The following is a 115343-nucleotide window of genomic DNA, read 5'->3' as shown; positions in this document are numbered from 1 at the left end:
TCACGCTGTCGCTATTCTCCAGCAGCAGGCTGCCGTTCACCGTCAGGGCGCCGTTCAGGGCCAGCAGGGGATTGCCGTTCACCGTCATGTGAGTGGCGTCAATCCGCACGGCCGCTCCCAGGTTCAGGTTGCCGGTCATCGTATTCTGCCCCCCAAGGGACAGGACGCCGCCGGTCATGGACAGGCCGGCATTGCTGTCCACGGCGGAGACGTCCAGGCCCGCTCCCGCGGACAGGGAAAGCCCGCCGTACCCCGCGGAAATGCCGCCGATGGCCGCATTCCCCGTTACGGAAAGGTTCTTGTTCGTTCCCATTCCGGAGGCATGGCTGACAATGAGGGTGCCCCCTTTCAGTTCCACGCCGCCCGTGAAGGAAGAGGAATTGGCCAGGGTCAGCGTTCCGGAGCCGTCCTTGATCAAACGCCCGGTTCCACGGAATGCATTGTCACTGCCCGTGATCATGTTCCCTGCTCCGGTAATGGTCAGGGCGCCGTTCAGCTGGATATTATGAGTGTTGTCAGCAGTGATGGACATGGTGCTGCCGGCATTCACCACCTCCACGGCGCCGCCGCCCGCGGCGACTGTCAGGCCGTTCCCGAAGGTTCCGTCGCTTTCCTTGGTAATCTCCAGGCGCCCGTTGTTCAAGGTCCAGTACCCCGTATTGACGGCCATGGAACCCAGCCCCGCGCCGTCATAGGCATATTCTCCCACGCGCAGCACGCCGCCGTTGGTGACGGTTACCTTGTAGCGCGTATAATTATCCCCTTTCATGCTGAGGCTGGCTCCCGGAGAGCTCAAATCCAGCGTGGCGTTGTCAATGGTCAGGGTCCTGGTTCCGGAGCCATTCCCCGCTTTCACGGTAGCCGCCGTTTCAATCTTGAACACGCCGCCGCCGGTAATGGTAAGGCTGTTGTCCCCGACGTTGAACGCTCCCTCCGCCTGGGTAAGCGTCTTTCCGGCCTCAATGGTCAGCGTCAGGTCGTTGGCGCCGATGGTCGTAGCCTCATTCCAGGTAACGTCCGTATCAAACGTCTGGTTGGTCGTAATGGTGAGGGGATCAGCCTGAACAGAGGCGGACAACGCAGCGCAGCAGGCAAGAAGAGCGGACAACAAATTGAGGGGCAAATGCAGCTTCATAAAGAAAACAATTAATTATAAATATATTGAGAAAGACGTGGTCTTTTAGCAGAAATGAGACATGCTATTAGGTAGATGAAATATCGGATTTGAAATCCGGACAAGAAGGGCGTCAGGGAAGTCGTGAGAGTGGTGGAAATGAAATAATTTGTTTATGATCAGATGTTTATTTTAAATTCTGTTGGTTTTGTTTTTTGAATAATGTGGCTAATTTGAATGAGGGCATGGAATAGAATGGAGATAACGGAAATAATTTAAAGCTTTGGAAACGGCACTTCCAGATTGACACCGGATTTCAAATCCGTTCATTTTCTTTCCCTGCATGCAGGGCCTTCAGGCAGCCGGGAAGCCATCCATGAAGGGCACAGTAAAAAACCTCCTAAGGATTTCATCATGAAACCGCTTGTTTCCGGAAATTCCGCCGCGGGAGCAGAAGCGTGAAATCCAGTCAGTCCCATGAAAAACAACATCCTTCCCATAAAAGGCATGCCGGAGCCAGGGACAAATTCCGGGACCGGTCCGGAGGGAGCAAAAGCAGCGCGGGATGTATTCTTTCCTCCTTGCTCCCCGCCCGGCAAGTTGCTAGAATACGTCAAGCAAGTTTTTCCCCTTTTCCCATGGCCATTTTTGGTTCCTCCAATCTATCCGACTCCGGCGACCTGCTGATTTTCAACAAAGTATCTCATAAAACCCTGCTGATGTTCGAAAAGGAACTGGGCAGGGACCGCATGACGTACCTGGTGGAAGAAAGCCTCCCCCCGGATGCGGCCACCGCCGCCCATCTGGAATCCACCAAGGCGGACGGCATCCTGTTCCAGGCCGGGGGCAGCGATCCCATTGCCCTGCGTTCCGCCATCATGGAACGCATCAACGAGGGCAGAAGGGTAGTATTCCTGCCCGGTCCCGTAGCCCACGTGAAAGGCTCCATCAGCCACATTCCCCCACGGGTGATCAAGGCCCTGGAAGCACTCCATATTTCCCCCGTGCCGGTATGCACGGGCTTTTACACCAGCTCCGTGCTGGACGCGGAGGCGGATACGGACGCCCAGGCGGATATCCAGGTGCACATTCTCCCCAAGCTGGCTCCCGGGGCGGAAATGGCGGCGCGCCTCACCTCCGCGTGGCTGGAATGCTCCGCCCAGGCCTATGCCACGCTGCCGCAGTTGCACGGCTCCCTGTCCGCCCTGCTGTTCCGCAGCCTAAAGCTTCATTCCGACTGCCGGGTGATCGACGGCATTGACGATACCACGCTGACCTACGGCCAGCTTCTGGCCATCTCCGTGGCCTTTGCCAAACGGCTGAAAAAGATCACCACGAACCGCCGCGTAGGCATCATTCTGCCGCCCGGCAAGGGAGCGGCAATCGCCAACCTGGGCTGCCTGTTCGCCGGAAAAACGCCGGTGAATTTCAATTATTCCGCCTCGGAAGGGGCCTTTGCCAGCTCCGTGAAGCAATCCGGCGTGGACTGGTTCATCACGGCGGATACCTTCATGCGCAAGCTCCAGAACTTCCCGTGGCCCCCCCAGCGGGACCTGATCCTCATGGAGCGGGAGATTCCGCTGCTCAAGGGCTCCGCCAAACGCTGGGGCGTGGCCATCAAATTCCTTACAGCGGGGTTCATGATTAAAAAGCTGGGGCTGGATGCGCCCACGGGCGCGGATGAAGCCGTGCTGATGTTCACCTCCGGCTCCTCCGGAGAACCGAAAGGCGTGCCGCTGACCCACCACAACATCCTTTCCAACATCTCCCAGTGTTCCTCCCGCATCACGCTGGCGCCGCAAAGCAGATTCCTGGGCAGCCTCCCCGTATTCCACTGCTTCGGCATCACGATCGGGCTGTGGTACCCGATGATCGGCGGGTACGACATGGTCACCTACCCCTCCCCGCTGGAGGCCAAGCGCCTGGGCGCCCTCATCAAGCAGTACGGCATCAGCCTGGTGGTCACCACCCCCACCTTCCTGCGCGGCTTCATGAAGCGCTGCGAGCCGGACACCTTCAAAACCGTGCGCTACCTGATCGTAGGAGCGGAAAAATTGCCGGACGAGCTCTCCGCCGCCTTCCGGGAAAAGTTCGGCACCGTTCCGTGCGAAGGCTACGGCCTGACGGAAGCCTCCCCGGTCTGCTCCGTCAACTTCATTGACCCGGCCCCGTCCAACGCCGCCGGAGACTTCATTCCCGGCATGAAAAAGGGCTCCGTGGGCGCTCTGCTTCCCGGCATCGCCGTACGCATCACCAGCCCGCATACGGGCCGCGTGGTACCCGTGACGACCTCCGGCATGATCTGGCTGAAGGGGCCGAATATCTTCCCCGGCTACCTGGGCGGTCCGGAAGCCGACCGCGACATTTTCGTGGACGGCTGGCTGAAAACCGGAGACATCGGTTCTGCGGACGAATTCGGCTTCCTGAAAATTGAAGGCCGCATCTCCCGCTTCTCCAAGATAGGCGGGGAAATGGTGCCCCATGAAGCCCTGGAAGCCGCTATCATGAACATCTGGAACCTGGACCCGGCGGACGAGGAACGGCGGATAGCCGTCGTCACCATTCCGGACCCCGTGAAGGGGGAGGCCGTGGCCCTGCTCACCACCCTGGTGACGGACTACGTGCACCAGGCGCGCACCCTCATCAGGCACGGCCTGATTGACCAGGGGCTCCCGGCCCTGTGGTGCCCCAAGGAAATCATTCCCGTGGAGCACATTCCGGTGCTGCCCTCCGGCAAGCTGGACATCAAGCAATGCAGGATGCTGGCTTATGAAGCGCTGAACATTCCCTTTGAACCATAACCCATGGAATTCCCGGAGGAAACGCCTGCCGCTCCCAGGCCCATCACGGTCAAACAGCTCGTTTACCGCCTGAGGGATACGGTCAGCATTGCCGTGGGGACCCAGTGGGTGGTGGGAGAGCTCAGCAACGTCAAGCACCATACCAGCGGCCACGTTTACTTCACCCTGAAGGAACAGGGCGCGGAAATCTTCTGCGCCTTTTTCAAGGCTGCGGCTTCCAAATGCCCCGTACGGCTCCAGGAAGGGATGAAGGTCCATGTGCTGGGCAGCGCCACCGTGTACCCGGACCGGGGCCAGCTTCAACTGGTCATCAGGCAGGTGAAAGCCGCCGGCCAGGGAGACCTGCAGGCGCGCTTTCTGGAACTGAAGGAAAAACTCCAGCGGGAGGGGTTGTTTGACGCTGAACGCAAAAAGGGCATCCCCGCCTTTCCCCGCGCCATCGGCATCGTCACCTCCCCTACCGGCGCCGTCATCCAGGATATACGCCATGTGCTGGAACGCCGCGCCCCGTGGGTGAAAGCCTACCTGCTGCCCGTGCGCGTCCAGGGGGCGGGAGCGGAGCATGAAATAGCCGCTGCCGTGCGCGCCTGGTCCGCAGCCCCTCTCAACGGCCTGCCGCCCGTGGACGTGCTCATTGTGGGCCGCGGGGGCGGCTCCATAGAAGACCTGTGGAACTTCAATGAGGAAACGGTAGCGCGCGCGATTTACGAATGCACCGTTCCCGTGATTTCCGCAGTAGGCCACGATACGGACTTCACCATTGCGGACTTTGTGGCGGACCTGCGCGCCCCCACCCCGACCGCGGCCGCGGAGCTGGCTACGCCGGACGGTCCGGAATGGCTCCGCAAGCTGGCTAGAATGGAACAGGCCCTGCACGCCTCCGCACGGCATTCCCTGTTGCGTTCCAAGCTGAGACTGGATGTTTACCTGCGGGGAAAACTGCTGGATGCGGATTCCCTGCTCTCCCCTTACGCCCAGCGCCTGGACGACATGGAAGAAACCCTGCTGAACGCCGCGGCCACGCGCATTTTTCAAAACACGCTCCATATCAACAAACTGGAACATCAGTTACAAATGCGCCATCCCACCCACCGCAACAGGGAGCGCGCGCAGCTTCTGGCCTCCCTCCAGGCCGGACTGGCCCATGCGGCCGCCGTGCGCATGGCGGATTTCTCTTCACAACTGGCTCTTATTCAAGCCCGGCTGGAAGCTCACAGCCCGGAGCAAACGCTGCGCCGCGGATACGCCCTGGTGGAAAACCAGAATAAGCAGCTCATACGGCAAACGAACCAGGTACATGCAGGAGAAAAATTGAAAGTCCGTGTCTCCGACGGCTGTTTTTATGTCAGGGATGACACACCGCAATAGGCTGTCCACAAGAGCCTAGCATTGCATTTTTTGCACTCAATCTAACAAATTGTGTTTTTTCTGGATTTTACAGGAAGTGGAACCTATCCTAATAGAAGCCTGTCACTGCTCCTATTACCCGGTCCCATAACTTCTGTACATATGCCTTGTAAAAACATCACCCGCTACACTTACGAAACGACAGCCTTTCAAGGCTATCGGTTGGCGATCTGTAAGAACAAGCGCTTATTCACTCGTTATTTCTCCGATTCTCAATACGGGGGCGCTGATGCGGCGCTTCAGGAAGCGATGAGAGTGAGAGATAACATTTTCACACTTTTTGAACAGGGGAACCTTACGGTTAGCCAAATTTTCGCAAAATATACCGTGCGTTCCCGCCGTCAGTCCGCCGCTGACCGCCGTGAAAAAATGATCCACGGAAAAAGGGCTCTCGGCCACGTGCGGCAGAAAGCCAAAGTCCGCAGCTGAGGAATCTGCGGAAGCTGTTTTTTCAGCTTCCCCGGAGCCTTGAATCATACCGGAAACGTTGCATCCGGTACAGGTGGCGTATACTCCTATCACATCAAAAAGCCGTTCTCCGTCCGGAAAGCGGGAATACCGCAGCATGCGCGGCGGAGAAAGCGGCAATCTGTACCAAAACGCCCCCTTTCCGCCATCCGCGCCCGGGAAAGCCAAGAGCGGCCCGGCAAAGCAATTCCGGCACTAATGCGGCTGTGCCGGATAAGCCGATCAAAGGCCTGCGGCACGCTGCCAAGGCATTCTTCCGCCGTCTGTCGCCCGCGGCGCTTCCCGCGGAGGGGCGCGCGGGTCAGCCTGCTGAAAAGGGCTTCAATTATCTGCGGCGGCGGCGCGAAGCAGGCTTTTCCGGTTCTTCCGCCGGGGCTTCCCCTATCTTCGCCAGCACCCGCCGGGCCTCTGTGGTCCGGTTCTGCTTGAGACACACGTCAGCCCAGCTCCGGTGAATTTTGTTGTAAAGGTCTCCGGACTGGATGGAGGCCAGATTATTCTGGAGCTTCGCCTTGTCTTCCGGACTCAGCGCATCCCATTCTTCAACCAGCTTTCCATACTGGGCTTCCGACAGGGGCCACTGTTCTCTGCCCGCGCTTATCTCAGCCTGAAGATTCAGAATGACCGGCTGGAGGGCCTGGACAAACGTGGTGTTCTCACGGGCCACCTTCATCGCCTGGTCCAGATATTTCATCGCCTGGTCATAATCCCGCGCTTTCAGGAAGGCGGCGGCGATGTTCACGTCCTCATAAGCCCGTTTCACCAGAGCCTCCGCCTGGCCGTACTTCTCAAGCTGGGAACGCAGAGCCTCAATGTCCTGGCTCAGGCTGGAACCGCTCAGAATGCGCGGGGCATCCACGCCCAGGGTCATCGCTGTCCCTTCCGCACGGGACAGCAGGCGGGAAGCCTCCTTCAAATCCCCCATCTGCATCCTTACCCGCGCCAGGGCAAGCATCGTTTCCGGCGTGCAGTCCATCTCCGTTTCCGCGGCGCGAAAGCAGATCAGGGCGGCTTCCAACTGGTCAGCCATGGCTTTCAGCTCCGCCTGGGAATACTTACGGCGCGCATTGAGCGGCATATTCAGCTCGTTCAGGATGATTCGGCCCATATCCGGACTGGCGGTCAGGCGGAATTTGGTGAGCAGTTCCCGGGCAATGGCGCTTCCTGTGCCGCCGGGCTGCCCCGTAGTCTTGTCCGGCAGAGTATCCTGAAGCAGCAGAATCTTCACCATGCTCTTCACGTCCTCCGGCTTTTTCAGCATGCTCCTCATGACAGGGGAGGCGGCCTGCTTGCACAACGCGGAAAAACGCTCAAACCTGGCCTGGTCATACGCATAGTGGGCCAGCGGTTCCAGGCATGCCAGACGGATGGATACCTGCTCCTCCGGCGTATTTTTCAAAATCACTTCATAAAGCTTCTCCGCCGTGGCGTCATGCTTGCGGCCTGCAAACTCCCGCGCCCAGTTCAGGCTGACGCCCAGCAGGCGGTTCCTGTCCTCCGCCGGCATGGAGGCGGAATCGGCCAGCTTCTTTTCCAGCAGGGCCGCCAGCATCGGTTCGGATTCCTTCAGCATGCCGCGCCTGTCCATTTCCACCGCCAGCAGCCACGCAAAGGAATCCCGCGCTTCCGGGGAATTCATCCATTCCACCTGCTTGTCCACGGAGGAAGCCATCTGCGCCAGCTCCGCGTCGGAACCGTTCCAGGAGGCCAGCATGCCCTGCAAATGGCCCATGGCCTGCGTCTGGCTGTGCACCTCGTGAATGGTCGGCTTGAACCACCCTTCAATCGTGGGCCAGTACTGGATGTAGCCGAACCAGAGCCCACCCAGCAGCACCAGAAAGAGAACCGGCTTCCAATAAGACTTCTTCTTGCGTGAGGGGCGGTAGGGCTTGTTGGAAAAATGGCGCTCGGAACTCATGCAGGCATTGAGCCAAAAAGGCGGCACAAATCAAGCAAAATAAACACCTCGCAACGTCTTACGAGGACCGCCCGAAGCCTACCGCCGGGAGGATCTGGCGTTCCCGGACGGCCTGCGCCCGGGAGAGGCCATGCGCACGCGGGGAAAACCGGATTCCTTCCAGCAGGCATCCGCCTTCTCCTTCATTCCCAATTCATCGTAACAGCGGCCAAGCTGCTTGTAATTCTCCGACCGCTGTTCCCCCTCCAGCATGGGAAGCACCGCTTCAAAAGTTTCCACGGCCTCCTTCCACTGCTCTCCGTCGCACAGGGCGTATGCCTTGCACAAATAGGACTGCACCAGCAGGCTTCTGCGCTCCGGCCCCTCCCCGCATTTCAGCAGGGAATCCACTGCTCCGGCATAGGCGTGCAGGGCGCTTTCCCGGTCCCCCGCCATATCGCTGGCGAGCCCCAGGGAATAATAAACCCGGCCCAGGGACAGGACGTCCGAGGCAAAGTGGGATTCCCGCAGTTGAAGGGCTTTTTGCAGGTTTTCCCTGGCCTTGTCCCCCTCCCCGGCATCCAGCCACGCTTTGCCCAGCCCTTCCAGGGACTGGGCGGAAATGACGGGGGAAGCCGCGCTGTTGGCAATCGCCTTCAGGAAATCCGCGCGGGCTTCCGGAGCGGCCTTGCGCATGATGTTCACCCACCCCCTCTGATCGTACAGCCCGGCCCAGAACGCATGGTCCGCCGGCAGCACGCCGCGAGCGGCGCCCTCCGCCTGGTAAAGATAAGCCAGGGCTTCCTCATAATTCCCCTGCTCCGTGGAAATGCGCGCCAGCCCGCGCAGGGCGTTAAGGCAGTCATTCAACAAGTAGGAGGCGTTCTCCGAACCGGTAAGGCCCTTTAAAAACAATTCCCGCGCCTCATCCTTCCTGCCGGCCTCCAGCATGGCTTCTCCCATGCTGATGCTCGCCAGGGCCAGGTCACCGGTCGTCTTGTCCGGCTGGGGGCACAGGGCCAGGGCCTTCTTGAAATAGGCGCGCGATTCCGGAATGCGCCCCGTGGCGCGCGCCAGCCGGCCCTGGGCGGCCATAAGCCTGGACCGGACCGGGAGGGCGTCCGTCCCCAGATGGGCGGCGGCGTCCACCGCGCGCTGGAGCAGCACGTTCGCCTCCTCATTCCTGTTCAGCATCTGGTCAATGGAACTCATGGTCTGGAGGGCCCGCACCAGCGGCTCGGCCATTCCCTCCTTCTCATACCCCTCCACGGCGGTTTTCAAATAACCGTAGGCCGGGGAATACTGGTGCTCCGCCAGAAGGGCCTTGGCCACGGCGTCCGCGCGGGGGGCCCACACCCGGTAGCGCCCGGAGGCATATCCGGCGTCAATCAATTCCCTGGCCGCAGGAAGGGCGCGGTCCACGCCGTCCCGGCTGATCAGCTCACGGGTGAGGCCCCAGGCCGTCTCCGTCCGCAACTCCGGATCCCTGATCCATGCCAGGCGTTCCTCCCGGTTGTCCAGAATGCCGGCCAGGCTCTCGCGTGAAGCGAAAACATCCGCCATGAAGCGGGATAAATTCTGCATGGCCTTTTCATCGCTCTTCTGCACCACCACCGGCGGTGTGGTCAGCATCCCTTCATCATAACCGATGCGGTACGCCATATGGTACGTCAGGAACTCCAGCAGCATCACGAGCGCGCACAAGCACAGGGCAATCAGCCACTTGGTGCGCGGAGACAGGGGTTTCAAAGGAGAAGGGGCCTGCATAACAAGTGCATAACGTTACCCGGCGCTCCCTGAATTTCAAGCTTTTTGCATGGGGAGGAAATCTCCGCTGCACCTGAAGGCGGACAAACCAGCCGACGACAACCGTTTCCCCGCCAGTCCCCGGGACCGGCCCGGGAAAGCTTTTTCCTGCCTTTTTCCCACTTTCCGGCCCTTCTCTCCGCCTTCCGCCGGGCGCTTTTCTCCGGGCCATGCGCGGCAATTTACGTCAGCCGTTCCTGCGCTTCCGTTCGGACGCCCGGTACAACTGCCAGGCATTCCATAAATTATGCCACAGCACGTAAAACGTAGGCCCCAGCGCGGCGATGGGGCTGGCATACGTCAGCGCCAGGTAAATGGACAGCGTGGTATTCTTCTGCCCCAGGGCCTGGCTGCACTCCGCGGCACGGGTACGCCCCCCCCAGCAAATGCCCCAGCCCGAAGTTGATCCCGCACACCAGCAGGGAAACTGCGCCGATCTGTTCCAGCACGCGCTCCGAAATGCCGTCACGGGAGGAAATATCATAAGAGGCGTTCGCCGCGATCAAAACCAGAATCACCACCCAGATGCCGAAGGTGACGTCCTTCAGCTTCCGCGGCCACGCAATGGCCCGCGGATAAAAACGCCGCGCCGCCAGGGCCAGAACCAGCGGCAGCAGCATCACCAGGGAAATATTCTGGGCCACGTTCAGGTAAATCTCAAAGCCGCCCTGCCCCACGACCGCCGGCAGAATGAAAGGCAGCAGGGCGCAAATAATGCCGTTAAGCAGCAGGAGGGCCGTCAGCATGAACTCCACGCTGCCGCCCAGCAGCCCCATCACCACGGGAGCCGCCGTGGCCGTGGGCATGATGCCCACGAAGAAAGCGGCCTCCGCCAGGTACCCGTCTCCGAAAACGAGGCGGCACGCGCCCCAGGCCGCCAGGGCCACGAGCAGGTTGGCCCCTACCAGGAGCCAGTGCGCGCGCTCCGGCTTCATCCGTTTGAAGCGGATGCCCAGAAACGTCACAAACAGCATCACGATCAGCATCCACTTGAACGTCCAGCTATACACGTGCAGGCCGGGCATCATGTACCCCGCAATAAAAGCCGCCACGATGGCAAACGTGCGGATGAGGGACTTGAACATGTGGAATGCGGACGGCAGTGAAAAGGTTATGCTGGTTTTTCACACAAATGGATCAGGCCGTCCACCTGGCGGACAATCAGCTCAAACAAATCCTGCACGCTGCCCTTGGGAACCCGGTTGTTCTCCATCAGCTCCATAATCATCCGCAAACGGGTCAGCAGGCCGATCATGATGCTTTCAATAGCCAGCACCGTCCAGAAAACCTGGTACGTGGAAGCGCCCGGAAACATGGTGCGGATGCAGTCATGCAGCCGCCGGCGTATGGGGGAATACACCTCCTTGATATACTCCACCGCTATCTCCGGCGTCTGCACGTGGCAAATGGCCAGCAGGCGCAGGTAATGGGGGAAATTGCCCAGTTCTTCCAGCTTCACATGCAGGAGGCCGTGGAAGGAAGGGTAAACATAGGCGTGGGCCAGCGCCCGCACCGTGCCTTTCTCCATGGCCTCATTCATCATGGAAATCCGGAAATCCCGCGCCTGCGGCGCATACTTCATCATGACCGCCTTCCAAAGCCCTTCCTTGCCGCCAAAATAATAATTGGCGGAGGCGATGTTGACGGATGCCTGCTGGGAAATCATGCGCATGGAAGTGCCTGTATAGCCGTGCTCGGCAAACAGGCACTCCGCCGCGTCCAGCAATCGTTCCTTGGTTCCTTTCTGTCGTTTCATGGGGGGTGGGGGAAGTTTGGAATTATCGGTCAACGCGGGCGGCGCGGACCTGGATGGAATGGTTGTGGGCGTCCAGCCCCTCCACTCTGGCGAACTCCGCCACGTACGGAGCGGACTTGAGCACGGCCTCCCGGTTCATCCGCACCACGCTGGTGCGCCGCTGGAACTGGTCCGCCCGCAGGCCGGAAAACGACTTGCCGGCCCCGCCGGTCGGCAGGGTGTGGCTGGGGCCTGCCAGGAAATCCCCGCAGGCCACCGTGGAAAAAGCGCCGGCATAAATGGCGCCCGCCGTCCGGATGCCGTCCAGCACGGCGTCTTCATCCCGCGTGACGAGCACCAGATGCTCCGGAGCGAAGGCGTTCACCAGGTCCACCCCCTCCTGGATGGAGGAAACCAGAAAACCGTAAGCGTGCTTGTCCAGCACCTCCCGGATGATGGAACCGCGGCTCAGCAGGGCGGCCTGGCGTTCCACCTCCGCTTCCACTTGTTCCAATAACGCCTCCGACGTGGTAACGAACACCACCACGCTGTCCGGACCGTGTTCCCCCTGCGCCAGCAGGTCGGCGGCCAGGAACTCCGCGTCTGCGGTCTCATCCGCCAGCACCATCACCTCACTGGGTCCGGGGAGCAGGTCGATGGCGACGGCTCCCACCAGCTGGCGCTTGGCCTCCACCACAAAACGGTTGCCGGGGCCGAAAATCTTCTCAACCGGCTTCACGCTCTCCGTTCCCACCGCAAGGGCGGCAATCGCCTGCGCTCCGCCTATCTTGACAATCTCCGTAGCGCCGGAAGCCTTCAATGCATATAAAAGAGCGGGATTCACCCGCCCGTCCGGCCCGCAGGGCGTAGCGGCCACAATCTCCCGCACGCCGGCGGCCTGGGCAAAACCGCCCGTCATGATGGACGTGGACACCAGGGGAGCCTTCCCGCCTGGAATATAAATGCCCACGCGGTCATACGGAAGGAAGCGTTCCGCCACCTCCACACCCTGGGCGTTCACGCCGGACCAGTCCTGCCTGCGGCTGCGGTCTGAAAAATAATGGATGTTGGCCAGGGAGGCGGCAATGGCCTCTTTCACGGAATCCTCCACGGCGGCTTCCGCCCCCGCCAGCTCCGCCTCCGTCACGAACAGGGAGGAAGGATCCAGATGCACCCTGTCAAACCTGGCGGCATAATCAAAAAGGGCCTCGTCCCCGCGCGCGGAAACGTCCTGGATAATAGCGTTAACGGTATCCCTTACGGAATCCTCCGGGAGAGCGCGGCGGTTCATCCGGCTCTTCATTTCGTCAAAGCAGGTGTCGGAAGGACGGTAAATTTTCATAAAAGATATAATACGGAAAAATGAGAAGGAAGTTTCACAATCTTTAAGCATGCAGTCAAGCCTTCTGTCCTCTTTGATTTCCAAAGGCACTCCATGAATCTCCCGGACAAAAAATCAAAAGACCAAACCATTCTCCCTTGACCGGCACAAAAAACAGGCATAGCCTTTCTTTCGCAAACATTTGGCCGAACGGCCCACTGTCATGAACATTCACGAATATCAAGCAAAACAACTCTTTGAGCGCTTTGGCGTGGCTACCCCCAGGGGCATTGCCGCCGCCACTGCTCAGGAAGCAGCACAAATAGCCCGGAACATGGGCGTTTCCCAATACGTAGTTAAGGCACAGGTACACGCTGGCGGCCGTGGCAAAGGCACCTTCAAAAACGGCTTCAAGGGCGGCGTGCACGTCGTTGACTCCGTGGAGGAAGTGGAAGACGTAGCCGGCAAGATGCTCAACCAGGTTCTGGTCACCAAGCAAACCGGGGAAACCGGCAAGCTGGTCAGCAAGATCATGGTGGCGGAAGCCGTGGACCTGAAGAAGGAATGCTACTTCGCCATTCTCCAGGACCGCGCCCGTGAATGCCCCGTCATCGTAGCCAGCACGGAAGGCGGCATGGACATTGAAGAAGTGGCCGCCACCCGTCCGGAAGCCATCATCCGCGAACACATTGATCCGGCCCTGGGCATCCTGCCCTTCCAGGCCCTCAAGATCGCCGTGGCCCTGGGCCTGACCGGCCCCCTGCTCCGCCAGGCCACCAAGCTCATCACCAACGTTTACAAGCTCTTCACCGCCCTGGACTGCTCCCTGGTGGAAATCAACCCCCTCGTGGTCACCACGGACGACCGCGTGTGCGCCCTGGACGCCAAATTCAACTTTGACGACAACGCCCTGTACCGCCACCCGGAAATCATGGAAATGCGGGATGAAACGGAAGAAGACCCCCGTGAAGTGGAAGCCGGCAAATATGACCTGAACTACATCGGCCTGGACGGCAACATCGGCTGCATGGTAAACGGCGCCGGGCTGGCCATGGCCACGATGGACATCATCAAATACTACGGCGGCGAACCCGCCAACTTCCTGGACGTGGGCGGCTCCGCCACAGAGGAAATGGTAACCAACGCGTTCCGCATCCTCACCAGCGACAAGAATGTGAAGGCACTTCTGGTCAACATCTTCGGCGGCATCATGCGCTGCGACGTCATCGCCCAGGGCATTGTGGCCGCGGCGAAAAACATTGACATGAAAATCCCGCTCGTCGTCCGCCTGGAAGGCACCAACGTGGAAATCGGCAAGAAAATCCTCGCAGACAGCGGCATCGCCATCATCCCTGCCGACAACCTGGACGAAGCCGCCCAGAAGGCGGTTGCAGCAGTCAAATAACCCTCACTATTTATTACGACAATGACATCTCTCATTGACAAAAACACCCGTCTGGTTGTGCAAGGCATCACCGGCAGCGCCGGCGCGTTCCACGCCAAAAACTGCATGGACTTCGGCACCAACGTGGTCGCCGGCGTGACCCCCGGCAAGGGCGGCCAGCTCTTTGAAGGCAAGGTCCCCGTCTTCGACACCGTGGCGGAAGCCAAAAAAGCCACGGACTGCAACGCCTCCATGATCTTTGTGCCGCCGCCCTTCGCCGCGGACGCCATCATGGAAGCCGCAGACGCGGGCGTGAAGCTCATCGTCTGCATCACGGAAGGCATCCCGGTGCAGGACATGCAGAAGGTGAAAGCCTTCCTGAAGGACAAGGACGTGACCCTCATCGGCCCGAACTGCCCCGGCATCGTCAACCCCGCCGCCAACTGCAAGATCGGCATCATGCCGGCCTACATCTTCAAGCCCGGCAGAATCGGCATCGTCTCCCGTTCCGGCACGCTCACCTATGAAGCCGTCTGGCAGGTCACCAACATGGGCCTGGGCCAGAGCATGTGCATCGGTATCGGCGGCGACCCCGTCCACGGCATGACCCAGCAGCAGGCCGTTCAATTCTTCACGGAAGACCCCAATACGGACGCCTTCATCATGATCGGTGAAATCGGCGGTTCCGAAGAGGAAGAAGCCGCTGAATGGATCAAGAACAACTGCAAAAAGCCCGTCGCCGCCTTCATCGCGGGCGCCACGGCTCCCAAGGGCCGCCGCATGGGCCACGCAGGCGCCATCGTGGCCGGAGGCAAAGGCACCGCCGCCGCCAAGCAGGAAGCCCTGAAGGAAGCCGGCATCGTGGTCGCCAAGACGCCCGCCCAGATGGGCGCCGCCCTGGCGGAAGCCATGAAAAACAAGGGAATGTAAGCCCTCATTTACACACTCCCAATCAAATCCTAAAGCGCCTCCTGTTCAGGAGGCGCTTTTTCTTGGAAGGACACGGCATCAATCCCATGATGCTGATTGGACCTGGATATAAGAAGACAGACATCTTTCAGGTATCTAAACAGGAGAAGCTTTCTAGTAATGCACAGAAACATTCCTATTATGTATTTTCCATATTACAAATTCACTTATATAATAATTATAATAAATATCATTATTAAAAATTAAATCATTTTTCTTTACAAAAGATTCAATTTAAAATACGTATTTTAGCATATTTATGAAATATCTCTCTCATCTTGTTTGCTTTTTAGGAATTCTGTACAGTTGCAACAATTTATTAGCAAACGATAATAATGACGATCTTGAAGAAACGGAGCAAGAAGCTTCTGCTTCTCTTAAGATCAAATCTCAAACACAATTATGTTCAGCAGATTATTATATTAAGAAAGGACTAGATAAGGAAGAAGATCGAAAAAGAACAGATATCGGTATCGGAGAAAAAATCACATTTTTACTTGTTGGAAAACCTAAAGGCGACATCAAGGAACTTACTTGGAATATTAAAGGAAACGGCTTCGAAGAAACAAAGGCCGACTTATTAAAAGGATCACAAAAGATTAGTCTAATTGCAAAAAAATCATTAACAAAAGATACGAACGTTCAAATTGTTGCCCAAACCAGTGAAGGGAAGGAAGCAAAGATTTCAATTAATATCAAAGTTCCTACAAAGATAGAGGCAAAGAAATTTAGTGGAGAAATTGAAACAGAAGATGGCAACGATAAAGTTGATACCAAAAAAATTAAATTCCCGAAAGGAAAGTATGGTCTCATAGGATTCATTGAATTAACCTTATTGCCCACTAATGTAAGTTTTAAAAAAATTAACGCTGTTGAGCGAGACGGAGGTCTTGAATGGCCTGAGAGAGACAATAATTCAAAAAAACCGGTACTAGCATCAGCACATACAGGACACGGAGTTAATAAAATTGTTAGAATAAGAGATAAAAATAATCTTTATGACATGGTTGCTGAGACAGGAGATACAGTAGTTAACCTTAACGCAATTCGCAAGTCGGGAGTGAATCCACAAAATTTCTGGTGGATATGTAAAAAATATATTAATTTAAAAGAAGAAAATAAAGATACCATTTCATTAGGGAAAACAAACCAAATATTCAATATAGAAGCAATAAAAATGTCTATAACTATAACTATTGTAAAATTTGGATTAGAATTTAAAAGAAACTCTGATGAAGGTGAAATTTTATGAAAGTACTATCATTTATGTATATATCTATCATTAGTCTACTCATTTCGTTGTGTCCTATTGTTATGGCTGATTCTTCTCTGAAAAGTCCTGCCTGCTTAGATCAATTTAAACAACCATCTGCCACTATCCAGAAACTTTCGGATTTGCTAGAATATCAGCATTTTAAATCCTTTTATAAAAATGCCGAAAAACATACATTTACCTTCGGTTTAACGACGCAAAATAATATTAATACTGAATTGAGCGACAAAATATGGCATTGTTATCTTGTCGCCTCAGCTCCGTTATTTTCCTTTAAAACATATCAGAAAACCGAACCGGAAGTTGAGATTGATGAAATGGCCGATATCAATCAAAAATCCGAGATTTGTCTATTCCTCGATAAATATATAAGACTTATTAAGGATTCGAATGATATGAAAGAATCTTCTAAAAAACAGATTATCCATCATATATTTTTGCCTTATTATGCAAAAATATTAAAACAATTCAAAGAATCAAAAGAACATAATCCCTACAGAATCACGGAATATAAAGAAACAAACGGAGAATCTAAAAACTTAAAAGAAAATAAAACTATTTATATTGAATCTCAAGAACAAATTTCAGAGCTTTGGAATCTTCTCAACGAAGTTGCTGATGGTGAATCATTTATTAACTCTAGAAATCAAGTAATCGAAGACGAAACTAAAGACCTGGAAAAATCTTTTATGGAAATTCTTGTTTCCATCTTTCCTGGTAAATATTCCAAAGTCGAAGAGTTCCTTCTTCAAGCCGGCTATACCAAAGAGGAAATTCCTAATTTGATTGATCGCACCGTCGGCAGGAACAATAAAACTGACTTTCTCTACAAAGGAAAGCATCGCCTTGCACATGACCGGCTCCTTAAGAAAAAGAAATAACTTCTCTCTTTCCGAAACAATGCATTGCCGCAAGCACACAAAGAACATTCACAAACGGACATGAAATATCCGTCATCTTAGGACATTCCTACAAGCACAGTTTTAATGCAGCAATTGCCGCCACGGCAGTACATGTACTCAAGGAACAGGGCCACACCATCCGCTTTCATGACCTCTGCCGGGAGCACTCCAACCCCGTTCGGCCGGACATGGAACTGGTCAGCGACATCCCGGGAAAACGCCTGGACAGCTCTCCATCAGCCGGAAACCAGGGAAGTTGACGGCATTGTCATCATCCATCCTAACTGGTGGGGACAGCCCCGGCTTTTAAAGACTGCATCTTCGCTTTCTGCGGCGTGCATGTTTTTGAAAGAAAAATGTTCTGCATCCTTGTAGCCAGCACTCCGGACATCCGTGCCAAATGACTTGACGAAGTGCGGGAAACGGTATGCACCCTCTTTCCCCCCTGAGAGAGAACCCCGGTAAGAGCCCGCTTCGTGCCAAGATGAGCGAGCATGGGAATTCATGAAAGCCACGGACTACTCCCCTACCGTAAACCCGGCGGGAAGGAAACTAGTTTCCCTTTAAAGCAATTACGGCCAAATTGATTTTCATACTCCCCCGTTAGGAAGGATTTCCCTTAAGGAAGTCCTTCCGGATATCGATCCTTGATAAGCTTTGGCAAAGGGAAAGATACAACGTAAATGCCGCCAAGGAGCAAATCCACATACCTCAGTGGATGGCACAACTCAATCTTGAGACGTGGCATGTAATACAGCACTTTTTCTCCTCGTCATTGCAAATGATCCCTCTCAGAGAAAAAAGCTTTTCTTTCCCTACGTCAAAAAAGTCAAGAAGATAAATAAGAATCTTTCCCTGATTTTTAAACATAAAACTGGCCAAAGCATCCGGAGACAGGGTCCTCCCACCGTTCTCCCTGCATGGAAAGTGCAATGGGACTATCCGGAACAACCCTGTTTTTTCCGCTTGTCCCATACCACAGGAACGGTGTTCCGCTCCCGTAAGAGAAGACAAGGTAAAATGCCCACAATAAAAAAGAATGGTTTTCATAAAGAGGATACATTATCCATTTTTAATAAAAGCTTCACAGAGAAAATCAATCAATAAAAAACCATATTCGCTGCAGCAAATAATGGAAAGGGACAGCATCGCCATTTTTTAATCCTCCCCCATTAATAATTTCAGAACAATCAGGCTTCTTTCATGCTCACCTCATTCCCCGGCCTTGCCATTCATACGCTGGAAGAACTCCGGCAGAGATAGCTTGCTGAACTGTATCTCCATGCAACTCTCCCTTGCCAGTTTCTAAACCAGTGCAGCCAGGCATTTGACTAAAAGGCAAATGATCCTTTCTCTCTTCTTGCAACACCTGCCAAAAAAGCAAAAAAGAGCCTGTATCGTTAAAATACAGACTCTTAAGAAGAAAAATGTTTTGGCGGAGCGGGAGGGATTCGAACCCTCGGTACCGGTTTTGCCAGTACGTTCCTTTAGCAAAGGAGTGCTTTCAGCCTCTCAGCCACCGCTCCGTCTTGGGTAATGTGTGGAGAAGAAACTACACACTTCCCAAAATGAAGTCAATACATAAATAGTACAGGCAGGAATTACTCCAGGCAGGCATATTGGCAGGTCAGTTCCTTTTCTTCACCGGGCTTCAGCGCCACCTCCCACTGGAATTTCCCGTCCGGATTCAAGAGACGGACAAACGTCCTCCCAACATAAAATCAACCGGAAGCCGTTTTTCACCTGCAAATGTAACCCCGCAGGAACATTCAGCGGCCGGACCATGGGAAAACAAGGGCCATCAGTTCCCCCACGGCGGCGCGGACATGGAGCAAGCGGTCCGGAAAACCTTTTTAAACCTCGCAATGCTCTGCGATCACTTCCAGAAAATCATCCAGATACTTCGCGGCCTTCTGCTCCCCGATGCCGTGGACGTTCATGGCGCCCCGGCGGGTGGTGGGTTTCAGCCTGGCCAACCCTTCCAGGGTGGAATTGTGGAATACGGCATAAGCCGGAATTCCGGCTTCACGGGCCAGCTCATTCCTGAGCTCCTTCAATTTCAAAAACAAATCTTCGTCAAACTCGCCCAGCGCGGCCAAATCCCCCGTGGCCCGCACCCTGGCCTGCTCCGTGGGAGCGGAAGCCTTTTCCCGGCGGGCAAAGGGCCAGAGCATGGACGCCTCCCTGCGCCCCATCATCACTTCATTCCCCTTCGGGCTCAGGGTAATCAGGGGGCGGTCCGCCTCTCCGCTCATTCTGGTCAACCCCGCCATTTGCATGGCGCGGAACAACTGGCGGATATCGTCCTCGCTCCACCGGGAAAGGATTCCATACGTACTTAACCGGGCCAGGGAGGTTTTTAAAATCTCCTGATTCTTCGCCCCCTTGAGCATCTGGATGATTTTCGTCCTGCCCCACCTTCCCTGCCAGGAACCGTCCGCCATGCGCACGGACGCGCGCGCAATCCCGCTCAGCGCCTGCCGGACAACCCTGGTTTCCTCCTCGCCCAACGATTGGCCTTCCTCCACCCCCAGCGTCAGGCACTGGTCGCAGCGGCCGCACGGGGCGCCATCCTCCTCCCCGAAGTAATTCAAAATCCACTGCTGGCGGCAGCCGGTGGAATAAGCGAACTCCGTTACCGCCTTCAGTTTTTCCCGGTCCCTTACCTCTTTTTCCCGCAGGGCCTGTTCGTCCAGAGGAATCTTCAAGCCGCTTACGGCGGGGTCCGTCACTCTGGTAAGCTTCACGCGCTGCCCCGGAACGTCATGGCGGCTGATCGCGCCATTGCGCATGAGAACGGACAGGGCGGCCCCCACCTGCATGGCATTCCGGCATTTGAGGCGTTCCCCCATCTCCTCCATGGACCACGCCACATCATGGGTTTCCGGACTGCAATGCTTCCTTAACAACTCGTACAGTTCCACAATCAGCGGAACGCCCGGATTCACCCCCTCAATAAAAAACTCCTGGGTCCGCAAATCCGCGTGGTTGAACAAAAGCTCGCAATAGGCTTCATCCCCGTCGCGGCCGGCACGGCCAGCTTCCTGGTAATAGGCCTCCACACTGCCGGGAACCTCAAAATGGGCCACAAACCTGACGTCGGCACGGTCAATGCCCATGCCAAACGCATTCGTGGCAATGACGATGTCCGCATGGCGGTTCATGAAGGCGTTCTGGGCCTCTTCCCGCTGCTCATCCGTCATGCCCGCGTGGTAAGCCGTCACGTTCAGGCCAAGGTCGGAAAGAGCCTCATACACCTGCTCCACCTTTTTGCGGGTGGAGCAATAGATAATACCCGTCTTATGGCGCTTCACCAGCTCGTACAGCCTCTTGTACTTGTCCTTGTGCGTATCGCAAGCCGTAATGCGGAAATGCAGGTTTTCCCGCGCAAACCCCCGTACAATCGTCACCGGGTCGTCCAGCCTCAAATGTTCCAGAATATCCTCCCGCACGCGGGGAGTGGCCGTGGCGGTCAGAGCCGCTACCTGCGGGCGCCCCATCGCTTCAATAGCCCTGCCCAGCTTCAAATAATCCGGACGGAAATCATGCCCCCACTGGCTCAGGCAGTGAGCCTCATCCACGGCAACCATATTCACGTCCACCTCCGCCAGAGCACGCATGAACCCCTCATGGCCGAAACGCTCCGGAGCCACATACACCAGCTTGAACACCCCGTCCTTCATGCCGGCCAGGCGTTCCCTTTGTTCAGGAAAGCTCAGGGAGCTGTTGATCATGGTGGCGGGAATCCCTCTGGCGGCAAGGGCGTCCACCTGGTCTTTCATCAGGGCGATCAACGGGCTGACCACCAGGCAGACCCCGTCCCGGCACAAGGCGGGAAGCTGGTAGCACAGGGATTTCCCTCCCCCGGTGGGCATCACCACCAGCACGTTGCGGCCTTCCATGATGGAAGCCACCACGCGGTCCTGCCCCTCCCTCAAACTGGAAAAGCCGAAGTACTCCTTCAATGCCTCCATCGGCGACCTGATCACCTTGAACTCGCTCATTTTCTCCGCTCAGTGTGCCACAGCCCATTCCGTGACGCAACGCCTTTCCCCTCTTTCTGCGCTCCGGAATCAACGGCCTGTCTTTGAAGGACTCCTCTCCCGGGAAGAGAAAAAATGAGATTTTTTTCTCAAATCATCTTACAAACATCTTGACTTTCCCGAAGAAAAACCTATATTCCTTTCACCGCTTACGCGGTACACGACGCAAGTCAAAGCGCCCGTAGCTCAATTGGATAGAGCGTCTGACTACGGATCAGAAGGTTTGGGGTTCGAATCCCTACGGGCGTGCCACTTGCATCACCACCGGTAAATAAAATAATTCCTGCCTGAACGCCATGGCGGGATTTTTTGTCTCTATCGGTAAATACATATGGGGGCGCCATGGTTTCGACTGGAAGTCTGAGGTGCTGGCTGCATGTGAAGGTTAATCGGCTGGCCTTCTAAAAAGCCGATTAAAAAAATAAATGCAGAGTCTAACGACCTTGCTCTGGCTGCCTAATTAGTTCAGCCGCGTCAGAACCTCAACGCCTGCTAGAGGGAACGACGAATATTCAGCAGGCTGGTGCAATGCGGGGTTGCCGCGCAACGCACGAGACTTCCACAGGCAACTAGCGAGCCTGCCTAGTTGGCGCATGACGAAGCGGCCGCGAAAGCAGCAATATGCGTCTGAACATGGAGATGCCGGCATCAACGGCCTTCAGGACACGGGTTCGACTCCCGTCGCCTCCACCATCTCAAAACAACCGCAAGCGTTTGAAAAAGAATGCTTGCGGTTTTTGTTTTTATAAAACTGCAAGACAAACTGCAAGACATTGAAATTCGTTTTGGAAACAATGTCTTGCAGTCGGAGGTGTGTCTTGCAGGCATGAAGAAGCCCTCCCCTGTGGTGGGCGGGAGAGGGCTTCGGGGGGACTGTTCCCTGATTCGGAACAGGGGCATTTGCATGGTTGCTGGAAGGTCACGAGAGACCGACGAGTCGGTTGTATTTGCGGTTGGCTCTCCGGGATTGGAAAAGAAGCCGCATTCCACCAGCATGGCGGGCGGCACCGTTTCACGGAGGGTGCGGAGGCTGGATTTGGAGAACCAGCAGGAGCTTGCAGAGCGGCTCAGCGATAGGGATGAAGCCAAGGCTTTTACTCTCAGCGAATCCGTATAGGCGCCGTCATCATGGTAGCTACGGCAGTAGCAGATGCGAGCCCCTTGGGCCGTAGGGGGAGTCCGAGGAGTCAGAGCGAACGGAGAGTATATGCCGTAGTTCCCCGCGTTGATGGCCTTCACGGTGGCGGACAAGGTCGTCGCCGCTCAAACGGGGGAGTCGGTGACGGTGACGGCGCGCCCGTGGACCCGCAGCATGGGGGCCAGATGACCAGCAATGGTCTTGGCCACAGCGTATTCTTCACGCCCGTTTCCACGGGCGCCCGTGTTGTTGGCGTGTCCGATGTCTAAAGCGATATTCATTTTCCGATATGCCGTTCAAGTTGCAAGAGCCTCATGTTGATTTGTGTGAGGGCCTTCGTCCGCGCATCCATGCAGGCGCGCATGCCGTGGTACGGGAAGCCACGGGCAATAAAGCCCACGAACATGACCCATTCGGGCTTATACCCCCTTAAAAGGTTCAGGCAGCGTGGGCTTTAGTGCACATGGTCTTACTTTTTCAGGATATTGAACGACGGGCAGCGTGAACCTGGGAGCGGGAGATATGCCCCTGCTTAATGACCAGGCAGGAGCCGCTTTTGCAAACCTCCGTGCGGTCCTGGGTAAAGTCCACATTATGTCCGCAACCGCCCAGCAGGGCGGAGGCTGCATAGGCCGCCCCTGCCAGGGTCACCCACAGAAGGCGTTCCCACCATTTCAGGCCGGTTTTAGACTTGCTTTTTCCGTAGGCATTTTTCATGCCCTGCTTCCCCGCCGTCAAGGACGGCCCTTTTTTGCTCACCATTTAACTTGCGCATGATTTTACTCTACGAAGTATTTGAAGAACGCCACGGCAGCAGGGTCCTGGATGGCGAATTCCGGGTAGTCACAAGAGGTAAATGTCCGGCGTCCTCCCTGGTCATTAATAACCTCCACGGTCAGGCAGACGCTCCCACCAGATGCAGGCTCATCAGGATGCCGGACAAGATTGACGTATTCATCCAGACGCGCCCACACCTGGACGGCTTTCCATGGTTCCGCCAGCCCTACCAGAGCGGTCACGACGGCCTCCATTGCCGGGGCTTGGTCAGCGGGCAGGTCCTCCTGCTTGTAGCGGTCAGTACGGGTATAGCCGTCCGCGTCCCGGTAAATGGCCGTCAGGGTGAAGTCCCCCCATTGTCCAGGCTGGGGGAATTGTATCTGTATTTCTGCGTTATTCATATTATGCTAAGGGGGTGTTAATATCTACAAAGTCTTCAGTTACTTCAGAAACAATGGTGTTCGCAGCTATTGCACCGAGAGCCATTGCAACCGGGTTGATGTTATTTGGCTGATAAAGCGTGCGCTCTGTAGAGCCAATCTCTACAACCGCAGTCCCACTATCGACTTTCGCTAAATCCACATAGCAAGAACTGAATCCAAACGAAGTTTCAAAGGACCGAAGCCCACGAACGGCAGCGATTTTGCACAGGGAGGCTTGCTGACTGCCGCCCAGCATCAGATAGAGAGAGCCAACGCCATCATAATCTTTGGAATAAGAAGCCGGTTGGCTTTGCTGATAGATGATTTTATTAAGCGTAGCTGGAATCAGCTCATTATGGCTTGCTGGAACAAAGCTGGTAGTGGTTTTAACTTTCCATTTTTGTGTCGTTATTTCCGCATAAATTTCCCGCACTATAATAGTGTAACCATTGCGAACGGTATCCCTGACTGCATCGAACGTAATATCCAGAATTTCTCCATTTGCATAAGCGAGGTCATTGCCGGGAATGAGAGCATAGGAGTCCAGAGTTAAATCGCTTCTGTAGGTTTTGGCTCCAGCCCCCAGCCCAATAGTGAATTTAAGAGCAGTGTAGCTATGCAGGGATATAGAAAACCCCGCAAAGTTGCTGTAGTTCCACCCGCCGTAGAGTCCCAGAAAGGGAAACTTGATGGAGCTGGTTTTATTTGCAGGCGCCGTAACGCGCGCATAATGGTAAGGAACATATATGGCGGTGACTGCTGAGCCAGTAGTCACAATTTTTGAAGTGTCAGGAAAATAAGGCATCGTGTAGACATTCGTAGCCCCGGCCAGCCCTGCTGCATATAAGCGGTTCACGGCTGCCGTGCCTGTTTGCGCTCCCACGGTAAGCGGAATATTGATGCCCCCGTTGGCGTTGACCGTCCCCTCCGCAGTCAAGCCGCCGTCCAGCGTCATGTTGCCCGCTTCGTCTGTCAGCTTGTCCTGCTTGCCATTCCACGTTTCGCGTTCTTGAACCGTTATGTGGGCTGCGGCGTCTTCCTTGTGCGCATTGAAGGAAGACGCGTCGACTTTTGTAGAAAGAGCGGCGGCATCCGCCTTGGCGTTCCATGCGGTGCGCTCTTCCTCTGTAACATGCGCAGTTTCATTCTCCACATGCTCACTCCATTCATTCAGAGGAGTCAGGAGAATCCCATTGATAGAAGTAATTTTATTCATGCTTGTTATTCTTTGTTATTGCTTGTCGTGAAGCGGTTGAACAACGCCACTGCCATCCCGTCCACCATCGTGAACTCCGAAAATTCTGGCTGGTGAAAAACCCGCGCCCTTCCTGGGCGGTGGCTGCTTCCACGGTCAGAGCAACCGCATCCCTGGATTCCAGAGATATTTCCCTTTCCTCCAAAGGCGAGCTGATGATCTGATCCAGCCGCACCCGGACGTGAAGCTCCTTCCATTCATCGGATAAAACGGCAACGTGTGCTACCACTTCGTTGAAAGTTTCTACCTGTTCCTGGAAAATATCATCCTGTGAAAAGCGTCGAGACTGAACGAAGCCGTTCCTGTCCGGGAATACGGCCGTCAGGATAATCTTCCTATAGAAGTTGAAGTGTCCCTGCCCCTACCTCCCACGCGCCACGATTGCAGAGCCGGCGGATATGTTAGCCGTTAATGCAAGCATGGTAAGCGGAAAAACATTTGGGGCGCTTCCTTTTTACATGGGCCGCCTGGTTGCTTCATGGAGAAACCTAGCATCCTTCTTCCTGTTGAAGCACACCGGAGCAAGAACCAAATTTCCATTTGCCTGGTTTCCCTTTCCCTCTTTTTCCTCGTAGAAAGGCCCTTATAGGCCTGTTAAAGCAAATCCAACTCGGCAACAGCCGCTTTACGTGCTCCCTCGGCACCCTTTTTAACGCTGAATTTGACAAATCTAGCTTCAACGGGAACAAAATTGACCTCCTGTTCCACCGGGTTGTTGACGATATTGCCGAAACGGCCGGAAGCCACCGGCTTTCCCCATGTTTTGCCGTCCCTGCTGAGACGGATATCATACATTTCAATATGGCCCGGGCCGCCTTCCATCACAGGCGTATAAATCAACCCGGCAATTTTCTGCACTTTTCCCGTATCAATAACAATGTCGCATCCCTGGGGAGGCAGGCCAATTTCCACATAAGTATCCGTTTTTCCGTCTTTCAGCCGCTCCAACTGGGCCGCGGGAAGGTTTTTCCCGGCAACGGTTATTTTCCATTCCTTCCTGTTCAGTTTCCGGACGGCTTCCACGTTGTCCTCCGTTGAGAAAGGAGCCAGGTAATACAACGAGAAATTGCTGAATGAAACGGATTTGCGGGAATCCAGGAAGCGTATCCTCAATTGATCAGCCTTCACCGCCTTCGGCAGCCTGATCATTTTACGGAATCCGATGGTGGTACTTTCAGCCAAGGGTTTCCACTGGCCGTCCAGCCACGCATCCACGGCAAAGCGCTCCACACGCTGGCCATAGTCACGTACGTTTTCCTGTAGCTTGATGACGTTGAACTCCTGTTTTCCAGACAATCGGATTTCTACCTCCGCCCGGGTGGTGCCATCAGGAGTGGCCCAGCCTGTAAAGGGGCTGCCGTCAAACAAAAGCCCGGATTCCGGATTTCCGGCCCACCCGGAAAGAGCTCTCGCCCGGGCTCCCCTGGCCAAGTCATTTTTTTTCATCTTTCCAATCACCCTGCCAAATTGGATCATCCTCCTGGCGTCCGCCTCCGGAATGATTCCTTCCTTATTGGGAGAGAAGTTGGGAAGAACGTTGGAGTTTTGTCCCACGGTTGAAAAGTAACAGTCCACCAGGTAATCAAGAGATTTGATGGTTTTGTCGTCGCGTTCATGGTAAAACCAGCCTCTCCGTATGGGGAGGCCTGCACGTGAAGGGTACCAGACGAGCCGCTTTTTCCCTGCCAGGCTGTCAATGGAGCCCAGATTCCTGTCTTTAGCCCGAATCCCCACATCATTTCCGCCAAACAGGCGCGACGAGGCCGTAATCCCCTGGACGCACCATTCCGTTTCCCGTCCGCGCCCCATCTCGTTTCCTCCCCACCGGACATCGGGAGCCGCCCCGGAAAGCAGAACGTCCGGCTGCAATTCCCTGGCCTTTTTAAAGATCCTCTCCCAGTCGAAGGGAGTCTGTTTCCCATTGACTTTGCTATCCACCCCGGCTCCGTCAAACCATAGAAGATAAACAGGACCGTAATTGGTCAGCAGCTCTTCCAGTTGTTTGACGTAGAAATCATTGTACTTTTCCGTCCCAAAGCTTTTTTCATGCATGTCCCACGGGGAAAGGTAGATGCAGAATTTCATGTCCAGTTCCCGGCAGGCCGCGGAAACTTCCCGGATCAGGTCTCCTTTTCCTCCCTTGTAGGGAGAACGGGAAATGTTGTGATCTGTCCATTTGGTGGGCCACATGCAGAATCCGTCATGATGCTTCGCTACAAAGATCACTCCCGTTACGCCGGCATCCTTGAACGTTTTTATCCAGGAACGGGCGTCCAGCCGGGAAGGATTGAAAATTGCAGGCTCCTCCTTTCCTGTTCCCCATTCCGCTCCGGTAAACGTGTTCATGCCGAAATGGATGAAACCCAGCATTTCCCGCTGCTGGTAATCCAGTTGCCGCGCGGAAGGCCTTACCTTGACCGCCATCTCCACCAGCTCTCCGCGGGAAGCCTGTTCCGGAACCATGACGGACACGCCTTCCTTTCCTTTTCCACACGCGACAGCCGGATACCCCAGCAAACCACAGAGCAACACGACGCGAAGTTGAATAAAGGCAGTCATTTTTTTAAATCAATAAGGGGGATTTTTTAGTCGTATATTGATAATACTCTGTTAACAATAATATTCTTTCATCTCCCTCCGGGCCATTCCATCATCCGGGCTGAAATGGGCATGTCTTCTGGCATCCAGACGGCGGCGGTTCCGCACGGGGTTGCCGTCAAAGATTGCCCGGGAACGTGCAGGCCTCAGTACGTCATTTGACGAATGCCGGAGGCCCTTCGGAATTGGAATCTCAAATTGCCGTTCGAATAAAAACTCCACTCTGAATGAAGCCATGAAGCGAGCCGCCAGAAAAGGTTTGTCCATTGGAAGAAGGGATATTGAGCGCGGCAAAGGAGAAATGGGAAGACCTCTAAAGAGGGGGCTCATTGATGGAAGCGGACCGGGAAAAGGCGGCGGCAACTATCTCCTTTTCCTGCCCGTCAGCCACCGGTTTTCTCCGCTTTTGGGCAAAGATCAGGTATTCCCAGCCGGGGTAATGCCGGACCACCCATCGGTGAAGAAAGAATGCTCCCGCAAATATCAGAACCGTCGCAACCATGGCGGAAGGTACTCCCTCCGGCAGAATTCTTGACAGGAGCGGCATCAAGTAGGGCAGGATCAGGCAATGAATGGCATAAATGAAGAAGAAGAGGGGAGCGCATGCCCGCGCGATGTTAAGAAAAAACGTCTTTTCCGTCAGCAGAACGCACAGGGAGCCCAATCCCAGAATCCCTGGAATCCAGCAAGGTATGGTGTGCAGGGTTTCCGTGGAGATGGCGCCGCAATGGTTCATCCACGCTATTGCCGCCCACACGGGAAGGGAAATATAAGCTGTTTTTTTCAGGAACAGCTTAATCTCGCCCAGCGTCAGGGAGGAAAGGCAGAACCCCAGCATGAAAAAGGCCAGGGCGTCCGCCCACGGAACCCGGGGAGGGTCGGAAAACAGCGCGTTGAGCTCCGGAAACAGCACCACGGAGAAGAGAACGGCAATCGTCGCGGGAATCAGCAGCTTCCTTTTTCCGAGGGCGAATAAAAGCGGAGAGAGCAGGCTCAGCGCCATCACGTATTTCAGGAACCACAGGGGGCCGTCGTAAGGGAAGGTGGTTCCCACTCCCGTCAGCTTCCAGGGCAGGCTGCTCCAGTCCCATGTGCTTGAATGGCCCAGGCTTAAATAAATCCAATGCCTGAAGAACGCTTCCAGAAAAGCCGCCCCGTTCCATGCCAGATAGAACAGGACATACCTGCACGGGGAATGGCGCCAGTCGAATATTTTCCTGCGTCCCACAAAGTAGGCCGCCGCCATGAACAGAAAGGGCACCCGCTGGAAGAAGAGAGGGAATTCCACACCGTTTCCCGCAGCATGAAAAAGGACGATGAAGAACAGGCCAACCACCCTGCCCAGGTCAAGCCAGCATTCCCTCGGCGGCGTTCCGGGAGCAGCCCCGGGACGGGAGGACTGTTCCTTTTCCGGCTTCGTGTCCGGAGAGTATTCTTAAACCATGGACATTTTCATTCCGGCAAAAAAAATCAGAAGGGGCTTTTGCAATACGGCTCCACAGCCCTCATGCCGTCATGAAGACGCACCGCCTCATCCCTGTCCTCCCGGGAAGCGAACAGGTACAGGGCATATCCGCCGAACCCGCCTCCCAGGTATTTCTTCGCCAGTTCCTTCCCCAGGGCTAGAAGGGGAGCCATCCCCTCCTGGAGCTGCACGCTATGGTACAGCGCCACTCCAGCAGCCAGTTCATGAGTGCTGCGCTCCATCACTCCGGCGCGGGCGATCAGGGAAGACTGGGCGATGCGGGCATAGTCCCTGCACCCGTCAGCCATTCCCGGCGTATCATGGTCGTGCCCGGTGTGGAAGACCGCCATTTTCCCGGCCAGAAAGTCACCGGTGCTCTTGATGTCCAGCACGGGAACGGTGCCGGAACGCCAGACGCACAGCCCCGTTTCCGCAATCACGGCCGGATCCTGCCAGCCAACCCCCAGGGCAAGTTCCGACTGGACGGAGTCCCTGCCCTGCAGCATGGCCCAGGCTCCGCTGCCTCCCAGTCCGGACCGGAGTTCATAGGGCCAGTGGTCCAGGGATACAAACGGACTGATGGCACAGTTGACAATGTACGCCCCCTGCCGCGCATGCCTGGGAACGTCCAGCCAGCCCCCCGCAAAGTCCACGCGCAGGGGAACGCTAAGCGGGGCCTTGATTCTGTTCACCAGCTGGGTGGTGGAAATCTGTTCGGAACAGGGAGGCGTTTTGGGAAGCACTACATACCGCGCTCCAATTCTTGCGCACAGTTCCCTTTTAAGGTCGCCGTAACAGTCATCTTCCGTAACAGCCAGGATATCGGGCCGTTCTTTCAGGAAAACGTGTTCAAAATCCATTCCAGGCTCCAGATGTTCTCCGCAGACCACCTTGTCCACCATGCACAGGCTTTCCAGAATTACTTTTTTATGGCCGTCCGGAATGGATGGTTTTCTGCGCTTGCTTTTCCAGAGCACCTGCTCGGAAGCGAAGGAGACGATGAGGAAATCCCCCAGCGAACGCGCTTCACGGAAGAACTGGATATGCCCGGCATGAATGATATCGTAAAAACCGGAGACGAATATTTTGGTAGCCATCGTTGAAATGTATTAAGGTGTGGATGTTGCTGTATGGAGAGGGGTAAAGATTAAACCGGAGCGGCGGAAACCGCTGAATGGGAGAAACCCTCCTCCCATTCCAGGGCTATTGTTTCCAATTCCCGGTTCCCTTCCACATAGTCCTCAAAGAGAACCGGATATTGCGGCAGAAGCAGCGGGAGGTCCTCCGGAACGTTGATTTGATGCCGTCTTCCCAGTTTTTTCCTTGCCAGGCACTGGAGTTCGCAAAAAGCCATCGGCACCAGGCTGGCATTGGAGGGCAGGTTCCAGAACCCGGCATCGTCGCTCACAATGACGAATTTCCTGCCTTCTTCCCTGCCCCAGGCCGCCAGCAGGTCCCCCATGTTGCCGGGAAGCCGGCCGAAACATGAGACCAGCGTGCAGGGAAGAGAGGGCGTCTTTCCTCCCATTCCGGAGGCGGCAGCCGGCTTGGCCGCCTTTTGCCGTTGTTTTTCACGGATAAAAATCCAGGGCAGAACAGAGATTATTTTCCAGCAGCGTTTCATTTGCTTGCGGGGTTCACTGAAAATGCGGTAGAGAAATTCCAGCCTGCAGTCCACCATCCAGGCAGGGGCCCTTCTGATATTCCGTCCGGAGGCGAAGTTAAAGACGGCTCCCACGGCCACCATAACCCCCCGTTGAAGATGGGGGCACAGCCTGTTCATGAATATTTCCTGCTTGGGAGCGCCCAGTGAAACCCAGACGATGTCCGGCAGGTATTCATTGATTCGCCCGGCAATAGCCGCGTAGTCAAATTCATCCACAGGGCAGAACGGCAATTCCTGAAAAGGCATGTGCTTCACGCGGGGATCTTCCCGTTCCAGGGTCCGGCGCAGGGCATCCAGCGTCTCGCGGCTGCCTCCCAGGAACATCATTCTGTATTTTTTCATGCCGATGGCGTCGCTGAAAATCTGGGCGCCGCAGTATTGGGGCCTGTCCGCATGCAGCAGCCATTTCAGGTAGACGGGCACCCAGCCGCTGTCGCAAATGGTCAGGAGCGCTCCATTCAGCACATTCCTGTATTCCCGGTTGCGCTGTACCTCGGAAAGCACATGGCCGTCCGCCACGCAGATGTATCCGGCGCCCCCGGAGCGGAGCACTTCGTCCATGCGCCGGAAAACGCGTTCACGGTCAAATTCGTATCTGATGTTGAAATAGGTCTCCATATGGTTTTCACTCATGGTCAATGTTGGTGGGCCTTCAAAACTTCGCGGTAAATGCCGGCCATCCTTTCCGCCTTGCGGTTCCAGTCCAGCTCCCCCTGCCTGGCGAGAAAAGCTCCATCCATCTCCCGCAGGACCTGCCTGTGATGGAAAAAGAAGCGGATGCGTTCCGCAAAGTCCCGGGCGGACCGTCCAGGATTTGACAAAGGAATTTTGCACCCGACGGAATCATCAATAACGGTGCTCATTCCGCATGTGTCAAAACACAGCACAGGCAGCCGGGCCATCAAGGATTCCGCGATCACGGTAGAGGTCGCCTCCATAATGCTGGTAAAGAAAAAGAGATCGCTCTGCCGCATCATGGACAGAATTTCCGCATTGGGCACAATTCCATGCCATATGCACATATGAGAAACTCCCAGATTTTCAGCCTGTTTTATAAACCGCCCCCCCTCTTCGGAAGATTTCACGCCACATATATGGAGACGCAATCCCTCACAGTCCTTCAACAGGGCAAGCGTGGAAACAGCCAGATGAAGCTGTTTCCGGAAATCCGCCTTGCCCACCCACAAAAGGCTGAATTCTTCCTTTTTATCCAGCAGGCGCCCCCCGGAGAGATTGGGCCTGCAACCGGTTTCATTAATCACCACGGCCTGTTTCCCATAAACTTCTTCCATTCTGTTTTTCACGCCTTCCACCGCGGCAACAAGGACGGAGGACCTGGCGACCGCCCGCCGTACATGGGGCTGCCATCTTGACTGGAAGGAATTAAGGGCATTTTTCACCCGCACGAACAGGCACTGCCTCCATCCCGCACAGCGTGCATAGGCGGCAGGCACGTTTTCCATGCCTCCCACCGGTCCCCACACATAGGGCACACCCTTGATTTTCCAAAGCAGGCCCGGTTCCCTGAACCCAATCATGTTCAGCTGGTGGATCAGATCAATACGGTTATCCTTCATGATTTGACGCGCCAGGCAGAGAGCCCTCTTTTGCCATTTCCTGTAATGGTAGTAAAAACGCCAGTCTCCCTGGTTCCAGCACATCCGGCGAACCTTTTCCGGCACGGGAAGATAATGGAACACGATGTTGGTGCCCTGGGGGAGGCGGGCGAGCTCCCGTTCTATGTTCTCCCTCCATTCCCCTTCCGTAATCACATGCACCTTGCAGTGCATGGCCAGGTGGATGACCCAGTTCCACCCCATGCCGGGTTCGCTGCCCCAGTCCGGGTTGACGGCATAAGCGTTAATCAGGATTTGCATCATGGTTTGTCTATTTGATGGAATCAAGGTAGCTCCGGTGCCTTTCCTCCTCCTCCGGGGCGGCAAAGCGGCGGCGGATGACCCTGGCCGGATTGCCGCCCACCACGGTCATGGGCGGCACGTCTCCGGTCACGACGGCGCCTGCCGCTACAATGGCCCCGTCTCCCACGCAAACGCCGCCCAGAATGACGGCTCCATGGCCAATCCACACGTCGCTGCCGATGACCGTCATGCCGTCCTCCCAGTTCCGGGGAGAATCCCAGATGGCGCAACCGGGCCTGTTAAAGGAATGGTCCCTTTTTCCGATGAATGAAACGCGGGCGGCGCACAACACGCTGTTTCCAAAGCGTATATCGCAGGAAACATGGCAGTGCGGCCCCAATTGCACCCTGTTCCCGAAAATGATCCGTTTGTGAGGGGAATTCAGATGCACATGCCTTCCTATCCTGGTCATTCCCTCCACGGTGACCCAGCGTTGAAGCAGGCGGAACCGTATGAAACTGCGCATTCCGTTAGCCAGGGAACGCAGGAACAGGATTGGCCGGGACCTGCCCGGGGCGGCATTGGCGGAAGCATTCATCGTACAATATGTTCCATGAGATGGTTGACGTATTCCCGGAATCCGGCAGGCATCAGGCATTCTTTCAGGCGCGGAGAGGAAGGACTGCCGCTGCGGTCCAGGCAGGTTTCCCGGAGAAGAGAGGCCAGCCCCCTTTCATCTTCCGGATCAAACAATTCCCCGTTCCAGCCCCGGCGGACCAGGCAGGCGGAGCCGCAGCGCCCGGAAACCAGGCAGAAGCACCCGGCGGCCAGCGCATCATTGACAACCGCCCCAAACGGTTCCACCAGGCTGGGCAGAACAAAAACGTCGGCCAGATTGTACCAGGCCGCCAGGCGCTCGCCTTCCAGCCAGCCGGTAAAAATGGCGCTGACCTCCAGCCGGACGGCCAAATCCTGCAATTCCGGTCCCAGGCTTCCCGACCCCGCTATTACCAGAACGGCGTCCTCCGGAAGGGCCGCAGCCGCCCTGACCAGGCATTCCAGATTCTTCTCCGGGGCCAGGCGCCCCACATACAGGACCACCCGTTTTCCGCGCAGGCCGTATTCCCGCTGCATGGAATGGCTCATGGAAAGCGCTTCCCGGCATTGTTCCCGGAATGCCCGTTCATCCCTGACAATCGGAAAAAAGACGCCCTTTCCATAATGTTCCCGGTACCAGCAGCATGCCTCCATGTCCGGGAGAATCACATCGTCCATCATCGGCATCGCCGCCTTCCGCGCCAGCGCATGCATGCGGGACAATTCATTTCCGCGGATCATGTCCATGCTGTCGTCGCAAATGCTGACGATTTTGAATTTCCAGCGGCAGACCGCGCGCAGCAGGCATACCTCCAGAGCCAGAATGGAAAACTCCGGAACGATCACCAGATCGGGCCGTCCCTGCCGCAGAATGCGCGCAAGGCCGGAGGGAACGCGCCGCCCGGCCACGCGAACATGGTTCAGGTATTGGGGGCGGAAAGCGCAGCGGGCTTCCATTTCCCGCCTGTTGTAGTGGTGGTCCGGAGAATTTTCATATTCAAAAAACGCCTCCATCTCTCCAAGACGGGCCAGCGCATTGAAAAAATCAATGCGGTAAGGCGCCAGGTATTGATGAAAGACCATCAGTTTCCGTTTGTTGCCGTTCATGGTTCAGTGCCTTTTCCTGTAATATTGCCGCGCTTGCCTGAAGAACCCGGAGGCCGTCTCCCGGACGCCCGCACACCGGAGGGAAAACCGCAAGGGGTGTTGAACTGTGCCGCACAGCTCCAGCAGTTCTTCATCGGAATATTGGAAAAGGCGGCTTAAACAGCATTTGAGGAAGGGGATTCCGTGGCGGCGGGAACGGAAGGGAATGACGTGCACCCCCCGGCAGCCGCCCAGAAGCTCCCTTTGCCGGCGGTCAATGGGAGAAAACAGGGAATGGAAATAATAAACGGGGGTCCCCGCATGCAGAAAGGGGGCCAGGCGGTAAAAAGGCGCCCGTTCCGGGTCGTTCCCGTACCGTACCAGCAGGGGATTGATTCTGGCGGCATCTTCCATTTCCGTTTCCGGCGCAAGGTCAAAATAGCCGTTGAAGGAGAAAACGCGTTCCGCATGCAGCAGGGAGCCGAAGAGAACGGCGGCATAGCCTCCCGAGGAACTGCCCACCATCGTTGCCCGGCAGCCTTTCGTTTCGTTTTCAAGCCACTTCAGCACCTTTTCCGGAGAGTTCAGGCGGATGTTGATGCCGCCCAGGTACCATTGCTTGAAAACGTCGCGGATGAAGATGTGCCTGCCGCAGCCCGGAACCCTGGTTCCGAACCATTCAAACGTATTCCGCAGGGTGACCCGTTCATGGAACCGGACGCGGTTGTTGGGAAAGTACAGGTCGTTGCTGCTGAAATAAACGGCGCACCGCGAATCATCCCCTTCCGGAGAACGCTCCATGAGATAATTATCGCGGGTCCTGTACGTCTCCAGCACCTCTTCGTCATCCGTCTGGAAAACCCAGTCTATTTCGTTGCTGTCCATAAGAAGGGGAGAAAAACTCTTACATGCATGCAGATCATGGCCTTGCACGCGGCCAGCAGGCCGTCGTGCCTGCGGACGTAGTGGAAGTAATACCTGGGCTGGGCATTCCCCAGCGGGGAATACAAATTGCGGAGCCTGCCTGCCAGGGGCACCTTCCGGTCCGTCCAGGCAACGGCCTTGTCATGCCGTTCGCAGGTTCCCAGGCAGGCGGGAGCCACCCGCAGCTTTATTCCGCGTTCGCGTGCCGTACGGGAATAATCGTAATCCCCCAGCGCGTGCAGGTAGAACCCGTCCAGAATGCCGATGCGCTCCACCACCCGCCGCGGCACCCACAGAATGTTCCCGTGGCATAATTCGCACTCCCTCAGGGTTCCATCCGGAATAACGGGCTTCCCGCCCGCCGTGCCTCCATAAGTCCACTCATCCGTGCCGGGATGGCAGGTGGAGCCGCAGATGACGGCGGCGTGTTCCATCTGGCGGCAGGCTTCCAATAGATGGCTTACGGCAAACGGATGAAGCATGGTATCATCATTCAGCCACAGGTAGAAATCCGCATCCTTCTTCAGGGCGTCCTCCCATGCCGTCCTCATTCCCCGGTTCCAGAACAGGGTTCCGTCCCCCGTGATGACGGAAACGGAGGGATAAGCCTGCCGCACGGCGTCTCCGGTGCCGTCTGTGGAACCGTCATCCACCAAATGCACGGAGACGTCCAGCCCCGCTTCCGGCAGTGCGGAGAACAGGGAGGCAAGGGAGCGGAGCGTTTTTTCCCTGCGGTTGTGGCACGTCATCAGGACCGCAAGTTTTTTTCCGGAGGTATCGTCAGTTTTCATGGAATGCGTACGGAAGGGAGAGGGTTGGAGGAACGGCGGCGGAAGATGCTTTCCACCCATTCATGAAGCTCGCCGTCCGTCATGGCCCGGAAACGGCTGGAATAGCACATGGCGATCATCATCCACAGGGAGATGTTCATGATATCCAGATTGAAGTTGGTATCCTCCAGCCATCCCCAGAGCCAGCGGAAGGCCACGAACACTCCCAGCAATTTCATCCAGCGGTTGTTGGAGCGGTAAATGGCCAGATAGGAGGCCTGCCAGTAAAATCCCGTGTAAAGGAAGAGCCCAACCACCCCCGTCCAGGCGAAAATATTGAGGAGAACGGGTTCGCACCAGGCGCGGCGCTTCTGGTCACGGTAGGACTGGCGCTCATCCTGGGACATCTGGAAACTGGTTTCATACCCCTGCGCCGGGGTGCGCCCCAGCAAAATGCAGCCGTCCTTCAGGGAGGAAGAGGCCACCTCTTCAAAGACGATGCTGCGGGAATCCGCCAGCAGGTCGTCCTCCACGGAACTTCCCGGCGCTCCGGCGTAGGAGCCGATGTCCAGGACATTGAAGACGCCGCCCAGCCCGAGGGCGAGAAAGAGGGAGGGAATTAAAAACAGGGCGTGCCGCATCATCCTGTAAAAGCAGTCCTTGAGCAAATCCCTGCCGCAATAGACGGCCAGCAGAGACAAAGCCACCAGCGCCTTTAGAATCTGGCTCCTGGCTCCCATGCTGACGCACACCATCAGGCATGCCATGACCAGCACCACCAGCTTCCATTTCCGGGGCAGCAGGGGCAGCCACGGCACCAGCATCAGCAGGGGATTCAGCAGGGAGGCGTAAAAGTCCGGATTGAGGGTGAACATGAACAGGAAAAAAACGGGGATGAACACCTTGAACCAGACGGACAGGACCTGCCGCGTCACCTCCGGCAGGCTGAACACGTAAACCAGCACGGGAATGAAAAGCGTGGGGGCATTCGTCACCAGGGCCCGCGCGGACCAGTAGCCGTCCACGGCGAAGACGCCCCGCAGGCAGCAAATGAATACCCACAGGAAATAAATGGAAAAGAGGGGATAGACCGGGGCGTCCTCCCTCCTGAAATACTTCCGCATGATGACGAAGGACACCGCCAGCAGGAGGACGGAGGAAAGGGAAATGGCCTGTTCCGTACAAATCGGGTGAAGGACGGCGGCGGACGAGTACATGGACAACATGATCATGGCCTTCACCAGGATGATGAAGGGGAGCACGACCCGGATGCTTGAAGGAAGGCGGGATTTCCCATCAAGGGGCGGCCTTTCATTCGCCTGACATGAAAGGGCCGTATTACGCATGCGCGCTCCTTTCCATCACCGGAGAAGCTTTCCCCTCCTCCGCCCGGCGGATGCGGCGCGCCGGATTTCCCGCCCACACCTCATTGGAAGGGATGGAACGCGTTACCACGGAACGTGCTCCCACGACGGCGTTGTCCCCGATGGAAACGCCTTTCAAAATGAAGGTTCCGGCACCCAGGAAGACGTTGTTCCCAATCCTGACGGGAGCGGACCGGCGCAGAAGCCTGTCCTCCGCTCCCCGCCTGGCTTCCGGGTCCAACGCGTGGAAATCCGTATCCATGATGTGGACTCCGAATCCGGCCTTTACATCGTCTCCGATCGTCACCGACCGCGTGCAGATAATCACGGTATTGCTGATGCCCACCCGGCTGCCGATGCGCAGCACGCCGTCCCGGTCCACGGAAATCAGGCAGCGCTGGGAGGAACGGGAGACGCCGTGGGGGCCGTTCCGCATGGTAAATTCCCTTCCTATGCGGCACGGAACGGAACGGCGGCGGTTTCCCCTGGATATCCTGACGTCCGGAATTCCGAACGAACAGAGGCCGGGGCCGTAAACCGCATTGCCGGCATACAGGAGCCACCTGGCATACCAATTGTGAAGGGGATGCAGGCAGACGGCCCAGCAGCGGAGCACGGCTTTCCTGGCAAGATAAATCAATTGCTGCATGCGGCCCCCTCCCTTCCCTTTCCTTCATGTTCCTCCGTGCCGTTCCCTGCGTCTCCGGCAATGCTCCCGTAGATGCGTTTCAGTTGTTCCGCATTCGCGGAACGGTCATGGCTCGCCAGGGAGGCCTGCCTTCCGCGGAAGGAAATACGCCTGCACAGATCCATGTCCCCGAACAGGCGGCACACCAGCATGGCCAGCATTTCCGTCTCTTCAAACCGGTACAGGAAACCCGTTTCCCCGTCGGACACGGAATCCATCATCCCCCCGGCATAAGCCGCGATGCAGGGAGTGCCCACCATCTGGGCTTCCCCCAGTGAATTGGACTCATTTTCAATCATGGAGGGACAAACGAATACATGCGCCTTCCGGAATTGGCTGCACATCTGCTCCGCGTCCAGGCGTCCCAGCCAGCGGAAGCGGTCCCGGACTCCAAGCCGTTCCATCAGGTTTCCCAAATAACGGGCGTAGCCGTTCCTGCGCCACGCAGGGACTGACAGGATGTCCGGTCCGACCACCTTCACCCTGGCGTCAGGATAATGCCGCAGGACCAGGGGAAGAGCCTCCACCACCTTGTGGAATCCTTTCAGGGGGTAGTGGGACTGGCTGAGAAAAATCGTATGCTTTTCGCACGCTCCGGCATCCCATTCATGACGGTAAAAGGGTTCCCTGAGCGTGGGCTGGAGAACATGGTACCGCGCCGCGGGGTTCATGGCCCATGCGTGGGAACGGTCCCAGGCGGTACATCCTATTACATGGCGCACCTTGCCGAACAGCTCCCGTTCGTATTTTCCGCGCGCCTTGATCTTCCGCTGCTGGGCAAAAAGCGTGTCGCGGCGCAGCAGATCGCGGAAGGTAACGGATTTCACGAGTTCCCGGGCAGGAATGCCGCCCATATAGAACCCGGCGCAGACGGAAGACAGCCCCTGGATGGAAACGGCCGTGCGTTCCGCCCCGCAGGCCTGCACCCAGGCCAGGGAGTGCGGGTATTCGGAACCGCGGATATGGACCACGTCCGGGCTGAATATATCCCTGATTTCCCGGAAACAGGGTTCCAGTTCCTTCCTGTAAACCCCCATGTCCGCAGGGGCGGGAACCAGGTAATAGGTCATGGCCTCCCCGTCCAGGCGGCGCAGGGTGCGCCCCGGGTAAAACATGACGGCGGCCAGCTTTAAATCCGGGGCGGCTTTCATCAGCTCCTGCGCTCCCGCGTACATCCAGCCTCCCAGAACCGGTTCCGGAAGCCCAAGCATCCGGCACGGTTCGGGAAACAGGATATTGGACAGCCAGAGCACGTTCATCCCTTTTTCCGGAGCGTTCATGTTCTTCACCAGTAGCACCCCCCCTCCACACGGCTGGCGTGGCCTACCGTCTCCTCTCTTCCCGGCCTCGCCCACGCGTCATTGAAAAGCCGGGAATAATCATGTTTGGGAGCGCCGGGATCGGCCCCGTAGGCAGGGTCTTCCCAGCGTCTGCCCCGCAGGCCGAACAGCAGTTGAAGAGCCCCGCCGAGATGCACGGCCTGCCTGCCCCTCCTCTTGGCATGGGCCGCCAGATGAAAGCCGTAAGCCCCGCACCCGATGAGGCACACATCGTAATCCCGGCGGTCCATCTCCCCCTCCATCCATGCCAGGGCTTCAAACCAGTCGGCAAAACGGTCCGGCCCCGCGCCCAGGCTCTGGACGGCGGCCAGCGTCTCCAGGGAAAAGGAAGGAAGAACCTCCGGGTTTTCAAAAATCCTTTCCCTGTTCCGTTCGTATTGGAGCGTGATGCTTTCCGCGAAAGGATGGACCACCAGCACCTTCCTTCCCTCCAGGGCCCTGCTCCATGGCCGGGAAGACCAGTAAGGCTCCAGATTCAGCAGGCGCACGCGGGGAACGTCCCGGATCATGGGCATCACCTCCCGTTCATACGGAAGCCAGCTTCCCAGGATATCCAGTTCCATCATGTCACGCAGCATCAGCTCGCAGAAACGGGCCAGATACTCCGGCGCGGCCGGGAAAAAGCCGGACCACTCCCTCATCTGCCTCATGATGTTTTTATTCCACCACCACTGGTCCCTCCGGCCCGTGATGTAGTCCAGCGGATTCCTGCCCGCCTTCCCAATTTCCAGATAATTATGCAGGCAGGACATTTCCGTGCAGCCAAACCGTCCCACCATGGCGGGACGGCCGGAGCGGAGAAGGTCCTCAATCATCGCGGAAGCCGCGTCCGCATCCAGTTCACAGGAAGGGGGGCCCAGTTCCTCCCTGCCGGAACAGCGGTCAAACATGCGGCGCAGCAAATGCAAACTCTGGTGCATCAGTGAAATCATGGCATGGACAAGTTTAATTACCTCCGCAGGCATTCTCCTCCCGAAGGAAGCGGCGCTTCATGGACCGGAGCTCCAGCCGGCTGCGCCACGTCTTCCAGTTCCTGGCGGCATTCCTGATTCTTGCGGAGCAAGGGGGCTTTTCCTCCGGATCAAAAAAACCCCTCCTGGAAAAATCCATGGAGATGCCGTGCCGTTCAAACAGCTCCGCCACCGGCCCGTACCATTTGCCGTGGATGATGCCCGTGAAAATGTAGGGAATGATCTGGTACCCCTCCCGGGAAAACAAAGTGGGGTCCACCGTCAAAAACTCCATGCGGGAATACTTAGCCCTGCGGCTGCCGAAGCATTCGAACTTCCATGCGGATTCTTCCTTCCTCAACAGGGAAAGCAGCGCCTCCCTGCGCCACAGGGAGCCCTGGCAGCACGCATACCAGGGATAATCCGGGTCACTGGTGAAAAGGCCTTCATACCGCGAAGGCTCTCGGGCCGGAATTCCCTCCGGCGTCAACTGGATGCAGGGAATTTCCGGATGGGCGCGCATCTGCGCCGCGTATCTTTCCACCGCCCCGCCGTCCACCGGCGCCGTCAGGAAGTAATCCTCCTGCATGTACAGCACCGTGTCCGTTTCCATGGCCTCCAGGGCCCATTTCAGGCATTCGCTCCACGTGGCCCTCCTGCGCCCCGGAATGATCCGCCCTGCGCAACTCCTCAGGGAAATGACGTTTTTCTCCGGACCGGAGTAGGCCTTGTACTCCGTATTCAGGTACACGCGGGCGGGACAATCGGGCCAATAGAGGGACCAGAGCCTGAAAAAAGGCTCCCAGCAGTCTTCAAAGGAATCACAGGTATTGACGAGAATGGAATAGGATTTCATGGAATTATTTGGAAAACTGAATTTTCCTCCAGGCGCTTTTCAGGAAAAAAACAAGGGTGCCGCGCTCCCTGCCGTCCAGAGAAAAAAACCAGAGGAAAAGGAGGAAGACGACCAGGAGCGAGCAGGTGCGGAACAATACCGGAACGGGAGAAAGCGACGCATCAATCCGGCACAGGAGGATGCCCGCGGCAAACGTAGCCGCGCTGGGAACAAGGCACGGCGCCAGCACCTGGAAAGAAAAATCCCGCAGGCTGAGGCCAAGACGCCGCACGCAGATGGAAAGGGCCAGCAGCCCCCCCGGCAGGGTTACGAAAAGAATGGCGGCCACATACATCATGCAGGGAGGCCATCCCATGCGGTAGAATCCCCAGGTAGCGCCCAGGAAAAGAATTCCGGACCCCGTTTTCACCAGCGTGTACAGGCGGATGTTCCCCTCCGCGTAAATGGCGGCCCCCAGGCTGAGGAAAAGCTGTTCCAGCAAGGTTCTGGCAAGCTGGAGCCTGCAGAACAGGACCGCCCAGGCGGGGACGGAATGAAGCCAGAGGCCCAGGAGCCCCGGAGCCTCCAGAATCAGGGGAATGGCGAAAACCGCCATGAGCAGGTAGGCGAATTTGCAGCCGGACAGGGAGGCCCGCAGCATGAGGCCGCGGTTGCCCGCCCCCTCGCTTTTTGAAATGACCGGATTCAGGGCCTTCAGCATGGTCCCGGAAAAAGCCATGGTTTGCCCGTTGATCTGCTGGGCGACGGCCTGCGCCGCATTGAGGGCAACGCCGAAAAAGTGGTTCAGAACGATGCCGACGCCGTATTCCGACAGCATGCTGCTGGCGGAAACCGTGAAATTCCAGCCCGCAAAGCTTCCCATTTCCCGGAAAACGCCGCGTTTCCAGTAACGCCGCGGCGCAATCACGCACTCCGCATAGTTCCTGCGGCAATAAACAAGCATGGCCGTCATGGCAAGGATGGAAATCCCGGCCATCAACACCCCGTACAGAATCAGCTTGTCCGCCAGCACATGAACGACAAGCAGGGCCGCCCCCAGCTTCAGGAAAGATTCCAGAACGCCTATGACGGCGAAATACAGCATATTTTCATGGGCGTTCAGCACGGCTTCACAGGGAACGCCCAGAATGCCGAACACGGTGCTGGCGATCATGGCCCAGTATACGCACCTGGCGGCAAAAACCCGGTCCTCCGGAATATTGAGAACATGCCCGAACAGGATGGGGGCCGCAGCGTACAGCAGGATTCCGACCATCACGGCAATGGCAAGATGGAGCACCACGCTGATATTAAACACGATTTTCTGTTTCTCCGGGTCCCCTTCCCCCTCCGCGTAGCTCATGAAGCGCTGGGTAGCCGCCGCCATGCTGGCGTTGAGAAAAGCCAGCATGGCAATCACGCCCGCCACCATGTTGAAAATGCCGAAGTCGTCCACTCCCAGGGCATTCAGGATCAGGCGCGTCGCGTACAGGGAAACGAACATGGTGACGCCCATTTTCATATACAGGAATCCTGTGTTCCTTATCACTCTGGAGACGGTGTTCATGAAACGGTGGAAGAAGAAAATACCGGGAAAAAGGCTATGGGGCTAATGCTGAAGAAAAGGGGGCGGTCAACGGCGCTATCCGTCAGTTTCGGAATACTCGTCGTAGTAATGAAAACGGGAATTTTTGAAATTCTCCGCATTGAGGATAACAGCTCCGGAACGGAATTCGCCCTTGTCCGCAAGCCCCTGGATGACGGGGACGTACTGCTTCTCGATCATGCCGCATCTGATGACATACAGGACCAGGTCCGCATGGCGCGCCATGAGGGAGGCGTCCGCCACGGCCTCATACGGGCAGCCGTCCAGAATGATGCGGTCATACCGGGCGCGCCAGTACCGGAGCAGCTCTTCCAAACGGCCCTGGGTCAGCAAGGCGACGGGATTGGGGGGAACGGGGCCTGCCGTCACCAGGTCAAATCCCGGGAATCTTTTGCCGGATTGCAGGACGGAATCCGGAGAAACCTGCGGATTCATCAGCAGGTGGACAAGGCCCCTGGCATTCTTCCCTCCGTAAAAGGCGGAAAGGCTGGCCTTGCGGAGGTCTCCATCAATGAGAAGGACTTTTTTCCCGGTCTGGGCATACGCGGCAGCCAGGTTCAGGGCCGTAAACGTCTTCCCCTCCCCCGCTCTTGTGGACGTCAGGAACAGGATGCGGGGCGCTTCCTCCGGATTGGGCAGCAGCATAAGTTCCGCATTATTGCGGAGGATGTGAAAGCATTCTTCCATGAAGGAACGGCCATTCGTGACGACCAGGGGCAGCTTCTTCCGCTCCTTTCCGGAAAGCAGGGGCAGCTCCCCTGCCAGCGGCAGGTCCGTCAGGCCGGCAAGGTCCTTCTTGTCCCGCACCTTCGTATTCAGGGCGTTCCCGGCCAGCAGGGCCAAAAGGCTTGCAAAAGCGCCTCCGGCCATGCCGCCCATCGTCATCAGGGACAGTCTGGGCGCTACGGGAGCATTGGAGCCGAACGCAGGTTCCAGAATGCGGGCGCTTGGTTCCGTCGTAGCCAGGGCCAGGGCGTTTTCCTCCCTCTTTTTCAGCAGCATCAGGTAAAGTTCCTCCATGACCTTCTGCTCCCGGAGAAGAGGGACCAGGCCTTCATCCTTGGAGGCCATGTCCGACAAAAGCCGGTTGAGTTCATTCCGCTCCTTTTCCAGTTCACCCATCCTCACTTCCAGCGCGTTGCAGTAATTGGCGATGGAACGGCCAATGGATTCGCGCATCTCCTTCATGTTCTCCGCGAGGGAGGAAACCATGGGATTCTGCCTTCCCGCGCTGGCGAACAACTTTTTATGCTGGAGGAAATTGTCATTGAAAAGTTCGATCTGCTTGGCAATTCCCGCATCCTGAATGCCTATATTGGCGGGGATCATGTCCTGCTGGCGGCTCCGGTCCGCCAGCAGCCTGGCGAGCACCTTCACCTGGATCAACTCCGTCCTGGTGGAAAAAAGTTCCGTCCCTATTTCCTGCACCCTGTTGAACGTGGCATCCAGCGTCGTATCCATATCCTTGACGATCCGGCTGTTGCGCTTGTAGTCAATCACCTGCTTGTCTACGCCGCCGAGCTGGCCGCCAAGCTTGCCAATGCGCTTGACGATGAACTCCTCCGCCCGCGAGGCGGCCATTTGCTTCTCCCGCCTGGAATGGTCATTGTAAACTTCAATAAGATAATTCAGGGCGTCTTCCGCCTTTTGCGGATGGGAAAGCCTCAACGTCAGCTCCAGCAGGCTGCTTTCCTTGGAATCGGGCCGCGTTACGCTCAGCCGGCCCAGCATTCCGTCGGTGGCCTCCTTCACGGAAACGCGCTCCACGAAAATGGTCCTTCCCATGCTGCCTGAAGAAAAATAAGAAGTAGGGCATACATTCACCGTGGCGAAGGGAAGCTTCAGCGGAACGCCGAACTTTCCGTGCAGAACGTTTTCCCCGCTCTCCTTCGCCCGGTAAGACAGGGAAAATTCCCGGCCATTCAGCGGAGTAACCGCCAGGGAACAAGGCTGAAACGCCACCTCTTCACTGAACTCCGCCTTCAGGGGAGTCGTATGGTAAAGATCCACTTCCCGGATATTCCGCTTTTCCCAGTAGGAGACGTCGAGCCCCAGCCCCTTCACCACACGGCTCATCACCTCCGAGGACTTGACCACATAGCTCTCGTTCGCCAGGTTGGCCTCCCCCGGCTTGAACCCCAGATCGGAAAGAATGATTTCCGAGACCTGGGCATTCTTCTGCTTGTCATCCCTCAGCATGATGCGGGCGGTCTTCTGGTACAGATACCCCTGCCGGGCGCAGATGAAATAAGCCAGCCCCCCGCCCAGCAGGGCGCACGCCAGAATCCAGGGCCAATACCTCCTGGCCGTGGAAAAAATGAACCGGAAGGAAAAAATATCGTTGTCCTCAGGCTGTATCACTGAAACGGGCATGGAAGGAAAACAGGATGAAACGGCTTACAGGCTGATGGCGATGACGGCAATAAGCAGGGACAGGCCCGAAAGGCCCCAGGCGTAGTACTGGGCGCTTTCGCTCCTCATGTTGATCTTGCGGTCTGACGGAGTGACATAAATAATATCATTCTGCCGGATATAGTAATAAGGAGAGGAGAAAATGGACTTGCTGCGCAGGTCCAGCTTGACGATCTTCCGGTCACGCTCCATTTCCCGGATCAGCACGATGTCCCGGTTGCCGTCGATATTCAAATCTCCCGCCCGGCTGATGGCGTCAAAAATGGTGACGCGCTGGCCGTCCACCTGGTAGGAGCCGGGATTATTCACCTCTCCCAGAACGGAAAATTTGAAGTTCATGATCTGGACGTTGACGGAGGCGTCCTTGATGTAATCACTGTTGCGGAGCTTTGCGGAAATGTCGTGGGCAAGCTGGGAACACGTCTTCCGGGCGGCCTTCATCTTCCCGATGACCGGCAGGACAATATATCCCTCGTCGTCCACCAGGTACCCTTTGGGCCGCGAATTGCTGGCGTTGTTGGAGATGGAATTGCCCATTTCCGCCATGATGAAGGGGGTAGTCAGTTCCGGCTGCTTGCTGCTGACGGAAATATAAAGCTGATCGTCTTTTTGAATAGTCGTCTGGTATTTGGTGACTATATCCTGCCGGGTCTCACCCGTAATGTCCTGGATATAGAGAACCTCTTTCGGATTGACGCAGGAGGCCAGCAGCAGGGAGCAGACAGCCAGGGAGGCCAGCCGGAAAATTCCGGGAGAAAAAAGAGAGGGGCGGTTCATCATCATTAAGGTATAAGGTTATGGTTTTAAATGGATAAATAATCAGGATTCTTCCTGCTTGGACGGAAAAGGCACAGGCACGGAAAGATCGTTCCTGATGAGCATGCTGCCCGAGATATTCCTGAAAGCGTCCTCGCACTGCCGGACGTCCTTATGGGCCAGCAACCGGACAACGGTTTGGAAAACGATCCTGGCGTCCATGAACAGGGACACATTCCGGGCGTAAACGATGTCGTAGCACAACCGCCTGTAGAACGGGATTCCGTTCCTTCCGTATACCTGGGCCATGCCGGTCAATCCGGGCCGGACGGAACAGCGCGCCATGCGGCAGCGGCCGGGAAAAACATCCAGCTGCTCCGGAATCCATGGCCGGGGGCCTACAATGGACATGTCTCCCTTGATAATGTTGACCAGCTGAGGCAGTTCATCCAGGGAATAGCGGCGTAAAAAAGTTCCCAGCGGAAAAGACCTCAAGTCATCCGGAAGCAGGAGCCCCTCCGAATCACGGGCATCCGTCAGGGTCTTGAATTTAAAAACCCTGAACAATTTCCCGCGGTACCCCACACGCGTCTGGAAAAAAAACGGAGACTTCCGCGTATGAACCAGGAGTATTATGGATATAACGGCCAGAAGAGGCGATACGATTATCAATGTCCATAAGGATATGGCAATATCCAATACGCGTTTTCCAAAAAACTTATACATGGCTCCGCACGCAAACTACCGGATTTCAAATCCGGCATCTGACTTTCCGGAGAAAAACGCTCATCATCAATGATGATAAATAACTTGCATGATTCTAAAATTTCCTTTCACGCCGCCTTGCGGAAGCGCTGCCATTTATATATTCAACCACAAGTATCTGATCCGCATGAAAAAATATTAATTCGTCATTGACGACGGATTTGAAATCCGCACTTTTCATGAATGCAACAACAACAAAATGGAAAGGCGAAAAACGCCGCCATTCCTGAAAAATGAAACCGCTTTCCACGCTCACAGGAACAACCAGAATATTCCGGGTTCAAAATGCCGCAATTGAAGAGGACCGCAATGGAAAAACAGGAAAATTAAGGAAAAAGAAACCTGAATTTCCGAGGGCTGGAAAATTCTTTCGGAAAAGGAGGCATTCCGAAGAAATGCGCCTGGGGCATGCGCCAAAAAGCGCACATCTTCACGGACAATGAATTGCCGGCAACAGGCATCAAGACAAAAAACCGGTTCCTATGATGCCATAGGGCGGATGGCATTCCCTGCCGGAGTTGAACCGAGCCTTTGCCGTTGGAGAGACGGCCTTCCTGACCGCTAGAAGAAGGGAACGTTACAGCCGGAATAAAACAGCCCGCTTTTCGCAAGCCGCTGGAACTGGCATAGCACTTTCCCGGAAAGAGTCAATGATTTTGCCGTATATGTTCCCTTTTTTAATCAAACACGGGATTCCAGCAGGGATCGTCCGCCGCATCAAAGCACAGCAGCGCCTGTTCCGGCGTGTTCTTTTCCAAAGCCATGGGAGGCAGTTCATCCCGTCCGAACCAGCGGCTTTCAGACGTTTCCGGATTGGGCTGGAAGGAGCCGCCCTTTTCTTCACATAATACAAAGACCTTGCAAACCCCGTACGCATAGGGGGGAGGGTTGTGCCTGTTGCGGTCATGTAGGGCAATCAGGCGCACGGCCTCCACACGCAGGCCCGACTCTTCCAGAACCTCCTTGACCGTGTTGCCGCGCACGGACTGGTTCACATCCACCCAGCCGCCCGGCATGGACCACAAGCCGGAGTCTTTTTCTTTCACCAGCAATATTTTACCTTCCCGGAAAATAGCCGCGCGGGTATCCATTTTCGGCGTTTGAAATCCGGTCTCACTGCAAAACAGCCCCCGGACCGTATCCATATCCAGCCCGGATTTGGCGCTCATGATTTCCGCGGCGATTTCCCTCAACCGCTGGAAACGCTCCAGATCATAGGGGTCTTTCGCATACGTTATCCCCGCCTGGGCCATAAACTGAAGTTCCACCGCCCATTCCAGCCATTGCGGAGGCAGCGCATTACGGACCGTTTCACCAGCGTCATCCATGCGTCCACGTTACCACAAGGAGCTATCCCGGCGAACCTTATTTTCCATCCGGCCGCCTTCCGTGGCGGATTGTTCACTCAGGCCTTCTGGACCATTCCCCATCCCCATGGCAGATTTCCCCGCGTAACCGGCACGATTGATTCATCCAGTCTTAATTGGACCAAGGTACGGGCACTCCCCAGGTTTGCCGTTCCGCATGAAAAAAGACGCCTCATGACGCTCCAGGCCGCATGAGGCGTTGATCATTTTTCCCCTTTTACTTCCGGAACCGCCACGGGTTCCCCCAGGAACCGGGGTTCACGCCCCCACAGCCACAAGTCCAGCATCATCCATACGCGCGCCGCGCGCTCCCTGAACCAGCTTCTAATGCGTGAACTGCGGTTGGGAACATCCGGGGCGCTGACGGCCCACGCGTCCATTTCCTCATGTGCAGCGATCGCCAGGGCACGTTCATTGTGAAATTCCTGGGAAACGACGATCATGGTTGAAACGCCAAAGACCTCCTTCATCCTCACGACGGAATCCAGCGTCCGCAGCCCCGCAAAGTCACACACAATCCGGTCCTCCGGAACGCCGCGCTCCACCAGGGCCTGCTTCATCCATTCCGGTTCATTGTAGGCGTGGGAGCTATTGTCCCCGGAAACGACAAAAACCGTCGCCTTCCCGGCCCTCCAAAGTTCCGCCGCCGTATCCATTCTATGATAGAAATACCCGTTGGGGCCTCCCATGAACGTAGGGGAGCACCCCAGCACCAGGGCAGGCGCGCGAACGGGAACATCCGCGGAATGCTCAAAAACCCTGCCTCCGGAAGCGGAAGCTATGTACCACTCCGCTCCCGCCGACAACAAGGCCAGCGCCAGAAAGGCGCCTCCCGCCGCTTTCAAAATGAAAACGGTTATCCCGCCCTTCCTGTTCCAGCCACGGTCCAAATGCTTTCCCATCCAATAAACGGCTCCTGCCAGCATAGACGCTCTATTTCACTTTAAGCTTTGAATGTAAATAGTTCTTAACCGCAGGATCCACCGTTTTGATATCCAGCACCGTATCACCCCATTTATTTTTCGCCTTAATGTCCGCTCCGTGATCCACCAGAAATCCCGCCACGTCCAGATAACCGCCTTCCGCGGCATAGATCAGCGCGGTTTTTCCATGCCTGGTCTTTCCCTTTACCTTGGCTCCCTTTTTGACGAGGTACTTGACCATATCCAGGCATCCCCGCTCGGAAGCCTTCATCAAAATGGAGTGGCCTTCCTTGTCCGTGCCATTCAAATCCGCTCCTTTAGCCACCAGCATTTCCATTCCATCCATATTCCGGCCATCAGCGGCATACGCCAGCACATTCCGGCCTCCCTTGTCCCTGGCTTTCACGCTGGCTTTCCTGTCAATCAAGTAGGCAAGAATGTCATTGCGCCTGCACGTTGCGGCTCTCATCAGGGCGGTCGTGCCGAATTCCCGGTCCTTTTCATTGGCGTCATATTTGCATTCTTCCATCAAATACTTGACAATGTCCATATTGCCCCCTTCCACGGCTCTCATGAAAATGGAAATGCCGTACTGGTCCACAGCCTTGGGGTTGGCGCCTTTGGACAGCAGGTAATCAAAAATCTCCTTATCTCCCACATACGCCGCCCAGGCGAGTGGAGACCAGGTCATCGCGTCCCTGCCATTCACGTCGCTTCCCTTTTTCAAGCCTTCCAGCTGCAACCCGAGATTCACCCAGTTCTTCAGCCTGTTTTTTGACTTTAAGGGGTCGAGGGCCGCCTTCACTTCCTTTACCTTCTTTAAAGCGGCATCGTAAGAGTCAATTCCAGCGGCAGCGGCGTGAGAAATGGAAGCCGCACACAGGCAGGCGCCCACCGCCCAAACGGAGAGTTTGTTCAAATTCATGGTCATCATAGGGTGTGGGGATGGATACCGGAAAGCCGGCAGGGAAACCCCCGGAATGGGTGCCAATATAAAATGGAAAAACCTTTTGGTCAATAAGAGAAGGAATGGGCCAACACCGGACCTCTAACAAAAAATGGCTCCTACCCAAAATTCCATGTGCCCGGCTGTCCGGGACCCCGGACAGCGTCACTACGCAATCCTGCAAGGGACGCTTGAACATAAATGCCCCGGGGCCTTTCACGGAAAACCAGATGATTTCATCGCAAAACAGGGAGAATACTCCACCCGGCAGTACTGGGGGAGGCTCCTTTCAACACATTCTTCAGGTAACTATTGTTGACCGGAGATACAAGTAAAAGCGGTAATTTCCGTATGCTTGAAGACGGAAAAGGCCCGCCAGAAGCGAGCCTTTTATCTACATAATTTATTGTTATTCAGCGAAGTACCCCCGACCGGACTCGAACCGGTACGTCCTTGCGGACAACAGATTTTAAGTCTGCAGCGTCTACCATTCCGCCACGAGGGCATTGACCGGACGGCACTCTACAGGAATGCCGCGGGGATTCAAGCACGAATCCCCTTCCGGTTTTTAAATCCCTAGCCGCAGACTTCCACAACCATGCTTATTTCCACCGCCACGTTGAGCGGCAGGGCGGACACGCCCACAGCCGTGCGGCTGTGGCGGCCGATTTCGCCAAAGGCTTCCACCAGCAGGTCGGACGCGCCGTTCAGCACCTTGGGATGGTCGTAGAAATCCGGGCCGGCATTCACAAATCCGTTCACGGCCACAATGCGGGAAACCTTTTCCAGGGAGCCCACGGCCTGCACGATGACGGCCAGGCGGTTCAGAACGGCGGCTCGCGCGGCGGCCTGCCCTTCTTCCACCGTCAAGTCCTGCCCTACCTTGCCGAAGTATTTGTCCTCCCCGTTCACGGAGATGCCGCCGGAGAGGTGAAGCAGGTTGCCCGTACGCACGCATTGCACGTAGGAACCCACGGGCGCGGGCGCATCGTAAATGGCGTAACCAAGATCGGAAAGGCGTTGACGTATTTTATCCATAATAGAGAATTTGACAAAGGTTGGATTGGAAGAATGCACCGGAAATATTTGCGTTTCCAGATGCATTTCATGACATTTTGAACAATTTTCGGCCTGTTTGCACGTAAAATGATTGCCATCTACCTCATTTAGTTGCTATTGAAACAACCCGTACATGATGACCGAAGAAACTCCTTCCACAGACCCCAAGCAGCAAATTCCGGACCTTTCCGGCTTGGCCGACTTCCAATTTGGTCCGGCCTGGGCGAGACCGGGAGCCCGTCAGGAACGTTCCGCGTCCTATCCGGAACGCAGGTCCGGCGACAGGCAGGGAGGCGACCGCCGTCCGCGGCGCGACAGCCGCGAAGGACGCCAGCCCCGGGGGGAACGCCGTTTTGACGGTCAGAATGGTGAAAGAAGATTCAACCGGGAAGACCGCACCCGCGGTTCCTTCCGCCCGCGCCGCGACGGAGACCGCCGCGAACAGGCGCCCCGCCCGCCCATGGCGGAACCGGCCGAAGGCCTGCGCGTGGAGCTGCGCCCCGTGGATTCCGGCCTGGCCGCCCTGCACCAGGAGGTGCAGAAGCACCGCCGCACCATTTCCCTGCTGGACCTTGCCAAGGTGGTCATGGGTTCCTACGACCGTTATGACCTGGTGTTCATGAAGCAGGAGAACGGCCCGGACCTTTACCACTGCAAGCACGGCGACGGAGCCTGCTTCATTTCCCGCCAGGAGGCCGTCAAGCATCTCTGGCAGTCTTCCTGGATGCCCAAGTATTACGAGTCCGTGGAACAGGAAGTGGAAGCGCCCAAGGGCGATTTCAAGGCGATTGCCAAGTGTTCCCTGAACAATGAACTGGTGGGCCCCGTCAACTGGCACGGCTACCAGTCCGCCCTGATGAACCTGCACCGCACCAAGTTTGCCAGCATGCCCTTTGAGGCATTCCGTTCCAAGATCGTGACGGACAAGAGCGAGGAAGCCGTGCAGGCATGGCAGGAAGCCGTTTCCAAGCGCACCGCCTGGAAGCCCGTCCGCGAAGGCGCCTCCGAGGTTCTTCTGGAATCCCCCGCCGCCGTGGAACAGGATTTCGAGTCCAACCACTTTGAAGAGTGCTATGACGTCACGGACAAGGTGTTCGTCAACGGAGCCGTGAAGAAAAACCATCTTTCCCCCGGCCTGTGGGCGCACCTGATCCAGTTGTCCGGCACCACGCGCCGCCATCCCAGCATGCTGATTCCGAACCTCTGCCACGGGCTGGCGCGCCACCACATGCCCATTTTCAAGTGGAAGGGCAACCATTACACCGGCCCGGCACGCCCCAAGGCCATGGAAGAAGGCACCGTTCTTTCGGATTCCCTGATGTCCATCGCCACCTGGGCGGCCAACAATCCGGGCAAGGGCGTGGACGCCATGCTCAGGGAGCTGGCCCCCGTGCCGGACCCGGAAAAGGCCACGGAAGAGGAAGTGGCCCAGGCTACGGAAAAACAGCAGAATCTGGTCCGCGACCTGTTCTGGCTGTCCGAACAGGGCTACATTCTGGTTTTCTCCAACAACACCGTCAGCCGTCCGAAGGCCGTTCCGGCCCAGGCCCCCTCTCCCAAAAAGGCTCCCAAGGAGAAGCAGAAACCGGAAGAGAAGGAGCCGGACATGCCGGTGGCGGAAGCCGCCGCGCCCCAGGAGCAGAAGGAGGACACCCCTTCTTCCGAAGCCCCGGCAGCCCGGGAGGAACCCGCTGAAGAAACTGACACGGCAGCCGAGCCTGCGGAAGCAGCCGCCCCTCCCGTGGAGGAAGAGGTTCCTGCGGAAAATGTTCCGGAGACGGTTGCCGCAAAAGCCTGACGCCTTCCCGAATTCCCCCGTCATACAGTCCGCAGGATTATCTTGATTCTGCGGACTTTGTTTTGTAGAAGAAAAGGAAATCAACAGGATTTTACATATGATCAGTACAACAATGGCAACCGCTCTTAATGAGCAAATCAAATGGGAAATGTATTCAGCCAACCTTTACCTGGCCATGTCCGCCTACCTGCAGGACGCCGGCCTGACAGGGTTCGCCCACTGGATGCGCGTCCAGTACCAGGAAGAAACCGCCCATGCCTTGAAATTTTACGATTTCCTTCTGGCGCGCGGAGGACAGTTTACCATGTTGTCCATCGATGCCCCGGCCGCGAGCTGGTCCAACATTCTGGAAATGTTTGAAGAAACGCTGTCCCACGAACAGGAGGTCACGCGCCGCATCAATGACCTGGTCCGCCTCTCCAAGGAGGAAAAGGACTTCGCTACGGATATTTTCCTGCACTGGTTTGTCAGTGAACAGGTGGAAGAGGAAGAAACCGTCAAGGACATCATCAGCAAACTGCGCATGATCAAGGGAGAAGGCCAGGGAATGCTGCTCATGGACAAGGAGCTGGCGGCCCGCACCTTTACCCCTCCTCCCGCCAATTAACTCATTCAGGCGCTTTTCCGGCCATTCTCCGGCACGTTTTCCCCATGAAAACGCTTTTCCGGAGAATGGCCGGCAGAACAGTTCGGCTATCAGGAGCGCATGAACATCAAGATAAGGCCGGCTGCAAGGGAGGATGTCCAAAAAACAAGCGCTCTATATGATGATTTTTTTGCCTGTAATGCTGCACAGCTACCGGAAAATTGCATTGCGGCAACTGAAACGGGAGATTGCCCGAATCCTGTGATTGAAAGCGGCAGCGGCGATAATATGATCGCGGAAAGAGACAATGCCGTTATCGGATTCGTGCATGTTGAAGAAAACGCGCCACCTCCCTATCCTTCCGTAGTTCCTCATAAATATGGCTGCATCATAGACTTTTTCGTCATGCGGGAATACAGGAGGAATGGAGCTGGACGCCTGCTTTTGGATAAAGTCAAACGCTGGGCAAAATCACGAAACCAGGAACACCAGGAACTCACGGTATGGGAGAATAACGGCAGCGGCAGAAGATTTTACGAGCGTGAACATTTTACAACAGCATCCCGGACAATGCGCCTGGACGTGTAACCGACTTTTTAAATGGAATTATTAAAGATGAATGATTTTGAAACAGCCTTGGTGAGCCCGGGGAAAAACAGCCTCATTCCGGAGGAGGACAACTGGTTCGGCCCCCTCGTCGGAACCTGGGATATTGAATGGGTTGACGGGCACGGCACGGAGCATGAACGCCACGTGAAAGGGGAATGGATTTTTTCATGGGTCCTGGAAGGCATGGCCGTCCAGGATGTGTTCATCTGCCCTTCCCGGGAGGCCCGGAAGATCAAAACCTGGCCGGACGCCGCCTACGGCACGACGATCAGAATTTACAATCCCCAGCAACGGACATGGGACATTTTTTACGGTGTGGCCGGAGAAGCCACGCGGCTGGAAGCGAGAAAGGAAGGCAGCCGGATTGTCCTGACGGAAATTACCGGGCAAAAGATGAAATGGATTTTTTCCGAACTTACGGAAAATACGTTCCATTGGAGAAACATGGCCACGGAGGACGGGACGCACTGGTTCCTCCAGGGGGAAGCGTTCGCTGCCAGACGTACCTAGAACACGCTTGTTCATCGGCATGGCTGAACCCGCCGTCTTTCCCTTTCTGCCCCCTTCCAGGCCCGTTTAAAGGGGTTTTCCCTGCCTTCACTCCTGTCCGGCAAATAAAGCAGCCCGGACCCAACAAGGAGCCATGCCTGCCGATGCCCGCCAGGCATCCATAAAAATTTCCGGGGGTAGAACCGGCTTTTTTCTCTTCTCCGGCAGTCCAGAACTGATGACGGGACCTGCCTCCAAAGGCGGCAGCATCCTGTTTTTCCTGGTGCGCACCCGTATAAAACTTTTCTGAAACAGGCCTCCCTTTCCCATGGAGAGCCCTTGCATGAGGCCTCTTTCCGGTCCGGGCTTGTCATGCTGACGCGCCCTTTTATGCCAGATTTATGCCGGTTTCCCGGCAGTTCCGGAAAAAACTTTCATTCATCAACAGCTTACGACTATTTTTAACATGTTATTCACATTCTATCCTCAAAATACAATCATTCTATTAACATTCAACATATTGTATCCGGAATACCATCAAAAGGCTTATTATCTGCAAATGTAAAATTTTAATAAAAATTTATATTTTTGACTTGCTCGCGGAAGGCGGCGGCGGTAGGTTGGCTGAACCGCCGCCAAGCCTCCGGACGGCACCGTTACCAAACCTACCCCAGACATTCACCACGACCATGAGCTCCATTTCCGAAGAAGCAAACAAGCTGGCGGATTTCATCCTGTTCACGCAACGTTCCTGCATTCTGAATCTTTCTTCAGAATTGAATGAGGGCAAGGTTTCCTATCCCCAGTTTTTCCTGCTGACCTACCTGGCCAGCGAGGACTTCCTGAGCATGTCCAGCATTGCCCTGAAGATGGGGCATTCCACGGCGGCGGCCACCGGCATGGTGGACAAACTTCAGGAGATGGGCTATCTGAAACGCATGAGCGCGGCCAAGGACCGCCGCAAAATCATGGTCGCCATCACCCAGGAAGGGCGCGACCTGGTGGACCGCATGCGCCAGAATATCGTCCGGGACCTGGCCGCCCTGATGGCCGGAGCGGACCCCGACGCACGCCAGACGCTTGCCGATACCGGGAAGTCCATTAAGAAGCGCCGTCTGGCCTGATTTCAGGTTTTTATTGGTTCCGTACCGGAAAAAAGCAGCTGGTTTTTTACCGGTTCGGGCGGGCTTTTTTATTAATTCTCCGCCGTTCCATTGTTTTTCAGTTGCCGCAAGGACTTGCGGCGCTCCTGACCATATCCGGTTTACGGTTTTAAACGGACCGCCCCCTTGTTCCCGGCTGTGTTTCCATCAGGGGTTACGTTGAAAGGACATATACCGCGGCTTGAACAGCAACAGCCAGCCGGAAGCGGAGGCTGCGGTCTGCGTGCCTGAATTTTTTCCTCAGCGCAGCAGAGGGGAAATTCACTCTTTCCTAAAAAGGCTTCCTGCGGAGATTGTTTTTGCCTGAATTGGGGCGGCGTGCTAAATACTGTCAGTCACGAATGCAATAGACCATGGATCTCCATACTTATTTACGCAATTTTCCGGACGCCCAGGGCCGTTTTGGCGAATACGGCGGCGTTTACCTGCCGGACGAGCTTGTTCCCGCCTTTGAAGAAATTACGGAAGCCTACCAGACGATAGCCCACTCCGCCCAGTTCATCAATGAACTGCGCCGCATCCGCAAGCAGTTCCAGGGACGCCCCACCCCGGTTTACCACTGCGAACGCCTTTCCCGCCACCTGGGCACTTCCCAGATTTACCTGAAACGGGAAGACCTGAACCATACGGGCGCCCACAAGCTCAACCACTGCATGGGTGAAGGCCTTCTCGCCAAATACATGGGCAAGAAACGCATCATTGCGGAAACGGGCGCCGGGCAGCATGGCGTGGCCCTGGCTACGGCTGCCGCCTTCTTCGGCCTGGAGTGTGAAATTCACATGGGAGCGGTGGACATTGCCAAGCAGGCCCCCAACGTCACCCGCATGAAAATCCTGGGCGCCAAGGTGGTGCCCGTCACGCACGGCCTCCAGAGCCTGAAGGAAGCCGTGGATTCCGCCTTTGATTCCTACCTGAACAGTTATCAGGATTCCATTTACTGCATCGGTTCCGTGGTAGGCCCCCACCCCTTCCCGCAGATGGTGCGCGATTTCCAGATGTGCATCGGCGTGGAAGCCAGGGAGCAGTTCATGGAAATGACGGGGCTTCTTCCGGACGCGGTGTGCGCCTGCGTGGGCGGCGGCAGCAATTCCATGGGCATGTTCACCGCCTTCCTGGGAGACCCGCTGGATATTTACGGGGTGGAACCGCTCGGCAAGGGGCCCAGGCTCGGGGATCATTCCGCCTCCATCTCCTACGGGAGCAAGGGCGTCCTGCACGGGTTCGAGAGCATCATGCTCCAGGACGAGGACGGCAATCCGGGACCGGTCCATTCCGTGGCCAGCGGGCTGGATTATCCTTCCGTGGGACCGGAACACGCCTACCTGCACGACATCGGCCGCGTGAATTACGTTACCGCCACGGATGAGGAAGCCGTAGACGCCTTCTTCAAGCTTTCCCGCTATGAAGGAATTATTCCCGCCCTGGAAAGCTCCCACGCCATCGCCTACGCCATGAAGTGGGCCCGGGAAAACAGAGGAGGCGCTATCCTGGTCAACTGCTCCGGCCGCGGAGACAAGGATGTGGATTACGTCGTGGAGCATTACGGCTACGGGGAAGACCGCCAGTTCCCCTCCTGATTTCATCCCCTTCATCGTTTCCGGCGGAGGGAGGATTTCCCTGCCCTCCGTCCGCCCCCTTTCCGCAAGGCCCTTCCGCCACGCCCCTCCATGAAAGAATTGTCCAGCCTGGTTCAACGGAGTTTCCACGTCGTTCCGCGGGAAGAGGATTTCCATACCCTGGCTTTGGGAGCGTCCGGCCGCACCATCGTCCGCATCCGCCTCGGCTCCCGCACATGCATCGGCATCCGGTGGGGCAATGACCGCGCGGATAATGATTCCTTCATCCCCGCGGACCGGCACCTGCACGCCCACGGAGTGAACGTGCCGGAGATTTACGACTACGAACCGCTCGGCGCCGGCTGCGGGGCCGCGCTGGTGGAAGACCTGGGAGACGCCAGCCTGCTGGCCTTCCGGGGAGAGTCCTGGCCCTCCCTGCGCCTGCGCTACATCCGGGCCATGGAACAGCTCCATCTGCTTCACTCCTGCCCGTTTCCGGAGGAGTTCCCCCTCCAGCCCGCCTTTGACGAAGCCCTGTACCGCTGGGAGCAGTCCTATTTTGCGGAACACCTGCTGGGGGCCCACCTGGGGCTGGAAACGGATTCCTTCCTGAACCATCCGGCCCTGGAAGAGCTGGCGCAATTCCTGGCCTCCCTTCCGGAATGCCCCGTGCACCGGGACAGCCAGTCCCAGAACGTGCACATCCACGCGGGTAAGACCTGGCTGATCGATTTCCAGGGCATGCGCGGCGGACGCCCGGAGTATGACCTGGCCTCCCTGGTTTATGACGGCTATGCCCGTCTGGAACCGGAGCAGGCGGAGGAATTGATCAGGGAGTGGGAAAAGATTTCCGGGCAGCCCCTGGATGACCGCATCTTCCGCGCCTGCGCCCTGCAACGGCTCATGCAGATGCTGGGCGCCTACGCCAACATCGGCCACAACCAGGGAAAAACCTGGTATCTGGCCCAGATTCCCGCCGGGCTGGAACACCTGCGGAAGCTTCTGCCCGGCTCCACGCTTGCAGAACCGCTGGCGGCCATGCTAGCATGATCTTTCTCCCTGCTCCTGATGACGCTGACCCCCAGATTCCTGCTTGTGCTGTCCCTGTTCCAGATTTCCCTGGGGCTGGGCTGGATTCTGGGGTACGTGTTTCTTCCGCCCACCATTTTCTGTTATGAGCGGGCGGCGGAACGTTCCCTGGCAGGAGAGTACCGGACCGTGCGCCCGGAAGGTCTGAATGCGGAAAGCAGCATCGTCCTCCAGCCTTACGATTATTTCAACAAGGGGCAGACGGCCCAGCTTCCCGTGGTTTCCCTGCACCGGGAATCCTCCCTGAACAGCTTTGCCGCCTATCCTCCCAATCCCATGGATTACACGGTGCTGTTCCGCCACCTGTACGAGCAGGGGGCCAGGAATGTTTACGTGATGGCTCCCATGGCCTGGGAGGAAGAGCCGGACAGCATCGTCAAAGCCGCCGTGGGGTATGAGCTGGACCGCTTCCGCCACAAGGCGCTGGGACGGCAGATGAGCGAGTCCTCCCGCCACGCCCCCCTCCCGCCGGACTGGAAAGGCCTGGTTATTCCCGCTGCCAACATCGTGGGAAAGACGGACCTGTTCCCTCGCGCGGACAGGCTGGTGGGGGAAGCTCCGCAACTGACCACGGCAGCCCCCGCCCTGGGAACCGTCGTGGAAAACAACGAACTGTTTTCCCCCTCCCCGGAGAACAGGGTTTCTCCGCCGCTTTTCATCCGCTGGGGTGAGGAGATCATCCCCACCCTTCCGCTGGCCGCCGCCCTGAACGCGCTGGACCTGAAACCCGGCGACGTGAGAATCATTCCGGGCGACACCCTTTTCCTGGGCGGCAAGCGTTCCGTTCCGCTGGACAAATATGGCCGCATTCCCCTGGCGGAACACAGCAGCCCCACCATGCTGGACACCAAGGAGGTGATCGTCCCCGTCATGTCCGGCCTGCGGCCGCCGGATACCACCGCCGTCAGAAAACTGCTTTCTTCCGCGGACGCGGTTCTCGTTTCCGAACCGTCCGCCCTTTCCGACACGCCGGACGCACAGGCCCTCCTGGCGGCGCAAACCATCCGCACCCTCATGGGGGCGCTGGCTCCGGCCCCGGCCGTCCTGATTCCGGTAGCCCCCGTATGGGTGCAGTGGGTCATCGTGCTGGACGTCCTGCTCCTGGCAGTATGGGCCCTCCGTTTCCAGCGCCGGGGGCGTTTCATCATCTGGGGGCTCTGCATCCTGGCGGCCCCGGTCATCGCGTGGTACCTGTTTTCCGTCCATGACACCTGGTTCCCCGTCATGACGCCCGTGGCGGCGGTGCTGTGCGTAGTGCTGGCGGGCTGCCTGTTCCCCTGGCTTTCCCCCCCCTCCCGCGATGCGGACGAAGAGGAGGAGGAAGACGCCGGAGCCCCCCCGCCGGAAGGTAATGGAGCCGGGCACGTGCTCCCCCCGGACAACCTGTACCAGGAACCCAACGAGGTGCCTATCCCCCACCATTCCAAAAGAGAACATCCCGACTCATGACACAGCGCAAGCACATCCTTTTCATCTGCACCGGCAACACCTGCCGCAGCCCCATGGCGGAAGGCCTGTTCCGGAAGCTTTCAGCGCATCATCCGGAATGGCGCGCCGGTTCCGCGGGAACTTCCGCATGGCACGGGCAGGAGGCCAGCCCGGAAACGCTCCACGTCCTCCAGGCGCACGGCGTCAACCTCTCCTGCCATGAAAGCCGCCCCGTCACGGAAGAACTGATGGAAAACGCCACGGACGTCTATGCCATGACGGAAAGCCACCTGGCCGCCCTGCTTGCCAATTTCCCCGAGCATGCGGACAAGATCAGGCTGGTCACCTGCTACACGGACAACCGCAGCATTGCGGACCCCATCGGCTGCGGTCAGGCCGCCTACAACAGCGTGGCGCGGCAGTTGACAGCCGCCATCCAGGCCATCATCGCCCGGATGGAACAGCAAGCGTGACAACTCTTTCCCCCCCCATGGCCGTCCCTTCCATACGCATTGACCTGTCCCTCCAGGAGCTGGTGCTGGAAGAATCCGGAAACATCCTGCTCCGGTGCCCCGTTTCCAGCGGAAAAGCTGGCACGGGCCATGAAGAGGGCTCCGGAAAAACGCCCACCGGACATTTCCGCGTCTGCCAAAAAATCGGGGACGGAGAGCCGGAGGACACCATTTTCATCTCACGCCTTCCGGCAGGCCGCTACCCCGCCGCCATCCCGGAAAGCCTGGATGAACATTCGGACTTTATCCTGACGCGCATCCTGTGGCTGGACGGCCTGGAACCGCACAACGCCAACACGCGGAGCCGCTACATCTACATCCACGGCACCAATGATACGGACCTGCTGGGCGCCCCGGCCTCCCATGGCTGCATTCGCCTTTCCCCCCGCGACATGCTGGATCTTTTTGCCCTGGCGGAAGAGGGGATGGACGTGTTCATTCAGTGCTAAACCGTTCTTTTTTAGATACAATCTAAAAAAGTTATTCAGGGAAAAGGAAAATAATTGAACAAAGGTCCTCTTGGGATGTATAAAGTATGAAGGTACCGGTATTTGGCTGCCGGCCTCCTGTTCCATAAACATCCACTCATCCCCAAGCAATCATGGACGATCCGGTCTTATTATCCCGTCTTCAATTCGCCGTTACGATCATGTTCCACTACATCTTCCCGCCGATGACCATCGGCCTGGGGGTGGTTCTGGTCGCGCTGGAAGGCCTCTGGCTGAAAACGAAGAACGAACTCTACCACAAGCAGGCCAAATTCTGGACCAAGATATTCGGCATCATCTTCGCCCTGGGCGTGGCCTCCGGCATCGTGATGGAATTCCAGTTCGGCACCAACTGGGCGGACTATTCCCGCTGCGTGGGCGACATCTTCGGCAGCCCTCTGGCGGCGGAAGGCATCTTCGCCTTCTTCCTGGAATCCGGCTTCCTGGCCATCCTGCTCTTCGGCTGGGACAAGGTGGGACCCAAAATGCACTTCTTCTCCTCCTGCATGGTCGCTCTGGGCGCCCATTTCAGCGCCATCTGGATCATTGTGGCGAACTCCTGGATGCAGACGCCCGCCGGGTACAAGCTGGTGGAAGTGAACGGGAAAATCCAGGCCCATATCACCAGCTTCTATGACGTGGTGTTCAACCCGTCCACCGTGGACCGCCTGACGCACGCGCTGGCCGGCTGCTGGCTGGCGGGGGCCACGCTCGTCCTCAGCGTCTCCGCCTGGTACATCCTGAAAAAACGCTTCACCGGAGGAGCTGAAAAAAGCTTCAAGGTGGCCCTGGTCATCGGCCTCATCGGCGTGGTGGGCATGGGCATCACGGGGGACTCCAGCGCACGTGAAGTCTCCATCCACCAGCCCGCCAAATTCGCCGCCATGGAAGGCGTGATGGAAACCGGCGCTCCGCTGGCCCTCCACCTTGTCGGCTGGATGAACCCGTCCACCCATGAAGTGACGGGCATCTCCATCCCGTACATGCTCACCTTCCTGACCCATCATGACCTGGATACGACCATCACCGGCATGAACGACATCCCGCAGGACGAACGCCCCCCCATCCTGCCCGTCTTCTACTCCTTCCACATCATGATCCTGATCGGCTGCGCCCTGGGCGCCCTGTTCCTGGTGGGCCTGTGGGGCTGGAAAAAAGGCTGGCTTTTCCAGAAGCGCTGGCTGCTCTGGTGCTTCGTCTTCTCCGTGCTGGGCCCCCAAATAGCCAACCAGGTGGGCTGGGCCGTGGCGGAAATGGGGCGCCAGCCGTGGATCGTATACGGCATCCTGAGAACGGAACATGCCGTATCCCCCACCCTCACCGCGGCGGAAGCCCTTTCCTCCCTGGGCATGTTCTTCGTCATTTATGCCCTGCTGCTGGCCCTCTTCCTCTATCAGATCACCCATAAAATCCACAAGGGTCCGGACCAGGAAGCAAACGAAGACGACGGCACCGGGGAAGGCAAGCTCCAGGTCCCCTTCGTCAAAGACTAACCTTCAGCCCCTCTTAAAACCATGTTGGACAATCTTACTCTTACAGACCTGCAAATCATCTGGTTCATCCTCGTCGGCGTGCTCTTCTCCGGATACGCCATTCTGGACGGCTTTGACCTGGGCACCGGAGCCCTTCAGCTTTTAATCAAGGGTGATGAAAACAGAAGGCTCACGCTAAACGCCGTGGGCCCTGTATGGGACGGAAACGAAGTCTGGCTCATCACGGGGGGCGGCGCCCTCTTCGCCGCCTTCCCGTACGTGTACGCCTCCGTCTTCTCCGGGTTTTACCTGGCCTTCATGCTCCTGCTGCTCACCCTCATCTTCCGCGCCGTCTCCATCGAATTCCGGAGCAAGCAGCCCATGAAATGGTGGCGCAGGGGGTGGGACACCACCTTCTCCATCAGCAGCCTCCTGGCCGCCCTGCTCATCGGCGTAGCCATGGGGAACGTCACCAAGGGCATTCCGCTGGACGACCAGGGCAACTTCACCGGAACCTTCCTCAGCCTGCTGAACCCCTACTCCGTTCTTCTGGGGCTGACGACGGTGGCCCTGTTCGCCATGCACGGAGGCATCTACCTCCTGATGAAAACCCAGGGAAGCCTGCAGGAACAAATCAAAAAACTGCTCCGGCCCTGCGTCATCATCTTCACCGTCCTGATCATCCTTCACGGAGCGGCCACCCTGCTGTACGTGCCGCACGTAGCGGCGGCCCTGCACCGCTCCCCCTGGATTTACGGCATCGCGGTGCTGGCGGTCATTTCCATCACCGCCATCTGGATCTTCATCCACAGGAACCGTCCGGGCTGGGCCTTCGTCGCCTCCTGCTCCACCATGGGCTGCATGATGGCCCTCTTCGGGGCGGCCATGTTCCCCAACCTGCTCTATTCCATGCCCAACCCGGAGAACTCCCTGACGCTCGTCAACGGCTCCTCCACGCGTGAAAGCCTGGTCGTGATGACGTACATCGCCATCCTGGGCGTGCCGCTCGTCCTGGCCTACTCCGCCGCCATCTACTGGGTCTTCCGCGGGAAGGTCCAGCTCAACGAACACAGCTATTGACGCCCTGCGGGCAGAGAATAGCGATTAGTGAACATGGAATAGCCCCGTATCAACCCATCTTTCGGCATGAACGCCTCCATCTTCTCCAGACTCCCGCCTGAGGAAATCACGGCGCTCCACCAATCATGGAAAAACGATCCCCTGTCCGTAGCCCCTCTCTGGGCCGCCTGGTTTGAGGGCTATGAACTGGGGAGCGGCAACGCTCCGCAGGAAAAAGGAAACGCAGGGAACTACACGGACGCCTCCCCCTACACCGTCCCGCCGGAAAGCGCGGAATGCCGGGGGCGCGTCAACCAGCTCATCCGGGCCTACCGGGTCATGGGCCACCAGTGCGCGCGCTTCAATCCCCTGGCGTCTCCGGACAAGACCTGCACCCCGGTCAATCTTGAAGAAATGGGCTTCCGTCCGGAAGACCTGGACCAGCCCGCCAACATCGGCACCTTCATGGACGGCGGCACGTTCACCCTCCGTGAAATCATCAGCCACCTGCAAAAAATCTATTGCGGCCCCATCGGGTTTGAATACCACCACATAGACAATCTGGAAATCCGCTCCTGGATTGAAGAAAAAATCAAGCTCCGGGCGAACGGAGTGGACTACGGCCCGGAGGTCCGGCGGGACGCCTTCTTCCATCTCTGCAAGGCGGAATTGTTCGAGGAATTCCTGGGCAAGCGCTTCATTGGGGAAAAACGCTTCTCCCTGGAAGGGGGGGAGGGTGCCATCGTCCTGCTGGACGCCATCGTCAAGCGCTGCCCCGCCGCCGGCGTCTCCCACATTGAAATGGGCATGGCCCACCGCGGGAGGCTGAACGTGCTCGCCAACATCCTCCACAAGCCGCTGAAAACCATCTTCCGAGAATTCACGCCGGACTACCTGCCGGAATCCCCCATTGGCAGAAGCGACGTCAAATACCACCTCGGCTACGCCACCACGCGCCATGTGGACGGCCGCGACCTTCACGTCCGCCTCTCCTCCAACCCCAGCCATCTGGAAGCCGTGTATCCCGTGGTGGAAGGCAGGGCCAGGGCCATGCAGCACAACCTGGAAGACTCGGAACGCAAGCATGTGCTGCCGCTCGTCCTCCACGGGGACGCCGCCTTCGCAGGACAGGGGCTCGTGGCGGAAGTGCTCAATCTTTCCCTGCTGAAAGGCTACCGCACGGGAGGCACCGTGCACCTCATCATCAACAACCAGATCGGCTTCACCACCGGACCGGACGAGGCCCGTTCCTCCCGCTACGCCACGGACGTGGCGCAGATGCTCCAGTCCCCCATCCTGCACATCAACGGGGAAAGCCCGGAGGACCTGGTGTGGGCGGCGGAATTCGCGCTCCAGTTCCGCCAGAAGTTCGGGCGGGACATCATTCTGGACATGTACTGCTACCGCCGCCTGGGCCACAATGAAACGGACCAGGCCGCCTTCACCGCACCCATGCAGACCAAGCGGATTGAGGCGCGCCCCACCGCCGCAGCCCTGTACGGAACGGCGCTCAGGGAGCGCGGGGAATTGACGGAACAGCAGGAGCAGGACATCCGGAAAGACCTTTGGGAAGGCATGGAACAGGCCTACCTGCAAATGAAGGAAAACCCCGCGGACTACATCCTGCCCGCCACCGCGCAGGATGCGGATGAAACGCCCATCCCGCGTACCAGCGTACGGACGGGAATCAGCCCGGAGCTGTTCCAGCGCATCGGAGATATCCTTACGGAACTGCCGGACGGCTTCACGCCCCACCCCACGCTGGAAAAACGCTTCCTGGCCCGCCGCCGGGAGGCCTTCCGGGAAGGCGGACTGCTGGACTGGGCCATGGCGGAAGCCCTGGCCTGGGGCAGCCTGCTCGCGGAAAACCACACCGTGCGCCTGTCCGGCCAGGACTGCCAGCGCGGCACCTTCTCCCAGCGGCACGCCGTCCTGCATGACTTCAATGACGGCTCCCTGTACACTCCTCTGGAAAAGCTGAACCACGGCACTACCGCTTTCCGCATTTACAACTCCTCCCTGTCGGAAGCCTCCGTGCTGGGCTTTGAATACGGCTATGCTCTGGAAAGCCCGGACGCGCTGGTCATGTGGGAGGCCCAGTTCGGGGACTTCGCCAACGGAGCACAGGTTATTGTGGACCAGTTCATTGCGGCCGCGGAGGCCAAATGGCACCAGAAAAACCGTATTGTGCTGCTGCTGCCCCACGGCTATGAAGGGGCGGGCTCGGAACACTCCAGCGCCCGCATGGAACGCTATCTCCAGCTGTGCGCGGACGACAACATGCAGGTCATCAACCCCACCACCCCGGCGCAGTACTTCCACGCCCTGCGCCGCCAGGTGCACCAGAACGTGCACAAGCCCCTGATCGTCTTCACGCCCAAAAGCCTGCTCTCCCGTCCGGAGGCCATCTCCCCGCACCGGGAATTCCTGGCCCCCTCCCGTTTCCACGAAGTGCTGCCGGACCCGGACGCTCCCGCGCCGGACCAGGTAACGCGCGCCGTCTTCTGCACCGGGAAAGTTTACTATGACCTAGCCGCCTACCGGAAGGAACGGAACATTTCAGACACAATCATTATCCGCCTGGAACAAATCTATCCGCTGGCCCAGGAACAGCTCACCTACCTGCTGGCCCCCTACCAGAAGGTGCGCGACTTCGTCTGGTGCCAGGAGGAACCCTCCAACATGGGGGCCTGGGGCCACCTGCGGAACAGGCTGGGGCGCCTCTTCGCCACCTCCTTCCGCTATGCGGGGCGGCCGCCCATGGCCTGCCCTGCGGAGGGAGCCAAGGCCCTGCACGCCGCCGCGCAAAAAAGACTCATCGCCACCGCCTTCGGGCCGCGGGCGCAATCCTGAACCCATCTTCCTCCCATGAGCGACATCCTGATCCCCAACTTCGGAGAATCCATCACCACCGCCACCGTAGCCGCGTGGCACAAGAATGCCGGTGACACGGTAGCCAAAGGCGACACCCTGGTAACGCTGGAAACAGACAAGGTTTCCACGGACCTGGAGGCGGACGAAAGCGGCGTGCTGGAAATCCTCGTCCCGGAAGGAGCGGAAGCTCCTATCGGGGCTGTCCTGGGCCATATCTCCTCCGCTGCCGGAACCGCCGCCGCACCGGAAAAGGAAGAGGCTCCCGCGCCGCCGGAACCGGAGAAAACCACAGCGCCGGAAACACGGGAGGAACCCTCTTCCACAGCCCCCGCCGCCAGGACTGAATCCCCGGAGCAAAAATCGGAAAAGCAAATGTCCGCCCCGGAACAGAATTCCGCTGGAGAGAGCGGAAAGCCTGAAAAGGAGGCTCCCTCGCGTTTCATCAGGAAACCCATGAGCCCCCTGCGCCGCACCATCGCGGCCCGGCTGGTGGAGGCCCAGCATCAGGCGGCCATCCTCACCACTTTTAACGAGTGCGACATGTCCGCCGTGATGGAGCTCCGCAAACAATTCAATGCGGCGTACCGGGAACGGTACGGCACCAAGCTCGGTTTCATGAGCTTCTTCATCAAGGCGGTGGTCAAGGCCCTTCAGGAAGTGCCCCAGGTCAACGCCAGAATTGACGGCACGGACATCGTGGAAAACCTGTATTACGATATTTCCGTAGCCATCGGCACGGACAAGGGCCTCGTGGTCCCCGTGCTGCGGGACTGCGACCGGAAAACGCTCCCGGAGCTGGAACTGGAACTCGCCGCCCTGACGGAAAAAGTGCGCGGCGGAAGCTTGTCCATGCAGGACCTGCAAGGGGGCTGCTTCACCATCTCCAACGGGGGAACCTACGGTTCCCTGCTCTCCACCCCCATTCTGAACCCGCCCCAGAGCGGCATTCTGGGCATGCACGCCATTCAGGAACGCCCCATGGTCCGGGACGGCCAGATCGTCGCCCGGCCCATGATGTACCTGGCCCTTTCCTATGACCACCGCCTGGTGGACGGCAAGCAGGCCGTGCAATTCCTCATTGCCGTGAAAAACGCCGTGGAAAATCCGGTCATTTCCTATTGAACTGAATATTTTTGATATATTTCGTCTTTAGCATCTGCAGCTAATTTCGTGGATTCGAAGCTTTTCCATGAAATCAAATTAGCACCCACGCATATAACTAAAGTTATATAAGAAATCTCTCCTTTAGCTATTAATAAACTACTTACAGAAGCTATGCCACAAAAAAGGCACCAATAACAAGATATCTTATGATATAATTTTACAATTGGAAAATATTTCCAATTAACATAATGTTTTTGTTCCACGCAATCTACCCGTGTCAAAGGTTGATAAGTTTTAAAAACTAACCAGTACCAATAAAATGGTCCGACAAAAATTATTTTTAATACCTCATTTAACCATTCAGCAGATTTCACCCAACTAAGATGTTCAACAATCCATACCTCACCCCACCTTCCCCATAGAAAAAGAATACATATAAGTAATATAAAAAATTCCCAGCTAAAGAAAGTCCCAATAAATAAATATTTTATTTTATCATTTATTCTTAATTCTTTCTCCATTTTCTTTCTTTTGCTAATTTATTAAATTTAGATATAGAAATTTTCGCTAATTTACCACGGCTCGCATTCGCGTCACTCTCGAAATGTTCCTGTGTATCAGCTGTTTTAATTGTCTTTATTTTTGCACTCCCTAGAGCTCTTCCTTTAATAGTTGCTTGACCATAACCATCCAAAGCCATCATAAAACCAGCATCCAATATTGAATATGAACGATCCGAAGAATAATTTAAATTTTCCCCTTCATCCAAACATTCTTTTATCTTCGTTTTCAATCCTTCATTAGAAGACATACGAGCACGTTCACTTATCGTCAAACGTTCAGCGTTGCGTGAACGTAAACTTTCATCTAATTTATGCCAAATAGGATTATAAATAGGATTAGAAGGAGTAATAGAAGCTTGAATAAATGTTATTTCATTTAACTCCTTAATCTTAGCGCTAATTTTTCTTAAATCTGAAATTGTTTCAATTGTACAATTCCCAGGTATTAATAACAGCTGAAGCCCCTTATTAATAAGCTTAACTAAGTAATTTCTTGATGCCACCTCATCTCTAGAAGGAACTTGTTCTAAAATAATACCAGAATATTTTGGTATATACAAAAACATTCTTCTGGTAATAATGTTATCATCAACGAAATATGATTTTATTTGTTTGACTTTACGATCAAGTCGTTCAAATTGATCCTTTTCACGATATTGAATAAGTTCTCCAAAAATAATATTAAGCGTTTCATTCGAGTCTGATTGTAACTCTCTTTCCTCAATTCCAGAAAGAGTCCAATGGACGCCTTTAGTACTAGGAACATCAGGAGTTATTTTTAAACTTTTGATAATCTGTTCTTCATGAATGAACAAACCTTCTTTGATTATTCTATATATATTGAATCTTTTTGATGATTCCATAGTATTTTTATATATAGCTTATAAATCTTAATTAGTCAACCATAAAACTAAATATATCAAAAAAATCTATCATTCCCCGTAAAACTGCAGGAATGATAGATTTTAAATATCCTTTCTAAAGAAAATTATATTATTTTACATGTGGATGGCGATTCCCTCGGAAGCCAGCATGGATTCATGGATGGCCTCCGACAGCGTGGGATGGGCAAAGATGGTGGCGTGAATATCCTCGTCCGTCAGTTCCGCCTGAATGCCAACGCCCAGCGTGGCAATCAGTTCCGTGGCTTCCGGCCCCACGATGTGGGCGCCCAGCAGTTCGCCGTGTTTGGCGCCGTACAGGGTTTTCACGAAGCCGTCCGTTTCTCCGGCGGCCACAGCCTTGCCAATGGCCTGGAAGGGGAATTTGCCCACCTTGTACTCCACGCCCGCTTCCTTGAGGGCGCGTTCCGTTTTACCCACGGAAGCCACCTGCGGGTAGCAGTACGTGCAGCTTGGGAAGAAGCCGACCTGCCTGGGCTGGTAGTCCGGATTAAACATGCCTTCCACGGCCTGCACGGCTTCAAAGGTGGCCGTATGCGCCAGCAGCACGCCGCCGATCACGTCGCCCGCCGCGTAAACGCCGGGAATGGATGTGGCGTAGCGGTCATTCACCTTGATGAATCCCTTTTCCGTCAGCTCCAGGCCGGGAGCGGCGGGAACGACCGGCTTCACGCCGATGGCCACCAGGCAGACGTCCGCCGTGATTTCCTCTTCCTGTCCCTTGCTGTTTTTCACGTTGGCCTTGACCTTGCCGTCGCAGGTTTCCGTGACGGATTCCACGGAGGCTCCCGTCATGACCTTGATGCCCTGCTTCTTGAACGCGCGTTCCAGCGTCTGGCAGGAATCGTCGTCTTCATTGGGAAGCATGCGCGGGAGCGCTTCAATGAGCGTTACCTTGGTGCCGAAGGAGTTGTAAATGTAGGCGAATTCCGTGCCAATGGCGCCGGAACCGATGATGATCATGCTTTCAGGCCGCTTTTCCAGCACCATGGCTTCCCTGGAACCGATGATGGTGGCGCCGTTGAGGGGCAGGCTGGGCACCGTGCGGGTGACGCAGCCGGTACTGATGAGGATGTTTTTTCCTTCCAGAACGCTCGTCATTCCGTCGGCGGCCTTCACTTCCACCTTGCCGGGGGCGGTGATGGAGGCTTCTCCCGTAACGGAGTCCACCTTGTTTTTCTTAAACAGGAAACCCACGCCGCCGGCAAGGCGGTCGCTGACCTTGCGGGAACGGCCGATCACCTCGCTCCAGTCCACGCTGACGCCTTCCACCGTCATGCCGAATTCCTTGGCCCGGGCCGTCACGGTCAGGTAAGCCTCCGCATTTTTCAGAAGCGCCTTGGTGGGGATGCAACCCCAGTTCAAACAGGTGCCCCCTACCCGGTCGCGTTCCACGCACACCACGGATTTTCCCAGCTGGGCGGCGCGGATGGCGCCCACATAGCCGGCAGGGCCTCCACCAATGACGATGAGATCATATTGCATGAAATTACTATAAAGGCATCCCCCCTTGCGGGTAAAGAAGGAATATGAGCATGCGCCGCCTGAACGGCGCCCCAATGACAAAAGAAGAAAGATTAAATAGAGGGGAAATGCCTGTTAAAGACTATTTTCTCTTTTGTATTTAGTCTTCCGTCTTTATTCCTTCCCCTTCACCCACTCCACCAGGTCCCGCATTTCCGCGGCGGTGTCCGCATACAGGCCGTCCGTGTAGGTTCCGTGGTCGTACAGGATGTTCCCTTCCACCATGGTGAACACGCAGTCCTTGCCGGAAGCGGCATAAACGGCATGGGACGCTTCGTTGAAAATCGGGCAGAGGTTCGGTTCATCCATATCCAGGGCAATCATGTCCGCGGGAGCTCCCGGAGCCAGCGTTCCCAGCCCCGGCGTCCGGAAGATGCGCGCGCCTTCCGCCGTTGCCATGTTCAGCGCCTGCACGGCAGGCACCGCGGTGGCGTCCCCGCTGCATCCCTTGGCAAGAATGGCGGCCAGCTTCATCGTTTCAAACATGTCCAGGCTGTTGTTGCTGCACGCTCCGTCCGTTCCCAGGGAGACGGAAATGCCGGCCCGAACCATGTCCCGCACGCGGGCGAAGCCGGACGCCAGTTTCAAATTGCTGACCGGGTTGTGGGCGATTGCCGCTCCGGAAGAGGCTACCAGTTCCAGTTCCTCATCCGTCACGTCCACCATGTGGGCCAGCACGGTGCGTTCATTCAGCAGCCCCATGTCCCGGGCATAAGCCACCGGGCGCCTGTCCCCGTGCAGGGAGCGGCACTGCTCCACTTCTCCGGCGGATTCGGACAGATGGATATGCAGCATCAGGTCCAGTTCCTCCGCCAGCTTCATGGAACGCCGGAGCACGTCGTCACTGGTAGTGTACACGCTGTGCGGCATCAGGGCCACCTGCACCCTGCCGCGGCCCGCAAAGCGCGCCGCCTGCTCCCGGTACAAGGCTTCCGCCGCATCCCATCCGCCGTACGCCGGGGAAGGAAACGCAAAAAGAGCCTCCCCGCCCACACAGCGCATTCCCATGCGCTCCACCTCCCGGAGCACGTTGATTTCCAGCAGGTAGGAGTCCACAAAAGCCGTCGTGCCCGTCCGCATCATTTCATACATGCCCAGACGCGCTCCCAGGGAGACGATTCTGTCCGTCAGGCGGCCTTCCACCGGGAAAATATGCCCGGTCAGCCATTCCATCAGAGGCAGGTCATCCGCAAAGCCGCGCAAGAAGGTCATCGGAACGTGCGTATGGGCATTGACCAGCCCCGGCATCAGCAGAACGTTTCCCAGGTCCCTGCGGGCGGCGGGCTTCCACCTGGTTTCCAGTTCCGCGGCGCTCCCCGTTTCCAGAATTTTCCCGTCCCGGATGGCGACGGCCGCATTTCCGGCGGCGCCGGCCTGTTCCGCGCCCGCCAGCATGCGGGAAGCGGTCACCAGCAAATCACACGCTTGTTGTTCCATGGCGCAGAATGTACCCCACCGGGCCCGTTCTGGCAACTTCATCTCCCGGAGCCCGGGGATTTCATGCAAATTTGACATTTCATGTTTGACTTCAAAAGAGAAAACTGCCAAGAATGAACCACAGTTAAATTCACCATTTATCCCCATATGAACAAGACTATACTGCTAGGTTTGGCCCTCGTGGCCTCCGTGTCCGCCGCCAATGCCTACCACGCCGACAAATACGACGGCCAGTTCGGCATGTCCCTGGAAGGAGCTTACGGCATCGCCACAAAGGATGCCATGCCCAACGTGGCCGGCGGCAATCTGAGCATTTTCAATTACATTGAAACCGGCAGCATTGTTCATCAGATTTCCCTGAACGGCGGCATTCTGGCAGGCTCCCACCATCCCAGCGTGCATGACCTGGGCATCAGCGGCCCCTATACCGCCAGCGTCCGCTCCACCTACGTTCCGATGATGGCCGGTTATACGCTGAACCTCCCCATCGGCGATTACACGATGTTCTATCTGGGCGGCAAGGCGGGCGCCACGTACGGAGACATTAAAACCACCATCCACGGGCTGGAAGACGGGAGCCGTTCCCACACCATCTCCACCACCAAGTTTTCCTGGGCAGCCCAGGCCGGGTTCAAGTTCAGCATCTCCAAGAGCGCTGACTTCCTGATCGGCTATGAATATTACCAGATTCAGGGCTACAGTGATCCCGGCTACCACACCATCAAGCTGGGCTTCTCCTGGAACTTCTAACAATTAATCATTGAGTTCATTACTGCCTCCCGGCGGCTCCGTACATCACGGAGCCGCCTTTTTTGCGCATGGAATGCCAGCCCGCACAACAGCAAAAAACAAGGGGGAGAGGCGGAAGGCTGATACGTATCTTTAAACCGGCACGGCTCTTGTCCGAGGTGAGGGGTAGATTTGAATTATCTCATAAGGCGTTATGCAAATTCGTAAAAAAATCGAATAGAATCGCTTATGAACGGAGAACCCGGAACAATGAACCTAGCACAGACCTTCGTATCGAACTTACTTTTGCTTCCCCGTGGAACGTGAGGCACACGTCCCACGGGAAATGCATAGGATTACTGTAAATTATTCCGCATTCGGTAGACGTTCTCCATAATGGTCCCAGCCATCGAGTATGAGAGATCCATTTTCCCCACCGTTTGGGGATTCCAATCAAAAGCCTTAATGACATCAACATACCCCTTGGCAGGACTGCCGCTTCCTTTCGCGTTGACAAAATCCGCCAAATCAAAATTGGCAGGATTGGCATTGTTAAGCCAACCCACCCTTCTGGTCGTTGGGTTGTATGTCATAAGACTGGTCACACCACAAACAAACGGAGCTATAAATCCATCCGGAATAATTGCCCCTTCGAGAGCTGCATCAGGATTTACGCCAAAGCGAGGCTTAGAACACTTCGGTTTTTCACTCTTCGATTTTGGCAACTTGCAAGCCTTGATGTTGCCAAAACTACCTCCGGCCTTGTTGTAAATCTCTTGGAACATCATGTAGAGTTTATCCCAAAAGCGAATAATGTCCATCGTCATGTCCAGAGCCGACATAATGGTCTCGTTAAAAAGAACATACTCGTTGCCTTCTTTGCGACTTACAGAAGAATCCGACAGAACTTTTTCATAAAACGTCACGCATTTACCTTTTTGCGCGTAGACCGCGATCTTCGAAAGGGATTCCGGCATCTCCATGAAGCTGTTTTCCTGCAAGAAGATTAAAGGGATGCATGCCATTGCGATGACGTCTTCCACTTTGCATCCATCCCCTTCTCCGGAACGCCAAACCACCTTAATTTGATTGCGTATCACGTTCTCCTCAAGATAACTATAGAGGCCTTTGTAATTGGAAAGAGCCGCTGTTGGCAGCTGGACATTCGTGTTTCGAGCCGAACATATACTTGCAAAGTTAGCCTTGAAGCTCTCCTCACTACGCGAGATCGTATCTTCATCCACGCCTTCCATAAATTTGTTGAGTGGTGCGATAATCTCGATAGGAACCAAAAAATTAAAAGCTTGATTGCCGGCAGCAGCTCCTGTAATTTCATCAAAATTATCACTCCAGAAAGATTTGCACTTAGACCATTCCTTGATGGATTTGCCGACCTTTTCACCGTAAATTTTGGACACAATGTAATTCGCGACGGCAAAGGCTGTGTGCCCACCATCCATAATGCCCTCAAGATCTTCGTTTTTGAGGGTAATCCTGTAACGGTTGCGTTCCAGTTTTTTGCAACAAAATGTCGACACCATGATTCCTTTGGACATGATCCAGAAAAGTTCTGGACTGTACTCCAAGGTTTCCAAAATGTCTTTTACAACGCGGTTTCTTGTTGCATTGCGGGGGTTGACGCCATTGAGCGCTTTCTCGAACAGTTGGATAAAGTCGCTAACGCCAATGTAGCCTGAAACCCTTTGAAATTGAAATCCTTTGGGATCAGAATGACCAACTACCTCCTGCTGGTTGCGGAGCCGTACGATTATTGTATTTTCAGACATAACTTTGTTCTATAGTTTGTTATGTCTCAGAGTAGCAAGGATATCCCCAATCAAGTGGGGGGCGCAATATGATTAACACCTGGCGCATTGCAGCAACCTATCACCTGCTGTCCTAAACTACCGGACAGCTATCCTCCGGTTACAACCACCGAAGGAGCTCTCTAAGAACGTATTTATGCCAACACTTTCACCTACAGGATATCAATTTTTTTCGCTATGTATGACACAGAAGATTTGCAGGAAATTTGAATGTCCGGTACACTTGATCCGCTTACACACAATGTCGGTAGAGCACGCTCCCAAGATTTGAACCGCTCACCTAAGGCCTTCCTCTACATCGCGTATGCTATGCGGCGTTCGAGGTCTGAGATTTTGAACCCGGCAAGCTTGATTTTCATCGGACAGATCAAATGTCGATTTTGAGGGCTAAAGTATTATAAAATACTTATAATCAAAATATTTTACCTACGATATTTTTATACTAGAACATTTACCGTTGCCGTACGCTTGACAAAAGGACCGCACTTATTTTTATAAATAATTATCTATCAATAATTTGTTGTTTTCAAAAAGAACAGTACAACCGTGGGTTCGGGAGTTGGAATGTGTTCTGGGGTGCTGGAAATAGCGGCGATTTCAAGCATCAAAGGACTTTTTCCGGGCAAAAGTATTATTTTTTAATATGTTAATAGAAAATAACATACACCAATAATACTCATGCGTTGGTGGCTGAACCACATCCTCCTCCGGCTGGAGAAAAAGGGTCTGTTTTCTTCCGGGATGTCCGGACGCACCAAGGCCGCCCCCCTTCTCCGAGAGGGAGCGGCCCTGGAAAGATCAGGATTTCCGGGAGTCCCTATTTGGCAGGCTTGAACGGCTTGGGGGACGCGTAGACTTCATAGTCCTTGATGCGGCCGTTTTCCCGGTTCTGGCGCGGCAGGTAGCGGAAGCCGGAGAGCTTCTGCACCTTGCCCAGGTCCAGCACGATCATGTGCGGGTGCGTGGGGTTGTCTCCCTGCCACTTGGTGTGCCAGTAGGTGGTGGGCTGGTTGTCCATCACCAGGCCCGCCTGGGCGGCTTCCCCCGCCGTTTCATGGGAATCCGCATAGACCACGGACCACTGTTCGCGGGGAAGCAGGTTGCCGGAGGCATCCAGGAAATTCAGCTCCGCAATGGCGGCGTGCGGACCGTTGTCATGGGCGTTCTTGCTGACGAGGGCGATGTAGCGGGCCTGGACGGGAGCGCGGAATTTGATTTCCTGCTGGTCCGCCCCCTTGGCGAAGGTTCCCTTGTGCACGAGCTGGCTGGCAGCGGGAGCTACGGGCTTGCCCACACGGAAGACGTCCGCCATGGCGGGATCCCTGTTGACTTCGTAAATGGCTTCCTTCACGCCTTTCACCGTGCCGGAGCCGCCGTCCACGTCCAGCACCACGATTTCATTTTTCCCCGGTTTCAGGTATTCGCCGGGGCAGTAAAGCGCCTGCTGGGAGCCGATGAACCAGAAGCGGCCCAGATTGTGGCCGTTCACCCACACGACGCCTTTCTTCCAGCCGTCCCGCATGTCCAGGTAGGTATCCTTGGGGTTGGAGACGTTGAAATATCCACGGTGGAACACGGGCTGGTCGCCGCCCGGCTTCTTGCCGGAGAAGGAGAGGAGCTCCACGCCCTTGCAAGGGAGGTTGTAGATGAGGAAATTTTCCAGCTTTTTCCCGTCCAGCGTGATGGGGCCGCGTATTCCCTTGCGTTCTCCCTGGATTTGGCCGCCGAAGTTGATGCGGCCCATGTTTTCCACAAAGATATCCACCGTATGGAGGCCCGCGGGAATGACCACGTCACAGGCGTCCTGCTTGTAGCGGCGGTCCGCCGCACCCTGCCTTTTGCCGTCCACGTAAACGATGGCGCGGTCCTGCATGTTGTTCATTTTCAGCTCTCCCTTCACCGGGCCGTTCACCTTCGTGCGGTACAGGATGAAGCCCAGGCTCTGCCCCAGGGCTTCCATGTGAACGGGTTCCTTGCGGATGACAGGCTGCGGGAGCCGGTTGAACATGCCGGCTTTCTCCGTGAACGTGATGGGCGGCAGCTCCATCATTTCCGGCTGCGCGGGCGGTTCCGGGAGCTTGTACGTATCACCGTAATAGTCCTGAATGGTCTGGCGGAAGGTACGGTAACGGTCCGTCAGGGTTCCGTTTTCAGAGATGGGCGCGCCGTAGTCGTAATTGGTCACGTCCGGCGTGTAGGCCCCTTCCCAGTTCGCCCCGTTCATGAAGCCGAAGGAGGTGCCCCCGTGCGCCATGAAGAGGTTGGGGGAGACGTTGTTTTCCAGCATCCACTTCAAGTCGCGGTTGAAGCCTTCCGTACTGCCGCCGTTTTTGGGCTTGCCCCAGTGGTCAAACCAGCCTACCCAGAATTCGCCGTTGATGCGGGGAGTCTTGCCCTTGTGCTTTTCCAGGTTGGCAAAGGCGCCCTTGGCTCCGCCGCCGAAGTTCATGGCGGGAACGATGCCGGGCAGCGTGCCGTTGTTGATCATCCAGTCATTCGGGCCGTCCGAGGTAAAGGGAACCACGCCCGGAAGCTCCTTCTGGATGACTTCCAGGTGTTTTTTCACGTAGTCCTTGTCGGAGCCGTAGGAGCCGTATTCATTTTCCACCTGGGCCATGATGATGGGGCCGCCCTTGGTGATCTGGAGCGGTTCCAGCATGGAGCAGACTTTCTTGAGATAAGCCATGGCCGGTTCCAGGAAGCGGGGGTCCTGGGAACGGACTTTCAGGTCCGCATCCTTCAGCAGCCAGCCGGGAAAGCCGCCGAATTCCCATTCCGCGCAAACGTAGGGCCCCGGACGCACGATGACCCACAGGCCGGCTTTCTGCGCCTCCTTGATGAATTCCACAAAGTCCAGGTTGCCGGAGAAGTCCCACTTGCCCGGTTCCGGTTCATGGACGTTCCAGAACAGATAGGTGCAGACGGTGTTCATGCCCATGGCCTTCATGCGCTGGAACCTGTCCTGCCAGTGCTCGCGCGGCACGCGCGGGTAGTGCATTTCCCCGGAGATGATTTTGACGGGCTTTCCATCCATCAGGAAGTTTTCCTGGTTGGTGGCAAAGACATGCTTGGCTCCGTCATTGGATTCCGGCAGGGGCATGGGAGCGGCCATGCAAAGATGCCCTGCCAGAAGAAGAACGGAAAAAAGTGATAATTTCATGATGATGGAGTCAATAAACGGTTACAGAGAATCAGGGGAATTATGATGAAAAACCGCCTCCTTTCAATTTAAAAAGGAGCCGGCGGGCTGGTTTTATTACGGAGCGGCGTCATCCGGTCTTTCAACACGTATCACCTGATGCCTTTCCTCAAACGGAACGCCCCGGCGCCGGGCCTCCTGCGTTTCCTTCTTCATTTTTTCATCCACCCAGTACAGGTGGGATTCCAGGGGGTTGTAAATCCGGGGGGAACAGAACCGCGTGGGGGATTCCGGCCAGCGTATCCAGCGCCAGCAGGCGACGTACGTGTAGGGTTCCCGCCAGCCGGGAATCCAGACGCAGAGTTCATGAATGCGCTTTTGGGCGCGGTGAAGGGCTTTTTTCAGGGCGGCGTCATCCGGGGCATTCCGCTCCGCGTTCAGGGCCGCATCCAGTTCCGTGTCCGCCACGGCAAAGATATTGTTCGTGTTGCCCACGGGGTTGCCGCGGGCATCGTACGCCAGCTCGGAAGCAAAGGTTTCATACAGCCGGGGGAACGGCGTCTGGAGCGGCCACGCCCACAGGGCGGCCTGGTACCGTTTTTCAAATACCTTCCGGGAACAGACATTATAGGTCAGGGGGTCCAGGCGCAGGTCCACCCCGCATTTCAGGGCCTCCTGCCGGAGAATGGAACAGACGTTGGTCATCAGGGTGGAGGAGTCCGCGAAGGTCAGTTCCACCACCAGCCGTTCCCCCCGTTCATTCTTCAGCACGCCGTCTTCCCCCATTTCCCGGTAGCCGGCGCGGGCAAAATATTCCATGGCTTTTTTCTTGCTGTATTCCGGCGCTTTCAGCGGAAGCGTCAGATCGCCGTACCCCTCCATGTAGGAGCCCAGCCTTCTCATATTCCCGCGGAACAGGGTATCAATCACCATGCCCATGTTCACGGAATGCGCCAGCCCCCTGCGAATGCCGGCGTTTTTCAGAAGCTTGTCCGCACAGTTCAGATACAGGCCGTACGGGGGGCAGGCATAACCGGCTTCCAGGCTGTACTTGTCTATGTAGCCCCAGTGCACTTCCGGCAGTTCCAGCCTGTTTTCCCACACTTCCGGCTTGCGGACGTTCATCATGTCCAGCTCCCCGCGGCGGAACATTTCAACCGCCTTGTTTTCCAGGTTTACAAATACATGCTCCACCTGGTCCGCATTGCAGGAATAGCGGTAGTATTTCCTGTCCTTCGCCCACCAGTCCTTCACGCGGGCCAGGGTAATGCGCTCGCCTATCCGTATTTTACCGGGAACCACCACGTAGCCCCCCGTATTCGGGGGCGCCTTCCACTGGTAGCGTTCCAGAAACAGGGAGTTGAAATCATGGTAAAAACCGGGATGGGCCGGATGGAAATCCACGCAGGCCATGTAAGGCAGCAGCGGCCCGGGTGACGGAAGCGTCAGGGCAATGACGGAATCCCCGTATACCGTAATCTGGTCATACGTGGAACGGAACAGGGTGGTCCAGAAGGGGTCCCGGGCAAAGCCGGACGTGCGGAGGCAGATATTCAGCAGGAAGTCCTGCGCCCTTACGGGGCGGCCGTCCGAGTACGTCGCTTCCGGGTCCAGATGGTAAAAAACGGTTTTCCCGTCCGCGGAGACGGCCCAGCGGTCCGCCAGCCCCGGAATGGGCCGGAAGGTTTCCGGATGCAGCCCCACCAGGGGAAGCCACACGTTGTCAATGGCGGAGTAGTTGAAAAAGGTCTCGCTTCCCGGTCCGAACGCCCGCAGGGTTCCGGGAAACGGCGTATTGATCCACAGCCGGACCAGCCCCCCTTTCACGGCGCGGGGGTCACCTACTTCCGGTTCCTCCATTCCGGTCTGCCATTCCAATCCAGCAGGAACCTCCTCCAGGGGAAGCTGGCGGATATGGTCTTTCAGCTCCAGCCTTCTGCCGATGCGTTCCACGGAACGCTCCTGCTCGGCCAGACGCCGCCCATCCCCATCGCCACGGGAGACGGACAGCAGGCTTTTCTTCCGCTCGCCGCCTGCCAGTTCCCGGAGCAGTTCCCGTTCCACGGACCTGTTCCACCGTTCCACGAAGCCGTCAAACACGGCAGGCATGCCCCTGCCGTCCGTCCGTCCGGAGGCCTCATGCCAAACGTCCGCTTCCCGCTGGGCGAAGTAAAGGACTCCTCCCAGAAAGACGGCGAGGACCAACGCCCCCAGAATGTACAGCCAGCGAAACACAGCTTAGATTACCGCCGCATGTTAACCGATTCCGGAACCACCGGAAAACAAAAAGCCCATCTTCCGCCCGTGGCTGTTCCCTTCGCCTGAAACAGCCCGCAAGACGGAAGATGGGGGCGCAATCAACAATTAGTCCTGAAAAGCAATTAGAATTCGACCGTCACACCGCCGAAGACTCCCAGCCCCCGGGCCTGGCGCGGTCCGAAGTTATAGTCATTCGTGATGATGAAATTCTGGTCGAACAGGTTTTCCACACGCACATGGAGCGCCACATTGTCCGTCACCTGGTACCTGGCGAACAAACGCGCCGTAAAGAAGTTGTCCAGCCGGGCATAGTTGTAGTCCGTACGGCCCATGGCGGACGTTACGCCGAAGCCGACCGTCAGTTTTTCAACCGGAGAGGTATAAACCTCCGCGTTGATGGTGTGGCGGGCGGTATTGGCCATCTGGATGGTTTCATAGTTGCCGATGGAGTCGCGCTTGGGCATCGTGAAGGTGTAGTTGGCATAATAGCCGCTGTTCCACGCATCCTTGAACTGCCCCTTGAACGCTACTTCCACGCCATAGGAAGTGGCGTGGGAGAAGTTGTCGTAAGTCGTGTAGGAGTTGGGCCACGTGCCTACGCTCCTGGTGCCGATTTCATCGTTGATGCGGGTCCAGAATCCCGTCACGGAAGCGTAATGGTTGTCCGCCAGGCGCTGTTCCACGCCCAGGTCTCCGCCCAGGGATTTGGACACATCCAGGTCCGGATTGCCCACGTAGCCGTAATTGGCGGCGTACTGTTCAAAGTAGGTGGGGGCGCGGAAGCCGGAACCCACGGAACCGAAAATACGGGTGGGGGAATCCTTGCCCGTCACCTTCCAGGAATTGGAATAACGCCACGTGAAGTGGTTGTTCCAGACGGAATCATGCTCCAGGCGCAGGGCCACGCTGGCGTCAAAGTTGTCCGTGGGCGCCCACATCTGCTCCGCAAAGAAGGCAAGCGTGCTCTGCCATTCATCCTTGGCCACGTAATTGTTTTCGCTCATGTAGTCGGAGCGGTCCCAGGCCATGCCGGAGACCGTCTTCCATTCCTTGTTCCACGTAAGTGCATTGCGCCATTCCGTCTGGAAGCGGCGGTTGCGCATCACGTTGGGCTGGAAATCGAAGCCCGGCGTATGCGTGGAATAGTCCATGTTGTAATGCCCGATCATAAAGCTGGTGGACCACAGCTTGGTAATTTCCGCATCCACGCGCCCCGTCACCAGGTTGCTGCGGTTCTTGTCTTCCGTGTTGTACAGGTGGGGGTCCGTCACGGCGGGCCACTGGTCGTAATCCACATATGGCGTGGGGTATTCAAAGTAGGAGTCCAGGCGGCGGTAGGTAAAGCCCACCTTCACCTTGTCATTGACGTCATAGCCCAGGCGCACGGCTTCCTGCCACTGGCGGAAGTCGTTCATGCCTTTCCGGTTGTCATAAATGGCCGGATAAATGGTGGGATCGTTTTCCGTGGATTCAAACCCCACGCCTACAAAGTAGGAAAGCTTCTTGATCTTGCCTGAGGAAGTCGCGTAGCTGTTGAAGGAATGGAAAGAACCGGCTTCCGCAAAAATCCTGGTCACGGGATCGCCTTCCCCTTCCGGGGTGTCCATGGCGACAACGCCGCCAATGGCGCCGGAACCGAAGACGGCGCCCTGGGCGCCCTTCACCACTTCCACATTGTCCACCGTAAAGAGATTGGTGATCCCCAGCAGCTTGTTGCCGGACATGTTGACATCACTGATGCGCATGCCGTCAACCATGGTCAGGGTGTAGGTTTCCTTGTTCATCCCGCGGATGACGGTGTTGCTCACGGAACCGCGCTGCCAGGTGCCGCCGCCGTCCAGCGTGAAGACGCCGGGAGTCTGGGAAAGGGCTCCTGTCAGGGTTTCAATGCCCGCCTTCTGGAATTCTTCCGGATTGATGATGGAAACGGATATCCCGGACCGGTTGTACGGCACGCCCGTAAAGTGGGACGCCATGGTCAATTCCGGCATGACCTGCATGGTTTCCGAACTGGCGGAGGGCTTGGAGTCTTCTTTTTTAGCGGACTCGGCAAGAGAGGACTGGCCTGCGAATGCGGCAAGGCCAACGGCAATAGCGCCCATCTGAAGGGCTTTCTTCGTATAAAGCATGGTTGTGGTGCCTTACGTTCGGTAACTCGCCGAACAGTTGGACAACCCCACAGGCTGGTCTTCTGGCTTGCGAGACAGGCTCGCTTACAGTGGCGGTACCGCTCCGGATTCACACCGGTATTCCCCAATCTATTTCCTGCCCGGCTACGGGCGTCCCTGAGGTCTGTAACCCTTCCCATAAGGGTTCATGAGACGGATGAAATACCAAAGAGACCGGTATGACAAGCCAAAAAAATTTTTCTTTGAACATTCCGCCGCTTTGCGGACGCTTCCTCTTTTCAGCCGCCGCACGCCATCCCGTTTTTCCAACCGGAGTTCTCCATTTTTGTCTTGTCACCCCCGGCGCGTACAGGACATGATGCGCCCATGACGCGCCTTTCACCCTCCTTCCCGCAGCGGGGAAGGATTTCCGTTTTCAGCGGAGTTCCCAACTCCCGGAAAAACTGTTTCTTCAAGGCGTTTCCTTCCTTTTCCCGGCACGCGCGGACGTCCGGAATTCCGGTCTCTACTACTACGGCATGAACAGTTTTTCACACGGAGGGGATTTAAAATCCCTGGCGGCGGACGCCGGACGGCCCGAACGGGAGATTCTGGATTTCAGCGTCAACCTGAGGCCGGAGGGAATGCCGGAGTTCATTGCCTCCGCGCTGTGGAAGGCCATGGATGCAGCCGTTCCCTACCCCTCCCCGGACATGGCGGAGCTGCGGGAACTGGCGGCGGTTCATTACGGGCTGCCTTCCGGTTGCTTCACCTTCGGCAACGGAGCCAACGAACTGATTCACGCCCTCCCGCGCGCGCTGGAACTGAAACGGGCCGTTATTCCGGAACCCGCTTTTTCCGAATACAGGCTGGCCTGCCTGCGCCATGGCACAGACGTTCTTTCCATCCGGACGGAAGAACGGAATTCCTTTATTCCGTCACCCCTCCTGACGGCGGAACAGGCCGCAGGCGGAAGCGCCGTTTTCCTGGCGAATCCCTGTAATCCGTCCGGCGGCCTGCTGGACGTTCCGGCCCTGCGCCAGGCCGTGCGGGACCGCCCCGGAGTCATCTGGATTATTGACGAATCTTTCATTGACTATGCGGACGGAACGGAATCGCTTCTCCGTGACGCGGCCCTTCTGCCCAACCTGGTTGTCCTGCGTTCTCTGACCAAATTTTACGGCATCGCCGGTATCCGGTGCGGCTTTTCCGTCTGCGCCGCTCCGCTGGCGGAACGGCTGAGGCAGTCCCTGCCCGCGTGGAACGTGAACGCCTTTGCGGCGGCGGCGGCGCGGGCCGTGCTGGAACAGCCGCCTTCATGGGCGGACGGAGAACGCTCCCTGAACCGGGAACGCCGGGAAGACCTGTTCCGCAGGCTTTCCGCCCTGCCGGGGGCCGCAGTACTCCCGTCCGGAGCCAACTTCCTGCTCTTCCGCCTGGCGGGGGCGCCTTCCGGCCTGGCCGCCCGGCTCCTGAAAAACCACGGCATCGCGCTGCGCGACTGCTCCAATTATCCGGGGCTGGAAAACGGCGGCTGGTTCCGTGCAGGCGTTCGCACGCCGGAGGAACACGCCCTGCTGGCAGAGGCCCTGCGGGCCGAGCTGAAGGGCGACGGCCCCGCCATTCTCCGCAAACTGCCCAAACCGGCCCTGATGATTCAGGGCACCTGCTCCGATGCTGGAAAAAGCGTGCTCACGGCGGCCCTGTGCCGCATTTTTCTTCAGGACGGCCACCGGGTGGCCCCGTTCAAGGCGCAGAACATGGCCCTCAACTCCGGCGTGACCGCGCTGGGGGAGGAAATGGGCCGCGCCCAGATGGTGCAGGCCCAGGCCTGCCGCATCGACCCGGATGCCAGGATGAACCCCATCCTGCTCAAGCCCCATTCCAACACCGGCTCCCAGGTGATCGTGCTGGGGCGCGCCGTGGGCCACATGGAGGCGCGGGAATATTTTACGGCCAAAAGGCGCTTCTGGCCGGACGTGCGCCGGGCGTACGATTCCCTGGCGGACGAGTATGACGTCCTGTGCCTGGAAGGGGCCGGAAGCCCCGGAGAAATCAACCTGAAATCCGCAGACGTGGTGAACATGAACATGGCCCGCTACGCGCGCGCCAAAGTTCTGCTCACCGGGGACATTGACCGGGGCGGCGTGTACGCCTCCTTCCTGGGGACGTGGATGACGTTCACCCCCTGGGAAAAAGAGCTGCTGGCGGGTTTTGTGGTCAACAAGTTCCGCGGAGACCCGGAGCTGCTGGCCCCGGCACACAGCTACATGCTGGACCGTACAGGCAAGCCCGTGCTGGGCGTCATCCCGATGATACGGAACATCAGCATTCCGGAAGAGGACCGGGCCGCGCTGCCCTTTGAACAGGACGGGCAAGCCAAGCACGCGGACAGCCTGGACGTGGCCGTAGTGATGCCCGCCCATGTCTCCAACTTCACGGACTTCGCCCCGCTGGCGGCGGAGCCGGACGTTCGCCTCCGCCAGGTGCGGACTCGGGAGGAATGGGGGAACCCGGACCTGGTCATCCTGCCCGGCACCAAGAGCGTGGCGGCGGACCTGGCCGGACTGCGCGCCGCGGGGATGGAAGAACCCATCCGCCGGCACGCTGAACAGGGAAAGTGGATGCTGGGCGTCTGCGGCGGCCTGCAAATGCTGGGAACGGACATTCTGGACCCTCTGCACATGGAATCCGCAGAGGAACAGACGCCGGGGCTGGGGTTGCTGGAACTTTCCACCACCTTCGCCGCCGCCAAAACCCTGCTCAACGTGCGCCGGGCAAGCACGCCGCTGGCCCCTCCCGCGGCGGGCTATGAAATCCACCACGGCGTCACCCGCCATGAGGGAGCGAGCATCCCCATCATGTTCCGGGAAGACGGCTCCCCCTGCGGCTACGGCAAAGGCCGCATCTGGGCCACGTACCTGCACGGCATTCTGGACGGCGACCAGTTCCGCCGCGCGTTCATCAACATGGTCAGAGTGGATTCCGGGTTGTCTCCCAATCCATCCCTGCACGCCTCCTATGACCTGGACGGCGCGCTGGACCGCCTGGCGGACGTAGTCCGGGAGCATGTGGACCTCAAGGCCATCTACCGTATTCTTCAACTGAAACGCTGACCCATGCTTCCGTGCCCGTTCATCCTGCCTGCGGCCCTTCTGCTGGATATTCTGGCGGGGGACCCGCCCAACAGGTTCCATCCCGTCTGCCTGATCGGCTGGTGCGCGCGTCGCGCGGAAACCCTGGCGCGGCGGCTGTGGGGAGGGACTTTTACGGCGGGGATGGCGGCGGCTTTAGGAACCTGCGCCGCCGCATGGCTTGCCTGCGCGGTATTTTTCCTTCTATTTTCCCTCTCATCCTCCCTATGGATTCCCTGGATTCCGGCCGTTCTGGTCATTTACATCTGCATGGCCCCGCGCGGCCTGGCGGAACATGCGCTGCGGGTGGCGAACGCCCTGCGCAGCGGGAAGGACGGCGAGGCGCGGCACGCCGTTTCCATGATCGTAGGGAGGGACACGGAACGGCTGGACCGTCACGGCATGGCCAGGGCGGCCATTGAAAGCGTGGCGGAAAATCTGACGGACGGCGTCTTTTCCACCTTGTTCTGGGCTACAGCAGGCTGTTTGGCAGGAGGTCCTTTCGGCGCGGCCTTCGCCGCGCTGACGCACCGCGTTTTCAATATTCTGGATGCCATGTGGGGGAAAAAGAACGACCGGTACAGACGCTTCGGCACCTTTGCCGCCCGCACGGACGATGCGCTCAACTTTATCCCCGCGCGCCTCATCCTGCCGTGCATTTCCCTGGCGGCCCTCTTCGTGAAGGGAACCTCCGCCCGGAGGGCGCTCACTACGGGCTGGGCCTTCCGCCGCGCCCATGCCAGCCCAAACTCCGCCTGGAGCGAGGCGGCCTTCGCGGGCGCGCTGGGCCTCCGCATCGGCGGTCCGGTCTCCTACAAGGGGATTCCTGCGGACTATCCGTGGATAGGAACCGGGCGCACGGAAGCCACCGTCAGTGACCTGGCCCTGGCCATACGCCTCATGTGGATAACCGCCGCCGCGGGCACGCTGATCTTCTCCCTCATCCTTTTCTTCATTACCCTCTTCTGACCATCATGAACAAACTGCATATTCCCCCGCTGGACGAACAGGCCGCCAAAACCGCCCTGGAACATCAGAAAATACTGGCCAAGCCCCCCCTCGCGCTGGGGAAGCTGGAACCCGTAGCCATCCAGATTGCCGCCATGACCGGCAATCCCGCGCCGCGCCTGAAGGACAAGGCCGTGGTCCTCTTCGCCGCGGACCACCACATTGCCGACCACGGCCTCAGCCTGACATCCACGGACGTCACTTACATCCAGACCCGCAACTTCCTTCAAGGCGGCGGCACCATCAACGCCTTCACGCGCAACGCGGGAGCCCGCCTCTCCGTGGTGGACGTGGGCGTGAATTACGACTTCGGCGACCTGCCGGGGCTGGTGAAAAGAAAGGTCATGCACGGAGCCAACGATTTCAGCAGGGGCCCGGCCATGACGAGGGAACAGGCGCTGGAATGCCTGCAAGTGGGCATCGACATGGCCCGGGAGGAAAAAGCCAGGGGGCTGGACATCGTGGCCGCCGGAGAAATGGGCATCGGCAATACCACGCCCTCTTCCGCCATCGTGTCCGTGCTCACGGGCACCCCGGTGGAAACCGTGACGGGGCGCGGCTCCGGCGTCAAGGGAGAAGTCATCCGTAAAAAAATAGAGCTTATCGAACAGGGAATCGCCCTGAACAAGCCCGACCCTTCCGACGCCATCGACGTGCTGGCGAAGGTAGGAGGACCGGAAATAGGGGCCATGGCCGGGCTGATGCTGGGCGCGGCCTCCCTGCGCGTCCCCATCGTCATTGACGGCTTCATTGCCGGGGCGGCGGCTGCCATCGCCCAGGGCATACGCCCGGAAGCGGCTCAGTACTTCATCGGCTCCCACAACTCCGCGGAACCGGGGCACAAGCTCATCATGGACCACATCGGCGTCACCATGTACATGGACCTGGGCCTCTGCCTGGGGGAAGGCACGGGAGCGGCCCTGTTCTTTCCGCTGCTGGACGCCGCCACGCGCGTGCTGTCTGAAATGAAAACCCTGCCGGAACTGGACATCACCGTTCCGCGCTAAATATTCCCTTTCCCTGCACCATGGCCGTCATTACCACCATCCGCTCCGCCTTCGGCTTCCTGACCCGGCTGCCCGTAGGCCCGTGGCCGCTGCAAAACGACCTGAACGGCATCTCCGCATGGCTCCCGCTGGTCGGCCTCGTCGTGGGAGGGCTGGCAGGCGGCCTCACCTGGGCGGCCACCCTGCTCTTCCCCCCGCTGGTCTGCGGCGTCATCGGCTGCGCCTGCTGGGTAGCCATCACGGGCGGCCTGCATCTGGACGGAGTGGCGGACTGCGGGGACGGACTGCCCGTGGAAGTGCCGAGGGAACGCAGGCTGGAAATCATGAAAGACTCCCGCCTGGGCACCTTCGGCGGCACGGCCCTGTTCTTTAACCTGGCCTTCAAGGGCGCCGCGCTGGCGGCTTTGGCGGCCTTCGGTTCATGGGAGCTTCTGCTCACGGCGTGCGCGCTGGCCGGGCTGCTGGCCCGCAGCCAGATCTTCATCGCCATGCGCTTTCCGGGCGCGCGCCCCGGCGGCATGGGGGAAGCCTTCAAGCAGGGGACGCGCCCAGTCCACGCCCTGATAGCCGCCGCCGTCACCCTGGCTGCCTGCGCGCTGGCAGGGTGGCACGGGCTGTACGCGCTGCTTGCCGCCCTGGCCGGTTCCACGGCGTTGCTCCTGTATGCCCGCCGCCGCCTGGGAGGCGTCACCGGAGACGTGTTCGGCTGCACCGTGGAATGCACGGAATGGCTCGTCCTGCTCACCTTCTGCACCTTATGAAAACTCCGCACAAATGCCGCGTTCCGGGCCTCAGCATTGGCTGCACCTCCTTCATCATCCCGGACTACTACGTCCCCGCCATCAGGGAATGCGTCCATTACGCGGATGACATTGCCCTGCTCCTGCTGGAAGCCGGAGACCACGGGGAGGGACTCATTACCCCGGCGGAAATCCGGGAGCTGGCCGGAATCGCCGCGGATGCAGGGGTCAAGTGGAACGTCCACCTGCCCACGGATGGCGGCTTCGCCACGGAGGAATCAGGGCGCCGCTACACGGAAAACATCATCCGAGCCATTGACCTGACCCGAGAACTGGAGCCCCACACGTGGGTCATGCACGTGGTTACGGACCACATTCCCGGTCCGGACATGCGCCCCTATCTTACGGAGCGTGAAACGGAAAGCATCCTCCGCAGCCTGGAGCAAATCACGCCCCACCTGCCCGCGCCGGAATGCCTGGCCCTGGAAAACCTGGAACGCCACCCGACCGACTACCTGGACAAGCTGGTCTCCGCCACGCCCCATTCCCGCTGCTTTGACATAGGCCATGTCTGGAAGGAAGGCCTGCGGCCGGAAGAACTGCTGCCGCTCTGGCTGCCGGACATACGCATGTGCCACCTGCACGGGCTGGAAAAACGGGACCACAAATCCCTGCACCACATGCCCGCCGCCACGCTGGACGCCATCCTCCACCCCATGTGGGACATCCGTTTCTCCCCCCTCATCACTCTGGAAGTCTTCAGCCTGGACGACTTTCTGAACTCCCACCAAGCCATGCTGGAATCCCATGAACGCTACATCTCCAAACACTGACGCCAATCCCGCACGCATGACGCTCGTCCTGGGCGGCATCAGAAGCGGCAAAAGCCAATACGCCGAACAGATAGCCGCCGGATTCGGGGAAAAAATCCTGTACGTCGCCACGGCGGAGGTGTGGCCCGGAGCCGGATCCATGGAATACCGCGTGCGCAAGCACCGGGAACGGCGCCCGGCAAGCTGGCTTACGCTGGAATGTCCCCGCCATGTGGCCGCCGCCGTCCGGGAATCCGGCCTGCTGGACCAGGTGGACGGCGTCATTCTGGAATGCGTCACCCTGCTCGCCTCCAATACCCTGTACGCCCAGAAGGACCCTACGAACTACGAGCCGTTCCAGGAAGCGCTGATTGAGGAAATAGAGGCCTTGAAGGAACTTATCCCCCAATCCCCCGTGCCCTGGGTTCTGGTCTCCTCTGAAACCGGCATGGGCATCAGCCAGGCGGACGCGGAAACGCGCCACTACTGCGACGGGCTTGGCATCGCCAACCAGCTTCTAGCCAAAAGCGCGGACGAAGTTTACTTCATGGTTGCGGGGCTTCCCGTAACCGTAAAAAAATAGCAGACGGTCAATTCTTCAGCGCAATATACTTCAACACTGCCGGACACATCCGCGCCAGTAAAAAGTACAGTCCGCTCAGAGCCAGAAAAACAAGGGGTACGGCCATTCCCCATATCCAGAAGCTTCCCCTTGGAAAACCGAGCCTGAGCATGCACTCATAAACCAGGGCATGCGCGGCATATACAAAAAAGACGGAGGGAGCCAAACGGGCGCAGAAAGAGGAGATTCCCGGAAAATACCGCATCATCAAGAAGGCGCAGGATGCCAGCCACAGCACGCCCATGCACAAGGATAACGCAGACTCCTGAACGGTGCTGTACATTTCCCATATAAAAATAACGGGAAACACCATCAGCACGTACAGCCACGCTTTACCGACCGCATTCTTCAACTCTTCAAGGGAATAACGGCACAAAAACATGCCAAGGGCAAATGCTCCAAAACCCCTGGGATGGATAACGCAGAAAACCTTGTCCATGTATTCGAAGGACAAGTAAAGGGAATTGCTCGTACTGAAAAGCACCAGGGAGGCCATGGACAGAATGAGCAGACAGGCCCGCGGCATCCGGAATAACGCTCCTGAAACCAGCACAAACACCATTAAATCCCGCAAAAACCATAAAACAGTTCCCAAAGGAGGGCGCCCTATTCCCAGACCGGTCATCCATTTTACAATGTCCGCGGGAAACCCGAACAAGGCCATGGAAACGAAAATCCAAAATAAATAGGCACACAGAATCAGAAACGCTTTTCTCCAGTTAAGCCAGGGCACCGAGGCCGGGCTGCCCCCATACTTCCGGGCCAGGAAGTAACCCGCCGCCATGAAAAAGAAAAATACGCCCGCACGTGTTGCATACACAGTGAAGCCATGAGAAGCGGGAGTATGCTGGATCATGATAAGCAACATGGCCAGCACACGGATAATATCTACCCACGGGTCACGGCACTTCTCCGTCAGTTTCCTTCCCCGGACGATGCCCGGCGCATGTGAAGGAGAGTTCGTTAACGCTTCATACATATGCCAAATACAATAACGAACATCCGGGGCGCCATGATAGCACGGCCGTTCTTCATGGCAATACGAAACAGGGAGCCAAACGCAAGAAAAAGTTCCAATTGACAGGGTCCGGAGGATATGTTAGGCATGCCATGCCTCCCTCACCAACCGGAGGCGCTTCCGGGAAGCCCGTGGTACGGGCAGGAAATAGATGGGGAATCCGGTGTGAATCCGGAGCGGTACCGCCACTGTATATTGCACGGCTTAAAAACCTGCAATGAGCCAGATCGCCAGCCCCGAAGTATTTTATGAACCGCCGGCGAGTATTCCGGCATTCAGACCATACACATGCATTCATCCAACACGCTCCGCTTGAACGGAGCAGACTATGATGGTCCGGCCTCCTTGAAGTCCGGAATGTTCAACACTCCTGAAAAAACACCGTGCCACGCCAGGCACCGGATGCAGGCTGTGGCTATGACCCTGGCCTGCCTCGGCATGCTGGGAACGGTCCATGCCCAGGATACTGCCAGGGAAGACCTGGCCGGCGCTTATGACGCCACTGTAGCCAGAACCGCCTCAGATGCGGCCCTGGGAACGGTCTCCGCCACATTCAACGTGACAGGCTCCAGCAACGTGCGCGGAATCTGGGGAAAATCAGGCACCCTCAGCATTGGCGCGATTGCCGGGGATGCCGTATTCAACGTCTCCTCCACGGCAAACAACGCCTTCGGCATTGACACCTCCTCCGGAGTCAATGTGGACATCGGCACCCTGGCAGGAACATTCAACATCTCCGCAGCCAGAACGAATGCCACCGGCATCCGGAGCTACGGGAAAATACTCTCCATCGGAACGATCACGGAAGACGCCCTCATCTCCATCACGGCCAATTTCTCCTCCAATGGCATTTACGCCTATCAGGGGCGCCTGGACATTGGAACGATGGCCGGCAAAATCTCCGTGGACCTGGGAACAGGAAACTATGCGAGGGGACTGTATGCCTACGGAAATACCATGGACTACCAGGGCCCGCGCTACAAGGACGTCAACATCGGCACCTTTTCCTCCACCGGCAGCATTTCCGCGGCGACGGCCGGCGGCTACGGAGCCAGAGGCATCCAGTCCAACTACGGGCAGGTGAACATTACCCGGCTGGACGGTCAAATCACCGCAGCCTCCGGCTCCAATGATGAAAGCGAGGACTTTTCCGCCATCGGCATTGAAGCCAGGGAAAACATCACGCTGGGCGACATGGGAGCAACGGGAAGCGTTACCGCCACGACCAACGGCATGGACGCCTACGGCCTCTTCGCCGGAGAAGAAGGGGGTTACCAGACCCATTCCAATATTACCATCGGCAATGTGGGCGGCGCCATCCGGGCGGAAGCCATGGCCGGAACGGCCGCCGGGGCACGTTCCACGGGCTCCTTGTCCGTGGGAAACGTCAGCGGTTTCATCTCCGCCTCCTCCACGGGAGCTGCGGAAGCCTACGGGCTGCTGGCGGAATTCTCCCTGACCACCGGCACTATCAACGGAACCGTCAGCGCGGCAACTGCCGGCAGCACGGCGGCGGCCCTGATGGGAGGAGCCGGCATCACGACGACCATCGGTTCCACCGGCGTCATTGAAGCAACGGCGACGGGGAACGAAGCAACGGGGTATGCCCTGTACAGCGGGTCCAATACGGGTTCCGGCTTCTCCACGGAAAACACGGCGGACAACGTCACCGTCCACGCCGGAGCTTCCATCAGCGGCATCTGGGAACTGGGCGGCTCCGGAGCGGAAGGCTCCGTGGATACCATTACGCTGCTGTCCGGAACGGAAGCCGCTCCGGGACTGTTTGACTATACGGTGCGGACAACCGTCAACACCAGCAAGTCCGATACGGCCACCCACCATTCCTCCGTCACGCTCAACGTGGGCAGTGCGGACAACGAAGCGAACTGGACCATCTCCACGGAAAAAACTGTCGGCCTGTTCAACCGGGTCAACGTGGGCCACGGCTCTGCCGTCACCTTGACCGGGAACTCCCAGATACTCCGTGACGGGGCCGTCGTCAACAACCAGGGCTCCATCTCCGGCAGCGGCACGCTCACCATTGCGGAAGGCATGACGCTGCTCAACGGAACCCTGGTGCAGAATGCGGCGGGAACGGCCCTGGAAGTGGGCTTTGACGGCCTGAACGTAAATCTGGACCTGGCGCAAAACGCCACGGTAGGTGCCACGGTGCTCAACGCCACGGATTCCGCCTGGGTCGTCACGCTGGACCAGATCAAAAACGGCATCACCGCCATGTACGGAGCCAGGGTGGACAACTTCCAACTGGAAAACTACCGCATGAGCTACCGCCTCCAGGGCCAGGTATTCCTGGGTGAAGGCGCCCCCATCGTCGTCAACCCCGGAGAAAGCATCCATGTGGGGGAAGGCTCCAAGGTCATCATCGGGGAAAACCTGCCTGAGCACGGCATCGTGCTGGAAGGAGGGGAGGCTGACTTGAGCCAGTCGGACGCCGTCATTTCCTCCGGAGCCGTCAGCGGCGCTTCCGGCCAACTGACGCTGGCGGGCAAGGATGAAAAAGAACAGACCCTGAACTGGGAACACTCCGGCACGGCAGGCTACAGCGCCTCCGCCGCCGACGGAGGCGCCTTCGCGAACCTCAACGTCACGGCACAGGATGTGAAGGTTGTCGCCAAGGGTTCCTATGCGGCGGAAAACGTCGTCATCAGCAACAACGCCACCCTCGTTCTGGACGGCAGGAACGCCAGTCTGGGCGTGGAAGGCGGGAGGATCCGCCTGGGTGAGGCATTCGCCCATCCGGCTAATCCGGGGCATCTGGTGCTGAACGGCTCCACCGTTCTATCCGGCGTGGAAACCAACAGCGGTTCCACCGTCTCCGGTTCCGGCGCCTTCAAGGGAGAGGTTACCTATTACGGCAGTGAAATCGTGATCGGCTCCGGCTCCTCCGCAGGCTACCACAACTATGAAGGCGGCCTGAACGCGTGGGGGGGAGTGCAGGAACTCACGTTCATCGTGAACGGAACGGCGGCGGCGGACGCCGCCCATACCGGAGCGGACACCTATTCCCAAATGAACGTCTCTTCCTCCTACCATGTGGATGGAGCGCACGTCAATGTGGTCATCGGGGACAACCTGCTCTTCAGCAAGGAACAAAGCTTCTCCCTGTCCCTGGTCAACCTGGACTCGGACACCGTCATTGATCCGGACGGTTCCCTGTGGGACCTGACCAGCATCGACCCCACGCTGAAGGGCCGCACGGACCTGGTCACGGATACCAGCTTCACGGTTTCCGGCGACGGGCTGCACCTGATCTTCAACGGCAAGGTCAACATCAACGCCGTGAAAGCCCTGCGCGGAGAAGAAGCCTCCCGCATTGCCAACACGCTGTGGTCCTCCGTCCGGGTGGTGGACAGCTTCGCCCATACGGCGGCTTCCCAACTGGATTTCCGCGGACCGGGCAGGCGCAACATCTGGTTCTCCGGGCTGGGGGACTTCATGAACGTTTCCTCCGCCACGGGAGCCTCCGGCTTTGACTACAAGGGCGGCGGTTATGCCGTAGGCCTGGACTACGCCTGGACGAAAAACTGGATATCCGGCGCGGCCTTCGGCCAGACCTTCGGTTGCTTCCACTCCGCGGACAAGCAGTTCAAGGCGAACCAGGACGGCCTGATGCTGGCCCTCTACCAGCGTTACCACCGCGACCTGCTCCGAGGAAACAGCGTGGACATTGACGGCTACTTCACCTACGGCCGCATGGACAACGATGCGGACGGCACGCTGGGCGGCAGACCCGCCACCGCCTCCTGGAACGATGACGTGTACGGCTTCGGCCTGAAGGGAACCTGGAACATCCGCCTGAGCAGCACGGATGTGCTGAAACCCTTCGCAGGCATTGAATTCCTGCACGGCTCCAAGGGATCCTTCGGGGAGCATTCCGGTTCCGGCACCGCTTGGTACCAGGACGGCTCCGTGCAGAACTGGAGCATCCCCGCCGGCGTCACCTGGCAGAAGCAGATCGCCGTCGGCAGGGGCCAGTACCTGCTGCCGCAGATGACGGTTGCCTACGCCGGAGACGTCTCCCGCCGCAACGCTTCCGTGAAAACGGACGCCTTCGGCACGCCCTTCCGGGTAGACGGCGTCCATCCGGGACGCCACGCCCTGATCGTCCATGCGGGGCTGAACTGGGTCATTTCCAGCGCCTGGAGCGCCGGAACCTTCTACCATCTGGAACAGAGGGAACACATGACCAACCAGAGCGTTAACGCCACCGTGCGCTATTCGTTCTAAACGTTCTTCCCATTCGGAAACATTCCGGAGGGAATCCACCGCGGATTCCCTCCGTTTTTTCGGCAGGCTTCCCACATTCCACAGGAAATTCTTGACTCCACAGCCCTCTTGCCGCTTAATTCTTCCACTTCACGTGCCGTCGTGGCGGAATGGTAGACGCGCTCGACTCAAAATCGAGTTCCAAAAGAGTGTGGGTTCGAGTCCCACCGGCGGTACCAATAAATAAACCCTGAAAGCTTAATGCTTTCAGGGTTTTCTTTTATCAGTTAACAGCTCTCGGTTAAGAAGCAGAAAACTGAATGCAATAATTTCCAGAAGAAACACTCGTGTGTTTATATAGATATAATTTCTGAAACTTTTTCCGGAACACTATATCTATAAATAAAATCATCAGTAATTACATACTTTATATTAAAAATTATTCTACTGTAATTTTCCAATATTCGCCCTCGCGATGTAATTTTACATGCAACAAATGAACTAGTCTTTCTGCTTCCCTGCAAAAATCTCCTACAATATCGTCATGGGATTCTCGTTGTTGAAGATGCCACCAATGGTATTCCATTTCCGGAATCAATCCAAATTCATCCACCCCTGTATAGTTTCCAAGTAAATCTGATAAATGCTGAAGCATGTCTTTTTCAGATTCTACTCCTCCTTTCAAACCACAGACAACATCTTGAAGACATCCAAGACAATAAAGCCTAACGGCATCCTTGCCTTTTGGAGGAATTATTCTGGCGGCTGAGGCAAATGCTCGGAGATCGTCCTTCAACTCAAAATAATTAATTGAAGGCTCTCCAAAATGCGAACTCAACAAAAACAGGGCTTCGTCCATTTCTTCGCCCAGGGAATTATGTAAAGAATTAATTGCCCATTTCACATAATCATTTAAATCTTCCAAAAAGACTCCTTCAAAGGCCAGTACCTGCTTGCTTGTTGGCCGTGCAAGGAGAGCTTCAATCATGTTTTTTTCAATCTTTGCCATTAATTAATTCTTTTTATTATAAAGCCATAACTCCTCCTACAATAGCACCAATTGGGACAGTACCGATTTCCTCCGGTAATGCAATTTGAGGCCCCAATTGTCCACCAATGAGAGCAGCTAGCACTCCTGCAAATGCACCTTCCCAAAATGCATCCCATCCACTGCCAACCGGTTCTTGCACAGGCCCAGGATCCGAAATTAGAACTTGAAATGGTCCAGGATCAGTAAGCAACGCCACTTCGTCTATCCATTCACGTACTACTTCCAATTCAGGATGTATCGTAATGAATTTATTATTAATTATTTTATAGAAATAATCTTAGTGCAGTTCACCGCATTTAACCTAGCTTTCAAAAATTCCGTACGATGGTTATCCCATGGTTCTTTTGTACCATACTTTCTCCAATAATCTGTAAAATCTCTTTCACGACGTGTTTTGGATGCCGTGAACCATTGGAAAAATCTTTTTATATTCTCTTGACAACACTCTCCAAAGGAACACGATTTGACAGTAGGATGTTTTCCATCAAATGGACCTCTTTCTATTAAACCAAGTAAATCAACAAGCTTGACCGAATTATTGAGAATCATTCTATAAACATTATTCCCTATCTTTTCAGCAATAGGATATCTATTGATCCACCTGCCGTCAGCTGAATTGTAATGACGATAATTATAATAGGCGAGAGTAAGTTCCTCATCACAATATTCGCTACTCCACTGCATAGGTTGAATCACATCTCCTGTCCATGCCTTTTCCCTGGAGAGGAGCTTATGGACGGAAACAGACTATTTGCGGACAAGGGAAAATATCTCGGGAAAAAGTACGGAAAGTTCAGAGTGAGGAAGGAGATTCGCTCTTGGATGATCGGACAGGGATTGACGATAAACTCCGGAAAGTTTTCCGTAGTTGTTGTCCAGGAAGTATACCCGGCATCCGGCAAGCAGACCTGCAATGCAGATGTGCAGACGGTCTGAAATGACGATGTCCAATTCCTTCAGAATAGAGAGAAGGCCCCCTATTAGAAAAGCCTGCTCGGCAGAACCGTCGCCCCAGCCATTCCAAAGATCGGAAATATCACGTCCCAGGATCAATTCCGCAGGCAGGGCGCTCTCCTTGCCCCGGCGCGGCAGAAAAGCCCCCTGCTGCCAGTAATTTTCGCGGAATGCGCAGAAAGAAGATTCCTGCACGGATTCCCGGATTTTTTCCAGGAGGGAAACCGCCCATGGTTCCGGACAAGCGGGAGTTCCCTTTTCTTCCAGGATAAAAGACGGCAAGGAATTAGGGCAGAAGTAAAGAGCCATGTCGTCCGCCGGGAGAAATTGCGCCCGCTCATTGAGCGAAAGGCAATAATCCAGGGAACGCTGTTCCCGGCAAAAGACCAGGTGCCTTTCATCAAAGGAACGAATAAGAGAATCTACCTGATAAAAGCTGTGCGGGAGGATAATGCACCGTTCCACTGAGCGGGCCGTCAGTTCCTCTTTCTGCTCATCCAGAGAACCGTAAAAGGACACGAACCTTCCGCCACCGCCATACACCACATGCCGATGAGGTTTTTCCTGCGCCGGCAGATGATGGCGACGGAAAAACTGCCGCGTGGCGATGTCAATAAGCAAATCTCCTATGTTGCCATGGTTGGCGCAATATTGAAATCCACCCAGTTTAATGAGAGCAGGAAGAATGGAAATGGATTCAGGCATGCGGTATGATTTCAAAAAATTCGTTAAGAGTGCCCAGGCAATCCCTGGAAGAAACGTGTGGCACTTCCAGTCCCATCTTGCGCCAGACGCAGATCTGGTGGAGAAGCTCCGTTCCGGAGCCTTCGCAGATGTTATGGAATCCGTTGACGAATAATCGTTTAATTGGAATATTCATAATTGTATAGGAATTGCAATGAATAAGGAAAAGAGATGGTCCATGCTCCTGACGAATATGGCGAATCCGGACGTGCTGAATCTCTCGTTGTGCGGTTAAAAAATGAGCTGCATGCAGCGACGCCTGCTCCATTCGGAGCATCCATGCCTATTGGCGTAAAACGGAAAGTTCCCGCCTTCGGGCATCCCCCTTGAACGAGAACGGATGGACTGCCTGCTATTGACGGCTATCCGTAAAATGTTTGAAAAACGCCACCGCCCCCGCTTCCGGAATTGTAAATTCTGGATAATTTGCGTTGGTGAACAGTTTACGGGCTCCCCGGCCATTGACAGCTTCCACGGTCAGGGTAACCGCTTCCACTGTTTTGACCATGTCTTCACTACCCTCCGTGGATGTGCCGGTCATGCACATATCCAGCCTCGCCCATGCCTGAACGGCCTTCCATTCGTCAGACAGGACGATAAGGGCGGACACTACTTCGGAAAAAGCCTGCAACTGTTCCGGCGTCAGCTCCCGGTGCCTGTAGCGCTGATTCTGAACAAACCCCGCCATATCCGGGAAAACGGCAGTCAACGTGAATTCATCCCACTTGCCGGGTCGCGGGAAATAAAATTGTAATTCTTTCATGTTAAATTGTTTCTATTTTAAGATAGTCAGCCGGATTAATCCCTTGGATGACGCTTACCCTGAACATGGCCATCTCTGCGGAGCAAGTATCTATAATAGCGTAGTGGACGTCATTGCTGACGAGCCCCAGAGAAACTTCCCCCAGGTAATAAGCTTGTGGATTAAGATGACGGCGGTTGAAATTGTAGTGGTTCCCGTGCCCGGAGCTTATCCCCGTATGCCGGGCCAGATAAATACTGCAGGTACCGGATGAAGAGGGAACCGCAATCAAATCAAGCCGGGATACCCAGTCCAGGCTCAAGGCAGCCCAGGAAAGCTCCGTTACAACCTGTCCGTCTCCGGACCTGGCCACCACTTTTCTGCTGGCTGCATCCACATAAAAAAGCGGTCCGGGAATATTCTCCACCGTTGTGGCGGTGACGGTTCCGGAATACCCGGTCCAGCCGAATTTAGTTTGAGTCGCGGCCAAATTCACACCGGAAAGCAGAGACATCACCAGCGCATAGCTGCCGGTTCCGGCAGGGCTGATGGCTCCTCCGTAATTGGTATTGGTGACGGCAGACTTGACCAGGACGCATTTGTGCGCCGTCAGCGTGCCCGCCCAGGACAGCCCGCACCAGTCCGCCAAGGAACGCTCCATCTTGACGTTGCTTCCCTCCAGGGTGGTAACGGTTCCGTTCGCATGGTCCAGATGGTACACATTCCTCAGAACGGACATGACGGCGTGGCTGCCCGCGTTGAGGCCGGTGTTGGAGGCTCCGGCCGCAAGCGCGGATACGGCATTGATACCGCCGTTGGCATTGACGGTTCCGGAAAAGGTGGACGCCTCCGCCGTCAGATTTTTCAAAACGGCATCTTCTCCCAGCCGAATGCCGCCCTGGGCAGCCAATCCCAGAGCGGCTACTTTAAAAGTCTGTGTTACCAGTGCATGTTCGTCGGACACCTCCACCGCATCCGTAGGGGCCACAAAGATATACTGTCCGGAGTTTTCCGTTTCCAGAACAGTCAGGCAAGAAGCATCGGAGAGAAGAGCCTGGACAGAGCATGCTGCCGTACATGTCAGCGCATAAGCCGCGCCCGGTATGGTATTCACTTTCATTGAGCAGATTTAGCACCGGAAAAGAGACAGTAATCATCCATGCTGATACGTGCATGCCTCCTGCCACTTCCCCGGAGAGAGGCACGCCGCATGCGGAGCCAACCGGCATGAAAAAATGACACCGCTTGACAGAAAAGATAAATCAAGATGTTTATTATGAATATTTTATAAAATAATCACAAACCACCCACCTGCGAACGCGGGAAACATGTAATCCATTGATAATAATATATCCTTTACCCATGATTTCTCCACTTTCCGACATTAAAAAAGACCAGGGACTCATATTTTTATCTAGATTACAGAATTCCAACAACTTACCGCAACAAGGACATTCACGCTGAATTTGGCTGCGGAACCAATCCCTACAATTGACTCGAATTCACGCAAGGCAGTACGTATATAAAAGAGTATGACTTCGTTGCCCGCATCTTCATTGGTTGAAACCGTAGCCAATAAAATCAAACAGATGATCCTCAGCGGCAGCCTGGTCAACATCCTGCCCGGCGAACGGGAGCTCGGGCACAGATTGTCCGTAGGGAGGGAGACCGTCAGAAAGGCTCTGGCTCTTCTGGAGAGGGAGGCATGGATCGCTCCCGCGCGCATCAAGGTTCCGCGGCGCATCCTGAAAACTACGGAGGAAGGAGCGGGAAAAACCGTCCCCTCCCATCCTGTTCAGGAAAAAAGGGGCATTATCGGCTTTCTGACGCCCCAGCCCCTCAAGAGGCTGGCGCAAAGCGTGCTGGCGGAGGTGTACACCATCTCCAAGATTCTGGAGGAAGACGGCATCAGCGTCCGCATTTTTGAAGCTCCCTGGATTTTAGGCAACAACCCGGACAAGCGTCTCGCCAAGCTGGTGACCAAATCCGAATGCGTCTGCTGGATACTCCACCGCTCCTCGGAACAGACCCAGCTCTGGTTCAAGACGCACGGCATTCCCTGCATCGTGCGCGGCACTTCCTACCAGAGCAGCAACCTGCCCTATCTGGACCGCCACTGGGCGGCCACCACGCACCATGCGGCGCAGCACCTCTGGAACAAGGGGCACCGGACCGTCGGCCTGTGCCTCCCCCCGGACCCGTTGAAGGGCCACCAGTTAATGCAGAAGGGCTTTTTCAGCTTTGCGGAAAAGGGCTGGAACCCCGTGCTGATTCCCACCCCGTTTGAGACGCCCCTTTTCTTTGAATACCTCGCCAAAGCGTTCAAGGAACATCCGGACATGTCCGCCCTGGTAGCTACGCGGGGCAACCAGATCGTTCCCCTCCTTTCCTGGGTGGAAGCCCGCTCTTTAAGCATTCCGGACCAGCTCAGCCTGATCAGCCTGACGTATGAACCCTTCATGGAGCGCCTGCTGCCCACCATCACTTATTACGAGGAGAACCAGACAAAAACGGTTCACAAGCTCATCCGGATGCTCCGTGCCCTGACTGCGGGCAAAAACATCAAGAGCATCTCCGTCATCCCGGAAATCTACCCCGGGCAGTCCGTCTCCGTGCGCCACACGCCGCCGTCCGCATAAATACGCTTTCCCGGAAGAAACAAGGGACGCCATGGGCATAAAAAGGCGCGTAAACGCCATCTGTGCCCTGGTAATAAGCCCCAGGCTGTACAGCACGGATTTCCGCATGCCTCTTCCGCACACAAAACCCACCGGACCACCGGCGGCGCCCGCCTTGGGAGAACACCTGGCCGCCATCCCGGAAAAGCATGAAAACCGAATAGCGGATGCCCGGCGTTTCCCTCTCTTCCGCCCGGGCTGCGGGAGTCCCTCCGGCAGACCAATAATGTTTGACATCCCTCCGGGCTCCAGATAGGTTCGACTCTGATTTCATCCCCCGGCCCCCACGCTGCGGAACGGGGCTCCACAGAACTCTCCCATCCACCATTTCCCCCATGAAGCCATTGAAAGGAGCATGCATCATCGGCCAGTCCGGCGGCCCCACCGCCGTCATCAATGCCAGCGCGCTGGGGGCCATCCAGACGGCCCTGAAATGCGAACCGGTCACCCGCGTGCTGGGAGCCGCCAACGGGATTGAAGGAGTGCTGAAGGAACGCCTGTTCGATATGGCGCAGGAAGACCCGGAGGAACTGGAATTGCTGAAATACACCCCGGCCTCTGCCCTGGGCTCCTGCCGCTACCGGATGGCGGATCCCGCCGTGGATGATACGGACTACCGCCGCCTGCTGGAGGTGTTCCGGAAGTACGATGTACGTTACTTTTTCTACAACGGCGGCAATGATTCCATGGATACCTGCAACAAGATATCCAAATTCATGCAGCAATCCGGCTATGAATGCCGCGTGATCGGAATCCCCAAGACCATTGACAACGACCTTTACGGCACGGACCACTGCCCCGGCTTCGGTTCCGCCGCCAAATTCATCGCCACCTCCTGCATGGAGGTGCACCAGGATCTCCGCGTGTACGACAAAGGGCGTGTCACCATCGTGGAAATCATGGGCCGTCACGCCGGATGGCTGGCCGGTTCCGCCGCCCTGGCCACTTATGCGGGCGCCGGACCGGACCTGGTTTACCTGCCGGAAGTCCCCTTCCGCATGGAAGAATTCTGGCAGGATGTGGACCGGATTTACAAGCGTAACGGGAGCTGCATGGTCGCCGTCTCGGAAGGGGTGCAATATGCGGACGGCCGCTTTGTCGCGGAATCCGGGGACAGGGACGTCTTCGGCCATACGCAGCTGGGCGGACTGGGCGCCATGCTGGCGGAATCCGTCAAGCGGCAGACCGGGGCCAAGGTCAGGAGCATTGAACTTTCCCTCCTCCAGCGCTGCGCCTCCCACGTGGCCTCCAAAACGGACATTGATGAAGCCTACATGGCGGGGAAAGCCGCCGTGGAAGCGGCCGTTTCCGGCCAGACGGACAAGATGGTCGCCTTCGAACGGAGCACGGAAAACGGCATCTACTCCTGCAAGACCAAATTGACCAGCCTGGGAGACGTGGCCAACGTGGAAAAACTCGTCCCCCGTGAATGGATCAATACCCGCGGCAATGGAGTTGAACAGCCGTTCATCGACTACGTTCTGCCCCTCATCCAGGGAGAAACGGCCATGCAGAAGGAATGCTCCCTGCCCCGCTTTGCGAAGCTCAAAAAAGTGCTGGCGGACCCGGTACAGGGATAGCTTTTTTCTGGCAGCACCTTTTCTCCATTTTCCATAACAGAGAGGAATTCAGCCTACCCGGAACTTCTCCCGGCCAGGTAAAACACTCGGCCAGCCACTAGCCCAACCCCTTTTCCGGCTCAAGGCAAATACGCAGGAAGGAGATTGCATAATTGACCGCAACTGCGGCATTCACGCTGTTTCCATAAGGTATGTACAACTTCTTGAAAAAGAAAAATCCCGGCAGGAAACAGGCTGAATGGCACGGCAGGGGCGGAAGAACATGAAAAAAGAGAAGGCGGATGCAACCCATGACTGCTTTTTCTCCAGTCCAAGAGGCCTTCCGTGCCGGCTTAAAAAGAACACCGTAATAACAGGAACGATAGTTCCCTTCATCATCCGGAAGAGAAAAATAAATTCGGGAAAGGAATCGGCCTGTTTCCTCATCCATGAACTTTATTTTCTCCATTCAATTTCTTCTCCGCGCCCGGATAATTATGGAAAAAACCGGCTTCCCGTTTAATCTCTCGATAAACTTTCCACTATCATCTTTAACGAATTTATTTGCACTTTCTTAGAAATGTTTGAAATAAAGTTTTAAATTCCATTTTATTCATTTTCCGGTCTTATATTAGCGCGACAGAGGAACATTTTTCCCGATATTTCTGCAAGTGCCCTCATAAAGTCAGCTTCCTTTTCTTTTGAATATAATCCGGCCCTCAATCACCTTTCCCCCAGGGAATAAAACGGAACAACAAGATAAACTTTTGGTTCAGAAATCACCTGCGCCAAAACTCCACATCAAGATAAAAAACACTCATTGCCAACAAGTTTAAAACTTTTCTTCCCGTTATCATTTATCTTTCAATAAAAGTGAGCTGGACCCGAAGAAAAGGCTCCCCTGGCAATCCGTCCCCCCCAAGGAGGAGCCGGAACGGAGACGGTACAGAACTCCGGGACGGGGATATGAATCACTTTTCGGCTTCACGGGGATGGGAAACTCCTTTGTGCCGTTTCCCGTTGTTTTGTAACCCGCAATTCCGCAACACCCTTTTCTTCCGCTAGCCCTGCGCCCTGTTTCCTCTCTGGAAGATGATGGAACCGGCTTTTCCTCCATATTCAATTGTAGAATAATTCTTTTCCGGCATATTAAATTCAAATAGCGGGAAACAAGGAAATGAAAAATCTTGCAAGCAAGGGTGAAAAAAGGCTAAAATGATAAAGAGCTCCAAAATTCGACGCCTATCATTTCATCATGTAAAAACGGCTTGTTTCCGGATATTTTTTCGGAAACTGGCATGAAATCGGTCCCCGACCAGCTACTATCCAAGTTTTCCCCGCATGCCATGCTCGATTACCTGTTTCAACATTTTTATTCTACGCTGGCAATTGTTGCTTTTTTTATTGCCATCCTCATTCTGCGCGCCTGCGGCAAGCGCGGCAGGCGCTGGATTCCCGTCTCCACGGCGCCCTTCGGCTGCATGGCCTTCCTGGTCGTCTTTCTCCTGCTGACGGCCTTCATCATCTGGTTATTCAGCTTTTTCACCACGGGTCCCATGGTGGAGGACCTGGCCTTCACGCTTGCATGGCTGGCAGCCATGGCCTGCGCCCTGGCCGTCATTTCACGCCTGACCGAATACTGCCTGCAGCAGGACAAATCCGCCAGCAAGCTTTATCCGGGGGAATCCCGGAAGTTGCTTCCCGTCCAGCTCCGGAACAAGGGCATCCTGCTGTTCGTGCTGATCGGCGTCATCAGTTGCGTTATTGACATCATCACCGTACCCTTCCCGGTTCCGGAACTCCCGCCGGGGTCCGCGCTGTCTGCTGCCACCCTTGTTCCCCTGCCGCAGGAAGTGCCCGTGGAGGTCCATATCTCCTCCCGTGTCACCAACAGGTTTTTCGGAGAATGCGACTTTGACCTGACCGTCCGGGAGAAAGGCGGGGATAAGCATGTTTTCCCCGCCATCCTGATCAATCCCGGCGGGGAAAGCGCCATCACCATTTACAGGCTGCGGCCGGAGGAAAAACAACGCCAGGGCAGCTTGATATTCACCAATGGCATGCAAAGCTGCCTGTTCAACATGGATACCATGCGGATGAAGTCCCTGAGCGGTCCCGCCTCCAATTATCCCCCACCCACCCGGGAGGATCTGGATGGACAGGATATGGACCTGCGCCTGGAAACGGTGGGGCTCTACCAGGGGCTTTCCTGCATACGCGGCGCGGAGCATACGGATACAACGCGCGCCTATGTTCTGAAAATCCTGAAGGATACGCAGCCATGACCGGAACGCCTCAAAAGGGTCGTTGACACGGGCTCTCCCGCTCCCTTACTCTGGATACGGCCAAAACAGCCATAGCCATGATTAAGATTACAGCCAAAAGCATCGTCAAAGCAGGAGCCAGGGAAGAATTCATCGCCACCGCCCGGGAACTGGTGGAAAACAGCCGTGCGGAAGCCGGCAACGTTTCCTACCACCTGTATGAGGACATTGATGACCCTAATATCCTGACATTCATTGAAGAATGGAAGGACCAGGCCGCCGTGGACGTTCATGCGGATTCCGAGCATTTCCAGCGCATCATCCCACTCCTGAGCGACATGACGGAGGAAGCCATTGAAATTTCCCTGTACCGGGAAGTGCTGTAACTCCAGCAGGAAAAACCGCAGCCTTATTCCCTACCCCTTCCGGGAAAGGCAAAAGCGCCCCGTCCCACCAGGGAGACGGGGCGCAGGAAGCTTCGCATCATTTACCGTCAGAATGCGAAGCAACCACACCCGGAGCCCCAGAAATCGGAATACCTGGGCCGCGACGCATTCGCCGCGCCCTCCATCAGCATGAACGCGGAATGCATGCAGCCGTGTTCATGGCAGTGTGAGGAATGCCGGTGCTCCTGCTGGAAAGGCACGCCGGCCCTGGCCGCCTTCTTCGGGTCCAGGGGAGCACCGTATCCGCCGAACACGGCAATGGGGGACCACTCGGGCAGCACCGGAATGGGCGCCGGGTCCAAATCCTTGAACGGTCCCGCGGCATAAACGATTTTGCCGTCCATGACGGTCAGCACGGATTCTATTCCCTTGATCTCCTCTTCCGGAACGGAGAAATAATCTTCGCTCAGCACGACCATGTCTGCCAGTTGACCGGGAACAATCGCTCCTTTTTTCCCCGTCTCGGAGGAAAACCAGGTGCTCCCCTGCGTATAAAGCCGGAGGGCTTCCTCACGGGAAAGACAGTCTTCCTCCCGGTACATCGGTTCTCCGCCCACGGTCTTCCCGGTGGTCAGCCAGTACAGGGAAACCCATGGATTGTAGCTCGCCACGCGCGTGGCATCCGTTCCGGCCCCTACGGGAATGCCCATTTCCAGCATTCTGCGCACGGGCGGCGTATGTTCCGCCGCCTCCTTGCCGTAGCGGTCCATGAAATATTCCCCCTGGTAGGCCATGCGGCACTGCACGGCAATGCCCCCGCCCAGCGCCTTGACGCGTTCCAGATTCTTCTCGTCAATGGTCTCGCAGTGGTCGAAGAACCAGTGCAGGCCGTCAAAGGGAATCTCCCGGTTCACTTCTTCATACACGTCCAGAAAGCGGGAGATGCTCTCATTGTACGTGGCGTGCAGCCGGAAAGGCCATTTGTTGGCGGCCAGCAGGCTGACCACCCCCTTGAGTTCGGATTCCATGTCTCCGGGAAGGTCCGGACGCGGCTCCAGAAAGTCCTCAAAGTCCGCGGCGGAAAAGACGAGCATTTCACCCGCTCCGTTGCAGCGGTAATAATCGTCCCCCTCTCCCGGCCTGGTCATCCTGATCCATTTGGCAAAGTCCTCCTTCTCTTCCTTGGGCCTTTGGGTAAACAGATTGTAGGCAATCCGCACGGTCATTTCCCCGCGCTTGTGCAGCTCTTCAATCACCTGGTAGTCCTCCGGGTAATTCTGATAGCCGCCTCCCGCATCAATGATGCTGGTCAGGCCCAGGCGGTTAAGTTCTTTCATGAAATGCCGGGTGGAATTGATCTGGTGTTCCAGGGGCAGTTTGGGCCCCTTGGCCAGCGTGGCGTAAAGAATGGTGGCGTTTGGCCGCGCAATCAGCAGGCCGGTGGGATTGCCCTCGCTGTCGTGCTGGATTTCCCCGCCCGGAGGGTTGGGCGTATCCTTCGTATACCCGCAGGCGCGCAGGGCGGCCTTGTTGAGCATGGCGCGGCAGTACAGGTGAAGCACAAAAACGGGCGTATCCGGCGCCGCCTCATTAATCTCCTCCAGCGTAGGCATCCGGCGTTCGGCAAACTGGAACTCGCTCCAGCCGCCCACCACGCGCACCCACTGTCCCGGCGGCGTTCTGCGGGCCTGCTCCTTGAGCATGCGCATGGCGTCCGCCAGGGAGGGCACGCCGTCCCAGCGCAGTTCCATATTGTAATTCAGGCCGCCGCGGATCACGTGCAAGTGGGAATCGTTCAGGCCGGGAATGACGGTCTTTTTCCCGGCGTCGATCACCTGGGTATCCGGCCCCTTGTACTGGGCAACGTCCTCGTCGGACCCCACGGCCAGTATCTTTCCATCCTTGACGGCGACGGCGCGGGCCATCGTTCCGCGTTCATCCAGCGTTGCTATGTTGCCGTTTGAGATCATCAAATCGGCGTAAACCTTATCATTGTTTTTCATTGTTTTCATCATGGTTCGGGGTTGTTCCCGGAATGGTTCCGGCCTGCGCCCTGAAAAGCCAGGGAGACAGAATGCTGCTGATCAGCGGCATGAATACCCAGGTCAGCAGCGCCACCACACAGGCGTTGAACAGGAAAAAGGAAAGCCATCCGGGCAGCACGCTGCGGATGGGCCCACCCACGGTAATGTTCAGAAGAAAGATGACCAGGCACACGCCCAGATAGGTGGCCGCCGCCGTCTTGTAGCGCGGCGGCGTCATCATCGGGGTGCCCGGCTGGTTCAACCAGGCGTCCAGGCCGTTCATCTCCTGGATATGGGCCTCCCCTTCCGTATGGGCTCCCAGCAGCTTCATCCAGCGTTCGTACTCCGGGGAGGAAACCAGGGCTTTTCTGGCGGCGGCGCTCGCGAAACGGTCCACCACCACATATTCCCCGTTTCCGTCGGAGGGCCGCAGGACGCTGATGCCCACATGCCCGGGGCAGCTCAGCACAAAATTGACGAAATCCCGCATGGCGTGCTCAAACTGGCCTTCATGCCCCGGCAGAATATGCCGGCGCACCACAACGGTCACTTCCTCTGAAGGATTGATGGCGTTCATGCCTGATGAATGTTCAGGGTTTTTCTTCCGGCGCGCACCCCCGTGTTAACGGAGGGAGCGCCGGAAAAACTCTGCGGGCAATCAGGCGTCATGCTTCACCACCTGCGGGGACAGGGCGGACTGGGGAGCATGGTGAACCATCGTGTAGGCGTACTCCACGCCCACGCCGTAAGCGCCGCCCTGCTGCTTGAGCAGATTCATCAGGGCGTCGTAATGTTCCTTGTTCTTCCAGTCGCGCTGGAACTCCAGAAGGGCTCCGATGGTCGTCAGCCGCGTGCCGCCCGCCTGGACGATGCGGGAAAGGGCCGCCTTCTGGGCGTCCTTGGAGGTGGCGCCGCAGCAGTCCTCCACCACGTAAATGTTATAACCGTCGCCGATCATCTCAATGGCGGGCCACGTGACGCACACTTCCGTCCAGAGCCCGGTAAGGAGGATATTCTTGCGGCCCGTCGCCTTGATGGCCTTCCGGAACTCGTCGGAATCCCAGGAATTCATGGACGTGCGTTCAATGACGTGCTGGCCCGGAAAAATATCCAGGAGCTGGGGCCAGACATAGCCGGAAAAGCCCTCTGTTTCCACGGCCGTAATCACGGTGGGCACCTGGAACAGCTTGGCGGCCTTCGCCAGCAGGGTGACGTTATTGATCAGGTCGGCACGGTTGATGTTGGCTACGCCAAAGGTCATTTGGGGCTGGTGGTCAATGAAAACTACGGCAGCGTCTTCCGGCGTGTACAGCTGATGATAATGCGAGGATATCAGGGACATCATCTTATTCTCCTTATAATCTATGTTTAATTAGTGAAATCGGGACCGCAGGCGGTCAGAAAACCGCTGGTCCATGATTGGTTGGAGACCAGTTTCCCTGTTTTTGTTGACACCATGCCAGAGTGTGACAAACCGTTTTAAGGCGGCAGGCTCTCCTGAAAAGACAGCCAGTTCTCCGCCGGACCGGAGGCTTCCCTGGAAAAGGCAGTCATCTCCGCACCAAAAACGAGCGCATTCCCGGAAATCACGCCTCTCCTTCGCGGAAAGGAGGAACGGCACAGGTTTCCCCTCATCTCGTTCCCTCCGGAACGGGAAACCAGCCTGTCTTTCCTGAAAACGTCCTCCGGCTGCGGAGGCGGCGCGTTCCGTTACTTCTCTTCCCCGTGCTCGATCTTCAAGGCATCCAGAATCTTCTCATATCCAGGCAGCCGCCTCTGGAAATCCTGAAAATTCTTGTCCTCCTTCCGGGTCCAGCCCGTTTCCGCATAAGCGGCAATGCGGGGGAACACATGGCGGTGCAGTTTGTCCGCATCTGCAATCCATTCCGTCCAGACCTGGCAGCCCAGGCCGATGACGTTCTGCTGATGTTCCGGCTTCAATCCCGCGAAAACGGGTTCAAAGGAATAGGATTTGGACAGGGGGAGCTTGTCGTAACCCTTGTTCATATAAGTCATATGGGAGGTGGAATTGACCACCTGGTGACCGTCTTCAACCGCCTTGGTGGCAATCTTGTCGGACCCGTACCAGAAATGGATGATGGCCTTCCCGTCCAGCTTGCCCAGAGCGGCCCCCTGGCCGCCGTCATTGTGCACGTCGGAACCCAGAATCTCATTCCATCCGATCATCCGTATTCCCTTCTTAGCCAGCATGCCGGAAATCCGGTTCGTAAACATGATCTGAAGGTCCGGGAAATTCCTGATGCCCTTCTTCTTCATGAACTCCTCAATGTGGGGCACGCCCGCCCAGTACTTCTTATACCGCACCTCGTCGCCGCCGATGTGGATGATGCCGCCGGGAAACAGGGCCGCCAGCTCTGTCATGATATCCCCCAGAAACTGGTAGGTCCGCTCGTTGGTGGGGTCAAACGCGGTTCCGTCATTGAAGCTCACGGGAATCTCCGTCACGGGCTTGGCGGACAACTTCAATTCCGGATAGGAGAACGTGGCGGCGGCGGAATGCCCGGGAATGTCTATTTCCGGCACAATCGTTATATTCCGGTCGGCCGCATAGCGGACGATGCGCCTGATCTGCTCCTGCGTATAAAAACCTTCATGGGGCCTGCCCTCATACTTGCCGCTCCCCCACGTCTCTATCTCCGTGTCTCTCCGCTTGCTGCCGATGGAGGTCAGCTTGGGATACTTTTTAATCTGGACGCGCCATCCGGCATCGTCGGACAAATGCCAGTGCAGGATATTCATTTTCAGAAGCCCCATCTGGTCAATCAGCCTCTTCACCTCCTCCTCTCCAAAAAAATGCCTCGCTTCATCCAGCATGAAGGCGCGCCACGCAAAGCGGGGATAATCCAGCATGGAAAAAGGCTTCTCCGCCACGGTCCAGCTTACCGCCCCCTTGTCCGCGCCATCGTCAAAAAACGCGGCAGGCAGCATCTGCGCCAGGCTCTGTCCGGCGTAATACACCCCTTTTGGTGCAGCAGCCTTGATCACGATATTTCCGGGCGCCGCTTCCAGGCGGTACGCCTCCGGTCCGTACTGTTTCAGGGAAGCATCCTTCTCTATTCGGATGGCCCCCGTTCCCCCCATCCCCGCCAGGGGCAGTCCTGTTCCGCCTGATAAAAACTGCTGCAGCAGACGGGCCTGACGCTGGAACCCGACGTCCTTCTCCCGGCACACGATGCGCGTGCCTCCATCCAGCTTCACGGGCTTCGCCTCGCTTTTGTCCGCAATCCTGACGGAAACGGGCCGGGGAATGATCTGGTCCTGCGCATTCACGGTCAGGCAGCATGCTCCGGAGAGCAGGAAAAGGAATACAGGGGAAACATAGCGGAACATCACGTCCAGTATACACCGCTTCTGCCGGGAGTCTTTCCTTTTCTTCCCGTTTTTCCTTAATCCCGTTAAAAGCGGTCAGGGAACCTCCCGCTCCATGACACGCCAGCCCGTCCGCTCCGCCTGAAATGCCATGATGCGCCCCTTGCCTTCCTTTTTCCCGCGGCGTATGATGGACACCATGAAAAAAGACGATACGCCGGGCCTGTTTGCCGCCTTCGCGGACCGGCCCCTGGCGGACCGCCTGAGACCGGCCGCCCTGGAGGAAATCGTGGGCCAGGACCACCTGCTGGGAGAGGGAGGGCCCATCCGGCTCATGGCGGATTCCGGCAAGCTGACCAGCTTCGTCCTGTGGGGGCCGCCCGGCTGCGGAAAAACCACGCTGGCGCGCATCCTGGCCACGCGCACGTCCATGCACTTCGTCGCGCTCTCCGCCGTCTTCTCCGGCATGGCGGATCTGAGGAAAGCCTTTGACGAGGCCGCCAAACGGCGGGAATACGGCCAGGGAACCCTCCTCTTCGTGGATGAAATCCACCGGTTCAACCGCGCCCAGCAGGACGGCTTCCTGCCATACGTGGAAAACGGAACCGTCACGCTCGTGGGGGCCACCACGGAAAACCCCTCCTTTGAACTGAACAGCGCACTTCTCTCCCGCTGCAAGGTCTTCGTCATGCATTCCCTGGACGCTCCGGCGCTGGAAAGCATCATTGAGCGGGCGGAATCCCTTCTCCAGCGCAAGCTGCCGCTCGCTCCGGAGGCGCGCGCCACCCTCATTGAACTGGCGGACGGGGACGGCCGCTACCTCATCAACCTGATGGAAAGCGTCTTTGACCTCTGCAAGCCTGACGAGACGCTGGACACGCCGGCCCTGCTGAAAATCGTCCAGCAGCGCGCCCCGGTTTACGACAAGGACCGGGAGGGCCACTACAACCTCATCAGCGCCCTGCACAAGTCCCTGCGCGGCTCTGATACGGACGCCGCCCTGTACTGGGCCGCGCGCATGCTCCAGGGCGGGGAAGACCCGCTCTACCTGCTGCGCCGCCTCACCCGCTTCGCCATGGAGGACATCAGCCTGGCGGACCCCGCCGCGCTGCAAATGGCCATTGCCGCGTGGGACACCTATGAACGCCTGGGCTCTCCGGAAGGAGAGCTGGCGATCGCGGAACTGGTCATCTACCTGGGCTGCGCCCCCAAATCCAACAGCGCCTACACCGCCTGGGGAGCGGCCCGGAAGGCGGCCAGGGAATACGGCTCCCTGATGCCTCCGGCGCACATCCTGAACGCGCCCACCAAATTGATGAAGGAGCTGGGCTACGGAAAAAATTACGCGTACGACCACGACGCTCCGGACGCCTTTTCCGGGCAGAACTACTTTCCGGACAAGATGCCCCGCCGCCAGTTCTACAAGCCGCCGGAACGGGGCTTTGAACGGGAAATCAACAAGCGGCTGGCATACTGGGACAAACTGCGCCGCCAGCGTGCGGAAGAGGATTCCGGAAGCTCCGGCACGCGGAGAGGCCGGAAAAAGCCCCCCGCCCCGGAGGAACAGGCCCCCTCATGAGGCATCCGCCGGCCACACGGCCACTTCCGCAATCCCCTGCCCCGGCGACAGCCGGATGCGGACATACCTGGCCTTCGCCTCCCCGGAGCACGCGGCGACCAATCCGGCCCCGTCCTTCAGAAGAACGGTTTTCACATCCTTCCAGGTTTTGCCGTCTTTGCTGACCTGCACCACGGGAGGCTGCCCTTTCCATATTCCGGCGGCTTTCGCCTCCACCCGGTCCAGGCGGAATTCAAACTCCATGTCCAGCCGCCACCATGGCTCCCTGTCTTCTGCGGACGGCACCCATGCGGAAGCGCCGTCGCCATCGGACGCCTTCATCGCGTCCTGAAGATTGGAGGAAGCGGAACAAGGCCTCAAAGCCGCCAGGTTCGCCTTCTCTCCGGCTCCGGTTCCGGACTGCCCGTACCGCGCCACCTGGGCATCCCTCTCCTGCGCGGAAAAACGCCTGTAGGGCCTCTCCTTCGTTTCCGCGCTCCTGCCCGCCACGTACGCCGGGGCGTTCCGGGAAACAATCTGGATGCTGTCCCCCTTCAATCCCGGGGAAGACGCCTTGATGACCGTTTTCCCGGCGTAATAAGACCGGAACTCAATAGCCGCGCAGCCGTCAATGAAGTCAATGTCCGTCCCGGGCGTGAACGTGATGCTCTTGCCGGTGGGGAACTCTCCGGGGCCTGATTCCACCGTGAGCGTTACCGGAACGGCATTGGCTATCTGCCTGCCGGAGGCATCCGCCACCTTCACGGTCACGTGCACATCGTCCGTGCCGTCAGCCGGGCTGATGACCTTCTTGTCCGCGGTCAGCTTCACCTGCGCAGGCGTTCCCTCCACGGGCCATTCCGGCGGGGGAATGTTTTTAAACTCATTCCTGTACCAGTACCAGGCCCTCTTGGGAATGCGGAAGTAATCCACAATGCCCATGCGTCCGCCGGAGGGCCAGATGCTGCCGTGGTCAAAACCGCACCAGACCGCCTCCCCCGCGCGCCAGGCATAGCGCGCCCCCGCCTGCTTGTCCCCGGCCATGTCCCCCCAGCCCGGCGCATAAGCCCCCGGCCTCCTGCAGCTCACGGAACCGTATTCCGTCACCATGCTGGGCCTGCCGGGCGTCTTCACATGGGAGCCGTCCCCGTTGAAGGCGGCCATGTCCCCCAGCTTGTCGAAATCGCCGCGCTGGCCTCCCCCGGCGCACACGGGGCGCGTCGGGTCCAGCTCTTTCACCAGGGCAATCAGCTTGCCGCACAGGGCCCTGGCCTCCGGCGCATGCCGGGTGAAAAACGGTTCGTTGCTGATGCTCCAGATGACGATGGAAGGGTGGTTGCGGAATTGCAGCACCATCTCCCTCACCTGGCGCATGCAACTCTCCTCAAACGCGGCGCGGTCCTTCTCTTCCGTGGGATAGGCGTCGCAATTCCAGTACCTGTCGTGCTCCTTGAAGCCGCCCATGCCCCAGAAAATGCCTTCATTCAGCATGCACATCCCCTCCCGGTCGCAGGCGTCCAGAAAAGCCTGGGAATGGGGATAATGGGAGCCGCGGATGAAATTGAACCCGGCGTCCTTCATCAGCAGCACGTCCCGGCGCGCTCCGGCGTCCGTCACGGCATCCCCCCATCCCGCGTGGTCCTGGTGCACGTTGGCTCCTTGCAGGTAAACGGGCTTCCCGTTAATCAGCATGCCCCGGTCCGCCGTCAGCTCCAGGGTGCGGAAGCCCAGGGGATTCTCCGCCCGGTCCAGCACTTTTCCCCCTTCGCCCACCAGCTCCGTCGTCACGCGGTACATGTTGGGAACGGCCGGACTCCACAGCCTGGGAGCGGCCAGCGGAGGCAGGTCCGTCTGAACGCACGCTTCCTTTCCCGCGCCCAGTTCCACGGGCTCTTCCCCGCGGAGCACCACGCGGCCACCCTTGTCCTCCCTCACGGTGTGGCGCACCGTCACCCTCTTTATCCTCTCGCTATCATTCTTCACTGCCGCCAGAATGCGGACCTTCCCGCGGGAAGGAGTCACTTCCGGCGTCTGCACCCAGATGCCGTGCGCGGGAAGATGCACGGGAGAACACACGTGCAGATGCACGTTCCGGTACAGGCCGCCGGAAAAGGTATGCTCTCCCGCCCGCGGGGCGATGCGGGGGTTCCAGCGGTTGTCCACGCGCACCTCCACCCAATTCTCCCCGCGTTTCAGGAAAGGCGTCAAATCCGTCCGGAACGCCGTATACCCCCCTTCATGCCATCCTGCGGCCTTTCCGTTCACCGTCACCTCCGCCACCTGGAAGGCTGCGCCGCAATCCAGAAAAACCTTCTGCCCCAGCCATTCCTCCGGCACCACGAGCTTCTTGCGGTAGGAGCCGCGCCCCGTGTAAAAGGAATCGGACATGAAATAGGGCAGGCTGAACGTATGTGGCAAATGCGCCGTCTGCCAGCCGCTTTTACCGGGCTCGTCTTCCAGCCGGAACTCCCAGCCGCGGTTCCAGGCCATCCTCCTGCAGGGAGACGAAGCTTTCTCCGCGGCGGAAACGGGCGTTTCCGCTCCGGCCATGGAAAAACACAGGGCGGCGGCGCCCAGCATACAGGCAATCATCTTGCGCATGCGTATGCTACCATTCCACGGTGCTCTTTCTTTCAACCAAAAAACATTTCCGCTCCCTGGAGCGCCCGCAGCAACAAGCCGTGCACCCCTTCCGGGCTGCACGGCTGGAAAAAAGCCTTCATTCAGGAAAGCGGCGCTCCCGCCGATCGTTACTGGGTAATAATATTCAGTTCAGCAACGGTGGCGCTTTGCTCGCCGCCCTTCACCGGGGAGCGGGCGTCCAGCTTGAAATAGCGGGCCTCCACAGGTTTGCCGAAGTCGATGCGCTGAACAGCCGGATCCTTCCGGATGTAATGGTAGGTGAACTGGCCTTTTTTCACTTCCTTCCAGTTCTGCCCGTCATCGGAAACGGAGAACGTGTACTGGCTGATGAGGCCCTTGTCCTTGTCCATTCTGGGCGTGTAGATGAATCCGGTGAACTTCATTCTGGTTCCCATGTCCACGGCAATGGAGTGGGGGAAGCCCGGCAGGCCGTTCGTATAGGACGTATGCCAGCAGGTATCCGGGTTCCCGTCAATGGCAAAGTGGGCGAAGCCGGTATCCGGCTCTTCCGAGGAAGCGCTCAGGATCTTCCATTCGCCCTGCCCCTTGATAAGGGGGAATTTCCGCTCGCCGGGAGACGTGGGAGGCACTTTGCCGGATTTCCCGGCGGCAGCCCAGGCCCTCACTTCCCCTTCGGGAAGCTTGAAGGGTTTCCGGTACGTTTTTTCCGGCCCCTTGTTGACGGAATACTTCATCTCCGTTCCGGGCGTGGAGGAAACCAAGCTGACCATGCCGTCCCCGTCCCGTTCAATCACGGGGGAATGGGGCACGCCCAGTCCCGCGCGCCCCAGGTTCAGCAGGGCGGACGTGGGGGCCAGCACAAAGCCCAGGGGGGTGGCTTCGCTCAGCGTCTGGTACTTCGCCAGGGGGCGCGGCCCGCAGGAGGAACCGCCCAGCCCCATCTGGAAGGCGTCCAGATTCACGATCACCTTGTCCTTCTCCGGCAGCCTGTCCAGGCTTTTGGCGTTGTTGAGCTCCTTCGGCGTATAACGCAGGATGGACACTTCCAGCGGGGCCCTGGGAGAAGCGGAGCCTACCCACAGCGCCGGAGCCGCCTTGGGTCTGGACAGGGCCACCCAGTCCGTCTCCATGCGGTTGCCCATGTCCTGGGGGCGGGAATAGGCGAAAAACATGTCGTCCACGGAAGTGCGGAACACGTCCTTCCAGCAGCTCGTGCGGCGGTCCCGGTAATTGTCCCACGGCCCCAGCCCCAGGTATTCCACCTGGTCATAGGCGGCAGGCATCCCGAAGGTGACGCCCAGCCGCAGGAGCTCTTCCCCCTTGGCGGAGGGATACATTCTGACGGAGGCATTGATGACGCCGTTGCCGAACACCGTCCAGGCAACCTCCCCGGAGAAGGAAAGGCCGGAGCCTTTCGTCCGGAATTGCGCCGTAATGCGGGCCACGCCGGGAGAAATGACGGCGGCCTTCACATCGGAA

The 115343-nt window shown here is 57.1% G+C and carries 91 protein-coding genes, 4 tRNA genes, 1 other RNA gene, 1 pseudogene and 2 riboswitches (2 of these 99 cut by a window edge); of the genes and pseudogenes, 38 read left to right on the top strand and 59 right to left on the bottom strand.

Annotation, left to right across the window (positions count from 1 at the left end):
• Positions 1-1135, bottom strand: the 5' portion of a protein-coding gene (locus J5W70_RS09825) for a beta strand repeat-containing protein (RefSeq protein ID WP_215841914.1). The gene continues 7601 nt to the left of window position 1, outside the view; only the first 1135 of its 8736 coding nucleotides appear in the window; the start codon lies at positions 1133-1135; its stop codon lies beyond the left edge, outside the window.
• A gap of 617 nt (positions 1136-1752) precedes the next feature.
• Here J5W70_RS09825 and J5W70_RS09820 point away from each other — a divergent pair.
• Positions 1753-3915, top strand: coding sequence for an AMP-binding protein (locus J5W70_RS09820; RefSeq protein ID WP_022395996.1), 2163 nt, complete (start codon positions 1753-1755; stop codon positions 3913-3915).
• 3 nt (positions 3916-3918) lie between these two features.
• On the top strand, positions 3919-5283 hold the full coding sequence (gene xseA / locus J5W70_RS09815; protein ID WP_022395995.1) for an exodeoxyribonuclease VII large subunit: 1365 nt from the start codon (positions 3919-3921) through the stop codon (positions 5281-5283).
• A gap of 225 nt (positions 5284-5508) precedes the next feature.
• Here xseA and J5W70_RS09810 read toward each other — a convergent pair whose 3' ends face one another.
• The 6 genes from J5W70_RS09810 to hisD all read right to left on the bottom strand — a co-directional run bounded on the left by J5W70_RS09810 (position 5509) and on the right by hisD (position 12570).
• Positions 5509-5799, bottom strand: a complete 291-nt coding sequence (locus J5W70_RS09810; RefSeq protein ID WP_146018110.1) for a hypothetical protein — start codon at positions 5797-5799, stop codon at positions 5509-5511.
• Between the two features lie 316 nt (positions 5800-6115).
• Positions 6116-7708 carry a tetratricopeptide repeat protein gene (locus J5W70_RS09805; protein WP_022395993.1) on the bottom strand — a complete coding sequence of 531 codons (1593 nt, stop codon included), beginning with the start codon at positions 7706-7708 and terminating at the stop codon, positions 6116-6118.
• A gap of 78 nt (positions 7709-7786) precedes the next feature.
• Entirely contained in the window at positions 7787-9454 is a 1668-nt protein-coding gene (locus J5W70_RS09800) for a tetratricopeptide repeat protein (RefSeq protein WP_022395992.1), read from the bottom strand.
• A 284-nt stretch (positions 9455-9738) separates the two neighbouring features.
• Entirely contained in the window at positions 9739-10578 is an 840-nt protein-coding gene (locus J5W70_RS09795) for a hypothetical protein (RefSeq protein ID WP_215841913.1), read from the bottom strand.
• A 26-nt stretch (positions 10579-10604) separates the two neighbouring features.
• Entirely contained in the window at positions 10605-11249 is a 645-nt protein-coding gene (locus tag J5W70_RS09790) for a TetR/AcrR family transcriptional regulator (protein ID WP_215832785.1), read from the bottom strand.
• 22 nt (positions 11250-11271) lie between these two features.
• Positions 11272-12570 (bottom strand): histidinol dehydrogenase, encoded by a 1299-nt coding sequence (gene hisD / locus J5W70_RS09785; RefSeq protein WP_102721767.1) that lies wholly within the window; start codon positions 12568-12570, stop codon positions 11272-11274.
• Between the two features lie 202 nt (positions 12571-12772).
• Between hisD and sucC the strand changes: the two genes are divergently transcribed.
• The 4 genes from sucC (at position 12773) to J5W70_RS09765 (ending at position 17056) form a co-directional block, all read left to right on the top strand.
• Positions 12773-13954, top strand: coding sequence for an ADP-forming succinate--CoA ligase subunit beta (gene sucC, locus J5W70_RS09780; protein WP_022397861.1), 1182 nt, complete (start codon positions 12773-12775; stop codon positions 13952-13954).
• A 21-nt stretch (positions 13955-13975) separates the two neighbouring features.
• Complete coding sequence (sucD, locus tag J5W70_RS09775) at positions 13976-14863, top strand: succinate--CoA ligase subunit alpha (protein ID WP_022397860.1); 888 nt, start codon at positions 13976-13978, stop codon at positions 14861-14863.
• Between the two features lie 298 nt (positions 14864-15161).
• Entirely contained in the window at positions 15162-16154 is a 993-nt protein-coding gene (locus J5W70_RS09770; RefSeq protein ID WP_022397859.1) for a hypothetical protein, read from the top strand.
• Positions 16155-16216: 62 nt separating this feature from the next.
• Entirely contained in the window at positions 16217-17056 is an 840-nt protein-coding gene (locus J5W70_RS09765; protein ID WP_102749497.1) for a hypothetical protein, read from the top strand.
• A gap of 1454 nt (positions 17057-18510) precedes the next feature.
• Here J5W70_RS09765 and J5W70_RS09755 read toward each other — a convergent pair.
• Together J5W70_RS09755 and J5W70_RS09750 are read right to left on the bottom strand one after the other, a co-directional pair.
• Positions 18511-18603, bottom strand: a tRNA-Ser gene (locus J5W70_RS09755).
• Between the two features lie 327 nt (positions 18604-18930).
• Positions 18931-21081 (bottom strand): RecQ family ATP-dependent DNA helicase, encoded by a 2151-nt coding sequence (locus J5W70_RS09750; protein WP_022397857.1) that lies wholly within the window; start codon positions 21079-21081, stop codon positions 18931-18933.
• A 214-nt stretch (positions 21082-21295) separates the two neighbouring features.
• Here J5W70_RS09750 and J5W70_RS09745 point away from each other — a divergent pair.
• Positions 21296-21372 (top strand) — tRNA-Arg (locus J5W70_RS09745).
• Positions 21373-21453: 81 nt separating this feature from the next.
• Positions 21454-21813: a transfer-messenger RNA gene (ssrA, locus tag J5W70_RS09740) on the top strand.
• Between the two features lie 570 nt (positions 21814-22383).
• Here ssrA and J5W70_RS09735 read toward each other — a convergent pair.
• The 22 genes and pseudogenes from J5W70_RS09735 to J5W70_RS09630 all read right to left on the bottom strand — a co-directional run bounded on the left by J5W70_RS09735 (position 22384) and on the right by J5W70_RS09630 (position 46354).
• Complete coding sequence (locus J5W70_RS09735; protein ID WP_180973755.1) at positions 22384-22539, bottom strand: N-acetylmuramoyl-L-alanine amidase; 156 nt, start codon at positions 22537-22539, stop codon at positions 22384-22386.
• Between the two features lie 196 nt (positions 22540-22735).
• Complete coding sequence (locus J5W70_RS09730; RefSeq protein ID WP_146020029.1) at positions 22736-22975, bottom strand: hypothetical protein; 240 nt, start codon at positions 22973-22975, stop codon at positions 22736-22738.
• A 62-nt stretch (positions 22976-23037) separates the two neighbouring features.
• Entirely contained in the window at positions 23038-23436 is a 399-nt protein-coding gene (locus J5W70_RS09725; protein ID WP_102721773.1) for a hypothetical protein, read from the bottom strand.
• Between the two features lies 1 nt (position 23437).
• Positions 23438-24673: a hypothetical protein gene (locus tag J5W70_RS09720; protein ID WP_102731079.1), complete on the bottom strand. Its 1236-nt coding sequence runs from the start codon at positions 24671-24673 to the stop codon at positions 23438-23440.
• A 633-nt stretch (positions 24674-25306) separates the two neighbouring features.
• Positions 25307-27271, bottom strand: coding sequence for an alpha-L-fucosidase (locus J5W70_RS09715; protein WP_022396789.1), 1965 nt, complete (start codon positions 27269-27271; stop codon positions 25307-25309).
• Positions 27272-27623: 352 nt separating this feature from the next.
• The gene (locus J5W70_RS09710; RefSeq protein WP_102731080.1) at positions 27624-28655 is read right to left on the bottom strand and encodes an acyltransferase family protein; all 1032 of its coding nucleotides are present in this window, start codon (positions 28653-28655) and stop codon (positions 27624-27626) included.
• A 125-nt stretch (positions 28656-28780) separates the two neighbouring features.
• Complete coding sequence (locus J5W70_RS09705; RefSeq protein WP_022396787.1) at positions 28781-29872, bottom strand: adenylyltransferase/cytidyltransferase family protein; 1092 nt, start codon at positions 29870-29872, stop codon at positions 28781-28783.
• Positions 29873-29922: 50 nt separating this feature from the next.
• Positions 29923-31074 carry a WecB/TagA/CpsF family glycosyltransferase gene (locus J5W70_RS09700; protein ID WP_022396786.1) on the bottom strand — a complete coding sequence of 384 codons (1152 nt, stop codon included), beginning with the start codon at positions 31072-31074 and terminating at the stop codon, positions 29923-29925.
• Between the two features lie 2 nt (positions 31075-31076).
• On the bottom strand, positions 31077-32321 hold the full coding sequence (locus J5W70_RS09695) for a glycosyltransferase family 4 protein (protein WP_022396785.1): 1245 nt from the start codon (positions 32319-32321) through the stop codon (positions 31077-31079).
• Between the two features lie 61 nt (positions 32322-32382).
• Positions 32383-32553 (bottom strand): annotated as a pseudogene (locus J5W70_RS13020) (DapH/DapD/GlmU-related protein); the annotation flags it as partial.
• A 341-nt stretch (positions 32554-32894) separates the two neighbouring features.
• Entirely contained in the window at positions 32895-34004 is a 1110-nt protein-coding gene (locus tag J5W70_RS09685) for a glycosyltransferase family 4 protein (RefSeq protein WP_022396783.1), read from the bottom strand.
• A 3-nt stretch (positions 34005-34007) separates the two neighbouring features.
• On the bottom strand, positions 34008-34868 hold the full coding sequence (locus J5W70_RS09680; protein WP_022396782.1) for a hypothetical protein: 861 nt from the start codon (positions 34866-34868) through the stop codon (positions 34008-34010).
• Entirely contained in the window at positions 34850-35698 is an 849-nt protein-coding gene (locus J5W70_RS09675) for a glycosyltransferase family 2 protein (RefSeq protein ID WP_022396781.1), read from the bottom strand. The genes J5W70_RS09680 and J5W70_RS09675 overlap by 19 nt, the downstream gene beginning before the upstream one ends.
• Complete coding sequence (locus tag J5W70_RS09670) at positions 35695-36939, bottom strand: hypothetical protein (protein WP_146020031.1); 1245 nt, start codon at positions 36937-36939, stop codon at positions 35695-35697. Before J5W70_RS09670 ends, J5W70_RS09675 begins: the two co-directional genes overlap by 4 nt.
• A 76-nt stretch (positions 36940-37015) precedes the next feature.
• A complete protein-coding gene (locus tag J5W70_RS09665) occupies positions 37016-37690 on the bottom strand; it encodes an acyltransferase (RefSeq protein ID WP_022396779.1) in 675 nt (224 codons plus the stop codon).
• Positions 37678-39009 carry a glycosyltransferase family 4 protein gene (locus J5W70_RS09660; protein WP_022396778.1) on the bottom strand — a complete coding sequence of 444 codons (1332 nt, stop codon included), beginning with the start codon at positions 39007-39009 and terminating at the stop codon, positions 37678-37680. Before J5W70_RS09660 ends, J5W70_RS09665 begins: the two co-directional genes overlap by 13 nt.
• A 5-nt stretch (positions 39010-39014) precedes the next feature.
• Positions 39015-40001 carry a hypothetical protein gene (locus J5W70_RS09655; RefSeq protein WP_022396777.1) on the bottom strand — a complete coding sequence of 329 codons (987 nt, stop codon included), beginning with the start codon at positions 39999-40001 and terminating at the stop codon, positions 39015-39017.
• Between the two features lie 13 nt (positions 40002-40014).
• Positions 40015-40875, bottom strand: coding sequence for a hypothetical protein (locus J5W70_RS09650; protein ID WP_022396776.1), 861 nt, complete (start codon positions 40873-40875; stop codon positions 40015-40017).
• Between the two features lie 4 nt (positions 40876-40879).
• Entirely contained in the window at positions 40880-42376 is a 1497-nt protein-coding gene (locus J5W70_RS09645) for an MATE family efflux transporter (protein ID WP_215832742.1), read from the bottom strand.
• Positions 42377-42496: 120 nt separating this feature from the next.
• Positions 42497-44821: a GumC family protein gene (locus J5W70_RS09640; RefSeq protein ID WP_215832741.1), complete on the bottom strand. Its 2325-nt coding sequence runs from the start codon at positions 44819-44821 to the stop codon at positions 42497-42499.
• Between the two features lie 36 nt (positions 44822-44857).
• Positions 44858-45655, bottom strand: coding sequence for a polysaccharide biosynthesis/export family protein (locus J5W70_RS09635; protein ID WP_022396773.1), 798 nt, complete (start codon positions 45653-45655; stop codon positions 44858-44860).
• A gap of 36 nt (positions 45656-45691) precedes the next feature.
• On the bottom strand, positions 45692-46354 hold the full coding sequence (locus J5W70_RS09630; protein ID WP_022396772.1) for a sugar transferase: 663 nt from the start codon (positions 46352-46354) through the stop codon (positions 45692-45694).
• Between the two features lie 272 nt (positions 46355-46626).
• Here J5W70_RS09630 and J5W70_RS09625 point away from each other — a divergent pair, with 272 nt between their 5' ends.
• On the top strand, positions 46627-46836 hold the full coding sequence (locus tag J5W70_RS09625) for a hypothetical protein (protein ID WP_146018118.1): 210 nt from the start codon (positions 46627-46629) through the stop codon (positions 46834-46836).
• A gap of 234 nt (positions 46837-47070) precedes the next feature.
• Here the strand turns inward: J5W70_RS09625 and J5W70_RS09620 are convergent, their stop codons facing one another.
• The 5 genes from J5W70_RS09620 to J5W70_RS09600 all read right to left on the bottom strand — a co-directional run bounded on the left by J5W70_RS09620 (position 47071) and on the right by J5W70_RS09600 (position 50667).
• Positions 47071-47721 carry an NUDIX hydrolase N-terminal domain-containing protein gene (locus tag J5W70_RS09620; protein ID WP_022396771.1) on the bottom strand — a complete coding sequence of 217 codons (651 nt, stop codon included), beginning with the start codon at positions 47719-47721 and terminating at the stop codon, positions 47071-47073.
• A 242-nt stretch (positions 47722-47963) separates the two neighbouring features.
• Positions 47964-48605 carry a SanA/YdcF family protein gene (locus J5W70_RS09615; RefSeq protein WP_215837048.1) on the bottom strand — a complete coding sequence of 214 codons (642 nt, stop codon included), beginning with the start codon at positions 48603-48605 and terminating at the stop codon, positions 47964-47966.
• 88 nt (positions 48606-48693) lie between these two features.
• Positions 48694-49608, bottom strand: a complete 915-nt coding sequence (locus tag J5W70_RS09610; RefSeq protein ID WP_180973749.1) for an ankyrin repeat domain-containing protein — start codon at positions 49606-49608, stop codon at positions 48694-48696.
• A 443-nt stretch (positions 49609-50051) separates the two neighbouring features.
• Positions 50052-50134, bottom strand: a tRNA-Leu gene (locus tag J5W70_RS09605).
• 71 nt (positions 50135-50205) lie between these two features.
• Positions 50206-50667, bottom strand: coding sequence for a RidA family protein (locus J5W70_RS09600; protein ID WP_102721838.1), 462 nt, complete (start codon positions 50665-50667; stop codon positions 50206-50208).
• A 154-nt stretch (positions 50668-50821) separates the two neighbouring features.
• On the opposite strand from J5W70_RS09600, the gene J5W70_RS09595 reads away from it, so the two are divergent.
• The 15 genes from J5W70_RS09595 (at position 50822) to sucB (ending at position 66933) form a co-directional block, all read left to right on the top strand.
• Complete coding sequence (locus tag J5W70_RS09595) at positions 50822-52486, top strand: hypothetical protein (protein WP_022396767.1); 1665 nt, start codon at positions 50822-50824, stop codon at positions 52484-52486.
• Positions 52487-52583: 97 nt separating this feature from the next.
• Positions 52584-53093, top strand: a complete 510-nt coding sequence (locus J5W70_RS09590; RefSeq protein ID WP_180970932.1) for a ferritin — start codon at positions 52584-52586, stop codon at positions 53091-53093.
• 99 nt (positions 53094-53192) lie between these two features.
• Entirely contained in the window at positions 53193-53660 is a 468-nt protein-coding gene (locus tag J5W70_RS09585; protein WP_215832739.1) for a GNAT family N-acetyltransferase, read from the top strand.
• A 27-nt stretch (positions 53661-53687) separates the two neighbouring features.
• Positions 53688-54191 (top strand): hypothetical protein, encoded by a 504-nt coding sequence (locus J5W70_RS09580; RefSeq protein WP_022396765.1) that lies wholly within the window; start codon positions 53688-53690, stop codon positions 54189-54191.
• A gap of 133 nt (positions 54192-54324) precedes the next feature.
• Positions 54325-54480: a hypothetical protein gene (locus J5W70_RS09575; protein ID WP_215442308.1), complete on the top strand. Its 156-nt coding sequence runs from the start codon at positions 54325-54327 to the stop codon at positions 54478-54480.
• Between the two features lie 379 nt (positions 54481-54859).
• Positions 54860-55294: a MarR family winged helix-turn-helix transcriptional regulator gene (locus J5W70_RS09570; protein WP_022396764.1), complete on the top strand. Its 435-nt coding sequence runs from the start codon at positions 54860-54862 to the stop codon at positions 55292-55294.
• Between the two features lie 392 nt (positions 55295-55686).
• A complete protein-coding gene (gene trpB, locus J5W70_RS09565) occupies positions 55687-56910 on the top strand; it encodes a tryptophan synthase subunit beta (protein ID WP_022396763.1) in 1224 nt (407 codons plus the stop codon).
• Between the two features lie 90 nt (positions 56911-57000).
• Entirely contained in the window at positions 57001-57939 is a 939-nt protein-coding gene (locus tag J5W70_RS09560; protein ID WP_022396762.1) for an aminoglycoside phosphotransferase family protein, read from the top strand.
• 18 nt (positions 57940-57957) lie between these two features.
• A complete protein-coding gene (locus tag J5W70_RS09555; protein WP_022396761.1) occupies positions 57958-59427 on the top strand; it encodes a CHASE2 domain-containing protein in 1470 nt (489 codons plus the stop codon).
• Entirely contained in the window at positions 59424-59879 is a 456-nt protein-coding gene (locus tag J5W70_RS09550; RefSeq protein WP_022396760.1) for a low molecular weight protein arginine phosphatase, read from the top strand. Before J5W70_RS09555 ends, J5W70_RS09550 begins: the two co-directional genes overlap by 4 nt.
• Positions 59876-60367, top strand: coding sequence for a L,D-transpeptidase (locus tag J5W70_RS09545; protein ID WP_257228521.1), 492 nt, complete (start codon positions 59876-59878; stop codon positions 60365-60367). The genes J5W70_RS09550 and J5W70_RS09545 overlap by 4 nt, the downstream gene beginning before the upstream one ends.
• Positions 60368-60519: 152 nt before the next feature.
• Positions 60520-61899 (top strand): cytochrome ubiquinol oxidase subunit I, encoded by a 1380-nt coding sequence (locus J5W70_RS09540; RefSeq protein WP_022396758.1) that lies wholly within the window; start codon positions 60520-60522, stop codon positions 61897-61899.
• Positions 61900-61920: 21 nt separating this feature from the next.
• Positions 61921-62958 (top strand): cytochrome d ubiquinol oxidase subunit II, encoded by a 1038-nt coding sequence (cydB, locus tag J5W70_RS09535; protein WP_022396757.1) that lies wholly within the window; start codon positions 61921-61923, stop codon positions 62956-62958.
• A 66-nt stretch (positions 62959-63024) separates the two neighbouring features.
• Entirely contained in the window at positions 63025-65790 is a 2766-nt protein-coding gene (locus J5W70_RS09530; protein ID WP_022396756.1) for a 2-oxoglutarate dehydrogenase E1 component, read from the top strand.
• A gap of 15 nt (positions 65791-65805) precedes the next feature.
• Complete coding sequence (gene sucB, locus J5W70_RS09525; RefSeq protein WP_022396755.1) at positions 65806-66933, top strand: dihydrolipoyllysine-residue succinyltransferase; 1128 nt, start codon at positions 65806-65808, stop codon at positions 66931-66933.
• Here sucB and J5W70_RS09520 read toward each other — a convergent pair.
• The 4 genes from J5W70_RS09520 to J5W70_RS09505 all read right to left on the bottom strand — a co-directional run bounded on the left by J5W70_RS09520 (position 66927) and on the right by J5W70_RS09505 (position 71341).
• Positions 66927-67436 (bottom strand): hypothetical protein, encoded by a 510-nt coding sequence (locus J5W70_RS09520; protein ID WP_022396754.1) that lies wholly within the window; start codon positions 67434-67436, stop codon positions 66927-66929. The two genes, sucB and J5W70_RS09520, sit on opposite strands and share 7 nt — an antisense overlap.
• A complete protein-coding gene (locus J5W70_RS09515) occupies positions 67421-68341 on the bottom strand; it encodes a DUF4747 family protein (RefSeq protein WP_022396753.1) in 921 nt (306 codons plus the stop codon). Before J5W70_RS09515 ends, J5W70_RS09520 begins: the two co-directional genes overlap by 16 nt.
• 135 nt (positions 68342-68476) lie before the next feature.
• A complete protein-coding gene (gene lpdA / locus J5W70_RS09510) occupies positions 68477-69865 on the bottom strand; it encodes a dihydrolipoyl dehydrogenase (RefSeq protein WP_022396752.1) in 1389 nt (462 codons plus the stop codon).
• Positions 69866-70018: 153 nt separating this feature from the next.
• Entirely contained in the window at positions 70019-71341 is a 1323-nt protein-coding gene (locus tag J5W70_RS09505) for an amidohydrolase (protein ID WP_146020033.1), read from the bottom strand.
• A 147-nt stretch (positions 71342-71488) separates the two neighbouring features.
• On the opposite strand from J5W70_RS09505, the gene J5W70_RS09500 reads away from it, so the two are divergent.
• On the top strand, positions 71489-72091 hold the full coding sequence (locus J5W70_RS09500; RefSeq protein ID WP_022396750.1) for a porin family protein: 603 nt from the start codon (positions 71489-71491) through the stop codon (positions 72089-72091).
• 335 nt (positions 72092-72426) lie between these two features.
• Here J5W70_RS09500 and J5W70_RS09495 read toward each other — a convergent pair whose 3' ends face one another.
• The 4 genes from J5W70_RS09495 to J5W70_RS09480 form a co-directional block, all read right to left on the bottom strand.
• Complete coding sequence (locus tag J5W70_RS09495) at positions 72427-73857, bottom strand: AIPR family protein (RefSeq protein ID WP_022396749.1); 1431 nt, start codon at positions 73855-73857, stop codon at positions 72427-72429.
• An 856-nt stretch (positions 73858-74713) separates the two neighbouring features.
• On the bottom strand, positions 74714-77056 hold the full coding sequence (locus tag J5W70_RS09490) for a beta-galactosidase (RefSeq protein WP_215832738.1): 2343 nt from the start codon (positions 77054-77056) through the stop codon (positions 74714-74716).
• A 96-nt stretch (positions 77057-77152) separates the two neighbouring features.
• Complete coding sequence (locus J5W70_RS09485; RefSeq protein WP_022396746.1) at positions 77153-79270, bottom strand: extracellular solute-binding protein; 2118 nt, start codon at positions 79268-79270, stop codon at positions 77153-77155.
• Positions 79271-79416: 146 nt separating this feature from the next.
• On the bottom strand, positions 79417-81423 hold the full coding sequence (locus J5W70_RS09480) for a TonB-dependent receptor plug domain-containing protein (RefSeq protein ID WP_022396745.1): 2007 nt from the start codon (positions 81421-81423) through the stop codon (positions 79417-79419).
• 35 nt (positions 81424-81458) lie between these two features.
• Positions 81459-81598, bottom strand: a riboswitch (cobalamin riboswitch).
• Positions 81599-81941: 343 nt separating this feature from the next.
• On the opposite strand from J5W70_RS09480, the gene J5W70_RS09475 reads away from it, so the two are divergent.
• From J5W70_RS09475 to J5W70_RS09450, 6 genes are read left to right on the top strand one after another with little or no spacing between them, the layout of a single operon-like run.
• Positions 81942-84518, top strand: coding sequence for a cobyric acid synthase (locus J5W70_RS09475; RefSeq protein ID WP_022396744.1), 2577 nt, complete (start codon positions 81942-81944; stop codon positions 84516-84518).
• A gap of 3 nt (positions 84519-84521) precedes the next feature.
• Positions 84522-85505: an adenosylcobinamide-phosphate synthase CbiB gene (gene cbiB, locus J5W70_RS09470; protein ID WP_022396743.1), complete on the top strand. Its 984-nt coding sequence runs from the start codon at positions 84522-84524 to the stop codon at positions 85503-85505.
• A gap of 5 nt (positions 85506-85510) precedes the next feature.
• Positions 85511-86551, top strand: coding sequence for a nicotinate-nucleotide--dimethylbenzimidazole phosphoribosyltransferase (gene cobT / locus J5W70_RS09465; RefSeq protein ID WP_022396742.1), 1041 nt, complete (start codon positions 85511-85513; stop codon positions 86549-86551).
• A gap of 20 nt (positions 86552-86571) precedes the next feature.
• The gene (gene cobS / locus J5W70_RS09460) at positions 86572-87312 is read left to right on the top strand and encodes an adenosylcobinamide-GDP ribazoletransferase (protein WP_022396741.1); all 741 of its coding nucleotides are present in this window, start codon (positions 86572-86574) and stop codon (positions 87310-87312) included.
• Positions 87309-88124, top strand: coding sequence for a cobamide remodeling phosphodiesterase CbiR (gene cbiR, locus J5W70_RS09455; protein ID WP_215832737.1), 816 nt, complete (start codon positions 87309-87311; stop codon positions 88122-88124). The genes cobS and cbiR overlap by 4 nt, the downstream gene beginning before the upstream one ends.
• Positions 88099-88686, top strand: a complete 588-nt coding sequence (locus J5W70_RS09450) for a bifunctional adenosylcobinamide kinase/adenosylcobinamide-phosphate guanylyltransferase (protein ID WP_102729385.1) — start codon at positions 88099-88101, stop codon at positions 88684-88686. The genes cbiR and J5W70_RS09450 overlap by 26 nt, the downstream gene beginning before the upstream one ends.
• Positions 88687-88693: 7 nt before the next feature.
• Here J5W70_RS09450 and J5W70_RS09445 read toward each other — a convergent pair whose 3' ends face one another.
• On the bottom strand, positions 88694-89704 hold the full coding sequence (locus J5W70_RS09445; protein WP_022396739.1) for an acyltransferase family protein: 1011 nt from the start codon (positions 89702-89704) through the stop codon (positions 88694-88696).
• A gap of 144 nt (positions 89705-89848) precedes the next feature.
• Positions 89849-89996: riboswitch (cobalamin riboswitch) on the top strand.
• Between the two features lie 104 nt (positions 89997-90100).
• Between J5W70_RS09445 and J5W70_RS09440 the strand changes: the two genes are divergently transcribed.
• A complete protein-coding gene (locus J5W70_RS09440) occupies positions 90101-93991 on the top strand; it encodes an autotransporter domain-containing protein (protein WP_215832736.1) in 3891 nt (1296 codons plus the stop codon).
• A 135-nt stretch (positions 93992-94126) separates the two neighbouring features.
• A tRNA-Leu gene (locus J5W70_RS09435) sits at positions 94127-94209 on the top strand.
• A gap of 200 nt (positions 94210-94409) precedes the next feature.
• Here the strand turns inward: J5W70_RS09435 and J5W70_RS09430 are convergent.
• The 7 genes from J5W70_RS09430 to J5W70_RS09400 form a co-directional block, all read right to left on the bottom strand.
• Positions 94410-94958 carry a hypothetical protein gene (locus tag J5W70_RS09430; RefSeq protein WP_022396737.1) on the bottom strand — a complete coding sequence of 183 codons (549 nt, stop codon included), beginning with the start codon at positions 94956-94958 and terminating at the stop codon, positions 94410-94412.
• 37 nt (positions 94959-94995) lie between these two features.
• On the bottom strand, positions 94996-95247 hold the full coding sequence (locus tag J5W70_RS09425) for a hypothetical protein (protein WP_215832734.1): 252 nt from the start codon (positions 95245-95247) through the stop codon (positions 94996-94998).
• Between the two features lie 32 nt (positions 95248-95279).
• Positions 95280-95717 (bottom strand): RHS repeat domain-containing protein, encoded by a 438-nt coding sequence (locus J5W70_RS09420; protein WP_215832733.1) that lies wholly within the window; start codon positions 95715-95717, stop codon positions 95280-95282.
• Between the two features lie 51 nt (positions 95718-95768).
• Complete coding sequence (locus J5W70_RS09415; RefSeq protein ID WP_022396736.1) at positions 95769-96680, bottom strand: polysaccharide pyruvyl transferase family protein; 912 nt, start codon at positions 96678-96680, stop codon at positions 95769-95771.
• Positions 96673-96855 carry a hypothetical protein gene (locus J5W70_RS09410; RefSeq protein ID WP_022396735.1) on the bottom strand — a complete coding sequence of 61 codons (183 nt, stop codon included), beginning with the start codon at positions 96853-96855 and terminating at the stop codon, positions 96673-96675. Before J5W70_RS09410 ends, J5W70_RS09415 begins: the two co-directional genes overlap by 8 nt.
• Positions 96856-97071: 216 nt before the next feature.
• Entirely contained in the window at positions 97072-97482 is a 411-nt protein-coding gene (locus J5W70_RS09405; protein WP_022396734.1) for a hypothetical protein, read from the bottom strand.
• 1 nt (position 97483) lies between these two features.
• On the bottom strand, positions 97484-98581 hold the full coding sequence (locus J5W70_RS09400) for a hypothetical protein (protein ID WP_022396733.1): 1098 nt from the start codon (positions 98579-98581) through the stop codon (positions 97484-97486).
• 412 nt (positions 98582-98993) lie between these two features.
• On the opposite strand from J5W70_RS09400, the gene J5W70_RS09395 reads away from it, so the two are divergent.
• On the top strand, positions 98994-100100 hold the full coding sequence (locus J5W70_RS09395; RefSeq protein WP_022396732.1) for a GntR family transcriptional regulator: 1107 nt from the start codon (positions 98994-98996) through the stop codon (positions 100098-100100).
• Between the two features lie 374 nt (positions 100101-100474).
• Positions 100475-101719, top strand: coding sequence for a 6-phosphofructokinase (locus J5W70_RS09390; protein ID WP_022396731.1), 1245 nt, complete (start codon positions 100475-100477; stop codon positions 101717-101719).
• A gap of 97 nt (positions 101720-101816) precedes the next feature.
• On the opposite strand, the gene J5W70_RS09385 is transcribed toward J5W70_RS09390, so the two are convergent.
• Positions 101817-102149: a hypothetical protein gene (locus J5W70_RS09385; RefSeq protein ID WP_215832731.1), complete on the bottom strand. Its 333-nt coding sequence runs from the start codon at positions 102147-102149 to the stop codon at positions 101817-101819.
• Positions 102150-102996: 847 nt separating this feature from the next.
• On the opposite strand from J5W70_RS09385, the gene J5W70_RS09380 reads away from it, so the two are divergent.
• Entirely contained in the window at positions 102997-103983 is a 987-nt protein-coding gene (locus J5W70_RS09380; RefSeq protein ID WP_022396730.1) for a hypothetical protein, read from the top strand.
• Positions 103984-104060: 77 nt separating this feature from the next.
• The gene (locus J5W70_RS09375) at positions 104061-104348 is read left to right on the top strand and encodes a putative quinol monooxygenase (protein ID WP_022396729.1); all 288 of its coding nucleotides are present in this window, start codon (positions 104061-104063) and stop codon (positions 104346-104348) included.
• 107 nt (positions 104349-104455) lie between these two features.
• Here the strand turns inward: J5W70_RS09375 and J5W70_RS09370 are convergent, their stop codons facing one another.
• The 4 genes from J5W70_RS09370 to J5W70_RS09355 form a co-directional block, all read right to left on the bottom strand.
• Positions 104456-106351: an amidohydrolase gene (locus J5W70_RS09370; protein ID WP_022396728.1), complete on the bottom strand. Its 1896-nt coding sequence runs from the start codon at positions 106349-106351 to the stop codon at positions 104456-104458.
• Positions 106338-106949 carry an antibiotic biosynthesis monooxygenase gene (locus J5W70_RS09365; protein WP_022396727.1) on the bottom strand — a complete coding sequence of 204 codons (612 nt, stop codon included), beginning with the start codon at positions 106947-106949 and terminating at the stop codon, positions 106338-106340. The genes J5W70_RS09370 and J5W70_RS09365 overlap by 14 nt, the downstream gene beginning before the upstream one ends.
• An 81-nt stretch (positions 106950-107030) precedes the next feature.
• Positions 107031-107717 (bottom strand): hydrolase, encoded by a 687-nt coding sequence (locus J5W70_RS09360; RefSeq protein WP_022396726.1) that lies wholly within the window; start codon positions 107715-107717, stop codon positions 107031-107033.
• A 365-nt stretch (positions 107718-108082) separates the two neighbouring features.
• Entirely contained in the window at positions 108083-109723 is a 1641-nt protein-coding gene (locus J5W70_RS09355) for a beta-N-acetylhexosaminidase (protein ID WP_022396725.1), read from the bottom strand.
• 178 nt (positions 109724-109901) lie between these two features.
• On the opposite strand from J5W70_RS09355, the gene J5W70_RS09350 reads away from it, so the two are divergent.
• Positions 109902-111281, top strand: a complete 1380-nt coding sequence (locus J5W70_RS09350) for a replication-associated recombination protein A (RefSeq protein WP_240454307.1) — start codon at positions 109902-109904, stop codon at positions 111279-111281.
• Here the strand turns inward: J5W70_RS09350 and J5W70_RS09345 are convergent.
• Positions 111276-113861 (bottom strand): glycoside hydrolase family 2 protein, encoded by a 2586-nt coding sequence (locus J5W70_RS09345; protein ID WP_022396723.1) that lies wholly within the window; start codon positions 113859-113861, stop codon positions 111276-111278. The two genes, J5W70_RS09350 and J5W70_RS09345, sit on opposite strands and share 6 nt — an antisense overlap.
• A gap of 149 nt (positions 113862-114010) precedes the next feature.
• Positions 114011-115343, bottom strand: the end of a protein-coding gene (locus tag J5W70_RS09340; RefSeq protein ID WP_022396722.1) for a glycoside hydrolase family 2. It continues 2537 nt past the right edge of the window; 1333 of the gene's 3870 nt are visible here — the last part of the coding sequence; its start codon lies off the right edge, out of view; it ends in the stop codon at positions 114011-114013.

This window comes from Akkermansia massiliensis (genome assembly GCF_018847375.1).
In the GTDB taxonomy this organism is placed as follows: domain Bacteria; phylum Verrucomicrobiota; class Verrucomicrobiia; order Verrucomicrobiales; family Akkermansiaceae; genus Akkermansia; species Akkermansia massiliensis.
Note: the sequence above shows the minus strand (reverse complement) of the source record. Positions and strands in the feature narration are given on the sequence as shown.

Bases quoted from the DNA above. Each gene is read 5' to 3' on its own strand.
- J5W70_RS09695 (WP_022396785.1), bottom strand. From the start codon at position 32,321: ATGATGCAAATCCTGATTAACGCTTATGCCGTCAACCCGGACTGGGGC.
- J5W70_RS09475 (WP_022396744.1), top strand. From the start codon at position 81,942: ATGAACAGTTTTTCACACGGAGGGGATTTAAAATCCCTGGCGGCGGAC.
- J5W70_RS09680 (WP_022396782.1), bottom strand. From the start codon at position 34,868: ATGGACAGCAACGAAATAGACTGGGTTTTCCAGACGGATGACGAAGAG.
- J5W70_RS09395 (WP_022396732.1), top strand. From the start codon at position 98,994: ATGACTTCGTTGCCCGCATCTTCATTGGTTGAAACCGTAGCCAATAAA.
- J5W70_RS09380 (WP_022396730.1), top strand. From the start codon at position 102,997: ATGAAATCGGTCCCCGACCAGCTACTATCCAAGTTTTCCCCGCATGCC.
- J5W70_RS09675 (WP_022396781.1), bottom strand. From the start codon at position 35,698: ATGAAAACTGACGATACCTCCGGAAAAAAACTTGCGGTCCTGATGACG.
- J5W70_RS09430 (WP_022396737.1), bottom strand. From the start codon at position 94,958: ATGATTGAAGCTCTCCTTGCACGGCCAACAAGCAAGCAGGTACTGGCC.
- J5W70_RS09400 (WP_022396733.1), bottom strand. From the start codon at position 98,581: ATGAAAGTGAATACCATACCGGGCGCGGCTTATGCGCTGACATGTACG.
- lpdA (WP_022396752.1), bottom strand. From the start codon at position 69,865: ATGCAATATGATCTCATCGTCATTGGTGGAGGCCCTGCCGGCTATGTG.
- J5W70_RS09530 (WP_022396756.1), top strand. From the start codon at position 63,025: ATGAACGCCTCCATCTTCTCCAGACTCCCGCCTGAGGAAATCACGGCG.
- cydB (WP_022396757.1), top strand. From the start codon at position 61,921: ATGTTGGACAATCTTACTCTTACAGACCTGCAAATCATCTGGTTCATC.
- cbiB (WP_022396743.1), top strand. From the start codon at position 84,522: ATGCTTCCGTGCCCGTTCATCCTGCCTGCGGCCCTTCTGCTGGATATT.
- cobS (WP_022396741.1), top strand. From the start codon at position 86,572: ATGGCCGTCATTACCACCATCCGCTCCGCCTTCGGCTTCCTGACCCGG.
- J5W70_RS09450 (WP_102729385.1), top strand. From the start codon at position 88,099: ATGAACGCTACATCTCCAAACACTGACGCCAATCCCGCACGCATGACG.
- J5W70_RS09520 (WP_022396754.1), bottom strand. From the start codon at position 67,436: ATGGAGAAAGAATTAAGAATAAATGATAAAATAAAATATTTATTTATT.
- J5W70_RS09550 (WP_022396760.1), top strand. From the start codon at position 59,424: ATGACACAGCGCAAGCACATCCTTTTCATCTGCACCGGCAACACCTGC.
- J5W70_RS09515 (WP_022396753.1), bottom strand. From the start codon at position 68,341: ATGGAATCATCAAAAAGATTCAATATATATAGAATAATCAAAGAAGGT.
- J5W70_RS09600 (WP_102721838.1), bottom strand. From the start codon at position 50,667: ATGGATAAAATACGTCAACGCCTTTCCGATCTTGGTTACGCCATTTAC.
- J5W70_RS09440 (WP_215832736.1), top strand. From the start codon at position 90,101: ATGTTCAACACTCCTGAAAAAACACCGTGCCACGCCAGGCACCGGATG.
- J5W70_RS09500 (WP_022396750.1), top strand. From the start codon at position 71,489: ATGAACAAGACTATACTGCTAGGTTTGGCCCTCGTGGCCTCCGTGTCC.
- xseA (WP_022395995.1), top strand. From the start codon at position 3,919: ATGGAATTCCCGGAGGAAACGCCTGCCGCTCCCAGGCCCATCACGGTC.
- sucD (WP_022397860.1), top strand. From the start codon at position 13,976: ATGACATCTCTCATTGACAAAAACACCCGTCTGGTTGTGCAAGGCATC.
- J5W70_RS09370 (WP_022396728.1), bottom strand. From the start codon at position 106,351: ATGAAAAACAATGATAAGGTTTACGCCGATTTGATGATCTCAAACGGC.
- cobT (WP_022396742.1), top strand. From the start codon at position 85,511: ATGAACAAACTGCATATTCCCCCGCTGGACGAACAGGCCGCCAAAACC.
- sucB (WP_022396755.1), top strand. From the start codon at position 65,806: ATGAGCGACATCCTGATCCCCAACTTCGGAGAATCCATCACCACCGCC.
- J5W70_RS09480 (WP_022396745.1), bottom strand. From the start codon at position 81,423: ATGCTTTATACGAAGAAAGCCCTTCAGATGGGCGCTATTGCCGTTGGC.
- J5W70_RS09725 (WP_102721773.1), bottom strand. From the start codon at position 23,436: ATGAATAACGCAGAAATACAGATACAATTCCCCCAGCCTGGACAATGG.
- J5W70_RS09405 (WP_022396734.1), bottom strand. From the start codon at position 97,482: ATGAAAGAATTACAATTTTATTTCCCGCGACCCGGCAAGTGGGATGAA.
- J5W70_RS09375 (WP_022396729.1), top strand. From the start codon at position 104,061: ATGATTAAGATTACAGCCAAAAGCATCGTCAAAGCAGGAGCCAGGGAA.
- J5W70_RS09560 (WP_022396762.1), top strand. From the start codon at position 57,001: ATGAAAGAATTGTCCAGCCTGGTTCAACGGAGTTTCCACGTCGTTCCG.
- J5W70_RS09385 (WP_215832731.1), bottom strand. From the start codon at position 102,149: ATGGATGAGGAAACAGGCCGATTCCTTTCCCGAATTTATTTTTCTCTT.
- J5W70_RS09355 (WP_022396725.1), bottom strand. From the start codon at position 109,723: ATGTTCCGCTATGTTTCCCCTGTATTCCTTTTCCTGCTCTCCGGAGCA.
- J5W70_RS09570 (WP_022396764.1), top strand. From the start codon at position 54,860: ATGAGCTCCATTTCCGAAGAAGCAAACAAGCTGGCGGATTTCATCCTG.
- J5W70_RS09655 (WP_022396777.1), bottom strand. From the start codon at position 40,001: ATGATTTCACTGATGCACCAGAGTTTGCATTTGCTGCGCCGCATGTTT.
- J5W70_RS09820 (WP_022395996.1), top strand. From the start codon at position 1,753: ATGGCCATTTTTGGTTCCTCCAATCTATCCGACTCCGGCGACCTGCTG.
- J5W70_RS09700 (WP_022396786.1), bottom strand. From the start codon at position 31,074: ATGAGTGAAAACCATATGGAGACCTATTTCAACATCAGATACGAATTT.
- J5W70_RS09620 (WP_022396771.1), bottom strand. From the start codon at position 47,721: ATGGATGACGCTGGTGAAACGGTCCGTAATGCGCTGCCTCCGCAATGG.
- J5W70_RS09800 (WP_022395992.1), bottom strand. From the start codon at position 9,454: ATGCAGGCCCCTTCTCCTTTGAAACCCCTGTCTCCGCGCACCAAGTGG.
- J5W70_RS09790 (WP_215832785.1), bottom strand. From the start codon at position 11,249: ATGAAACGACAGAAAGGAACCAAGGAACGATTGCTGGACGCGGCGGAG.
- J5W70_RS09750 (WP_022397857.1), bottom strand. From the start codon at position 21,081: ATGAGCGAGTTCAAGGTGATCAGGTCGCCGATGGAGGCATTGAAGGAG.
- J5W70_RS09350 (WP_240454307.1), top strand. From the start codon at position 109,902: ATGAAAAAAGACGATACGCCGGGCCTGTTTGCCGCCTTCGCGGACCGG.
- J5W70_RS09650 (WP_022396776.1), bottom strand. From the start codon at position 40,875: ATGAAATCCTATTCCATTCTCGTCAATACCTGTGATTCCTTTGAAGAC.
- J5W70_RS09685 (WP_022396783.1), bottom strand. From the start codon at position 34,004: ATGAACGGCAACAAACGGAAACTGATGGTCTTTCATCAATACCTGGCG.
- J5W70_RS09575 (WP_215442308.1), top strand. From the start codon at position 54,325: ATGCCTGCCGATGCCCGCCAGGCATCCATAAAAATTTCCGGGGGTAGA.
- J5W70_RS09415 (WP_022396736.1), bottom strand. From the start codon at position 96,680: ATGCCTGAATCCATTTCCATTCTTCCTGCTCTCATTAAACTGGGTGGA.
- J5W70_RS09765 (WP_102749497.1), top strand. From the start codon at position 16,217: ATGGCTGATTCTTCTCTGAAAAGTCCTGCCTGCTTAGATCAATTTAAA.
- J5W70_RS09715 (WP_022396789.1), bottom strand. From the start codon at position 27,271: ATGACTGCCTTTATTCAACTTCGCGTCGTGTTGCTCTGTGGTTTGCTG.
- J5W70_RS09805 (WP_022395993.1), bottom strand. From the start codon at position 7,708: ATGAGTTCCGAGCGCCATTTTTCCAACAAGCCCTACCGCCCCTCACGC.
- J5W70_RS09360 (WP_022396726.1), bottom strand. From the start codon at position 107,717: ATGATGTCCCTGATATCCTCGCATTATCATCAGCTGTACACGCCGGAA.
- hisD (WP_102721767.1), bottom strand. From the start codon at position 12,570: ATGAAAATTTACCGTCCTTCCGACACCTGCTTTGACGAAATGAAGAGC.
- J5W70_RS09810 (WP_146018110.1), bottom strand. From the start codon at position 5,799: ATGATTCAAGGCTCCGGGGAAGCTGAAAAAACAGCTTCCGCAGATTCC.
- J5W70_RS09495 (WP_022396749.1), bottom strand. From the start codon at position 73,857: ATGTCTGAAAATACAATAATCGTACGGCTCCGCAACCAGCAGGAGGTA.
- J5W70_RS09555 (WP_022396761.1), top strand. From the start codon at position 57,958: ATGACGCTGACCCCCAGATTCCTGCTTGTGCTGTCCCTGTTCCAGATT.
- J5W70_RS09490 (WP_215832738.1), bottom strand. From the start codon at position 77,056: ATGAAATTATCACTTTTTTCCGTTCTTCTTCTGGCAGGGCATCTTTGC.
- J5W70_RS09345 (WP_022396723.1), bottom strand. From the start codon at position 113,861: ATGCGCAAGATGATTGCCTGTATGCTGGGCGCCGCCGCCCTGTGTTTT.
- J5W70_RS09595 (WP_022396767.1), top strand. From the start codon at position 50,822: ATGATGACCGAAGAAACTCCTTCCACAGACCCCAAGCAGCAAATTCCG.
- J5W70_RS09505 (WP_146020033.1), bottom strand. From the start codon at position 71,341: ATGGAACAACAAGCGTGTGATTTGCTGGTGACCGCTTCCCGCATGCTG.
- J5W70_RS09445 (WP_022396739.1), bottom strand. From the start codon at position 89,704: ATGTATGAAGCGTTAACGAACTCTCCTTCACATGCGCCGGGCATCGTC.
- J5W70_RS09660 (WP_022396778.1), bottom strand. From the start codon at position 39,009: ATGAACGCTCCGGAAAAAGGGATGAACGTGCTCTGGCTGTCCAATATC.
- J5W70_RS09795 (WP_215841913.1), bottom strand. From the start codon at position 10,578: ATGTTCAAGTCCCTCATCCGCACGTTTGCCATCGTGGCGGCTTTTATT.
- J5W70_RS09770 (WP_022397859.1), top strand. From the start codon at position 15,162: ATGAAATATCTCTCTCATCTTGTTTGCTTTTTAGGAATTCTGTACAGT.
- J5W70_RS09585 (WP_215832739.1), top strand. From the start codon at position 53,193: ATGAACATCAAGATAAGGCCGGCTGCAAGGGAGGATGTCCAAAAAACA.
- J5W70_RS09540 (WP_022396758.1), top strand. From the start codon at position 60,520: ATGGACGATCCGGTCTTATTATCCCGTCTTCAATTCGCCGTTACGATC.
- cbiR (WP_215832737.1), top strand. From the start codon at position 87,309: ATGAAAACTCCGCACAAATGCCGCGTTCCGGGCCTCAGCATTGGCTGC.
- J5W70_RS09645 (WP_215832742.1), bottom strand. From the start codon at position 42,376: ATGAAAATGGGCGTCACCATGTTCGTTTCCCTGTACGCGACGCGCCTG.
- J5W70_RS09730 (WP_146020029.1), bottom strand. From the start codon at position 22,975: ATGAAAAATGCCTACGGAAAAAGCAAGTCTAAAACCGGCCTGAAATGG.
- J5W70_RS09720 (WP_102731079.1), bottom strand. From the start codon at position 24,673: ATGAATAAAATTACTTCTATCAATGGGATTCTCCTGACTCCTCTGAAT.
- J5W70_RS09610 (WP_180973749.1), bottom strand. From the start codon at position 49,608: ATGAATTTGAACAAACTCTCCGTTTGGGCGGTGGGCGCCTGCCTGTGT.
- J5W70_RS09735 (WP_180973755.1), bottom strand. From the start codon at position 22,539: ATGAATATCGCTTTAGACATCGGACACGCCAACAACACGGGCGCCCGT.
- J5W70_RS09390 (WP_022396731.1), top strand. From the start codon at position 100,475: ATGAAGCCATTGAAAGGAGCATGCATCATCGGCCAGTCCGGCGGCCCC.
- trpB (WP_022396763.1), top strand. From the start codon at position 55,687: ATGGATCTCCATACTTATTTACGCAATTTTCCGGACGCCCAGGGCCGT.
- J5W70_RS09580 (WP_022396765.1), top strand. From the start codon at position 53,688: ATGAATGATTTTGAAACAGCCTTGGTGAGCCCGGGGAAAAACAGCCTC.
- J5W70_RS09635 (WP_022396773.1), bottom strand. From the start codon at position 45,655: ATGATGATGAACCGCCCCTCTCTTTTTTCTCCCGGAATTTTCCGGCTG.
- J5W70_RS09625 (WP_146018118.1), top strand. From the start codon at position 46,627: ATGAAACCGCTTTCCACGCTCACAGGAACAACCAGAATATTCCGGGTT.
- J5W70_RS09365 (WP_022396727.1), bottom strand. From the start codon at position 106,949: ATGAACGCCATCAATCCTTCAGAGGAAGTGACCGTTGTGGTGCGCCGG.
- sucC (WP_022397861.1), top strand. From the start codon at position 12,773: ATGAACATTCACGAATATCAAGCAAAACAACTCTTTGAGCGCTTTGGC.
- J5W70_RS09410 (WP_022396735.1), bottom strand. From the start codon at position 96,855: ATGAATATTCCAATTAAACGATTATTCGTCAACGGATTCCATAACATC.
- J5W70_RS09705 (WP_022396787.1), bottom strand. From the start codon at position 29,872: ATGGCTACCAAAATATTCGTCTCCGGTTTTTACGATATCATTCATGCC.
- J5W70_RS09665 (WP_022396779.1), bottom strand. From the start codon at position 37,690: ATGCAGCAATTGATTTATCTTGCCAGGAAAGCCGTGCTCCGCTGCTGG.
- J5W70_RS09630 (WP_022396772.1), bottom strand. From the start codon at position 46,354: ATGTATAAGTTTTTTGGAAAACGCGTATTGGATATTGCCATATCCTTA.
- J5W70_RS09590 (WP_180970932.1), top strand. From the start codon at position 52,584: ATGATCAGTACAACAATGGCAACCGCTCTTAATGAGCAAATCAAATGG.